We start from the raw sequence: 115,343 nt of genomic DNA on the forward strand, positions 1-115,343 counted from the left end.
TAACCGAACTGCTCGGTCGCGTCGGTCCGGAAGTAGATGTCAGGGTGCTCGGCATCGTCGACGATGTACGCGGCACCCGAGGCGACCAGCTTGCCGACGACCTCCACGACCTCGTCGACCGACTCGACCGCACCGATGTAGTCCCGCGGCGGCAGCACCCGCAACGCCGCCATGTCCTCCCGAAAGAGCTGGATCTCCCGCTGCCCCAGATCGACCCAATCGATGCCGTCCCGGTCGGCGCGCTCGAACAGCGGATCGTCGACGTCGGTGATGTTCTGCACGTAATGCACATCATGACCCAGATCACGCCAGATCCGATTCACGAGATCGAACGCGAGATAGGTCGCGGCGTGGCCGAGATGCGTTGCGTCGTAGGGAGTGATGCCGCACACATACATTGTTGCGGTGGCACCGGGCACGACAGGGCGCACCTGCTGATCAGAGGTGTCGAAAAGCCTCAGCGCCGGACCCCGACCGGGGACGGACGGAACGACGGTGTCAGACCACGACTGCATGGACTCCACCTTAAGGCGAGGCCGGCGGCGGCCGCTGTCAGGGCTGCCGGAATCGCTCGACGATGAACGGTCTGATCAGAATGCAGGCCAGGGTATCGGCCGGGACCGGTTGGCGTCAGGCATCACCGGATCGGCGACCATCACCGTTGCGCGCACGATGAGTGCGTCGATCTCCGCGGGGGTGATGAGGTCCACCAAACGTCCCCGAAGTGGCGATGAGACCTGCTCGAGCGAGTGCAGCAATCCTTCGACGTCCTCGATGAGATGAGCGGGTATCGGCTGGTTCGCCCAACCCCACAGCACGGTTCGCAATTTGTCCTCGGTGTGCAGACAGATGCCATGGTCGACGCCGTAGACCTGGCCGTCGAGGCCCTCCAGGACATGCCCGCCTTTTCGGTCCGCGTTGTTGATGAGCACGTCCAGGACCGCCATCCGTTGTAGCCGGGGATCGTCGGCGTGGACCAACGCCACATCCTCACCGCGCCCGTCGACGGCAGACAGGATCAGCTTCCATCCCTCGGGGATCAGGTCCGGCGAGCACAGGTCGACCAGATCCAGGCGCGCGGGCAACCCGTCGGTCGGTTCAGGGGTGTCGATCCACCGCTGCACCATGCCCGGGCCGAACTGCCCGTCCCGCAGCAGCGTCACCGGCACCACCGACCAGCCCAGGGCGTCGGAGACCAAGAAGGAGGCGACCTCGCGACCGGCGAGAGTGCCGTCGGGGAAGTCCCACAGCGGTTGCTCGCCACGGACCGGCTTGTACACACAACGAAGGCGGTCGTCGCCGAGGATGGCGTCGCACACCAGGGTGGCGTTGCTCGCCGAACGAATCTGTCCGATGAGCTCGAGTTCGCCATCGGCGAGGATCTGCGCCACGTCGAGCGATTCAGGCTCGGGCACTGGTGCGCTCACGTGTGCGCTACCTGTCCGGACCTGCGGTCGGACCCTCATCGGTGTCGTCGTCGCCCAGGCTCGGGTCGTCGAAGAGATCGGGATCGACGAATTCGAGCGAAGGCCCGAACTCGGCGTCGCGCCGATATCCGTTGGTACGGACGCAGATGTGGCCGGCCGAATCGAGCGGGTCACCGCACAGCGGGCATGGTTCGCGACCCGCAGAGATGACACTCGACGATCGCGTCGCGAACTCACGGGCCGCGCCAGTGCTCAGGAAGACCCGCACCGCATCCGGCCCATCCTCGGTGTCGTCGAGGACAACACTCTCGTCGAACTCTCCTTCGGTGATGGCGAGCAGTTCGACCACCACCGCCTCGGACTCCGAATCCCACCCGAGACCCATCGTCCCGACCCTGAACTCGGCATCGACCGGCATGACCAATGGGCTCAGATCCTCGACCCGCGACAGCTCTGCGGGCAGAGGTGTACCGAATCGGCGGTGCACCTCTTCCAGCAGGGCTCCGATTCGATCGGCGAGTATCTGAACCTGCTGCTTCTCGAGCATCACGCTGATCACGCGGGTCTCGTGGACCGCCTGCAGATAGAAGGTCCGGTCACCGGGCTGGCCGACCGTTCCGGCGATGAAACGGTCCGGACTGCGGAAGACGTGTATCGCTCTGGCCATGGCACCTCCGTTCTTCGAAATTGATTATCCCCATCCGGGGCGGGTTCGCCCATACCGAGGACGTTCCGCGCGGGCCGCCCGAGCGGCCAGTGCGTGCGTTCAGGTTCCGGTCGAACCGCCGACCACGGCCTCATCAGCATGTTTGCCTTCGGTCTTCGCCTCGGACTTCGGTGCCGACGCCAGCTTCTGCAATGTCGAAGTGCAGTTCACCGCATGCACGTAGGGTCGCGCAACGCTGTATCGGACCACACTCATCGATGCGGGCTCGACCACGATCCGTTGGAACGAGTCCAGGTGCATCCCCATCGCGTCTGCGAGGACCGCCTTGATGACGTCGCCGTGCGAGCATGCCACCCAGACGCCTGCTCCGTCTTCACCAGAGAAACGGGCGTCGAGTTCACGAACCGCGGCGACCGCGCGTGCCTGCACCTGCGCGAGCCCTTCACCGCCGGGAAAGATCGCGGCGGACGGCTGCTGTTGCACCACCCGCCACAACGGCTCCGACAACAGTTCCTTGATCGGGCGGCCGGACCACTGCCCATAGTCGACCTCGAGGAGTCGTTCATCGACGATCTCGTCAATGCCGAGGTGCTGCACCAGCGGCGTCACCGTCTGCTCGCACCGTTGCAGGGGCGACCTTACGACGGCCGCCAACGGCCCCGCCGCAGCGATCCGCTCCACGATCGCGGCCGCTTGGGAGCGGCCGTGCTCGTCGAGATCGACTCCTGGGGTCCGGCCGGCCAGCACACCTGAGGTGTTCGCGGTCGAGCGTCCGTGGCGTAGCAATATGACCGTCACGTATTTCACCTTATGCGGAACTGGGAACCCACCTGTGGTGGCGCAGGTCAGACGGGTGGCAGCGGTGCTTGCCGAGCCGGACGGGGGTGCGATCAGGTCGCGCTGATCACGCCGCCGGCGAGCAACGCCATGACCACGACGCCGAGAATGACCCGATACCCCACGAACCAGTACAGGGAATGGTTGGCCACGAACTTGAGCAGCCAGGCGATGGCGGCGTATCCGACCACGAACGCGATGGCCGTGGCCACCAACAGTTGGGGCCCCGGCGCCTCCATCCCGTCACCGCTGGGGTTGAACGCATCAGGCAGGCTGAACAAGCCGGATGCGGTGACCGCGGGTATGGCCAGCAGGAACGAGAAGCGGACCGCTGCTTCGCGTTTGAGGCCCAGGAACAGGCCGGCGCTGGCGGTCGCACCGGAGCGCGACACGCCGGGGATCAGCGCCAGACACTGCGCGAATCCCATCACGAGGCCGTCCCGGGTGGTCAGCTTCTCGATCGGCCTTTCTTTGCGTCCGAAGTGCTCCGCAGCAGCGATGACGAGCGAGAAGAAGATGAGCATCGCCGCGACCAACCACAAGTTTCTGGCACCGGTCCGGATCTGGTCCTTGAACAGGAAGCCGAGGACGCCGATAGGGATGGTGGCGATGATCACATACCAACCCATCCGGTAGTCGAGGTCGCGTTTGGCGGCGTCGAACAGACCGCGGAACCACGCCGTGATGATCCGGACGATGTCTCTTGCGAAGAAAACCAGCACTGCGGCCTCGGTTCCGAGCTGGGTGACGGCGGTGAACGATGCACCGGCGTCTTGTCCGAACCAGATCTCCGAGACGATCCGCAGATGTCCGGACGACGACACGGGCAAGAATTCGGTCAGTCCCTGAACAGCCCCCAGGACGATCGACTGGGCCCAACTCATCGTGTCTGTCACTGCGCAGATGCTACTGGAATCCCCCGTCCCCTCCCTCTCGGACACATCCGGCGCACCGGATTTCGGTGCACGCGCACCGAACCAGCAAGATGGGTGTCATGAATGTGCGCGGGAGACCTGGCGTGGTGATGGCGGCGGCAGCTGCTCTGGTGCTTGTGCTCGCAGGATGTTCCGATTCCGGAGACACCCCCGACGTCCCGACGATCGCGCCGCAGACGCCGATCGCCGCGCCGATCGTCGAGGCCGGCGCGCCCGCAGGTGAGGTCGTCCCGATGCCCGACGCCGGCGGCGCCCTTGCCTATTGCCCCAGTACCGAGCAGCTGGCCGTCCTGTCGGCAGACGGGCGGTCGGTGGAGTTCCGCCCGACCGCAGCGCTGACTTCGCCGACCCGCACTGTTGAGTTGAGCGACAAGGCATCCGGATTCGGAACCTTCGCCGACGGCGTACTCCAGGTCCTCATTCCCAGCGCTCTGCTCACCGTGGATTCGGCCACCGGAGACGTGGTCAGAACCGATCTGCCGGGTACGCCGCTGTCGGCGGTGCTGACCTCGCAAGGCCAGACGCTGGTCGGCAACGATCTCGGACAAATCGCCGTCATCGGTGCCGACGGAGGCGTTCAGAAAACGATCGCGGGCCTGGTCCGGGTCGACGACCTTGCCGAACACGACGGCCAGGTCGTCGCGCTCGACCGTGCGCAATCGTCGGTGACGCAGGTCGACGTCGCCGACGGAGATCTGGGGGTCGCCCTGCGATCGGGCGACGGTGCGACAAACCTCACAGTTGATCACTTCGGGCGTTTCCTGAGCACGGACACCAAGGGAGGCGAGTTCCTCGCCTTCAGTGGCGACCCGCTCGTCAACAAGTTCCGCTATCCGGTGCCGTTCGGTCCGTACGCCGTAGGCTATGACGACACCCAGAACCTGGCGTGGGTCGCGACCACCGGCGACAACAAGGTGACAGCCTACGAATTGGCCACCGGCACCCCGGTGCAGACGCGTCAGTTCACGACGGTCGGACAGGCCGACTCCATAGTGGTGGATCCCGGCAATGGGACGGTGTATCTGCTCTCGGCGCGTGGCGAGGGCCTGCAGGTCATCAGCTCCGACCAGCAGTGAGGTGGCATTCGTGGCAGTGAAGGGTGGTCGTGGTGGCAGGTAAGCGAACCAGAGGTTTTCCGCGGGAATGGGACATGTCGACGGATGACTACGAGTACATCCCGCTGCGCCTCCCTCCGGAAGTGACCCGTGTCACGGCATCGATGCGGCTGTCGATACAGGCCGAGTTCGGTGGGTGGGAGCTGTCCCGGGTGCGACTGTATGCCGACGGCAGCCGGAAGGTACTGCTCCGCAGACGGCGTCCGCGACTGGCATCGACCGACCAGCCGAACACCGAGATGAGCGCGTGATGGATCAGCTGTTCCGGCGGCTTTATGCCGTGCTGTTGGCGGTGATGTTCCGGATCCCACCGGAGCGGATCCACCGGGCGATGGCGCGGCTGATCAGCGTGGTGGGACGGATCAACCCGCTCCGGGCTCTCGTGGCGAGGGTGCTCGTCGTCGACGATCCGGTGCTGCGCACCCGGGTCTTCGGAGTCGACTTCCCGGCACCGCTCGGGCTGGCTGCCGGGTTCGACAAGGATGCCGAGGCCGTGGATGCGTGGGGTGCCCTGGGATTCGGTTTTGCCGAGGTGGGCACGGTCACCGCCGAAGCGCAGCCAGGGAATGCGGCGCCGCGTCTGTTCCGGCTTCCGCAGGACAGGGCGCTCGTCAACCGTATGGGTTTCAACAATCATGGCGCCGGCGCCGCAGCCAACCTGCTCAAGCAACGCAAGGCGACCCCCACGATGGTGCCGATCGGCGCCAACATCGGGAAAACCAAGGCCGTCGCAGCGAGCGACGCGGTCGCCGACTACCTCGTCAGTGCGCGTCTGCTCGCGCCACTCGCCGAGTTCCTCGTCGTGAACGTCAGCTCACCCAACACGCCCGGGCTTCGAGACCTGCAGGCGGTGGAATCGTTGAGGCCCTTGCTCGCAGCGGTCCAGGCCGCGGTCGAGATCCCGGTGCTGGTCAAGATCGCGCCCGACCTTGCGGATGCGGACATCGACGACATCGCCGACCTCGCACTCGAATTGGGTCTTGCGGGCATCGTCTGTACGAACACCACGATCAGTCGCGAAGGACTCGCGACCCCCGCCGCGGAGGTTGAAAGTCATGGTCCGGGTGGGTTGTCCGGTGCGCCGCTCGCGGATCGCTCACTGGACGTCTTGCGTCGCCTGTACGCCCGGGTCGGTACCCGTCTGACGTTGATCAGTGTCGGCGGGATCGAGACTCCCGAGCAGGCCTGGGAGCGCATCTGCGCGGGCGCCTCCCTGATCCAGGGTTACACCGGATTCATCTACGGAGGCCCGTTGTGGACCAGGGAGATACACCGAGGTCTGGCCCAACGGGTGCGCGCGGCCGGTTACGGTTCGATCGCCGACGCCGTGGGTAGCGCAGCCACGAAACCTTGAGCCACACAGAACACACCCAGCCCGTCCAGGGCTTTCCAGGTGTTGCAACACCTGGAAATGCCTGAACAGACTGGGTTTGGTTCAGTCTTTACTAGTCGCCGTCAGGACGCTCGTAGGTGTTGGTGATGATCGCGCGGGCGATCGCGTGGGAGAACAGGTTGAAACCCAGGTACGCCGGGGTCGCGCCGTCCGGCAATCCCAGGCTCTCGACGTCCACCGCGTGGACGACTGTGTAGTAGTAGTGCACCCCGTGACCGGGAGGCGGCGCCGCGCCGATGAAACGCGGTACGGAGGCATCGTTGTTGAGAGCTACCGCCCCCACCGGCAACGATCCCGGCTCACCATCACCTGCACCGGCCGTCAGCGATGTGATCGCAGCAGGGATGTCGGCGACGGCCCAGTGCCAGAAGCCCGATGCCGTCGGTGCCTCGGGGTCGTAGACCGTCACCGCGAAGCTCTTGGTGTCGGAGGGGAATCCCGACCAGCTCAACTGCGGCGAGACGTCGTCGCCGCCCGCGCCCATGATCCCTGACACCTGGGGCGTGCTCAGAGACGATCCGTCGGTGATGCTCTCGGAGGTGAGGGTGAAAGCCGGCAAGCTCGGTAGTGCGTCGTACGGGTTGTACCTCGACATCGTTGTTCGCGTCCTTTCCGTAGGTGGCCACTCCATCATGCGTGAGGCGGTCGCACTGGTGCACCGATTCAGCTGTGTAGCAAGAAATGTTCGAGGACCTCGGTCCCGAACAACAACGACTCGACCGGTACCCGTTCGTCGACACCGTGAAACAGCGCGGCGAAGTCGAGATCGGTCGGCAGTTTCAAAGGGGCGAATCCGAAACAGCGAATACCCAGGCGCGCGAAGGCTTTTGCATCTGTGCCGCCCGACAGCATGTACGGCACCGTTCGGCCCTGCGGATCGTGAGCCAAGATCGCGTTGTTCATCGCGTCGACGAGATCACCGTCGAAGGTCGTCTCGTACGAGTCCAGCTTCGTCACCCATTCGCGGGTGACCGCAGGCCCGATGAGTTCGTCGACCTCGGCTTCGAAGGCTGCCTGCCTGCCCGGCAGCACCCGGCAGTCGACGACGGCCGTGGCCGTCTGCGGGATGACGTTGGCCTTGTAGCCGGCCTGCAACATCGTCGGGTTGGCGGTGTCGCGCAGCGTCGCGCCGATGATCCGCGCGATGCTCCCGATCTTGAACAACACCGTTTCCAGATCCGGGGTGTCGGGATCGAGTTCGAGCCCCGTTTCCTCGGATACCGCGGCGAGAAACTGCGACACAGACTCGGTCATCACGAGTGGAAAGCGGTGCCTGCCGAGTTTCGCCACCGCCTCGGACAGGATCGTGACGGCATTGTCCTCGTGCAGGAAAGATCCGTGGCCCGCGGTCGCCGTCGCGGTCAGCTTCATCCATGCAATGCCCTTCTCGGCCGTCTCGACCAGATAGAGGCGCTTCTGGGTACCGTCAGGTCGGTCGACGGTCAGAGAGAATCCACCCACCTCTCCGACGGCCTCGGTGACACCCTCGAACAGATCGGGTCGATTGGCGACCAGCCAATGTGACCCCCACTTGCCGCCGGCTTCCTCATCCGCCAGGAACGCGAAGACGATGTCACGCGGCGGTACGGTGCCCTCTTGCTTGAACTGCCGGGCGAGCGCGAGCGCCATCCCGACCATGTCCTTCATGTCGATGGCACCTCGGCCCCAGATGTAACCGTCCTTCACCGAACCCGAGAACGGGTGCACGCTCCAGTCCGCAGGTTCTGCCGGCACCACGTCGAGGTGGGTGTGAAGGAGCAGTTTGCCCCGCCTACGGTCGGCCCCCGGCAGCGTCGCGAACACGTTGCCGCGCCCGGGTTGCCCCGACTCCACGTACTCGGTCTCGAATCCGACCTCGTCGAGCCGCTCTTGCACCCAGCGGGCGCAATCTGCCTCGCCTTTGGTGGTCGCCAGTTCGCCGGTGTTGCTGGTGTCGAATTGGATCAGCCTGCTGACCAACTCGACGACTTCGTCGGTGGCACGCTTCGCTTCGTCGTTCACCTGCTCATTCCTATCACCACAGCAGGGTCTCGCGGTGGCCCCGCAGATCGGGCGTTCCGCGTGCGGTCAGGTCAGATGGTCGAAATCACCCTGCACCCAACCGATGTGACGGTCGGCCGAGCGCCTCAGAATCGTTCGCGCATCGCTGTCTACGAAATCTGCGAAGTTGCCGTAGATCCTGTCGAACTCGAACCTCTCCAACTGGGTCGTGACCCTGTCGACGACTGCCGCCGACAGCGGTATCCGGTTGGGATAGCTGCGCATGAAACTGACACTGGCCCGGTCCGGGTTGGGCAACACGGTGTCGCCGGTGAGCAGCACACCCCGCCCGCCCGCACCCGCACCCCAGTGCGCGATCGCGCTCCCGGGGAAATGCCCACCCGGTTGCGTCAGCGTCACTCCCGGCAACACATCTAGATCTCCGGACCACGGCTCGATGATCGGGTCGTGGCGGGCCACCCACCCCAGATCCGCGCGGGCCACCAGCACGGGTGCATTGTCGAGCGCACGACTCCACTCCACCTGCACCCCGAACATGTGCGGGTGGCTGGCGACGATCGCCACCACCGCGCCGTACGATCGCACCGCCTCGACCCCGGCATCATCGATGAATCCCGGCGGATCCCACATCAGATTTCCGGCGGGCGTACAGACCAACTTGCTCCGCTGGCCGATCCCGACGCCCGGGGTCGTGTGGATCTCGACAAGCCCCGCTTCGAGTTCGCCGACGCCGGTCCGTTGCCCCTCATTGGCCAGCTGCGCCAGGGAGACCCACTGCTGGCCGCCGGGTGGCAGATACTGACGCTCGTCCGCACAGATGTGGCACCGGGGCGGCAGATCCTGGCTGTGTTCCACTGCGCAGGTGCGGCAGATCATCGTCGACCGATCCATGGATCATTGGTAGCAAACCGCCGCTGATATCGGGGCTGTGCTGGCGATTTGGGTTGAGGGCGGCCAGTCGGCTAATGTTATCCGGCGCTGGCAGGTACGCCCTGACAGCGACTCGGGTCCGAGTGGCGGAATGGCAGACGCGCTAGCTTGAGGTGCTAGTGTCCTATTAACGGACGTGGGGGTTCAAGTCCCCCCTCGGACACCCAGAAGACCGTGGTTCACTGAAAAGTGGGCCACGGTTTGTCTTTTGCCCGCGCAAGTACCACCCGCGCGTCCTCACCTGCGATTATGGTTCCGCTATGGACCAGTCCGCTTTCTATGGAGTCGTAGCAGCCACGAACTTCACCTTGCTCGGTCTGTGGTGGGTGGCCATCAAGGATCGCGACGATCTCACCGGGAAGGACGGCCATGGCGGCCAGATGGCCTACCTGGTCTCACTGCAGTTCGTCGTCGCCGCCGCGGTCTCCCTCTTCGCACAGGTCGCTCCGCAGATCGGCGCGATCTGGCGGACCGGCTTCGCCTTCGCAGGTGTCGTCGGGGCCATCGGGGTGGTGATGCTGGCGATCCAATTCCGCGCCAACACCGACAGCAAGGTCATGCCGTGGATCCTGGCCGGACTCGGAGTACCGCTGTACGTGCTGGTCTTCGTCGTCGCGATCTCTCCTGCGCTCGTCGACGCCCTGAACATCACGCTGGCCCCCATAGAGGTCGAGGGCCTGCTGCTGACGATCATCGTGATCCTGGGCGTTCAGGAGGCCTGGTTCGTGGCCATGACGCCGCGCCGCGCTGTCGAGGCAACCCACCAGGCACCTCCCCCGGCCCCCGCGGCGTGAACGCCGGGCGGGCGGATCTGACGGCCGCGAGCGGTCACTACAATGCGATGCGTGCACGAAGCCCCCACTGATTCCATCGACATCGCCGACATGGCGGTGTTCCGCCGTGTCCTCGATCAGGCGGCAGAGCTCGACGCCGGACATCCGGATTCGATCCAGGTCCAGCGCGCTGTCGCGCACATGTTCAAACAGGCCAAGCGGCGCCGCAAGAAACAAAAGCACCAGGTGCGCCTGGACGCGGACCGAAAAGTGCTGGCAGCGACGGCAACCGGTTCGCCCGACCGCATCGACGACGAGACCGCCGGCTTACCGTTGACCGGTGCGCCGGGAACCAGTGCCGGGACCCTCATCCGCCCCCAGAACTGCTATATCTGTAAGCAGGAGTACACGCGGGTCGACGCGTTTCACCATCAACTCTGCCCCGACTGCGCTGCTGAGAATCGGGAGAAACGAACCCAGCACGCCGACCTCACCGGACGACGCGCTCTGCTGACCGGCGGCCGCGCGAAGATCGGGATGTACATCGCCCTGATGCTGCTGCGCGACGGTGCGGAGTTGACCATCACGACGCGGTTCCCCCGCGATGCCGCCCGCCGGTTCGCCAGGCAACCCGACTCCGAGCAGTGGCTGCATCGGTTGCACATCGTCGGCATCGATCTTCGTGATCCCGCCCAGGTGACCGATCTCGCCGATTCGATCGCAACAGCGGGTCCGCTGGACATCCTCATCAACAACGCCGCACAGACGGTGCGCCGGTCCCCCGGCGCGTACAGTTCACTCGCCGATGCCGAGCGGGCGCCCTTGACCGGAGCCGCCGCGACGGTCCCGGTGTTGACGATGGGCGACAGCAGTGAATTGCACCCCCAAGCGCTGGCTTCTGGTGGCGATTCCGATTCCGCTGCCAAAGCGCTTGCCGCCCTTGCCATGACTGCAGGCTCGGCGACGGTCGAGAGGATCGCCGATGGCACCGCGATCGACGCCGGTGGGTTGTTGCCGGACCTCGTCGACAGCAACAGCTGGGTGGAAACCGTCGATCAGGTCGACCCGCTCGAGCTGCTGGAGGTGCAACTGTGCAACAGCGTGGCCCCGTTCATCTTGTTGTCCAGACTCACCCCTGCCCTGCGCGCGTCCCCGGCAAGACGGAAGTACGTGGTCAATGTCTCGGCGATGGAAGGCATCTTTTCGCGGGGGTACAAGGGACCGGGCCATCCGCATACGAACATGGCCAAAGCCGCGTTGAACATGCTCACGCGCACCAGTGCAAGTGATCTCTTCGACGACGGGATCCTGGTCACCGCCGTCGATACCGGTTGGATCACCGACGAACGCCCCCACACCAGCAAGGTCAGGCTCGCCGAGGAGGGATTCCGGGCACCACTCGATCTCGTCGACGGCGCAGCGAGGGTGTACGACCCGGTGGTTCAAGGCGAGTTGGGTGTCGACCTGTACGGGGTCTTCCTCAAGGATTTCGAGCCGTATCCGTGGTGAACGAAGCGCAGGTCTCCACCAGGTTGGCCGAGGCCGCGCTCAGCATCGCGGGCGAGTCTCTCGAGGCGATGACGACGATTCTCGGGGACCTCGGCGACGGGCGGGCGAACCGCCGTCCGCCGCTCGATGGCGCGAACAGCCCCTACGCCATCGTGTTCCACTGCGTGGGGATGCTGGAGCACTGGGCGGGATCAGTCATCGGCGGCGAGTCGATACCGCGGGACCGAGCGGCTGAGTTCACCGCGTCCGGACCCGTCGACGACCTCATCGAGCGGGTGGGTGACGTGCGGTCCCGCTTGGCCGGATGGGTCGAGATCGCTGTGTCCGAGGGGATCCGGGACCGGTCGGCGAAAGGATCCACTCGCAGCGATGCCGCGACTGCGACCCCCGAGTGGGTGCTGCTCCACATACAGCGCGAGTTGGCCCAGCATCTGGGCCAACTCGAACTGACACGGGATCTGCTGACTCAGTCCTGACGTTCGCGCACGTGGTATGCGGCGCCGGCGTTCTCCCGTTTCTTCATCGCAAGGATCGCTGCATGATGGCGGCGGGCGTGATACGCCAACGGGAAGTAGGTCAGCCGCTCCGGCAGGACTTTGTAAGAGCGTCGGATCACGCGATGCATCCGCTCGAGATCTCGCTGCTCACGGTCACTCCAACTCAGTCCGAGGATCTCGCGCACCCGGGGATCCATCACCCCGACCGTGGTCAGGTAATTCAGGTTCTGGATGGGCGAGGTGGCGATCTTCGCCGCCTTGATCGCTGCGGGCCGCAGCGCCGCCGGCACCGACTCGGGTATGGGCGGTGCCTGGCGCATCTGCGCGATGAGTTCCAGCGCCACTTCGTGCGCCACGAGTTTGTTCTCGATGAAGTCATCGAAGTACTCGTCGAACTCCTCGATGGATTCGGGGTACCCCTTCATCGGCACCTGCACGATTTTCGCGATGCGGCGGTTGTCGCGGAAGATCTCTTGTCTCTCCTTGCCATCGAACTCACGTCCGATGAGCAGTGGCCCCGCTGACAAGGTGGTCGGGAACGCTGTCGCGATGACCCACTGGTAGGCCTCGGGATTGAGCGCGCTGATGTGCTTCCCCTGGGCGTTCTTCATCTGCAGCGGCTGATGCATCTTCCGGAGCCTCTTGCCTTCTGCCAGTGCCTCTTCGCCGCCGTACACCCAGCGCAGCACCGAGTCGATCGACCGGATCGCCCGTCCGCCGGGGTCGGTCCGGAAAACCGAGTACTTGCCGACGACGTCGCCGATCACCGGGTGCATGACCTGCATGACGAATGCTGCCCCGTTGACGGGCAGGAAGGTGAAGCGGCCGGTCTGCTCGGCCGTGATCGAACCCGGCGGTACGAGCTCGATCTCGCTGTCGGTGTTGTTGATCAGATGGTCTTCGCCCTCACCTGGGGCGGACATGCGCTGACGGGGTGTCGACTCCGCAATCGTCATGGTGAAACCTCTCATCAGGAAACGGTTGTGGTCAGATTAACAGCCGGCGCCGCATTCCGACAGGGTTCGGGTCGAGTTCTCTACAGACAGTCGAGTTCTCTACAGACAACGGGTCAACTACGGTCAGCAGGTGGTTTCCGTTCCCCTGATCTTCGACTGCGACACCGGCATCGACGACTCGCTCGCGCTGGTGTACTTGCTGGCCCATCCCGCTGCAGATCTGCGTGCGGTCCTGTCCACCGGAGGCAACGTCCCGACCGACGTCGTCTGCGGCAACAACCTCGCCTGGCTGCAATTGTGCGGACGCGATGACATCGAAGTGTGCCTCGGTGCCGACGCGCCGCTCGAGGCGCCGCTGATGACCACCGAGGACACTCACGGCCCGCTCGGCATCGGCTATGCCCAGCTGCCGGTCCCCACATCGACGAAGTCCTCGCGGGACGCTGCGGATGCGTGGATCGACCTGACCATGGACAACCCAGGCGAGATGGTGGGGTTGGTGACCGGTCCCCTCACCAACCTGGCGCTGGCCATCCGCAGGGACCCCTTGCTGCCGACGAGGTTACGCAGACTCGTCATCATGGGCGGGGTGTTCCACCACGGCGGCAACACCACTCCGACGAGCGAATGGAACATCGCGGTCGACCCGGAGGCGGCCAAAGAGGTGTTCGCGGCCTTCGGCACAGACGGTGCGCCGCGGCCCATCATCTGTCCGCTCGACCTCACCGAGAGCATCCGGATGACGCCGGACCACCTGGGCCGGCTCGCCGCGCTCGCCGAGTCGAGTCCGGTGGAACAGCCCGGCCCGGACGACGAACCCGGAACCCGTTCCGTCGCAGACAATACGATCGTCCGACATCTGGTCGACGCCATCCGTTTCTACTTCGAGTTCCACGAGGCACAATCCGAGGGTTACATCGCCCACATGCATGACCCCTTCGCCGCCGCGGTCGCGCTGGACCCGTCCATCACGCAGACACGCCCAGCGTGCGTGGATGTGGAGACGACCGGATCGCTCACGCGCGGAACGACGGTCGCCGACGAGCGGGGATTCTGGGGACGGCCGGTCAACGCCGGGATAGCTACCACGACCGACGCTGATCTGTTCTTCGACGACTTGATCGAACGTGTCGCGGCGTTTGCCCGTGAGCGCAGGGGTGGTCCGCGCGGGATGCAGTGAGGAACGCGGGCGCGCGGAGCGAACAAATGTTACGAGTCGAATGCCTCGACTATTTCGGCGGCGGCCAAGGCCGGTGTGAGGGTCCCTGCGCGCACCTCGTCCTCGACGCGGTCCCTGATCGCACGCACCTCCGGATCCGCATCGAGACGCCGCAGTAGTTGGTCGGTGACCATCGCCCACATCCAGTTGACCTGCTGCCTGTTCCGGCGGGCCTCGAACTCGCCTGCCTCACGCAGCACCTCTTTGTGTTTGAGGACTGTCTGCCAGAACTCGTCGACGCCGGAGTTCTCGATGGCGCTCATGGTCAGCACCGGGGGTCGCCAGATCGCCTCGTGGGGTGTGAGGAGCTTCAGCGCTCCTTGAAGCTCCCGCGCAGCGTTCTGGGCTTCTCGCTGATAATTCCCGTCGGCCTTGTTGACCACAACGATGTCGGCCAGTTCGAGAACACCCTTTTTTATGCCCTGCAGGGAGTCTCCGGTTCGGGCGAGCGTGAGGAAGCAGAAGACGTCGACCATGTTCGCCACGGTGACCTCGGACTGCCCCACGCCGACGGTCTCGACCAGGACCACGTCGAATCCGGCTGCTTCGAGCAGCACCATGGTCTCGCGGGTGGCTTTTGCGACCCCGCCGAGGGTGCCCGAGGTGGGTGACGGCCGGATGTAGGCCCGCGGGTGCACCGAGAGCCGGCCCATCCTGGTCTTGTCGCCGAGGATCGATCCGCCGGTCCGTGTGGAGGACGGGTCGACGGCCAGCACCGCCACCTTGTGCCCCTGCTCGATGAGGTACATGCCCAGGGCTTCGATGGTGGTCGACTTGCCCACCCCGGGGACTCCGGTGATCCCCACGCGGTAAGAGTCGCCGGTGTCGGTTCCCAGGGACAGCAGCAGCTCCTGCGCCTGTGCTCGATGATCGGCCCGGGTCGACTCGACCAAGGTGATGGCGCGAGCCAGGTCAGAGCGCTTGTCGGCACGAATGGCGTCGGCCAGGGCCGCCAGATCTACCGGGGGCCTAGGCATGTGCGGACTCGATCACGATGCGAGCTCGTGCCCCAGTTCGGTGGCCAGTTTGTTGATCAGCTCCACGGCCGAATCTGCGATGACGGTGCCGGGAGGGAAGATCGCCGCAGCACCGGCTTCGTAGAGTTCGTCGAAATCGCCGGGTGGGATCACGCCACCGACCACGATCATGATGTCGCCTCGTCCCACCTTGGCCAGTGCGTCGCGCAGGGCGGGCACCAGGGTGAGGTGACCAGCCGCCAGCGACGAGACACCGACCACGTGCACGTCGTTGTCCGCTGCTTGCAACGCCACCTCGTCCGGGGTCTGGAACAGCGGGCCCACGTCGACGTCGAAGCCGAGGTCGGCGAACGCGGTCGCGATGACCTTCTGTCCGCGGTCGTGTCCGTCCTGCCCCATCTTGGCGACCAGCACACGTGGGCGGCGACCTTCGGCCTCGGCGAACTTGTTGACGATGTCGATCGCTGCGTCGATGTTCTTCACCTGACCGGCCTCATGTCGGTACACCCCACTGATCGTGCGGATCTCTGCCTGGTGGCGACCGTAGACCTTCTCGAGTGCTTCGGAGATCTCACCGACCGTGGCCTGATGCCGAGCGGCCTCGATGGCCAGAGCCATCAGGTTGTTCTCCAGCCCGCCTTCGGTGGCCGCGGCGGCCCGGGTCAGATCAGCCAGCGCCGCCTCGACGGCTTCGGTGTCCCGGTTGGCGCGCAGGCGTTCGAGCTTTTCGAGCTGCTCCACGCGGACCTTGGAGTTCTCGACCTTGAGAACTTCGATTTCCTGATCCTCGTCGACCTGATACTTGTTGATGCCGATGACCGGCTGCTGCCCCGAGTCGATGCGGGCCTGTGTCCGGGCTGCTGCTTCTTCGATGCGCAGCTTCGGGATGCCTTCGTTGATGGCCTGTGCCATGCCTCCGGCTTCTTCGACCTCGGCGATGTGAGCGCGTGCCTTGGTCGCCAGCTCGTGAGTCAGCCACTCGACGTAGTTCGAGCCCGCCCACGGATCGATCGGACGCGTGGTCCCCGACTCCTGCTGCAGCAACAGCTGCGTGTTGCGGGCGATACGTGCGGAGAAGTCTGTCGGCAGCGCCAAGGCTTCGTCGAGTGCGTTGGTGTGCAGCGACTGGGTATGTCCCTGGGTCGCGGCCATCGCCTCGATGCACGTGCGGGCAACGTTGTTGAACGGGTCCTGCGCGGTCAGCGACCATCCTGACGTCTGCGAATGGGTACGCAGCGACAACGATTTCACATTCTTGGGGTCGAACTTGGCGACCAGATCGCTCCAGATCAACCGGGCCGCACGCAGTTTCGCGACCTCCATGAAGAAGTTCATCCCGATGGCCCAGAAGAAGGACAGGCGGGGCGCGAACTTGTCGATGTCCAGCCCGACGTCGACACCGGCCCGCAGGTACTCGATGCCGTCGGCGAGGGTGTAGGCCAGCTCGAGATCGGCTGTGGCTCCGGCTTCCTGGATGTGATAGCCCGAGATCGAGATCGAATTGAACTTGGGCATCTTGAGACTGGTGTACTCGAAGATGTTCGAGATGATCCGCATCGACGGCTTCGGCGGATAGATGTAGGTGTTGCGGACCATGAACTCTTTGAGGATGTCGTTCTGGATGGTCCCGGCGAGTTTTTCCGGTGGCACCCCCTGCTCCTCTGCTGCGACCACGTAGAGCGCGAGGATCGGTAGCACGGCACCATTCATGGTCATCGACACCGAGACCGATCCCAGATCGATGCCGTCGAACAGCTGCCTCATGTCGAGGATCGAGTCGATGGCCACGCCGGCCATACCGACGTCTCCGGCGACGCGCGGATGATCGGAGTCGTAGCCACGGTGGGTCGCGAGGTCGAACGCGACCGACAGGCCTTTCTGGCCGGCCGCGAGATTGCGGCGGTAGAAGGCGTTCGACTCAGCCGCAGTGGAGAACCCGGCGTACTGGCGGATCGTCCACGGCTGGTTCACGTACATCGTCGGATACGGGCCACGCAGATACGGCACCGAACCGGGGATGGTGTCCAGCGGGTACGGGTGCTCACCGCCGGTGGTCACCGCGTCGCGATCGGCCCGGGTGTAGAGCGGCTTCACGTCGATCTGCTCGGGGGTGTTCCAGGTGACCTGCTCGGTCGAGTATCCGTGCGCGCCTGCCATATCCGAGATCAGCTGGTCGCTCTCCCCCGCCGCCGGGGCGACCGCGGGAGTCTCGAGCGGTACATCCGAGAAGTTCGCCGGGACCGATGTCTCCGACCCTGCGTTCTGGTTCGACTTGTTCTGGGTACTGGTCATGTCAGCTCTTCGCCTCGATCGTGTCGAGTAGTTCGGTCAACACCGAGATCGCATCGATCCCGATCTGCAGGAATCCATCCGGCTTGTCCGACTCATCGGTCCACGCCTTGGGTGGTCCGGCGAGCAACACGGTGGACACGCCTGCGGCCCGCGCAGCGGCGAGCGCAGGTGCCCCGTCGGATTCATACCGCGGGTTCGCCGCACAGAGCACGGCGACCGACGGAGTCCCGGCCGCCTCGATGGCGCCGAGTACGGAGGCCCCGTCCACCGGACCTGGATTGACGGTTTCGATACCGCCGGCGGCCAGCAGGTTGGCGACGAACGTGGTGCGGCCGTTGTGTTCGGCGACCGAACCCAGCGGCAACATGATCGCAGTCGGCCGTCGGCCGTGTGCGGCCAGATGGGCGTCGGAACGATCCCGGAGTCGCTCGAATGGCCGAGCGATACGAGCGAGGACCGGTGCTGCCGACGGAAGGTCGGCGAAGTCTGCGGACTCCGGTGTGTTGAGGGGCTTCTCGCCGAGGTTGGGGAACTCGTTGATGCCGGTGAGTGCGGTGGTGCGATGGGCGACAGCCTTCTCCCGCGCGGCCAGTGCGGTGGCGATCTGTTCACCGATCCAGCCGTCGGCGAGCGCCCGCTGGTAGCCGCCCCTCGACTCGATGTCTTGGAACAGCGCCCATGCGGCCGATGCCAGGTCGTCGGTGAGTGATTCCACGAACCACGCACCGCCTGCCGGGTCGACGACCTTCGCGACGTTCGACTCCTCGAGGAGCAACAACTGCGTGTTGCGTGCCATACGGCGCGAAAAACTCGGGTTCGTCGTGCGATCAGCCGGTGCCAAGGCGGCGTCGAACGGCAGCACGGTGATCTGATCGGCACCGCCCACCCCTGCGCCGAACGTCGCGGTGGTCACCCGGAGCATGTTCACCCATGGGTCTCGCTGGCTCATCATCCCGAGCGCCGTGACTCCGTGGGTCACCGCTGCGCCCGCTGCGGGTGCGCCCGAGGCCTCGGCCACCCGGCCCCACAGTCGCCGGATCGCCCGGAACTTCGCCATCGTGCCGAATTGGTCATCGGTGGCTGAAAGCGCAAAGCTCAACTGCGACAGCGCTGTGTCCACAGACATACCCGCCGCGGTCAGAGCACGCAGGTAATCGACACCCGCGGCGGTGACCAAGGCCAGTTCCTGCACATCGGTTGCGCCGCCGAGCGCGAAGTCGGTGCCATCGACACGGATCGCGCGAACCCCGGCGCCGGCGTCCACCGCAGTCTGCACCGCGGCGTCGAGCGCGACGGCGGGACGGCCGGAGTAGGCAGCGGTGAGCGGGGCCAGACCGAACGACGAGACAGTGCCGACGGTCGCGGTCTCGGGCAACAGCGGCGCGAGGGCCTGTGCGGCTTCGATGCCTGCGGCGCCGGCGTCGAGCGTGACAGGGATCAGATCCAGTAGGACACCCTCGAGGACCGCGGCGAGCTGATCGACTCGGATCGCATCGGGCCCGACGGTCAACCACAAACCGCTGGCCCCGTTGTTCAACGCCTCGAGGATCGCCGAGTTCAGCGCGGCCGGATCCTGGGGTTCGCGATTCGGCTCATCGGTCGAACTCCGCTTCCCTACATCTCCCGGACTACTGGTCGAGCTCCGCTTCGCTACGTCTCCCGGGTCACTGGTCGAGCTCCGCTTCGCTACGTCTCCCGGGTCACCGAAACGCTCCGTGACGCGCCAGCCCATGTTCACATCGCGAGTGGGATCACTCCCGCGGACGAAGGGGTAGGAACCCGGCAATCCTGGCTCATCGAGTTCGTCGCGCCGCGTGTACAACGGTTTGATGACGAGTTCGTCAGGCGTGATCGTCGACAACAACGCCTCGGGGGTGTCGCGCAAATCCGCGACGTCGACACGCTTGGACTTGGCAAGTACCTGCGCAGCAGCGGCGGACCACTGCTCGTAGTTCGCCTCCAGGTCTTGGAAGTCTGGTCCGGTATCCGGCATTCGTCGTGAGCCCTTCGATCATCTGGTGACGTCGTGATGTCTGTCGCATCTGGACGTGGATCGACAGTAGCCGATCAATCGCTCGGGCCAAACGGGGAGGCCGGTGGTTCGCAGAGTGGGATCGGGCACACTCGTGCAGCACCGATCGCCGAGCGCGGCCCACCGTGAAGAGCCCGATCGCCCGTAAGGTTGAGACCGTGAAAAGAGGCGGCCGACTCACCCGGCGCACAGCGGTGATCCGGGCCTTGCTCGGACTCGTGGTGGTGCTGGCCGTGCTGTTGTGCGCTTACCTGATTCCGGTGCCGTCGGTCGCACGCCTGAGAGATTGGGCGGATTCGTTCGGACCGGGATTCGTGTGGATGTTCTTCATCGGCTACGCCATCATCGCGATCTTCCCGGTGCCGCGGTCCGCGTTCACGGTTGCGTCCGGGGTGCTGTTCGGCCCAGCGGTCGGGTTCGTCGGTGCGATGCTCGCGACAACCTTTGCCGCCATCATGGCATTTGTGCTGGTCCGCCGCTTCGGCAGGAAGATTGCGCGGCCTTATCTGCAGCACCCGGCGGCACGGGCGGTCGAGTTGCGCATGGAGCACCGGGGGTGGCTCGCGGTCGGCTCACTGCGACTGATCGCGGCGTTCCCGTTTTCCGTCACCAACTACGTGGCAGCGCTCTCCTCGATCAAGTTCGTCCCGTATGCGCTCGCCACCGTCATCGGCGTCATGCCGGGCACGGCTGCGATCGTCATCCTCGGGAACGCCCTCGCCGGCGAGGGCAGTGCGGGCGCACTCGCGCTGTCGGCGTCGTTGTTCAGCCTCGGGGTGATCGGTTTGATCCTCGACGCGCGACTCGGTGTACCGAAAACCGCTGATGACGATGCGGCCAACGCCGACGAACCGACCGATGAACTCTCGCCCCGCGCGAGCTGACCGCCTGCGAGCGTCCGCGTGGGCGCCCATGGCGATCGAGTTGAACTGTGCGAAAGCCTCTGGACTGGATTTCTTGAATTAAAGCTATAGAACTTGATACCTTGCTATCAACCTTAAATCCTTGAGGGCGAGGTAGTTCCTATGTTCGTGATGACGATCGATCAGCAACACAGCCGACGAGACTCCGACCGAGTGCCCGACGCCTTCGCAGCGCTGACAGGCGTGCGGACCCTGCGGACGTTCGACCGCACGGCCGGCGACGAATTCCAGGCCGTCCTCGAATCCGCGGCAGCTGTCATCGACGTCGTCGCCATTCTCATCGAACTCGGCAACTGGAGCATCGGAATCGGGATCGGTGAGGTCGACATGCCCCTTCCCGAGCAGACCCGCGCCGGGCGCGGAACGGCATTCGAACGAGCCCGAACGGCAGTCACCACCGCCAAGCGCAACCCTCAACCGGTCGCGGTCGTCGGGCCGGACCAGGACACCTCTGTAGCTGCGCAGACCGCCGCTCGACTGCTCGCCCTCATCATCGGTGAACGCTCGGAAGCCGGCCATGCAGCGGTCCGCGAGATGCGGCGAACCCGGACACAGTCAGAGGCTGCTGCCACACTCGGCGTCACACCACAGGCGATGTCCCAACGACTTCGCGCAGCCAACTGGCACCTCGAGGAGGACACCCGGATGCTCGCCACTCGACTTCTGGCGGCCGCGCGATGATCGTTGCGGCTCTCATCGTGCTCGCTGCGGTAGCCGCCGCACCGGTGGCGCTCATCAGGTTCGTCCATGGCCACCAGGCGTGGCGAACCTACGCAGCTGCAGGGCTGGTACTGGGTCTGCTCGGTGCAACGACCGTCCTGACCCTGGTCAGCGGCCCCGCCAAAGACTTCGGCGCTGTGCTCACCCATATCTTGGTGGCGACCGCCGCGATCACCGGCGGTACTGCAATGGTGCGCGGTTCGCTGCTCATCGGCGGCATCGAACCCTGGCAACTCGACACCCCGCCACCGGCGCCTGATCCCTCGGAGCCCGCAGCCGGTCAACCACTTCCCACCCCGCTGCGCGGGGGCCGGGTCATCGGCTACCTCGAACGACTAGTGGTGGTCGCGGCGCTCGGGCTCAACTGGCCCGAAGCCATCGCCGTCGTGCTGGCGGTCAAGGGTCTCGGACGCTACCCGGAACTTCGCGAGCCCGGCGCCGCCGAACAGTTCATCATCGGCACCCTGGCGTCCGTGGTCTGGGCGGCAGCCGTCGCGGGCACCGGATATCTACTACTGCACTGACCACCGTGCTCCCAGCTGCGTGTACTACTGGGGGTCGCTCTGGGGTTCAGGCGGCGTCTGCCATCCGGGAGCCGCGGGCGAATTGTACGGTTCCTTCTCCAGAGCCGCGTCCGAGCGGCGTGCCGACAGCGGCGGCTGATCCGCCACGGGGGTCCTGGCCACCGCTTCCGCGTCCGCCACCGCCTGTGCCACTTTCGGATCCGCCGCGGTCTCGAACCAGTCCGCGATATCGGATTCGTCGACCTCGGTGGTCCCGTCGTCGGCAGGGGCCTCGTACCTGAAGACGCCGTCGTCGGATTGGACGCCGAATGATTTCGCGAAGCCCTGGAGTGCGGAACCGAAGTCACTCGGGACCACCCACACCTTGCTGGCCTCACCCTTCGCCATCTCCGGCAACTGCTGCAAGTATTGGTAAGCGAGAAGTTCCGGGGTCGGTCTCGCCGCCTTGATCGCCGCGAAGACCTTCTGGATCGATTTGGCCTCACCCTGCGCTCGCAGATATTGCGCTGCACGGTCACCCTGCGCCTGCAGGATGCGCGACTGCCGGTCACCTTCTGCATTGAGGATTGCGGCCTGTTTCGCGCCTTCGGCGTACAGGATCTGGCTTTGCTTGTTGCCCTCTGCGGTCTTGATCGCGGACTCGCGCTGGCCTTCTGCAGTCAAAATCGTGGCCCGCTTCTCGCGATCGGCCTTCATCTGCTTTTCCATCGATTCCTGGATGGAAGGGGGCGGCAGGATGCTCTTGAGTTCCACTCGTGCCACGCGCAGACCCCAACGGCCGGTCGCCTCGTCGAGCACGCCGCGGAGCTGGGCGTTGATCGAGTCACGCGAAGTCAGGGTCTCTTCGAGGGTCATGCCGCCCACCACGTTGCGAAGTGTCGTGGTGGCCAGCTGTTCGACACCGACGATGTAGTCGTTGATCTCGTACACCGCGAAATGGGGTGTTGTCACCTGGAAGTACACGACGGTATCGATGAGCACGGTGAGATTGTCCTCGGTGATCACCGGCTGTGGCGCGAACGAGACAACACGCTCACGCAGGTCGATGCGGGCACGGATGCGATCGACGAACGGCACCAGCAACGTCAGCTGGCCGGATACGGTCTTCGTGTACCGACCGAGCCGCTCGATCACTGCAGCCTCTGCTTGTGGGATCAGGGCCACGGACTTCGCCAGGATCACCGCCACCAGCAGTACCAGCACGATGATGACAATCAGGCCGACCAACATTGCGTCGCTCATCCTTTCCACACGACGGCGGTGGCGCCGTCGATCTCCAGTACGGTCACTGCTTCACCTTCGTCGAATCGATCACCCGGATGGGCGGCACGCGCCGACCAGACGCCGCCGCTGAATTTCACCTGACCACCGTCTTCGGTGATCGCCGAGACCACCACCCCGTGCTGACCGACCAGGGCTTCGGTGTTGGTCGCCAGGCGCGGCCGACTGAACATGTGGCGTTTTGCGACAGGCCGAACCGTGAACAACAAAAGCAGGGATACGACGGCGAACACGACCCCGTCCACCCACAGAGGCGGATCGAACACAGCGCTGACGCCGGCCGCCGACAAGGCACCGCCGGCGAGCATGAGAAGGATCAGATCGCCGCTGAGTGCTTCAGCCCCGATCAAGACCAATCCGGCTACGAGCCATAACAGTGCTCCCATACTTCGAGTCTGCCATGCCCGTCATTCTGCGGCCGTGACGAAATCGAGCAGCTCCTCGACCGCCCGGATCAGCGGCACCTCCACGTCGCGAAAGCTGGAGACCGCATTGTTGACCCTGCGCCACCCGTCCCGAGGTGTCCCCCAACCCAACTCCACGCACACGCCAGTTTTCCAATCGGTCCCGCGGGGAATTCTCGGCCAGGCCTTGATCCCGACCGCGGCAGGCTTCACCGCTTCCCAGACGTCGATGTAGGGGTGCCCGCAGACGAGCACATGCTCACCGACCCGCTCCGTGAGCCGGGATTCCTTGGATCCGGCGACCAGGTGATCGACGAGGATCCCTGCGCGCCGGGTGGGGCCCGGCTCGAACTCGGCGAGGGCCTCATCGAGATTGTCGAGCCCGTCGAGGCTGGCGACCACCACGCCCTCGACCCGCAGGTCGTCACCCCAGATCCGCTCCATGAGCGAGGCGTCGTGCACGCCCTCCACGAAGAGCCGACTCGCCCGCGCGACACGCGCGCGCTGCCCGGCAACGGTCCGCGATCCGGATGCGGTCCTGGTCGGCGCAGCAGGTGCTCTGGGCACCGGCTTGGTCAGGGTGACCGGGGCACCATCGATGAGGAACGCCGCGGGCCGCAGCGCGAAGATCCGGGTCAGCCCACGGCGGTCTTCCAGACGGACGAACTCACCGTCGTAGCTGCGTTCGAATCCGACCACGGCGCCGCAAAAACCGGAGGCGGCATCTTCGACCACCAGGTCACGTTCGGCAACGACCTCGGGGGTCGCCGGGCGGGAGCTGCGACGGGGCCCGGAGAGCACATCTCGGCCGTAGCGATCAGAGCCATTGCTGTTCACCGCAACAACGTTAGGGCTCCGCGACTTGGCGCGGCACATGCCACGCCGTGGATCGGGTTTCGGCGCTAGAGTGGCCCGGAGAAAACGGGACAAAGGGAATGGATGACTGACACGGGAACCGAGTATCCGAGCGACGCCCAGGGCCTCAGTGGCGCTCTGGGTGCGTGGGGTGCTGCGTGGCAGTCGGGTCGCTGCTCGCCGGACGACGTCCTCGACGTGTTGAGTTGGTGGAGTTCGAGGCATCGCGTGATTCCCGCGGACAGAGCTGCTGCACAGGAACTCTCGCTCGATGCCGGCGGCGAGGAGAGCGACGCGCTGCTGAGGTTGATACGGGCGGGATCACCGAACGGCCTCGCCGTCCTGCTCGTGGCACCCGGCGACATGCTCGGCCTTCCCCCTCGGAGCCCGGTGACCACTGCGGCGCTTGACACCGGTGAGCTCCTCGTCGTCCCGGGCCACTACGCACTGGTCCCCCGCCGCCTCGATCGGTACACCGTCGGATGGGGTGCCCACACCCTCGAGACGCCCATGGTTCCCGTCACGATGCCCCTCGGTGAGGTGGAATACGAACTGCGCGAGAGTATCCGCTCAGCTGCTGAAATCCTCGGAGACCTGCGATTGCCCAGATCGGCACCGCTTCCTGACCCGCGCGCCAAGGTGGCGGAACTCACCCGCCTCGCCGCCACGCAGTTGCCGCCGAATGTCAACACCCGCGCCGAACGCATCCTCGAACAGGCCGCCCACGTCGCGGCCATCCTTGCGGTCGCTGCTGCAGCCGCGCCGGACTTCGGGATCAATGCCGCCGGGCAACACACCGGCGACGGGGCCCTCAGAGAACTGGGCAGGACCGTACGAGTGGCGCGGATGAGCGCGACCAACGCAGTGATCTCAGAACTGTTGCACGGCAACAAGGTTTGAAAGCCCCGTCGGCGTGACCTCAGGCCGGTCTGCGGACCGGTTCACAACATCCGACCGCACACGGTGCACCGTTGTCGGTCATGCCCTGCCGGAAGGCCACGGGTCCCGCCAGCTGTTCGCCGATCAACTCCACGATCATCGTGATGAACCGCGGATCGGTGCCCACGGTCTTCGCTCGTGCATATCCCAGGCCCAGCTCGTTCGCCTTGTCCAGGCCCTCGTTGTCGAGATCCCAGACCACCTCGAGGTGGTCGGAGACGAACCCGATCGGACAGACGATGACGGCAAGAACACCCTGTGCTGCTACGTCGTCGAGGTGGTCGCAGATGTCCGGGTCCAGCCAAGGAATCCGGGCCGGCCCCGATCGGGACTGCCACACCTGGTCGAAGGACGAGAAGCCGGCCGCGGTCGCCGCGAGCCGGGATGCGTCTGCCACTTGACGGCTGTAGAGCCGTCCACCGTCCTGCGGTGGCCCGGCGGCCCGGTCGGCCGAGTCCGGGATCGAGTGCGCCGTGAAGATCAGCCGGGCCTCGTCTCGTAGTTCCGGCGGCAACTCTGCGCTTGCGGCGCGGATCGAATCAGCCCATGATGCCGTCATCGCCGGGTGGTCCCAGTACTGGGGTAGCTTGCGCAGCACCATCGAATCGGCCCTGTCGCCGAGTGCGTCCAGACCCCGCCGGATGTCCTCGTCGTACTGCCTGCAGCCCGAGTAACCACCCCACGCCGAGGTCGGGAACACCAGGACGCGGCGGTGACCGTCGGCGTAGATCTGCTCGAGCGTCTCCTCGATCATCGGATGCCAGTTCCGATTCCCGAAATACACCGGCAGGTCGATACCGACGCGGCCGAGTTCCGTCTCGAGCGAGCCGATCATCTGTTTGTTCAGCGCATTGATGGGCGACACCCCACCGAAGTGGTGATAGTGCTCGGCCACCTCATCCAGACGCTCGGGCGGCACCCCGCGTCCGCGTGTCACGTTCTCCAGGAAGGGACGGACATCGGCGGGCTTGTCGGGCCCGCCGAAGGACAGCACCATGACGGCGTCGAATCCGCCCTCCACCGACATCACCGGTGTCAGAACTCTTCCGGGAACCAGGTGTTGTGGCTGGCGCCGCCGTCGACGTAGACAATCGATCCGGTGGTGGCGGGCAGCCAATCCGAGAGCAACGCGCAGATCGACTTCGCGACCACGGTGGGGTCGTCCACGTTCCAGCCGATGGGCGAAGCCCCGTCCCAGTATTCGTTGAGCTGGTTCAGTTTTTTCGCGTCGCCGGTCGCGGTCCCGGCGATGGCCTTCGCTGCCAGCGTCTTGATCGGCCCTGCCGCAACGAGATTGGACCGAATTCTCTTTGCGGCGCCGACCTCGCGAGCGACATAGCGGTTGACGGACTCGAGCGCGGCCTTCGCCACACCCATCCAGTTGTAGAACGGCATGGCCGTGCGTGGGTCGAAGTCCATTCCGACGATCGACCCGCCCTCGTTCATGGCGGGGAGCACCGCGCGCGCCAGCGCGGCATAACTCCAGGCCGACACCTGGAACGATTGCGCGGCGTCAGGACCAGGGCCTTCCAGGAAGGGCTTGGCCTCAGGGCCCATCAGGGTGCGGGGTGCAAATGCGATGGAGTGCAGCACACCGTCGATGCCTTCGGGTGCAACTTCTTTGAGACGATCGGCGAGCGTACCCAGATGGTCTTCGTTGGTGATGTCGAGTTCCAGCGCGGGGGGTACCTCCTTGGGCAGGCGCTGGGCGATCCGGTCGATCAGTCGCAGCCGGTCGAATCCCGTGATGATCACGCGGGCACCTTGTTCCTGCGCCATGGCGGCGGCATGGAATGCGATCGAGGAATCAGTGATGATCCCGGTGACCAAAATCGTCTTACCGTCGAGAATCCCGCTCAATGTCTGCTCCTCGCAGTCGATCGAATCGTTGGTGTGTGCGCAGCCGGCGAGTCGCCGGGGTCAGTGACCCATCCCGAGCCCGCCGTCGACGGGTATCACGGCTCCGGATACGTAGGACGAGTCGTCGGATGCCAGCCAACTGACCACTGCGGCAACCTCGTCGGGCCTACCCACCCGGGCGGCGGGAATGAGTTTGACGGCCTGGTCCCGGTACTCCTCCGGCAGTTCCGCCGTCATGTCTGTCTCGATGAGGCCGGGTGCCACCACATTCGCAGTGATCGAACGTGAGCCGAGTTCGCGGGTCAGCGACCGGGCCATGCCGATCACGCCTGCCTTCGACGACGCGTAATTGATCTGACCCGGGGTGCCCATCATCGCGACCGCGGAGCCGAGGAAGATGAAGCGGCCGAAGCGTTTACGCAGCATCGAGCGACACGCTGCCTTCGCCACCCGGAATGATCCGGTCAGGTTGGCGTCGATGACCTTCTCGAACTGTTCCTCTGTCATCCGCATCAGCAGGGTGTCGTCGGTGATACCCGCGTTCGAGACCAGTACTTCGACCGGTCCCTGATGTTCTTCGATCTCTTTGAAGGCGCGGACGATCGAGTCGTTGTCCGTCACGTCACACACGACGCCGAACAAGCCGTCGGGAACACCGGACCCACGGTGCGTGACGGCCACCTTGTGTCCGTCGGCGGCAAGGCGCTGCGCGATCGCGAGCCCGATTCCACGGTTGCCACCGGTGACCAGGACCGAGCGAGATGCCTTTGGGATGCTGTCAGCCATGACGGACAACCTATCGCTTTCTGGTCTGCGGACGTGTACCCGGTCCCATCAGGGCAGGCGCCGGTTGATGGCCACGGCGCTGATGACGGCGAGCAGCACCATCAGTGTTCCTGCGATCAGCCACGGTCGGGACGCGTCCCCACGCCTGGTCTCGTAGCCGATCTGATTCTGCAGGTTCTCGTAGACCTGGTTGAGTTCGTCCAGACTCGACGCCGTGAAGAACTTGCCGCCGGACAGTTGCGCGATCCGGCGCAGGGAGTCGTCGTCGACAGGGACCGGGATACGGTCACCCTCGAGGTCTACGGTGCCGCCCCGGGTACCGAACGAGATCGTATTGACCGGGATCTGCTCTTCCTTGGCCTTCCGGGCGGAGGTGAAGGCACCCCGCGGATCATCCGGATCGTCGGGAACCGTCTCCTTGCCATCGGAGAGCAGCACCACCTGGGCAGGCGGTGCGCCCGCGTCTCCACCGAGGACGGCGTTGAGTGTCTTGATCTGCGTCACTGCGGCCAGGATGCCTTCGCCGGTGGCGGTCTTGTCGTCGAGCTGGAGCTTGTCGATCGCCGCCTTGGTGGCCGCTCGATCAGGGGTGGGTGAGACGAGCGTCGTCGCGGTCCCCGCGTACGAGACCAGTCCGAGATTGATCCCCTCGGTGAGCTCGTCGGCGAACTTCTTGCCGGCTTCCTGCGCCGCCCGTAGGCGCGAGGGCGCCACGTCGGTGGCATCCATCGACCTCGACACGTCGATCACCAGCATCACCGTCGCCTTGTTGCGGGGCACTTTGCGATCGGCCTGCGGTCCGGCCATCGCCACGGTCAACACGATCAGCGCAATGATCATCAGCGCGATGGGGATGTGCTGACTGCGATTCCGGGTTGCCGGAGCAACGGTGTTGAGCAGATCGAGATTCGCGAACTTGAGCGCGCGTTCCTTGCGCCGGCGCTGCATGTATATGTAGCCGCCGACCAAGCCCGCGACACCGAGCAGTACCAGCAGCCACCATGGGGAGGCCAGGTCGAAAAAGCTCATCGTGTCGCCCCCGCGTTCATACCGCGACGACGCTGGGCGATGAAGCGGACCACGTCCGCGATCCAATCCCTGTCGGTGCGCAACGCCAGGGTAGGAGCACCGCACTTACGGAGGGTCCGCTGCACCTCCATGCGATGCGCTTCCGCGGCACGCGCGAAATCGGCGCGAACCTTGTCCGTGATGGTCAATTCTCGAACCTGACCTGATTCGGCGTCCCGCAACATGACCTCGCCGACATCGGGGAGTTCCATGTCTCGGGGGTCGAGCACCTCGACGCCGAGTACATCGTGATGCCCCCCGACCGCGCGAAGCGGCCGGTCCCAGTCGATCGGGCCGAGGAAGTCGCTGACCACCACCGCGAGGCCGCGGCGGCGCTCGGGCCTGCGCAGCGCATCGATGCCCGCGAAGAGATCGCCGCGAACGCCGTCCGTGGAGCGGGTGGTGGTCGCGATCGTCTTCAACGTGTTGAGCGCATGCGCACGACCGCTCCGGGCGGGGATCCGGACAACCTGATCACCGGTGCAGACGACGGCGCCCATCCGGTTGCCGCCGCCGAGCGTCAGATGCGCGATGGCTGCACACGCGGCGACCGCCAGATCGCGTTTGGTCGTGTTGACCGTCCCGAAGTCCAGACTCGCCGACATGTCGACCACCAGCCAGGTCTCGAGTTCGCGATCGGCGACCATCTGACGCACATGGGGATGGGTGGTCCGCGCGGTCACGGACCAGTCCATCCGCCGTACGTCGTCGCCCGGCTGATACTCGCGGGCCTCCCCCGGCTCGCTGCCCGGTCCGGGGATCAGACCGAGATGATCACCCTGCAGGACCCCGTCGAGCTTGCGCCGCACCACGATCTCGAGTGTTTTGAGAGCCGCAGTCAGCTTGGGGTCTTCCAGGGTGCCCGCGCCGAACGAGGGAAGTGCGCCGTTATCCGCCATAGTGCGACTGGTTGCCCTGCGCCGGATTCGCCTGCGAAGGAGTCTGATACCCCTGCGTCGGCGCCGAAGTTCCCTGCGGGGCAGCAGGTTTGGTCAGCCCGTTCGGCTGCTGCGGGTATCCACCCTGCGGTTGGGGTACGGGCGGCTGGCCTGGCGCCGGCGCCGTGGCCAACGGTTGTGCGCTGACTTGTGGCAGTCCGACCGTCTGCAAGACCCGAGTGATGACGGCGTCGGCGTCGACCTCGTCGGCCAACGCGTCATAACTCAGGACCAGACGATGACGCAGGACGTCGGGGATGATCTCCACCACGTCTTGCGGTATCACGTAGTCGCGCCCGCGGACCAGGGCGAGCGCACGCGAGGCCGCGATGATGCCGAGGGTGGCGCGCGGCGATGCGCCGTAGGACAACCAGCCCGCGACGTCGTGCATGCCGAGTTCGGCGGGACGGCGGGTCGCGTTGATGACGCGGACCACGTAGTCGACGAGCGCGTGATGCACGAAGACGTTCGCGGCGGTGTTCTGCAGGCGAACCATCGTCACCGGATCCAGGATGGGCGACGCCTTGGGCGGTTTATTGCCCATGCGGTAGACGATTTCCCGCTCTTCTTCCACCGCCGGGTAATCGACGAGCACCTTGAACAGGAACCTGTCCCGTTGTGCTTCGGGCAGGGGGTAGACACCCTCGTTCTCGATCGGGTTCTGCGTCGCCATGACCAGGAACGGATCGGGCATCGGATAGGTCGTCCCGCCGATCGACACCTGCCGCTCGGCCATCACCTCCAGCAGAGCCGACTGCACCTTGGCCGGCGCGCGGTTGATCTCATCCGCGAGCAGGAAGTTGGCGACCACGGGGCCGAGTTCGGTGTCGAACGCTTCTTGGCCCTGGCGGTAGATCCGGGTGCCGATGAGGTCGGTCGGCACGAGGTCCGGGGTGAACTGCACGCGAGAGAAGCTGCCGCCGATCACCGTGGCGTAGGTTTCCACCGCCAGGGTCTTGGCCACACCCGGCACCCCCTCGAGGAGGATGTGCCCACGGGCGAGAAGACCGACCAGGATGCGCTCCACGAGCCGGTCCTGGCCGACGATCACTCGCTTGACCTCGAACATTGCCTTCTCGAGCAAGGCGACATCGGCCTGGGTGAGCTTGAATTCCTCTGCTGAGGCCTTGCTGTCGTCGGTCGCTGAGGTCACCGATACCCTCCGGGGTCTGTTCGATCGTTGTACTGACTGCACCGAGGGTACTGGCCACTGGCAAAAGGCGACGACGGCCGCGTCGGCAAGCCACCGTTGGATCGACACTCCCGCGGCGGCGGACCCGTCGTCAGGTCAGCCGAACCACGTACGGCATGGCACCGCCGGTACGCAAAGGCGAGATCTTCACGACGTCGCCGGACTGCGGCGCCTCCACCATCGTGTTGTCACCGAGATACAGCGCAACGTGCTCGCTGGCGTTCGGTCCGTAGAAGATCATGTCGCCGCGCTGCATCTGAGACAGCGGCACCTGCGGTCCGGACGTGTACTGATATCCGGTGTAGTGCGGCAGGGAGATCCCGATACCGGCGAAGGCGTAGATCATCAGGCCTGAGCAGTCGAACCCGACCTTGTTGTAGTCGCCGTAGGAGTCTGCGACCCCGCCGTCCCTGATTCCCAGCGTCGGGCCGTTGGCATCGCCGCCGCCCCACGAGTAGGTGACTCCGAGTTGCGAGAGTGCGCGGTTCACCACGACCTCGACTGCGGCCGAGCCGGACAGCCCTGGATCGACCGTCCCCGGCGCCGGGGTGGTCGGCGTGCTGGGTTCGGTGGGCAGGGTGGGTTCGGTGGGCAGGGTCGGGTCGAACGGCTCGTTCGGATCGGTCGTCGGTGGCGTCGTGGTTGGCGGGGGCGTGGTGCCGTCGATATCGGTATGCGGTGCCGTCAGCGAGCCGACGATGGCCGCGAGGGTCTGCTGGGCCGTGTTCAGTGCGAGCTTTCCTGCTGCGTCGCCTGCGGCGCGCAGCGCGTCCTGGTGCGCCTGCCCTTCTATGGCAGCCTGCTGCTCGGGAAGAATGGGGGTCTGCGCACCCGGTTCCGTCGACGGCGTCGGCTGGCCCCGGAGCTTGTTCAGCTCTTCCTGCGCGGCGGCGCGGTCCTTCTCGAGCATCGCCCGGCGGGACTGCTCTGCCTTGACCGCCGCGGTGGCCTCGGCGATGGCCGTCTGCGCGTCGGCCTGACGCGTTTCGGCGTTCGCCGTCGCAAAGGCGGCCTGTTGCTGCGTGGCCTGCGTCGTCGAGGCGCGGTTGGCCTCCTCATTACGGGCCTGCTGCAACCGGGTGATGGTCGCCTGCTGGTCCTTGCTGAGCTGATCGATGACCGAAGCCCGATCCAGCACGGCGCCGGGTTCACCCGAGAGGTAGCTCCCCATGGAGTCCTGGCTGTTGCCCTGCGTGTACAAACTGCGGATGAAGGCGTCGAAGTCCTTCTCCGCGAGAGCAATCGCGCCCGTGGCCTGCTCGAGTGACTCCTGAGCGCCTCGGACTGCGACAGCGGCGAGCCGCTGCGATTCCCTGGCGTTCTGCAGATCCACGAGGGCGCGATTCACGGCCTCCCTCTTCACGGCGACATCTCCGTCGAGGTTCACCATGTTCTGGTTTGTATCGGCGATCTGATTGATCAGCGTGGCGATCTTGTCGGCACTGCTCGGAGGTTCGGCGACTGCCACACCCGCCGATAGTTGCGCACCGGCCACCGCGAGGGCAGCCAGCAGAGCAACAGCGGAGGACAACCGAACGCCACGTCGACGCGGCATGAATGCCATTCCTCGACTCACAAATGACTCCCTCGCAGATCTGGCACCGAGCCGACGGCAACCCTTCGGTCGCTCTCTCGGCCATCGCCACGGCGGTGATCAACTTCCCCATTAGCACCACCGATGACATACGAACCGTACGTCACTACAACCCCGAATGAAACATGAGTCACAAATTACATTGAGGTCATTACCTGCGGAAACGCTGTGAACTCGACAAATAGCAAAGGTCACAAATTGAATATGACCGAACTACACAAATGTGATTCAGCTGGGTGTGTCGCCCCGCGTGGAATCGACGCGCGAAGGCGGCGGTGTCGCGGTCCCTTCGGCGACGCCGGCGGCTGATGCGTCCGCTCGTGCGGCAGTTCTCTTGCGCAGCTGCAGCTTGCGAGCAATCGCAGCTCCCGCCGTGACCACGAGGATGAGAACCAGGGTCACCACGGTCCACGGAACCTGGGTCTGCTCGGTCATTCGATCAAGCATTTGCTGCGCGGCCAGCGGCGGATTGGAAATGGCCAGATTGTCGGTCGTCTGCTCCAATTGGACGCGACTGAACTCGTCACTCGCCGAGCCGATGTAATTGCCACCCAGAACAATGACGGTGCCGCCCGTGTCCTGCTGGAGCTCGGTGGCGATATCGCGGTAGTACGTGATTCTCGGATAGATCTTGTCGGTGACCACGAAGTGCAGGTCGTAACCCTTGTCACGACCCTCGGCGACGACCTGCAGAATCTGCGGCGTCATCTCCGGCGGTGCAACCACGCCGTCGTCGGCGAGGCCGGCCTGTAGCTCGGCGATGTTGACATCGGGCGGAATGATCGTCATGAGTGGCGTCGGTGCCATGGGTCCCTCAGATCTCCGTTCGAACTTTTTGATCGCGTAGCCAACCTATGGCAGCACAATACGACAGAATTGAAGAGGCTCGACGTACCGCCTCGCCTGTCTGCCGTTCGGAGACCTGCCGGGGAGGCCTGAGTTTTTACCAGTACGCTTGTACTGCTAGAATCGGTAGCAGTACGCATCGAGGCAGCCCGTCGATGCGACAAGGCGATGACACCGGTAACCCGCCGGCGACAATGCCGACAACAATGACCGGCGCAGCCCCGCCGGCCGACAACACGAAGAGTGGAGCTGACGCAAGCGATGAGTATCGATACCTTTGGCGCCCGCGGCACGTTGACCGTTGGAGACAACTCGTACGAGATCTTCCGACTCAACGCGGTCGAGGGAACAGAAAAACTCCCCTACTCCCTCAAGGTGCTCGCAGAGAACCTGCTGCGCACCGAAGACGGCGCGAACATCACCGAAGACCACATCAAGGCGATCGCGCAGTGGGATCCCTCTGCCGATCCCAGCATCGAAATCCAGTTCACCCCCGCCCGCGTCCTGATGCAGGACTTCACCGGTGTCCCCTGCATCGTCGACCTGTCGACCATGCGTGAGGCAGTCACCGCACTCGGCGGCGATCCGACCAAGGTCAACCCGCTCGCCCCGGCAGAGATGGTGATCGACCACTCGGTGATCATCGACGTGTTCGGGCGCGCCGACGCCTTCGAACGCAACGTCGACCTCGAATACCAGCGAAACGGCGAGCGTTACCAGTTCCTGCGCTGGGGCCAGGGTGCGTTCGACGACTTCAAGGTCGTCCCGCCCGGCACCGGCATCGTCCATCAGGTCAACATCGAGCATCTCGCCCGGTCGATCATGGTGCGTAACGGCCAGGCCTACCCCGACACCTGCGTCGGCACCGACTCGCACACCACCATGGAAAACGGACTGGGTGTGCTGGGCTGGGGCGTCGGCGGCATCGAGGCCGAAGCTGCCATGCTCGGTCAGCCGATCTCGATGCTGATCCCTCGCGTCGTCGGCTTCAAGCTCTCCGGCGCCATCAAGCCCGGTGTCACGGCCACCGATGTGGTGCTGACCGTCACCGAGATGCTGCGTAACCACGGTGTCGTCGGCAAGTTCGTCGAGTTCTACGGGGACGGTGTCGCCGAGGTCCCGCTGGCAAACCGCGCGACGCTGGGCAACATGAGCCCTGAGTTCGGCTCGACTGCCGCGATGTTCCCCATCGACGAGGTCACCGTCGACTACCTGCGTCTGACCGGTCGCAACGAAGAGCAGCTCGCCCTCGTGGAGGCCTACGCCAAAGAACAGGGCATGTGGCACGACCCGTCCAAGGAGCCGGTGTTCTCCGAGTACCTCGAACTCGACCTGGGCACCGTCGTACCGTCCATCGCAGGTCCCAAGCGCCCGCAGGACCGAATCCTGCTGTCAGAGGCGAAGACCGCCTTCCGCAAGGACATCCACCAGTACGTCGGTGAGAACCACCCGACCGACCACACCCAGCTCGACGAGGCCATCGAGGAGTCGTTCCCGGCCAGCGATCCGGCGACGCTTTCGTTTGCCGACGACGGCGCGGTCAACGTGCAGTCGGCCGCCAACGGCGCCGAGGGTCGTCCGAGCAAGCCCGTCAAGTGCGTCTCCGACGAGCGGGGCGAGTTCGTCCTCGATCACGGCGCGGTCGTCGTCGCAGGCATCACCTCGTGCACGAACACGTCGAACCCGACCGTCATGATCGGCGCTGCACTGCTCGCCAAGAAGGCCGTCGACCTGGGCTTGACCACCAAACCATGGGTCAAGACCAACATGGCGCCGGGTTCGCAGGTCGTCACCGACTACTACGAAAAGGCCGGCCTGTGGCCCTACCTCGAGAAGCTGGGCTACTACCTCGGCGGGTACGGCTGCACCACCTGCATCGGCAACACCGGACCGCTGCCCGAAGAGGTCTCGAAGGCGATCAACGACAACGACCTCACCGCCACCGCAGTGCTTTCGGGTAACCGAAACTTCGAGGGACGTATATCGCCCGACGTCAAGATGAACTACCTGGCTTCGCCGCCGTTGGTCATCGCCTACGGCATCGCGGGCACAATGGACTTCGATTTCGAGAATGATTCGCTCGGCAAGAGCACCGATGGCAATGACGTCTTCCTCAAGGACATCTGGCCCTCCACCAAGGAGATCGAGGACACCATCGCCCAGGCGATCAGCCAGGAGATGTTCACCAAGTCGTACGCCGACGTCTTCAAGGGAGACGAGCGCTGGCGCAATCTGCCCACGCCCGAGGGTGACATCTTCGAGTGGGACGAGAACTCGACCTACGTCCGCAAGGCTCCGTACTTCGACGGCATGTCGAAGGACCCCGAGCCGGTCACCGACATCACCGGAGCACGCGTTCTCGCAGCCCTCGGCGACTCGGTCACCACCGACCACATCTCCCCTGCCGGCGCCATCAAGCCCGGCACCCCGGCGGCCCAGTACCTCGACGAGCACGGTGTCGAGCGCAAGGACTACAACTCACTGGGATCGCGTCGCGGTAACCACGAGGTGATGATTCGCGGAACCTTCGCGAACATCCGCCTGAAGAACCAGCTGCTCGACGACGTCAGCGGCGGATACACCCGTGACTTCACCCAGGAGGGTGGACCGCAGTCGTTCATCTTCGACGCCTCGAAGAACTACCAGGACGCGGGCACCCCGCTCGTCGTTATCGGCGGCAAGGAGTACGGCTCCGGATCGTCGCGTGACTGGGCGGCCAAGGGCACCATGCTCCTGGGCGTGCGGGCGGTCATCGTCGAATCGTTCGAGCGCATCCACCGGTCAAACCTGATCGGCATGGGTGTGGTCCCGTTGCAGTTCCCTGAGGGCGAGAGCTACAAGTCGCTGGGGATCGACGGCACCGAGGTGTTCGACATCGCGGGTATCACCGAACTCAACGAGGGCCGGACGCCGAAGACGGTCAAGGTCACCGCAACCAAGGACAGCGGCGAGAAGATCGAGTTCGACGCCGTGGTCCGGATCGACACCCCCGGTGAGGCCGAGTACTACCGCAACGGCGGCATCCTGCAGTACGTCCTGCGCAACATGCTCAAGAGCTGACCGAGGGCTAGGGGCGTTGCCCAAGGTAAGCCAAGACCACCTGGAAGCCCGGCGACATCAGATCCTCGACGGTGCGCGCCGTTGTTTTGCCGAGTTCGGCTACGACGGCGCCACCGTGCGCCGGCTCGAGGAAGCAACCGCCCTGTCCCGGGGTGCGATATTTCATCATTTCCGGGACAAGGAGGCGTTGTTCCTCGCGCTGGCGCACGAGGATGCCGAGCGGATGGCCGATGTCGCTGCCAACCAGGGATTGGTCCAGGTCATGCGGGACATGCTCAACCGGCCGGAAGATTTCGACTGGTTGGGTACTCGCCTGGAAATCGCGAGGAAGTTGCGCACTGACCCCGGTTTTCGTACCGAATGGAAGGCTCGGTCCGCAGAGCTCGAGTCGGCGACGCTCGCGCGATTGGAACGACAGCGCACAGCAGGCCGATTGCGCGACGACATCCCCACGACGGTGTTGGTCGCCTACCTCGACCTCATCCTCGATGGCCTGACCACTCGTTTGGCCACCGGTGCGGCGACCGACGATCTGCACGCGGTGCTCGACCTCGTAGAAGCTTCGGTTCGACGACCGCGATAAGCCCTCGCGGGCACCTGACCATGTGATAGTTCTGGTTAACATATGCGGTCAGGTCGATCGCGCTCCAGAGCCGGAGGTTATGAATGTTCCCGGGCAATTTTGTCGCAACGACACCTGACAAAGTCGCAGTCGTGCGACCCGCGACAGGCGAGTCGATCACGTACGCCGAGCTCGACCGTGATTCGACAAAAGTCGCCCACTATCTCCGCGATCTCGGCCTACGCCGCGGCGACTGTATTGCGATGGTGTCCACCAACGACATCAGGATGCTCGTGATCTACTGGGCGGCAGTGCGTTCGGGCATGTATGTCACCGCCATCAACAATCACCTCACCGCAGACGAGACCAACTACATCCTCGGTGACTGCGGCGCGGTTGCGCTCTTCGCCTCGGCCGAGGTCGCTGATTCGGTCTCCGCCGTCGGCCAGGTGCCGACCCTCACGCACCGCATCGCCTGGGCCGGCGACCTTTCGGGCTTCGAGTCCTACGACCAGATTCTCGCCGCGGCGTCGGACGCCCCGCTCGACGATCAACCACGCGGCCAGGACATGCTGTACTCCTCCGGCACCACGGGACGCCCGAAGGGCATCAAGGTGCCTTTGCAGGACGGTCAGGTGAACGAGATCCCCGACCCCTATACGGCGGTCTTCTCGGTCATCTACGGTTTCGATCAAGAGTGCGTCTACCTGTGTCCGGCACCGCTGTATCACGCTGCGCCGCTGCGCTATTGCGGCATGGTCAACTCCGTCGGCGGCACGGTGGTCTTGATGGACCGCTTCGATGCCGAGGGCGCGCTACAGCTGATCGACGAGTACCGGGTCACCCACAGCCAGTGGGTGCCGACAATGTTCATCCGGATGCTGAAGTTGCCAGAAGAGATCCGCACCAAGTACGACGTGAGCAGCCTCAAGATCGCGATCCACGCCGCAGCGCCGTGCCCACCCGAGGTCAAACAGGCGATGATCGCATGGTGGGGACCGGTCATTCACGAGTACTACGCCTCCACAGAGGGTTCCGGCGCCACCTTCATCAACAGTGAACAGGCACTCGCCCACCCAGGCTCGGTGGGTCAGCCCTTACTCGGCGTGATCCGCATCTGCGCGGACGACGGCACCGAACTGCCCGTCGGCGAGATCGGCACAGTGTTCTTCGAACGTGACGAGTTACCGTTCGAGTACTACAACGACCCCCAGAAGACAAGGGAGGCACAGCATCCCCAGCACCCGGCATGGACCACCAGTGGCGATGTCGGCTACGTCGACGCCGAGGGATTCCTGTACCTGACCGACCGCAAGTCGTTCATGATCATCTCGGGCGGCGTCAACATCTACCCGCAAGAGGCCGAGAACATCCTGATCGGGCATCCCGCGGTCTTCGACATCGGCATCATCGGGATCCCCGACCCGGACCTGGGCGAAGTCGCGAAGGCGTGCGTCCAACTCGAGCCCGGAACCGAGGCGTCCGATGAGTTGGCGGTAGAGCTGATCGATTTCGCGCGGTCACGACTTGCGCCTTACAAGGTGCCGAAGAGCATCGATTTCGTCGATTCTCTGCCTCGCACACCGACCGGCAAACTCGTCAAACGTGAGCTGCAGGCCCGGTACGTCTGACCCGGGCCCCGATAGTGGTGGGTTCTGGCGACCGTTTCCGCAGGTCACCTACGCCAGAACCCACCAAGATCGGACTAAGCCAGCTCGATGATCTCCTGGTAGTCCGCCGACCAGTGATCCTCGGTGCCGTCGGGCAGCAAAATCACCCGCTGGGGATCGAGCGCCGCTGCCGCACCCGGATCGTGGGTCACCAGGACCACAGCTCCCTTGTAGCTACGCAACGCGTCGAGGACCTGCTCGCGCGAGATCGGGTCGAGGTTGTTGGTGGGCTCATCGAGCAACAGCACGTTGGCAGCCGACGACACCAGACCCGCCAGCGCGAGGCGCGTCTTCTCACCACCGGAAAGGGTCCCCGCAGGCTGATCGAGCTGTGGACCGGTGAACATGAACGCGCCGAGAAGCCCTCTCAGGTCCTGCTCGCCGGCGTCAGGTGCGGCATGGCGGATGTTCTCCCAGACACTGGCCTGATCATCGAGCGTTTCGTGCTCCTGCGCGAAATAGCCGATCTTCAAACCATATCCGGGCTCCAGCGTGCCCCGCTCCGCGGTTTCGACGCCCGCCAGCAGACGCAGGAGCGTGGTCTTTCCCGCGCCGTTGAGCCCGAGGACGACCACGCGACTCCCCCGGTCGATCGCGAGATCGACCCCCGCGAAGATCTCGAGGGATCCGTACATCTTCGTCAGCCCGGACGCCATCAGCGGGGTCTTGCCGCACGAGGCCGGATCCGGGAATCTGATCTTGGCGGTGCGGTCGGCCACCCGCTCCTCGTCAAGATTCTCGATCATGCGCTCCGCGCGCTTCAGCATGTTCTGCGCTGCAACGGCTTTCGTCGCCTTCGCACCCATCTTCGCGGCCTGGACACGCAGTGCGCCCGCCTTCTTCTCGGCGTTGGCGCGTTCACGTTTGCGACGCTGTTCGTCGGTCGCACGTGCGTCCAGGTACTTCTGCCAGCTCATGTTGTAGATGTCGGCCTCGCCGCGTACCGCATCGAGGAACCACACCCGGTTCACCACGTCGCCGAGCAATTCCACGTCGTGGCTGATGACGACCAGACCGCCGTCATGGTTGAGCAGGAACGAACGGAGCCAGGTGATGGAGTCGGCGTCGAGGTGGTTGGTGGGCTCGTCGAGCAACAGGGTGGTACCCGACTTGCCACCGCTGCCATCCGAGGCGGCGAACAGGATCCGCGCGAGTTCGATGCGACGACGCTGTCCGCCCGACAATGTTCGCAGCGGCTGCGCGAGCACCCGGTCGGGCAGCCCGAGACTGTTGCAGATCCGTGCGGCCTCCGACTCGGCGACATAGCCGCCGAGCGACGAGAACCGATCTTCGAGGACTCCGTAGCGGTCGACCGCCTTGTCGCGGGCCTTCTCATCGACGACCTCGGCCATCAACGCCTGCTGCTTCTCGAGATCGCGCAGCAGGGTGTCGAGACCGCGGGCCGAGAGCACCCGGTCCTTCGCAAGCACCTCCAGATCGCCCTCACGCGGATCCTGAGGCAAATAGCCGATCTCACCACTGTTGGTCACCGAGCCGGCGTAAGGTTCGCCCTCACCGGCCAAAATGCGCATCGTTGTGGTCTTGCCGGCACCGTTTCGGCCGACCAACCCGATGCGATCGCCGGGCTGCACCCGTAGCGCCGGACCAGGGGCGCTCAGCAGGGTGCGTACGCCTGCGCGTACCTCGAGGTCAGTTGCCGTAATCACGACGCGCCAGTGTACGCCAAAACGATACGGTGCCCGTATGACGAACCATCTCGTCGACCTCGCCGTGGTCGGAGCCGGGCCCGCAGGCCGCGCACTTGCCCACCGGGGCGCGGCCGCGGGACTGCAGGTGTCCCTGATCGACCCCGACGTCGACGCCCGGTGGAAACCCACCTACGCGGCATGGGCAGACGACCTTCCCGATTGGCTCGATCCGTCCGCGATCACCGCCCGCAGCCCAACCATCGCGGTCTACACGCCGGGACGCACGGTGCTCGACCGGCCCTACGTCACTCTGGGGACGGCCGAACTGCAGCAATCGCTGGGACTCGCGGGCGTGCGCATTCATCCACACCGTGCGGACGTCGTCGGAGAAACTTCGGTGCAGCTCGACGACGGTTCTGTGGTGCGCGCCCGAAACGTGGTGGACGCGCGTGGGTTGCGTGATCGGGACGCGCCCGCGCAAACCGCGTACGGAATCGTCGTCGCACGCTCGGTGGCTGAACCGCTGCTCGATGGCGCCGGGGCCATACTCATGGATTGGCGTGGCGCACAGAGTGACTCGACGCCCACGTTCCTCTACGTGATTCCATTGGACGACGACCGGGTGCTGCTGGAGGAAACGTGTCTCGCCGCAGCGCCTGCGATGTCCATCGGCGAGCTGCGTGGTCGACTGACCTCGCGCCTGGCGCATCTCGGTCTGGACATCGATGCACTCGAGGTGTTCGACACGGAGAAGGTGCGTTTTCCGCTCGTGGACACCGTCCGCCTCCCCTGGGAACACGGCAGACCTGTGCGCTTCGGAGCCGGCGGCGGAATGCTGCATCCGGCAACGGGTTACAGCGTCGCCGAATCATTGAGCGCAGCCGATGACCTGATCGCCGCCGTCGCGACCGGCGACGATCCGACGCAGGCGCTGTGGCCCTGGCGGGCACGGGCGGTGTACCGCCTGCGTGTGCGCGGGCTCGGAGCTCTGCTCAACCTGCCGAACTCGGAACTCGTCGGATTCTTCGAAGCGTTCTTCGCAGCTCCGGCAGGTCACCGGCGCGCTTACCTCAGCGGCCGTGTCCACCTGGCCGGAACTCTCGGTGCCATGGCCGGAACCGCTCTGCACGCGGACAGGAAACTGGCAGGCACCATCATCCGATCCGCGATGCGTTCGACGAGCAGCTGAGACTCACTTGTTGACCCCGCGATGGAGGAGCATCTGAACTTCGACGTCTGATCCCGCGAACGACAGTTGTAGTTGATGCCGCACAGCCCTGAGCACCTCGATGAGGTCGCGGCCGTCGGCCGTCGGGTCTGCGGTGACCGTGAGTTCGAGGATCGGTGTGCTGCCCTCGACGTAACTGCGGGTCCGGGTCGACTGGATACGACGGTGCCGCTCCAGTGACTTCGCAGCGGCCTTGCCCACATCGGAGACCGACACCGCGCAAGTTCCACCGACCACGACGGAGTCGGCGCCGACCGACACCGTACGCACCCGGTTCGGTCGTAGGTTGGCGGCCAGCAGCCACACGCCGGCGAGCGCAAGGATCACGGTGGCGGCGAGCAAGGCCCACGCCCACCACGATTGGTCCGGTGCCGTGTCGATTGCGGTGTTGTCCACCCGCGCCACCGCGTCCACGACGACGGCGACACCCTGCCACCACAGCACTGCCACCACGCCGCCGGCGATCAGCGCCAGTCCGGCGACGGCGACCACCAGTCGATCGATCGTGTGTACGGTGCGCCTCATGCCGGAGCTCCTTCCGCGATGACGGGTGGGCGTGGAGGCGCTCTGTGCGCGAGCACGACCTTCGGCGGCGACTCGAGCCAGCTCACCGCGTCATCGAGCCGTTCCTGTAGCTCGGCGCCGTCCGACCCGGGTTGACCCTGCACGGTCACCTTCGCCCTGCCTCTGCTCACCGTGGTGCCGGCGGAGACCGTGGTGTCGTCGTCCAGTGCGATCGCGCTGAGCCGTCGAGCGATGTCGGTGTCCCGGGTCCACACGCCGGGTGCGGCCGTGATGGCCCGATGGGTGCGCGCGCGGGGCCTGACGGCGTTGTAGAGCAGCCAGAGTCCCACCACGATGGCGCCGATCGCCACTACGGCCATCCAGGTCTGCCAGGGCGTGCCCGACACCCATCCGGCGGCGTCTGCCAGCCAGGGTTCGGAATTGTAGTGGCCCTGGGCCACCGCGTACTCGCGCCCGATCACCACGGCCGCGAGCACCGCAAGGAGGCCGATCAGCGCGGCGAGCAATCCTGCGGCCGGGTAGCTTCGCGGAGTGCGGTCATGTCGGGCGATCACGGGCTCAGGCGAATCTTGTTGCACAGCAACGATTTCTGCCACCTCTTCGGTGAGCAGCAATTCCGATGGGCTCACTGCCGCGACATCCACATCCACCCGTGCGGGCCGTCGCCCGGTCAACCGCGTCAACACGTCCGCGACGTGGTGCTGCACGGAGGCTGACACCTCGGCGGCCGACGAGGGCCAGCCGATCGCGATCTCCACAGCGATGGACGGATGCCGGGAATCGGAATCAGCCAGCGCTTTCGGCAGATTGCGGCCGGTCAGCGATCCGAGCGTCACCGAGTGGGCAACAACGCCCGGGACCTCCAGTGCGGCCTGCCGGGCGATCTGGGAGTAGACCCGCGCTTCGATGTGCAGATCTCCCCGATCGGCGGGCGGCGCCGGAGGTTGTACGTGTAGGTCGTGCGGTACCGACCGCTGCGCCACCGCGGTGTCAGCCACGGCCCTTGCTCCGCAGCAGTACGCCGAGATCTATACGACCGTCGCGGTGCGCCCCGACCGCGAGGCCGACCGCGCCGAAGACCAGCGCGATCAGCAGGCCGAAGAATCCGCCTGTGGTGACCGCCAACGCCAACATCAGGCCCACGATCAGCCCTAAGACGGTATTGCTCATGGGAAATACTCTTTTCTCGAATCGCTCGTTCAGATATCGATGTATCGGACACTCCCCGGAACCCACCGGGGCAGGAGTTGTCGCCAGCGCGTTCGCCGCGGCCGGGATCGCACGAACGTGGGGGGCGGGGCCCGCCTTGCCCTCGTCTCGAACTCGGCGTCAAGGCGGGCCAGCGCCGCATTCATGGTGTCGGACCGACCGCCGCGATCCGGATGGTGCTCGCGGATGAGCTGCCTCCGCCGCACTCGGTACTCCGGATCCGAGAAGCGGTCCGCGTCAGACCCTGGCGACGACATCCTCGACCACCACGGTTGCCGGCACACCGACCACGTCGGACGCCACGCGTTGGACCTCCGCGGCGACCGCTCTGATGTCGTCGTCGAGGAAGAGAACGACGTGGACCTCGACGCCGGATCTGTCGAGCCGGACACCGTTGACCCGACCGCCGGGCAAGTAGGTTGCCACCTCCCCGAGGACACCTCCGTGCAGCTCCGCGACCCCGTCCAGGCCGGTCACAGCGGTCGCCACCTGCTGGGCGGGGGTCACATCGTGGGTGGGCACACCGCTCACTGGACTCGCGGGCTGGACTGGCTGTCGGACCCGATCTCGTCGCCGTCGAGATGTACGTCGTGCACGGTCACGTTGACCTCGGCCACTTCCAGACCGGTCATCTTCTCGATCGCGTCGATCACGTTGGAGCGCACTGCCTGCGAGAGTTGGTGAATGGCGACGCCGTAGTCGGCGACCAATCCGATGTCGACGGCTGCCTGCCGCTCGCCGACCTCGACCGAAACACCCTGGGTGACGTTCGCAGATGCGCCCGGAATCGTCTCGCGCAGTTTTCCGACTGCACGAGCGGCTCCGCCGCCGAGGTCGTAGACCCCATCGACTTCGCGCGTCGCGATGCCGGCGATCTTGGCGATCACCACGTCGGCGATCGATGTCTTGCCGTGATCGCCCGCAACCACATCCCCGCCGATAGACGACGCGACGATGTCGCGGTCTTGCGCCGAACCCGTTGCGCCAACGGTCTTTGTTGCTGCAGTTGTCATGTGAATGGCTCCTTGCGTCGATGGGTCTCGATCTCGGTGGACCCGAATCTTTCCGATCCATCTACTTAGACGACGGTCCCCGCGCAAAGTGCACGCGAGGCCACAAGTGACTTCCACCACTACCGCCTATGGCATGCTTAACAAGTGAACGAACAGGGCGAAGATTCGTTGATTCGCGCCGCAGCCATCGGAGACAGACTCGCTTTTGACGAGCTCGTCCGGCGGCACCTGCGACCGCTGTTGAGTTACGCCACCCGCCTCGTGTCGGACCCGACGACGGCTGAGGACGTCACGCAGGAGACCTTCATCGCGGCCTGGCGCAACCTCCCCGACTACGAACAGCGCTCTTCATTTCGCACCTGGCTGTTCACGATCGCGTCGCGTAAGGCGATCGACCTGCGCCGACGTCGTTCGGCGATCCCGACGGAGGACGACCGACTGGACGGCCCGGACCGCCGCAACACCGACCCGTACGACCAGTACGTCGGGCAAACCCTGTTCGACGCGTTGCAGGTCGAGTTGGAGCGGTTGAGCTACCACGCCAGAGCGTGCTGGTGGCTACGGGAGGTCGAGGGCTTGTCCCACGAGGAAATCGCAACAGCCTTGGCGATCACACGAGGTTCGGTGCGCGGCCACCTGCAGCGAGCAAGGGCGCACCTGGCGCAACAACTTGCGCCATGGAATCCGGACAGACACGATCGAAGTGAGACGCAGCGGAGCTCGACCGAACAGCGGAGAGGATGACCTGTAATGGCACAGCCCGCGAACGACAACGATCTGTGGATCGCCGACGCCGCAGCCCAACTCGGTGACCGCACCGACGACACCGACGTCTACAACAGGCTTGCGCCGAAGCTGCGCGCCACAGTGCGGCGCGGGGTCCCGATCGCCACAGACAGCGCCGGTATCGAGGTCAACACCAGGGCGCTGCGGTTCTCGCTCGCGCGCATCGTCGGCGATGTGTGCCAACGCGAAATCGCTGCGTTGCACTTCGACACCGACGGAAAGATCATCCAACGAGTGCGTCTGGATCTGGTCGGACGCTACGACGACGAACTCGGAGTCCTCGGCGACCACGTCCGCGACACCGTGAGAGCGGGTCTGGGCCAACTGCTCGGCCCGGCCACCGGCGCACAAATAGCCATCGAGGTCCGCTGGACGGACCTCGAATCGCCTACGTCCTGAAACTCCGACACGCCTACCAACCGCACACGCTCCACAAATGCGAAGACGCTCCACGTATTTGTGGAGCGTCTTCGTATTGGTGGAGCGTCTTGAAATGACCGTCAGACGGTGAAGCCGAGGGCGCGCAACTGATCACGGCCGTCGTCGGTGATCTTGTCCGGGCCCCACGGCGGCAGCCACACCCAGTTGAGCTCGATATCGGTGCACAGACCGGACGAGGTGATCAGGACCGAACGGATCTGATCCTCGATGACGTCGGTCAACGGGCAGGCCGCCGACGTCAGGGTCATATCGATCTTTGCCACCGCGTCGCTGTTCACGTCGAGACCGTAGACCAGTCCGAGATCGACGACGTTGATGCCGAGCTCGGGGTCCACCACGTCACGCATGGCCTCTTCGATGTCTTCGATTTTCGGGAGCGAAGTCTGCACTTCGCCCGCCGACGCAACTTCTTCACTCATGCTGACTCCCTGGCCGAATTCTCTTTGCTGACAACTGTTTGTGCCAGCGCGTCTTTGAATGCCATCCATCCGAGCAACGCGCACTTCACGCGTGCCGGGTACTTGCTGACCCCGACGAAGGCGATACCGTCGCCGATGACTTCTTCATCGCCTTCGACCCTGCCGCGCGAGGTCATCATCGTGTTGAAGGAGTCGACCGTGGCCAAGGCCTCTTCAACAGACTGCCCCACCAACTGTTCGAACATCACCGACGTCGAAGCCTGCGATATCGAGCAGCCCTGACCGTCGTACGACACGTCGGTTACCTGGTGTCCGTCCTCGGACAAGTGGACCCGCAGGGTGACCTCGTCACCGCAGGTCGGATTGACGTGGTGCACCTCGGCACCGAAAGGGTCGCGCAGCCCACGCCCCTGGGGATGTTTGTAATGGTCCAGGATCACTTCCTGGTACATCTGCTCCATGCGCATCAGGCACCGGCCTCGTGCACGCCGAAGAACCGCTGCGCCTTGACGATCGCTGCCGCCAAAGCATCGACCTCGCTCAGCGTGTTGTAGGCCGCGAACGATGCACGTGCAGTTGCCGCGATACCGAAGCGCTTGTGCAGTGGCCATGCGCAGTGGTGCCCGACCCGGATCGCGACCCCCTCGTCATCGAGAATCTGTCCGAGGTCGTGGGCGTGAAGTCCCTCGACGACAAATGACACAGCACCGCCGCGGCGATCGGTTGTCTCCGGACCGATGATGCGGACCCCGTCGATCTTCCCGAGTGCCTCGAGCGTTGCTTCGACGAGTTCGAGTTCATGCGCAGCGATTGCGTCCATACCCAGGTCCTGCAGGTAACGGACGGCTGCGCCGAGTCCGATCACCTGAGAGGTCATGGGCACACCGGCCTCGAATCCCTGCGGGGCCGGAGCGTAGGTGGACACATCCATGCTGACGGTCTCGATCATCGAGCCACCGGTGATGAACGGCGGCAGCTGCGCCAGCAGTTCACGTTTGCCGTAGAGCACACCGACACCCGACGGACCGAACATCTTGTGTCCGGAGAACGCCGCGAAATCGACGTCGAGCGCGTGGAAATCAACCGACATGTGCGGCACCGACTGGCAGGCGTCGAGTACGACCAGAGCGCCGACGGCACGCGCCCGGCGCACCATCTCCGGAACGTCTGCGACCGCCCCTGTGACATTCGACTGATGGGTGAAGGCAACAACCTTCACCGTCTCGTCGAGTGCCAGCGAATCGAGATCGATCCGACCCTCGTCTGTGACGCCATACCATTTGAGGTCGGCCCCGGTCCGGCGGCAGAGCTCTTGCCACGGAACAAGATTCGCGTGGTGTTCGAGTTCGGTGATCACGACGGTGTCCCCGGGGCCGAGTGCGCTGCCGCCCAGCAGATCAGCGCTGCGCTCGTCGCCGAGCGTGTAGGTGACCAGGTTGAGCGCCTCGGTCGCGTTCTTGGTGAACGCGATCTCGTCGAAATCTGCACCGACGAATTGCGCGATCACCGCCCGCGCGTCCTCGTATGCGTCAGTGGCCTCTTCCGCCAGCTGATGCGCACCACGATGTACCGCCGCGTTGCGGGTGAGCAAGAAGTCGCGTTCGGCGTCGAGCACCTGCATCGGACGCTGGCTGGTCGCCCCGGAATCGAGGTACACCAGCGGTTTGTCGTCGCGAACCGTCCGGCCAAGGATGGGGAAATCGGCGCGGACAGCGCTCACGTTCAACGCCGCCTCGATCGAGGAGCTCTGATCGGTGGTCGTCACGTCTGCCCTCCTGAAAGTCTGACTCAGACGCCCGCGGCCTGGGTGAATCGGATGTAGCCGTTGTCCTCGAGCTCGTCTGCGAGTTCGGGCCCGCCGGACTCGACGATGCGGCCGGCAACGAACACATGCACGAAATCGGGCTTGATGTACCGAAGGATGCGGGTGTAGTGCGTGATCAGCAGGACGCCGCCGTTCTCTGTCTCCTTGTAGCGGTTGACGCCCTCGGATACCACCCGAAGCGCGTCGACATCGAGGCCTGAGTCGGTCTCGTCGAGGATCGCGATCTTCGGCTTCAGCAGACCGAGCTGGAGGATCTCGTGACGCTTCTTCTCGCCGCCGGAGAATCCCTCGTTGACGCTGCGTTCACTGAACGAAGGATCGATGTCGAGCTCGGTCATCGCTTCTTTGGTCTCCTTGACCCAGTGGCGCAGCTTGGGTGCCTCACCACGCACTGCGGTGGCCGCGGTGCGCAGGAAGTTCGACATCGACACACCCGGCACCTCGACTGGGTACTGCATTGCCAGGAACAGGCCGGCACGCGCTCGTTCGTCGACCGACATCTCGAGGACGTTCTCACCGTCGAGGGTGATCGAGCCCTGGGTCACCTCGTACTTGGGATGTCCTGCGATGGCGTACGACAGCGTCGACTTGCCCGAGCCGTTCGGACCCATGATCGCGTGCGTCGCGCCTGACTCGATGGTCAGGTTGACGCCCTTGAGGATTCGGATGGGTTCGGCGTCGGTGTCGCTCTGCTTCACATTGACGTGCAGATCGCGGATTTCCAGAGTAGCCACTGTATTTTCAGTCCTTGCCTGTATCTGTGCTTGAAAGTTTGTTGGTGTCGGCCGGGGCTCAGGCGCCGGCGACCCCGAGTTCGGCTTCGACTGCCGCTTCGAGCCGCTCACGCAACTCCGGCACACCTATCTTGGCGATCACCTCACCGAAGAAGCCGCGAACCACCAACCGGCGGGCCTGGTCTTCGGGGATGCCGCGCGCCTGCAGGTAGAACAGCTGCTCATCGTCGAAACGTCCGGTGGCGCTGGCGTGTCCGGCCCCGACGATCTCGCCGGTCTCGATTTCCAGGTTGGGCACGGAGTCGGCGCGTGCACCGTCGGTGAGGATCAGGTTCCGGTTGAGCTCGAACGTGTCGGTTCCCTCGGCCTCGGCACGGATCAGCACATCGCCGACCCAGACCGTATGAGCTTCCCGGGTTCGATCGCCAGCGACGCCCTGCAGGGCACCTTTGTAGACGACGTTCGAACGGCAGTGCGGCTGAGAGTGATCCACGAACAGGTGCTGCTCGAGGTGCTGTCCGGCGTCTGCGAAGTACAGCCCGAGCAACTCGGCGTCGCCTCCGGGTCCGTCGTAGTGCACGATCGGGGACATACGTACCAGGTCGCCGCCCAGACTGATGGCGAAATGCCGCAGCACCGCGTCGCGTCCGAGCCGATTGTGGTGTGCGGCAACATGGACCGCGTCATCGGCCCAGTCGTGAAGATTGACGACGGTCAGATGCGCACTGTCGCCGACGATGAACTCGATGTTCTCGGCGTACGTGCCGGAGCCCTTCTGGTCGATGACCACGACGGCTTTGGCGAAGGCCTCGAGACGGACCTGCAGATGCCCGAATGCGAACTCACCCACGCCGGGACCCTCGATCACAACTGTGATCGGGTCTGCCGGCGTGACCTCTTTGCCGACCGTGATCACGGTCGCCTGGGAGAATGACGAGTACGCCTGTGCTGCTACGCGATCGAAGGGCACCCCGCCCTGTCCGAGACGCTTGTCGTCACGGCCGACGGTCTCGACGCTCGTGCCGTCGACGAGACCCTCGACCGTCGTCACCGCTTGCGCGGTCGCTTTCGCCGATCCGTCGTGCAGTCCGCGCAGGCGCCGGAACGGGGTGAACCTCCACGCCTCGTCCTTGGACCGCGGGACCTCGAACGCATCGACGTCGAACGAGGTGAACTGCTCCCCTTTGTTCGCGACAGGCCGCACGTTCTCGCCCTGTACCGCGCCGACCACTCCGGCCGGTCCTGCAACTCCGGAAGGAGAACTCATCCCACCGACCCTTCCATCTGCAGTTCGATCAGTCGGTTGAGCTCGAGCGCGTACTCCATGGGGAGTTCCTTGGCGATCGGCTCCACGAATCCGCGGACCACCATGGCCATCGCCTCGTCCTCGGTCAGGCCGCGGCTCATCAGATAGAAGATCTGATCGTCGCTGACCTTGGAGACGGTTGCCTCGTGACCCATGGTCACGTCGTCCTCACGGATGTCGACGTACGGGTAGGTGTCGCTGCGGCTGATCTGATCCACCAGCAGGGCGTCACACTTGACCGTCGAACGGCTGCCGTGTGCACCCTTGTTCACCTGGACCAGACCGCGGTACGACGCCCGGCCACCACCACGCGCCACCGACTTGCTGACGATGTTCGAGGACGTGTTCGGAGCCAGATGGACCATCTTCGAGCCGGTGTCCTGGTGCTGTCCGGGTCCGGCGAATGCCACCGAGAGGACCTCACCCTTGGCGCCTTCTCCGGTCATCCACACAGCCGGGTACTTCATGGTGACCTTGGAACCGATGTTGCCGTCGACCCACTCCATGGTGGCGCCGGCTTCGGCCTTGGCCCGCTTGGTCACCAGGTTGTAGACGTTGTTCGACCAGTTCTGGATGGTGGTGTAACGGCAGCGGCCACCCTTCTTCACGATGATCTCGACGACAGCGGAGTGCAGCGAGTCGGTCTTGTAGATCGGCGCTGTGCAGCCCTCGACGTAATGCACATATGCACCCTCGTCGACGATGATCAGGGTCCGTTCGAACTGACCCATGTTCTCGGTGTTGATCCGGAAGTAGGCCTGCAACGGGATGTCGACGTGCACGCCCGGCGGCACGTAGATGAACGACCCACCCGACCACACGGCGGTGTTCAACGCGGAGAATTTGTTGTCCCCGGCCGGGATCACGGTTCCGAAGTACTCCTGGAACAGCTCGGGCTGCTCGCGCAGCGCGGTGTCCGTGTCGAGGAACAACACACCCTGCTCCTCGAGATCCTCGCGGATCGAGTGGTAGACGACCTCGGACTCGTACTGCGCCGCGACACCGGAGACCAGACGCTGCTTCTCCGCCTCGGGGATTCCGAGCTTGTCGTAGGTGTTCTTGATGTCCTCGGGCAGGTCATCCCAGGTGGCGGCCTGCTTCTCGCTGGACCGCACGAAGTACTTGATGTTCTCGAAGTCGATGCCGTCGAGATTCGAGCCCCAGCTCGGCATCGGCTTGCGCTCGAAGATCGACAGCGCCTTCAGACGTGCAGCGAGCATCCACTCGGGCTCGCTCTTCTTCGACGAGATGTCGGCGACGACCGCCTCGGAGATGCCGCGCTTCGCGCTTGCTCCCGCGACGTCCGAATCCGCCCAGCCGTATCCATAGGCGCCGAAAGAATCGATCGTCTCTTCCTGCGTCAGTACGCCCGCAGCTGCTGTCTGTGTGGGTGTCGGGTCTGTGACCGTCATGTGTGACTCCTTCCGGAGGCTGCCGGTGCCGACGCGGGCTGGGCGTCGACCTGATTTGCCACCTGCAGATTTGCAAGCGGCACATGGGTGGTGCATGCGCAGTCACCGTTGGCGATGGTTGCCAGGCGCTGCACGTGGGTACCGAGTTTTTCGGTGAAGGCTGCTGTCTCCGCCTCGCAGAGTTCGGGGAACTCCGAGGCCACATGCGCCACCGGGCAGTGGTGCTGGCAGATCTGCACACCATTACCAACGCGCCGAGTGGTCGCAGAAAATCCCGCACTGGTCAGTGCTTCGGCAATTTCTTCTGCCGTGCGTTCGAGCTCTTCCGGCGAACTGCCGGACACCTGCACGTCAGAGACGATTTCTTGAGCACGGTCCCGGGCGAACTCCTGGACCGCCTCTTCGCCTCCGATACGACGGAGTCGTCGCATGACGGCGCCCGCGAGGTCGTCGTAGGCGTGCTTGAGCCGACCGCGACCTGCAGCGGTGAGCTGGAAGTGTTTGGCGGGCCTACCGCGGCCACGCTGGGCGTACCGCGGCGCGGCGGTGGATACCACGTCACCCGTGGCGATCATCGCGTCGAGATGACGCCGGACCGCAGTGGGGGTGATCCCGAGTTCTTCGCCGATGTGGCCGGCGGTCACGGGCCCCTGTTCCAGGATCAGTGTGACCACCGCGGCACGGGTGTGGCCGTCATGACTGACGGTCACCGGACTGTGCAGTCCGTCGGCGCCCTGTGTGCCCGGCGCATCAGAGATCGATGCCACCGCGAGGGCATGCGAGCGTTCCTGAGCCGTTTTCACAACACAAGTGTTACCGAAATAAGATTCGATTGCTAGCAAGGGTCACCTTGCTTGGCAGTGTCTGTTACATCACCCCGGCATCGCAGGGCGTCCGTGATGGCCTCACCGGCGCACATCGTCGTGCGATTACAGTCTCACCTGTGCCGGAACCCACAGCCACCGATCTCGACGCGAGTGCTCCGGCAACAGCTCAGCCCAAACCCGTACGGATGGCACTCGGTCGTACCGCCGACTATCTGGGCCTTCGCCGTGCCGGGGCGAGCCGGCCCGGGCGCGATTCCACGGGTGACTACGGGTTGGCCGTCGCCAAACTCCACGGCGACGAGGGTGAGGTGGGCCCACTCAACCGCGAAGAATCACGACGACTCCTCAAGATCCGTTTGTTCGGGGCCACCGGCGCCGTACTGGTCCTGGTCGGAGCCCTCGGAACCGGCGCGTTGCCCGTCCTCCAAAATCCCCTCGCGGGTGCCCGCGTGCTGTCACTTCCCTCCCGGATGTGGCCGACCGCGCTGACCTTCTCCCTGGCGGGCACGGTGATCCTGGTCCTCGCCTGGCTGCTCCTCGGGCGTTTCGCCGTCGGCCGACTCGGGGTCGACGTGATGAAAGGCCACACCCCGAAACGCCGGATGACCCGCCGTCAGGCCGATCGCACCCTGTTGGTGTGGCTGCTGCCGTTCGTCGTCGCACCACCGATGCTCAGCAAGGACGTCTACTCGTACCTGGCGCAGAGCGAGATCGCTGCCCGCGGACTCGACCCGTACTCGGTCAGCCCTGCGGCGGGCCTCGGGATAGACCACGTGTTCACCCGGTCGGTGCCCAACTTGTGGCGAGAAACACCTGCGCCGTACGGTCCCCTGTTCCTCTGGCTGGGCGACGGCATCACTCACATCACGGGCGAGTACATCCCCGCTGCACTCGTGGCACACCGAGCCCTCGCACTGTTCGGGGTCGCGTTGATCGTCTGGGCTCTCCCGCGGCTGGCCAAGAGGTGCGGCGTCTCCCCCGTGGCCGCCCTGTGGCTCGGCGCGATGAATCCCCTGCTGATCCTGCATCTCGTCGGAGGTATCCACAACGAGGCGCTGATGCTCGGGATGATGCTGGCCGGCATCGAGATCTGTTTCCGGGGCATCGATTCCCCAGAGCGATTACGAAGACCCGGGTCATGGCTGCCTTCCGCTGCAGGGTGGTTACTGCTGGCGGGCGCCGTGCTACTCGCCGCGTCGGCGATGATCAAGATCGCCTCGGTGCTCGCGTTCGGGTTCGTCGGAGTCGCACTGGCCAGACGATGGGGTGCCACCCTGCCCGCCCTTCGGCACGCTCCACCCCGCGAGTACTGGCAGAGGTCCAAACGAAGCGTCGTCGCGTTACTGGGATCCGCGGGGCTGCTGGGGGTGATCCTCGGCAGCGTCACCGCCGCCATCTCCCTCGGGACGGGCCTCGGATTCGGCTGGACCACGACGCTCTCGACCGGCGATGTCGTGCGGTCGTGGATGTCCATGCCGACGTTCCTCTCCGTGACCACCGGCCGGATCGGGGTGCAACTAGGACTCGGCGACCACACCCAGGCGATGCTCGACGTCGCCCGACCGGTCGCTCAGGTGATAGCCGCGATCCTCGTCGTCCGCTGGCTGCTGGCTGCGCTCGCAGGACGCCTGCACCCGGTCGGCGCACTCGGGATCGCGATGGGCACCTTCGTGCTGCTGTTCCCGTTCGTCCAGCCCTGGTATCTGCTGTGGGCGATCATCCCGCTGGCGGCCTGGGCAACGGGTCGTTGGTTCCGGATCACCGCCATCACCGTCTCGGCGATCATCTCCGTGGTCGTCCTGCCGACCGGGGCGGGAACACGCGGGTTCCAGCTCGCCGAGGCGATCGTCGCGGCGGTCCTGCTTGTGGCGATACTCACAGCGCTGTTCTTCGAGGAAATGCCCTGGCAGCGCCGACGCCGAGCAAAGGCCGACGTCGCCGAGTCCGTGGGGTCGGTCCACTGACGACCGTGGCCGGTCGCGGCGGTCACCCGTGTTCCGTACCGCACCAATCGACGCTTACTCTTGGACGTTGTGAGTAGCCCCTCGTCCGCAGCCGGTGTCACCGGCGCTGCGGCGGCCGGTCCGGCCCTGTCGGTCAAGGGACTCGTGAAACGTTACGGAGACACCACTGCGGTGGGCGGGCTAGATCTCGAACTCCAGACCGGTGAGATCCTCGCGATCCTCGGGCCCAACGGCGCCGGGAAGACCACCACGGTGGAAATCTGCGAAGGATTCCAGTCCCCTGACGAAGGGGAGGTCACGTTGCTGGGTCTCGACCCCATCGCCGACAACGAGAAGGTACGCAGCCGGATCGGCGTCATGCTGCAGGGAGGCGGCGCCTACCCCGGTGCCCGCGCGGGCGAGATGCTGCGTCTGTGCGCCGCGTACTCCGCCGACCCGATCGATCCGGACTGGCTTCTGGAGAACCTTGGTCTCGTCGAAGCGCAACGTACCTCCTACCGGCGCCTGTCCGGCGGTCAACAACAACGGCTCGCCCTGGCATGCGCTCTGGTGGGACGTCCCGAGGTCGTGTTCCTCGACGAACCGACGGCCGGCATGGACGCCCACGCCCGGATCATGGTCTGGGAACTGATCGATCGGCTCCGGGCGGATGGGGTCTCGGTACTCCTGACCACCCACCTCATGGACGAGGCCGAAGAACTCGCGGATCAGTTGATCATCATCGACCATGGCGTCGAGGTCGCCAAGGGCACACCTGCCGAACTGACCAGCCGTGGCGCCGAGAACGAGTTGCGGTTTCACGCCCCGCGCGGCCTGGACCTGACACTGCTGGAAACAGTTCTCCCCGAGGGCTATTCGTGTAGCGAATTCTCGCCTGGCGGATATCTGGTGCGCGGTCAGGTGACACCACAGGTGCTGGCCACGGTGACGGGCTGGTGCGCCAAGATCAACGTGCTCGCCACTGATCTCAGGGTCGAGACCCGAAGCCTCGAGGACGTCTTCCTGGAACTGACCGGACGAGGTATGCGCGGATGACCGTTCCCAACCGATTCGCCGCAGGTACCTTCACACCCCGCCCGAGCCCCGCACCGATCAGGACGATGATCGCGGCGCAGTCGCGCATCGAGTTGATGCTCCTGCTCCGCAACGGCGAGCAGCAACTGCTCACGATGTTCATCCCGATCACCTTGCTCATCGGGCTGTGCCTGCTCCCGATCGGCGACTTCGACGAGTCCCGCACCGATCTGTTCGTGCCTGCCATCATGACCGTCGCAGTGATGTCGACTGCGTTCACAGGCCAGGCCATCGCCGTCGGTTTCGACCGGCGCTACGGAGCGCTCAAACGTCTCGGGGCGACTCCGCTACCGCGATGGGGTGTGATCGCCGGTAAGTCGATCGCCGTCGCGGTCGTCGTCAGCATCCAGGCGATCATCCTCGGTGGGATCGGTGCTGCCCTGGGCTGGCGGCCTTCCGTTGCGGGGCTGTTGCTCGGCATCATCGCCATCGCGGTCGGCACGCTGGCCTTCTCGGCCATGGGGTTGCTGCTGGGCGGCACGCTGAAGGCCGAGGTGGTGCTCGCGCTGGCCAATCTCCTGTGGTTCGCATTCCTGGGGATCGGCTCGATCGTGGTGCTCGGCGACCGCGTGCCGGATGCCGCCCAGTGGATTGCCCGGTGTACACCGTCAGGCGCCTTGAGTGAGGCACTGCATCAGGCCACCGCCGGGTCGGTCGACCTCTTCGGACTGGCGGTCCTGGCGGTGTGGGGGATCGTGTCCGGCGTCGCAGCCGTGAGGTATTTCAAGTTCACCTGACGCCGGAGGTCATCGGACGGCAGCCTACGATCAATAGCGTGTATCGCCTGTTTGTCCGGCTCGTCGACCGGCTCCCCCTCCCCTCACTCCGTGTCCAGGTCGGTATCGCCATCGCTGTGGTACTGACCCAGGCGGGCATCGCAGTCACCGGCGCCGTGGTCCGCGTGACGGCGTCGGGCCTCGGCTGCCCGACCTGGCCACAGTGTTTCCCGGGCAGTTTCACGCCGGTTCAGCACGGCGAGGTCGCGGCGATCCATCAAGCGGTCGAGTTCGGTAATCGGATGCTCACGTTCCTCGTGGTCCTGACCGCGGCGCTGATCGTCATCGCCGTGACCCGGGCCAGGCGACGCCACGAGGTCCGTGTGTACGCGTGGCTGATGCCGGTGTCCACCGTCGTACAGGCTGTGATGGGTGGCATCACCGTGCTGACAGGCCTGCTCTGGTGGACTGTGGCAATTCATCTACTGCTGTCGATGGCCATGGTCTGGCTGGCGGTGCTGTTGCTGGAGAAGGTTCGCGAACCCGATGACGCGGTGGCCATCCCGGAAGTGCCTGTTGCGCTGCGGTGGCTGACCGCATTGTCCGCTGTCCTGATGGGCGCGGTACTCGTCGCGGGGACGATGGTCACCGGCGCAGGCCCTCACGCCGGGGACAAGAGCATCGAGAAGCCCGTCCCCCGGCTTGCCGTCGAGATCACGACCCTGGTGCACCTGCACGCAGATCTGCTGATCGCCTACCTGTCGGTACTCGTCGCGATCGGATTCGCACTGTTCGCGGTCGGGGCGTCGCGACGTCTCAAGAAGCGGCTGTATGTCGTCGTCGCAGTGGTGGCCGCTCAGGCGTTGGTGGGGGTCACGCAGTACGTCACCGACATCCCCGCCGCGCTGGTGGTCGTCCACGTCGCCGGAGCCGGAGCGTGTGTCGCGGCGACTGCGGCGCTGTGGATCGCGATGCGGCCCCGTTTGTCGTCGGTCGCCCTGGATCAGACGAGGCCCGAACGGTCGACCGCCGCACTGAGCTGAACGCCGAGGACTCAGGTGTTCGCGACCCAGCCCGCCATCTTGCGGTAATGACCGGGCCGGACCTCCGCCGACGAGGTCAGCTCCCTGTCCCACTCGCCGATCTCCACGCCGTCCACCTTGTCGACGATCGCCTTCGCCGTCTCGAGGTCTGCGACGACCTGGTCACCGAGGATGCCGCCCTGCCCGCCGACAAGCGTGATGCGTACGCCCGCAGCCCCGACTGGTTGCAGGACCGCGGTGGCCGAACCACCCTCACGGGCCACGTACTTGGTGATCGCGGAGATGACGCCCTGGTGCTCAGTCATGGGAAACAGCATAGAGCCGCACCATCGCGAGCCCGGTGACAGGTCGGTTCATCGGGTCCGCGTACAACGGAATCATGCATGCGATAACGGTCAGTCAGCACGGTGGTCCAGAAGAACTCCGGCCTATGAGCGTGCCGGACCCGGAGCCGGGGCCCGGTGAGGTGCTCGTCCGGGTTGCCGCCAGCGGCGTCAATTTCATCGACACCTACCAGCGGTCGGGCGCCTACTCGATGAAATTGCCGTACGTCCCCGGCAGCGAGGGCGCCGGAGAGGTCATCGCGATCGGGGATGAGGTCACGTCGGTCGCCGTCGGTCAGCGCGTTGCCTGGTGCGACGCGCCCGGCAGTTACGCCGAACTCGTCCTGGTCCGGGCAACACGGGCGGTGCCGGTGCCCGACGGTGTGGACGATCAGGTGGCCGCATCGGCGCTGCTGCAGGGACTCACCGCCCACTACCTGCTGGACGGGTCGGCCCATCCCCAGCCGGACCAGACGATTCTCGTCCACGCCGGGGCGGGTGGCGTCGGACTGGTGTTGACGCAGATGGCGAAGGCGAAGGGCTTGCGGGTCATCACGACCGTGTCCTCCGACGCCAAAGAAGCGCTCTCACGCGAGGCGGGTGCAGACGAGGTGCTGCGTTACGGCGACGACCTCGCCGAGCGGGTCCGTGGTCTGACAGAGGGTCGCGGGGTCGCGGTCAGCTACGACGGAGTCGGCGCAGACACCTTCGAACAGAGTCTGGCCGCCACCGCCGTACGCGGTGTCGTCGTGCTGTTCGGGGCGGCGAGCGGACCGGTGCCCCCCTTCGATCTCCAGCGGCTCAACGCAGCGGGATCACTGTCGGTCACCCGTCCCAAGCTCGGGGATTTCATCGCCGACGATGCCGAGTTCACGTGGCGCGCCGGTGAGGTGATCGACGGAATCGCGAACGGCACTGTGAAGGTACTCGTCGGGCACACTTACCCACTGGCAGAGGCGGCGCAGGCGCACCGCGACCTCGCGGCCCGCACCACCACCGGTTCGGTGGTACTACTCCCAGCCCACGGCTGAATCGCCACGGGTCACCGTGGCTCGACTCAGTCGGCGGTGTACGTCGGCGGGTCGGCCGAGAGGTCGACCTTGCCGTACATGAACTCGTTGTCCTGTTCGGTCTTGGTCTCCGCCGGGCGGTAGCTCGTCGCCGTGGTGCGGTAGGTCACCGACCAGGGCAGTTGGCCGTTGACAGATACCTCATCCGGGTTGTCGTAGCCGATGCGGTACTCGAGCTTCGACAGGTCCGTCGGTGCCGTCCAGGTGGCCGAGCCGGGTTCGGCGTTGTAGGCGTACACGTTCTGCTCGCATCCCGGCTTGTCTGCCGACGCGTCGGCCTGCTTGGACAGCGCGCAATTGTCGAGATACGTCTCGACCGCGGACTGCACCGCATTACGGCCGGTGCCACTGAGCTCCGTGGTCAGCTGTGACACACCGAAGTAGGCCTGCGCCGACATCGGGAAGTCCTTCGCTTTGGAGTCGACGACGGTGAAGTTCTTGTCGGCGCTACCCCACTCCATGGGGCCGGGGAAGAAGTAGACCTTCGCTTCTTTGTCGACCGGTACACCGAACGCGGTGAGTTGCGGGATGTCTCCGGACGCGGACATCTCCAGGCTCACCGCCCCCTCGTCCAATCGCCAGGAGTCCCCGGTCTCGTGCAGCATGAACGTCTCGTCGGCCTTGCGGTCGCCGAATGTGTATGTCGCCTGGACTGTGGCCATGTCGCCGCCCTTGTTGGTGTCGACGATCTTTATGTCGGCGATCTTCGCGATCGCCTGCTGCTTCTTGAGGACGTCATCGGTGAGCAGCAGATCGGACGGTGGCGTCTTCATGACGCCGAGCGCCTTCTGCGCGTCTCCGTCGGACAGCGCCTGCAGATACGTTTTCACCGCCGCCTCGGGATTGCCGGCCGAGCCACCACCTCCGAGCGTCACGACGAGGGTCACGACCAACACCACGACGATGAGCGCTGCGCCGGCGATTAGCCCGATGATCAGCGGTTTACGTGATCGCGGCGGCTGGCCCCCGCCCGGTCCGAAACCACCCTGCCCGCCGGGCCACTGACCCGGCTGCGGCGGGTATGCCTGGTACGGCTGGTAGGCCTCTCCAGGGCCGGGTTGCCCGTACTGCGGATTACCCGGCTGTCCGAACTGAGGCTGACCTGCGACCGTCGGTTCCGAGTACGGCTGCCACTCGGGGTTACCACCGGCAGGTCCGGACCCAGGTCCATGCGGATACGACACGATTCCCCCAAGGAAGTTCGGCACAACGGCCCTGCACGAGCCCGGATGATCAGACGTTAACCCGCCTACCGTCCGGCGCGGTCAGCCGACCCTGCCTACGGGCCGATGATCTACCGAACGGATGACGTCAGAACAGGCTGGCGAGTGTCGGGAAGCCGATCACCGAGTCGATCGCCAGACCACAGAACACGATCGCGAGATATTCGTTGGACTGCAAGAACACCTTCAGCGGTGTGACCTCTTCGCCGCGAAGCGTCGAACGATAGAGCTTGTGGACAACGAAGATGAACCATCCACCCGCTGCCAACGCGACGGCCGCATAGATCCAGCTGGTCGCCAGGCACAGGACCAAGGTGCTCAGCACGGTGGCCCAGGTGTAGAAGAGCATCTGCCGTGTCACCTGGATCTCGGTGGCGATCACCGGGAGCATGGGGACCCCCGCGGCGCGGTAGTCCTCCTTGTAACGCATGGCCAGTGCCCAGGTGTGTGGCGGAGTCCAGAAGAAGATCACCATGAACAACACCAACGGCTGCCAGCCCAGTGTCCCGGTCACCGCGGCCCAGCCCACCAACGTCGGCATGCATCCGGCGGCCCCGCCCCAGACGACGTTCTGCCAGGTCCGTCGCTTGAGCACCATCGTGTAGACGAAAACGTAGAACGCGATGGTCGCCATCACGAGCAGGGCGCTGAGAAGATTGGCCATCGTGAACAGGACGGCGAACGAGCCGGCGCCGAGCAGGATGCCGAAGATCAGCGCACTGCGTGTCGACACCGCATGTCTGGCCAGAGGCCGACGTTCGGTGCGCTTCATCTTCTGATCGATGTCCGCGTCGACCACCATGTTCAAGGTGTTGGCGCTCGCCGCTCCCAGCCAGCCACCCAGCAACGTCCACGCCATCAGGGTCAGATCGATGTTGCCGCGATCCGCCAACAGCATCACCGGGATGGTGGCGACAAGCAGCAACTCGATGACCCGGGGCTTGGTGAGCGCGAGGTAAGCCAGCGCCGCACTCTGAATCCGCCGACGAAGAGTTGTCGGGGGCGCCACCGGCGGTGCCTCACCGCCACCTGTCGCCGGGGAGGAGGCGAAACCGTGTCCGCTCACACGTTCCCCAATCCGCACTAGATCTCCTGACTCGTCCATCTACTACAGGGAATGGTAGACGGCCGGGGTACCAGAACCAGAATCGAGGTCGAAACCCCACCACAGCGGCCTGCCACCCACCGCGGTCGGCACCGTGGTGACGTTTCGCCTCCCGTATGCCACGACATCGACCCGAGACGACTAGGCTGGTGGCGGGCTCTTCAGTAGCCCCGCCCTGTACCGGAGTCGAGCTTGTAGGAGTTCACACGATCGTGTCAGCATCAGACGAAATTCGCGCGCTAACCCAGGCCTCTCATCCAGCTGACTGGAGCGAGGTGGACACGAAAGCGGTTGACACAGTACGAGTTTTGGCTGCAGACGCCGTCCAGAAGTGCGGTAGCGGCCACCCCGGAACGGCCATGAGTCTGGCCCCGCTCGCCTACACGCTGTTTCAGCGGGTGATGCGCCACGACCCCACTGACACCGACTGGATGGGACGTGACCGGTTCATCCTGTCGTGCGGCCACTCCAGCCTCACGCTGTACATCCAGCTCTACCTGGGCGGTTTCGGTCTCGAGCTCGATGACCTGAAAGCTCTTCGTACGTACGAGTCGAAGACGCCCGGGCACCCCGAATACCGCCACACCCGCGGGGTCGAGATGACGACGGGCCCGCTCGGGCAGGGTCTGGCCTCGTCCGTCGGTATGGCGATGGCCGCCCGCTACGAGCGTGGGTTGTTCGACCCGGACGCACCCGTCGGCGGCAGCGCATTCGACCACTACATCTACGTGATCGCCTCGGACGGCGACATCGAAGAGGGCGTCACGTCCGAAGCCAGCTCACTGGCCGGTACCCAGCAGCTCGGCAACCTGATCGTGTTCTATGACAAGAACCACATCTCGATCGAGGACGACACCGAGATCGCGCTGTCAGAAGACGTCGCAGCGCGCTACGCGGCCTACGGCTGGCACGTACAGCACGTCGACGGCGGCGAGAACGTGACGGCCATCGAAGAGGCGATCGAGAAGGCCAAGGCTGTGATCGACAAGCCGTCGATCATCGTCCTACGCACGATCATCGGCTTCCCGGCTCCGAACAAGCAGAACACGGGTAGTGCGCACGGCGCGGCGCTGGGCAACGACGAGGTCGCCGAGACCAAGAAGATCCTCGGGTTCGACCCGGAGAAAACGTTCGAGGTCTCTGACGAGGTGATCGCTCACACCCGCTCGCTCGTCGAGCGCGGCGCCGAGCAACGTAAGGCCTGGGAGAGGTCCTTCGACGAGTGGGCCGAGGCCAACCCCGAGCGCAAGGAGCTGCTCGATCGGCTCAACGTCAACGGATTGCCCGAGGGCTGGACCGACGCACTGCCGAAATGGGAGGTCGGGGACAAAGACGTCGCGACCCGGTCGGCATCCGGCAAGGTGCTCTCCGCCCTCGGCCCGGTACTGCCCGAGTTGTGGGGCGGCTCCGCCGACTTGGCAGGAAGCAACAACACCACCATCGACGGTGCCGCATCGTTCGGTCCGACGAGCATCAGTACCAAGACCTGGAGTGCCAACCCCTACGGGCGGACCCTGCACTTCGGTATCCGCGAGCACGCGATGGGTGCGATTCTCTCGGGCATCGTCCGGCACGGTCCGACCCGCGCCTACGGCGGAACATTCCTGCAATTCGCGGACTACATGCGGCCGGCGGTGCGGCTCGCGTCCCTGATGAAGACCGACCCGATCTATGTCTGGACCCACGACTCCATCGGGCTCGGCGAAGACGGACCGACGCATCAGCCGATCGAACATCTCGCCGCGCTGCGAGCGATCCCGGATCTCGACGTGATCCGGCCGGGTGACGCCAACGAGACCGCGTACGCCTGGCAGCAGATCCTGCAGCGACGCCACAATCCGGCCGGCCTCGCACTGACCCGTCAGAACCTGCCGATTCTCGAGGGCACGTCTGCCGAGGGTGTCGCCAAGGGTGGGTACATCCTGTCGGAGTCCGAAGGCGATCCGCAGGTCGTCCTGATCGGGACCGGCTCCGAGGTGTACCTCGCGGTGGAGGCGCAGAAGGCGCTCAAGGGCAAGGGCATTGCCGCACGAGTCGTCTCCATGCCGTGTGTCGAGTGGTTCGACGAGCAAGACCAGGCCTACCGGGACTCGGTGATCCCGCCTGCACTGAAGGCCAGGGTCAGCGTCGAAGCCGGCATCGCGATGCCGTGGTACCGACTCGTCGGCGACGGCGGAGAGATCATCTCGATCGAGCACTACGGCGCGTCCGCCGACTACAAGGTTCTGTACGAGAAGTTCGGCATCACGGCGGATGCTGTCACCGCCGCCGCCGAACGCGCGATCGCGAAGTAGTCCTGGTCGAAGTCACCGATCACGACTCCCCCATCACCAAGAATCGGAGCGCACCATGAGCGAACAGAACGCCAATCTTGCCGCACTGTCCCAGGCCGGCGTATCGGTCTGGCTCGACGACCTGTCCCGGACCCGTATCAAGTCGGGCAACCTGGCCGAACTCGTCGCCACCAAATCGGTCGTCGGTGTCACCACCAACCCGTCGATCTTCCAGGCTGCGTTGTCCAAGGGTGACGCATACGACGAGCAGGTGAACGAACTCGCCGCCCGCGGCGCCGATGTCGACGCGACCATCCGGACCGTCACCACAGACGACGTCCGCGACGCATGCGACATCCTCGCCCCGCAGTACGAGGCCTCGGGCGGTGTGGACGGTCGGGTGTCCATCGAGGTCGATCCCCGGCTGGCGCACGATGCCGACAAGACCGCCGCGCAGGCAGTCGAACTCTGGAAGATCGTCGACCGGCCAAACGTCTTGATCAAGATCCCCGCCACCGAGGCCGGAATTCCGGCGATCGCCAAGACCATCGCGGAAGGCATCAGTGTCAACGTCACGCTGATCTTCTCGGTCGAGCGCTACGAACTCGTGATGGGTGCTTTCCTCGATGGCCTCGAGCAAGCCAAGACCGCCGGCCATGACCTGTCCAAGATCCATTCCGTGGCCTCGTTCTTCGTCTCCCGCGTCGACACCGAGATCGACAAGCGTCTCGACGCGATCGGGTCGGACGAGGCGAAGGAACTCAAGGGCAAGGCCGCTCTCGCGAACGCTCGGCTCGCGTACGCGGCCTACCAGAAGGTCTTCGAGGACCAGCCCCGGTTCGCCGCGCTCAAGGAGTCCGGTGCACACGCGCAGCGACCACTGTGGGCGTCGACCGGCGTCAAGGATCCGGCGTACCCCGACACCCTCTACGTCGGCGAGCTGGTCGCTCCGGGCACCGTCAACACCATGCCGGAGAAGACCATGGATGCCTTCGCCGATCACGGTGAGGTCAATACCTCGTCGATCATCGGACAGGGTCCGGCGTCTCAGGAGATCTTCGACAAACTCGCCGCCATCGGCATCGACCTGACGGACGTCTTCCTCGTCCTCGAGAACGAGGGTGTCGAGAAGTTCGAGGCGTCGTGGAAGGAACTGCTCGACGCCACAGCCGAGCAGCTGGCCGAGAAATCAAAGGGCTGAACGACATTGTCCGACCGCAGCTCCGAATGGGTCAACCCACTCCGAGATGAACGGGACAAGCGCCTTCCCCGGATCGCCGGACCATGCAGTCTGGTCATCTTCGGCGTCACCGGGGATCTCGCCCGCAGAAAGCTGATGCCCGCGGTCTACGACCTCGCGAACCGGGGACTCCTGCCGCCGGGGTTCGCGTTGGTCGGCTTCGCCCGCCGCGACTGGGATCACGAGGACTTCGGCCAGGTTGTGCACGACGCGGTCCGGGCCAATGCCCGGACCCCGTTCCGCGAAGACGTCTGGGAACGCCTGAGCGAAGGCTTCCGCTTCGTACAGGGCACCTTCGACGACCCCGAGGCCTTCGACAAGCTCCGAGACACGCTGGGTGAGCTGGACGAGAAGCGCGGTACTGACGGCAACCACGCGTTCTACCTGTCCATTCCGCCGGCAGCGTTTCCGGTGGTGTGCGAGCAACTCTCGCGCTCCGGTCTCGCGGAACAGTCCGAGGACAAGTGGCGGCGGGTGGTCATCGAGAAGCCGTTCGGGCACGATCTGGACAGCGCCAAAGAGCTGAACAACGTGGTCAACACGGTCTTCCCGGAGCACTCCGTATTCCGTATCGACCATTACCTCGGCAAAGAGACCGTCCAGAACATCCTCGCGCTGCGCTTCGCGAACCAACTGTTCGACCCGGTGTGGAGTTCGCACTACGTCGACCACGTCCAGATCACCATGGCCGAGGACATCGGCCTCGGTGGTCGCGCCGGATACTACGACGGCATCGGCGCCGCCCGTGACGTGATCCAGAATCATCTGATCCAGTTGATGGCCCTGATCGCGATGGAAGAGCCCATCTCGTTCGAACCGCACGAGTTGCAGACCGAGAAGATCAAGGTGCTCTCGGCCACCCGGAACATTCTGCCGCTCGACGAGAACACCGCCCGGGGACAGTACGAGGCCGGATGGCAGGGCAGCGAGCCGGTTCCGGGCCTCAAGGACGAGAAAGGCTTCGCCGCGGATTCGACGACAGAGACGTTCGCCGCGATCGCGGTCGAGGTCGACAGTCGACGGTGGGCCGGCGTCCCCTTCTACCTGCGCACCGGCAAACGGCTGGGGCGGCGCGTGACCGAGATCGCACTGGTCTTCAAACGAGCCCCACATCTGCCTTTCGACCAGACGATGACCGAGGAATTGAGCCAGAACGCTTTGGTGATCCGGGTGCAGCCCGATGAAGGCATCACGTTGCGCTTCGGTTCGAAGGTTCCGGGTTCTTCGATGGAGGTCCGCGACGTCAACATGGACTTCTCCTACGGTCAGGCGTTCACCGAGTCCTCGCCTGAGGCCTACGAGCGGTTGATCCTGGACGTTTTGCTGGGTGAGCCGTCGCTGTTCCCCGTCAACGCCGAGGTCGAGTTGTCATGGAAGATACTCGATCCCGTACTCGAGCGCTGGGCCGCGACAGGCACACCGGACGGTTATGAATCGGGCACCTGGGGCCCCGAGTCCGCCGACGAGATGATGACCCGCAACGGCCGGGCCTGGCGCCGGCCTTGATCTCCCGGTAGTCGCGCCTCTTGACGAAGGAGCAAGCAATGATCGTCGAACTCCCTGATACGAGTACCACCGCCATCAGCAAGCAGCTCATCAAGATCCGCGACTCGGGTGGCGCATTCACCTCCGGTCGGGTGCTGACACTCCTTGTCTGCACCGACGAAGGTGAGCCGACCGAGGGCGCCATCGAAGCTGCCAACGAGGCCAGCCGCGAACATCCGTGTCGGGTGATCGTCGTCGCACGCGGTGACCGGAACCTCCCGTCGCGACTCGACGCCCAGATCCGGGTCGGCGGCGACGCCGGCGCCTCTGAGGTCGTCGTCTTGCACCTGTACGGCGAGCTCGCCGATCACGGTGAGAGCGTTGTCATCCCGTTCATGCTGCCGGACACACCGGTGGTCACGTGGTGGCCGGGACGGGGTCCGGACAACCCGGCCGCCGACCCGATCGGTCAGCTCGGCACCCGGCGGATCACCGACGCACGCCGCGCGACAGATGTACCCGCCGAACTGCAGCGGCGGCTCGCCACCTACGCTCCGGGCGATTCCGACATCGCGTGGTCACGGATCACCGCATGGCGTGCACTCCTGGCGTCAGCGCTCGATCAACCGCCGCACAGTGCGGTGACCGCAGCCGAGGTCGAAGGTCCGGCCGACTCCCCCGCAGTCGATCTCCTTGCAGGCTGGCTGCATTCGGTCCTGGGTGTTCCGGTGACGAGGTCGGTCGGTAGTTTCAAGGTGACGGTCGACCGCGACGCCGGTCCGCTCGTGCTGTGCGTCGGCATGAGCAATCAGGCCATCATTTCCATCCCGGGCAAACCCGATGGGCGGGTTGCACTCCCGGGCCGCGAGTTGAGCAATCTGCTCGCAGAAGAACTTCGCAGGCTCGACCCCGACGAGATCTACCATCTCGCGCTGCAGGGGGTGGCCGGCATCATTCGCGCCGAAGACAGGGTTCACGCATGAGCACACCGGAAATATTCAGGTCCGCCGACAAGGACTCGCTGGTCGAAGCGGTGACCGAGCGGTTCATCACCACGATCACGGCGGCGCAGGCCGCCCGCGGAACCGCGTCGGTGGTACTGACCGGAGGAAGCAACGGCATAGCACTGCTGGAGGCCCTGGCAAAGGATTCCGGCGACATCGATTGGTCGGCCGTGGACATCTACTGGGGTGACGAGCGTTTCGTGGCCGCCGACGATTCCGAGCGCAACGCGGGTCAGGCCCAGGCGGCCCTGCTCGACCATGTGCCGGTGAACGCTGATCGGGTCTTCGTGATGGCGTCGTCGGACGGTGAGTTCGGTGACGACATCCACGCAGCCGCGGCCGATTACGCCGAACGCCTTGCCGCCCGGGCGGGTGAAGGCGAGACCGTCCCCCAGTTCGATCTCCATCTGCTCGGCATGGGCGGCGAGGGTCACATCAACTCGCTGTTCCCGCACTCGGAGGCAACCGGCGAGAGCCGGGCCTCCGTGGTGGCGGTGACCAATTCCCCCAAACCGCCGCCGAAGCGGATCACACTGACCCTGCCCGCCATCGCACGTTCGCGCGAGGTCTGGTTCCTGGTGTCGGGTGCGGAGAAGGCCGAAGCCGTCGCCGCAGGCGTGGCGGGTGCCGATTTCATGGACTGGCCGTGTGCCGGTGCGCACGGGACCGAATCCACGGTGTGGTTCGTAGATCCCGCGGCCGCGTCGAATCTGCCCTGATCGCGGTCCTGCCTCAGCGGCGCAGTCCGCGGCCCGTTTGGAACGTCGCCTCGCGGCCTTCCATCTGTGCCGCGTACCAGTTCTCACGATGCCTGCGCATGACTCGCTCATGAACACGTGAGATCGGCGGGCAGACCCGACGTGCAGTCTCGACGATCGTCACCAGCGGCAGTCTCAGCGCAATCCATACGATGGCTGGGAAGGCGCTGGGCATGTCGTACTTTTTCCTCGTCCACGGCATCATGAACAACGCCGAATACGCCGCATAGATACGCGCGTTGTAGAGCTCTCGCATCCGTCGTAGCCCCGTGTGGCCGTCCCTGGGGGCGAAGGCTGCGGGAAACGACTCGATGAGCTCCGCCCCGTGCGGGCCCGAATCGTGGCTGCGCGTGGTGTTGACCAACGCCAGCAGTCGCAGCGAATCGGCGATCGATTTCGGGTACCACTGCGTCCGCACTCCGAGCAGATGTCCGAGGTAGCGCTGATAGTGCAGCAGGACCCGGATCTCCCGCGGCGACGTCTGGATTCCCACCATCCAGAGCGCCATCGCGGGCACCACGCTGCCGCCGAGCAGGGTCAGCAGCTGGTACGACTGGCTGATCGGTAGACCCCAGCGCGCAGCGTCCCACTCGGGGTGTTCGGCGACGGTACGGCGAACCCAGACGTGCATGACCCGGACCCGCATGGCGGTGGCCCGGCCCGCTGATCCGGGCGTGAGAAGGGCATCCGGTTCGGACACATCGATCCAGAAGCGTGCGGTCTCCAGGAACCTACGCAGCGCATTGTCACCGGCGTATCCGCCCGCGAGCGACAACGGCGTCGCGACCGCCGCCTCGGTGTACATCTCGAGGGTGATGCCACCTGCCACGCTGAACAGAGACGTTCCCCATCGCCTCCAGATGGCTTCACCTTCGGCGATCTGCGCCGGGTCCACCCACTCGGGAACGTTCTCGAACTCCGCGAAGAGCGCCACCATCGCGGGTGGCGGATCCTCGATCGACTCGAGTCCATCGGTCAGCGCCTTGTCGAGCAACGCTCGCGCGGCCTCACCACCGAGTTCGCCGTAGACCTCATCGACAAATCGCTCGGCCACCGGATCGGTGGTGAACATCTCCGCCGCGAATGTACGGATGTGTTCCTCCGACGGGAAGAGGTCTTTGCCCGTCACACGTCTCGCCACCCGACGCGCACGTGTGACGGCCTTGCTGTCCACCGCGTGCGCATAGCGGACGGCCTCAGGGAACCGAGGCTCGTCTGCTCGGCTCATCGGCATTGGTGTGGACACCCGGACTCCCGTTCGGTTCGAGTGAGACGAAAACGGAGAATCGTCTCGCAGGAATCGAACATACCCCATGACGGCCCTGTTGCCATCCCCGCACAAAAACACACCGTTCGGTCACACACACCTGTTGCAACGGGTGCACGTGACCGAACGGTGTGTTTTTTGTCGACTACCCGCTGTTGCGCAGTGCCGTCGCAAGTCCGTTCATGGTGAGTTGGATCCCGCGACGCACCAGATCCGAATCGTCGCCACCGCGGTAGCGGCGCAACAGCTCGACCTGCAGGTGGTTGAGGGGCTCGAGGTACGGGAAGCGGTTGAAGACCGAGCGCTTGAGCGCGGGGTTGTCCGCCAGCAGGTCGTCGGTACCCGTGATCGCGAAGTACATCGCAGTCGTGCGCTCATGCTCCGCGGTGATCATCCCGAAGACCTTCTCCCGTAATTCCTCATCCGGAACGAGACGCGAATACCGTTCCGCCAGACCAAGATCCGACTTTGCCATCACCTGCGCCATATTGGACATCACCGTCCGGAAGAACGGCCAGCGGCGGTAATAGTCGGTCAAGATCGCCAGCCGCTCGCCATCGCCGCCGACCCACTGCTCGAACGCGGTACCCGTTCCGTACCAGCCCGGCAACATCACCCTGGCCTGCGACCAGGACAACACCCACGGGATCGCACGAAGATCCGAGATCTTCTCGGTCTGTTTACGCGAGGCAGGGCGGCTGCCGATGTTGAGTGAACCGATCTCCGACAGCGGGGTGGAGTTCACGAAGTACTCGACGAACCCCGGTGTTTCGTGGACGAGCTCGCTGTAGGCCGCACGCGCCAGCGCGGCGAGTTCGTCGAGCACGGCGTAAGCCGCCTCCGCCTCGGCGCCGAGACCTTCCGTGTCGAGCAGTGACGACTCGATGGTCGCTGCCAACAGGGTTTCCAGGTTGCGCCGTGCGACCACGGGTTCGGCGTATTTCGCGGCGATCACCTCGCCCTGCTCGGTGATCCGCAGCGACCCCTGAACGGCGCCCGGCGGCTGCGCCAGGATCGCGTCGTAGCTCGGTCCGCCGCCGCGGCCGACCGTTCCACCGCGACCGTGGAACAGTCGCAATCGGATACCCGCCTTCTTCGCGGCGTCGACGAGATCGAGCTCCGCCCGGTACAGCGCCCAGTTCGCCGCCAGGTACCCGCCGTCCTTGTTGGAGTCGGAATACCCGAGCATGATCTCCTGGATCCCCTCCTGCGCGTCGACGAGCGCGCGGTAGAGCGGGATGTCGAGGGCCGCGAGCAACGTTGCGGCGCCCTGTTGCAGATCCTCGATGGTCTCGAACAACGGAACCACCCGCACCGACGAACTCGGCGCGATGTCTTCGGAGCCGGGGTCGAACAGTCCTGCCTCCTTCAGCAGCACCATGGCCTCGAACATATCGCTCACGGATGTGCACATGCTGATGATGTAGTTGGGGACCGCCGCAGGCCCGTACGCCCTCACCGCTGCCGCAGCGGACCGGACGATGTCGAGTTCCTTGTGCGCGAGGTCGGAGAGGTCGGCACCCGGCCCGGTGAGCGGTCGTCTGCTGCTCAATTCATCGGTGAGCAACTCCACCCGTTCGGCCTCCCCCAGTGACCGATAGTCCGAATGGACACCGGCCCAGGCCAGTAGTTCTGCGATCACCTCTTCGTGAGTCTCCGAGTTCTGCCGCATGTCCAGGCCGGAGAGATGGAAACCGAATGCCCGCACCGCCTCTCGCAGGGTCAGTAACCGGTCATCGGCGAGTTCGTCGTCGCCGTTCGAGCGCAGCGAGTCATCGATCACGTCGAGGTCGGCGAGGAACTCAGCGGCGTCGGTGTAGGTGGCCGAGCCATCTTTCGGGTAGCCCCCGTCATTGACAGCGACAAAACGGTCCCCGAAAAGACGACCCGCGGTCGCAGCCAGCCGCGCCCGGATGGCACGCAAGGCCTGCCGATAAGGTTCGTCGGCCTCGGTCTCACCGCGTTGCACACCGCCGAGCGCGAACACCCCGTCTCCGACGTCGGTCAGTCGAGACGTCAGGCTCAGCTCCTGCGCCAGTGTGGCCAGTTCGGCGAGGTGATGCGAGACCGCGGTTTCCGCCGCCCGACGCGTTGCCATGCCGACGATCTCACCGGTCACGAAGGGGTTACCGTCCCGGTCCCCGCCGATCCACGAGCCCATCCTCAGCATGGGTTCATCGGCGATACCGGCGGCCGGGTAGTGCTCCTGAAGCCAGGCCCGGAGCTCCGCGTTGACCCGCGGGATGACTTCGAAGAACCCGGCGTCGTAGTACCGGAGTCCCACCTCGATCTCGTCTTGGATCTGTAGTCGTTCGAGGCGGATCAGCGCGGTCTCCCACAGCGTGAGCACCTGTCGGTTCAAGGCTCTGTCGACCTCGTCACGTTCGGCGGGCGTCAATTCGGTACGTCCGGCGAAACGCATCAGATCGGTGATCCGGCGCTGGACCTCGAACACGGTCCGTCGGCGGGTCTCGGTGGGATGGGCGGTGATCACCGGGACCACCGTGGCGTCGGCGAGTGCCGCGCCGACCTGCTCATCACCGAGTCCTGCGGCCGAGAGCTTGGCGTACGTCGCAGCGAGTGTGGAGTCCTGGGGCGGATCCCCCGCACGGACATGGATGGCGCGACGCCGTTCCCGGTGGATGTCCTCGGCGAGATTGGCGAGCAAGGCGAAGTGGCTGAACGCCCGGATCACCGAGATGGCCTCGGAGACGTCTATGTCGCGGAACAAGCTCTCGAGTTCGGTCCGCTCGATTTCGGAACGGCGGACCCGGAAAGATTCGACCCGGGCCTTTTCGACGAGTTCGAAGGTGCCCTCGCCGGCATGTTTACGAACGATCTGTCCGAGGATGCCGCCCAACAGGCGAATGTCTTCGCGTAGCGGTTCGGTCAATTGTCTGTCGGTGCTGCCGGCTTCCGGTCGGGGCACGGCGGGGCGCTTGTCGGTCACCCGCTCAGTATCTATGCCCGCCCAGGGCTAGCGCATCTCGACAATCGGCGTTGACCGAAGGTGTTACGAGAGCTTGATGTCCAGACCGATGCCGAGGATGAAGATCGACCAGATCACGCCGACGAAAACCGTCAGGCGGTCGAGGTTACGCTCGACGACACTCGAACCGGACAGGCTCGACTGCACACCGCCACCGAACAGCGACGACAGACCGCCACCTTTGCCGCGATGGAGCAGTACCAGGACGATCAACAACACGCTGGTGACCACGAGTCCGATGTCCAGGGCAAGCTTCACGTGTCGTTTCCTATCAGAAGTTTTGTTCGAACGGCCGATCTACCACTGTACCGGCCGGTGCCCGCACCCGGAAATGGGGCGTTTTGGCGAGCAAACCCGCAGGTCGCGTTCGCCAAAAGGCCCCAATTTCGGGATCAGGGCAGAGGTCCGCCGGCGGCGATGGCCGACAGCGTGGCGAACTCGTCCGACTTGAGTGAGGCACCGCCGACAAGCGCGCCGTCGACGTCGGTCTGTCCGACGATCTCTCCCACGTTCTTCGCGTTGACCGAACCGCCGTAGAGCACGCGTACCGAATCGGCGATCTTCTGATCGGCGAGTTCGGCGAGGGTCGTACGCAGGGCAGCGCAGACCTCCTGCGCATCGGCGGCACTGGCGACCCGGCCGGTGCCGATGGCCCACACCGGCTCGTATGCGATGACGACCTTCGAGATCTCGTCAGCGCTCAACCCGGCTAGCGAACCCTTGAGCTGCGCGATGTTGTAGGCCACGTGCTCGCCCGCTTCACGGATCTCGAGCCCCTCACCGACACACACGATAGGCGTCAGCTCGTACTTCAGCGCAGCCTTGGTCTTGGCGAGCACCACGTCATCGGTCTCGGCGTGCAGGGTGCGCCGTTCCGAATGCCCGACGACAACAAACGTGCAGCCGAGCTTCGAGAGGAACGCGCCGCTGATCTCACCGGTGTACGCACCGGAGTCGTGTGCCGAAAGATCCTGTGCGCCATAGGTGAGCAGCAGTTTGTCACCGTCGACGACGGTCTGCACGCTCCGGATGTCCGTGAACGGCGGGATGACCGTGACGTCGACCTTGTCGAAGTACTTGGTGGGCAGCGCAAATGCGATCTTCTGCACCAGGCCGATGGCCTCCAGGTGATTGAGATTCATTTTCCAGTTGCCCGCGATCAGCGGTTTACGATTGGCCATCTCAGCTCTCCAATACCTTCAGTCCGGGAAGTTCCTTGCCCTCGAGGTACTCGAGCGAGGCCCCGCCACCGGTCGAGATGTGGGAGAAACCGTCCTCGGGAAGACCGAGTGTGCGTACCGCAGCGGCGCTGTCGCCGCCGCCGACCACCGAGAACGCACCGCCCTTGGTGGCGCCGATGATCGCCTCGGCCAAACCCTTCGTCCCGGCTGCGAACTTCTCGAACTCGAAGACGCCGGCGGGACCGTTCCAGAACACGGTCTTGGCCTCTCCGAGCACAGCCGCGAATCGCTTCACCGCTTCGGGTCCGATGTCGAGCCCCATCCAGCCGTCCGGGATCTCCGTGGAAGGGACGACCTTCGCCTCTGCGTCGGCGGCGAACTTGTCGGCCACCACCACGTCGATCGGCAGGTGGATGACGTCGCCGAACCGCTCCAGCAACGACTTGCAGGTCTCGATCTGGTCTTCCTGCAGCAGCGACGAACCCACCGACAAACCGTTGGCCGCCAAGAACGTGAACGCCATCCCGCCGCCGATGACCAGCGTGTCGACCTTCGGCGCCAGCGCCTCGATGACACCGATCTTGTCGGACACCTTGGAACCACCGAGCACCACCGCGTACGGGCGGGCAGTGTCCGTGGTGAGCTTCGCGAGAACCTCGACCTCGGCCGCAACCAGGCCACCTGCATAGTGCGGGAGCAGTTTTGCCACGTCGTACACCGACGCCTGCTCCCGGTGGACCACTCCGAACCCGTCGGAGACGAACGCGCCCTCGTCACCGGTCAGTTCCACCAGCGCCTTGGCGAGCTTCTCGCGCTCGGCTGCATCCTTGGAGGTCTCGCGCGGATCGAAACGCACGTTCTCCACCATCATGACGTCACCGTCGGTCAGACCTTCCGAGCGCGCGAGAGCGTCGCCGCCCACCACGTCGGTCGCCAACTGGACGTTGCGACCCAGTTCGGCACCGAGCCGCTCGGCGACCGGGCCCAGCGAGAACGCCGGGTCCGGGGCGCCTTTCGGACGTCCCAGGTGCGCGGTCACGATGACCTTCGCGCCCGCATCGGACAGGGTCTTGATGGTGGGCACCGACGCCAGGATGCGCCCGGCATCGGTGATGGTGGAGCCGTCCAGCGGAACGTTGAGGTCGGATCGGACCAGAACGGTCCGTCCTTCCACTCCGGTCGCGAGCAGATCAGCGAGGGTGGGTACCGAGGTGGTCATCAGGCGCGTCGTCTCCCGGCGCTCGAAGGGTCAGGGTCTACTCGAACTGGTTGTGCTAGAGCGACTTTCCGACAAGGCCGGTGAGGTCGACGAGGCGGTTGGAGTAGCCCCACTCGTTGTCGTACCAGGACACGATCTTGACCTGCTCGTCGATGACCTTCGTCAGCGGCGCATCGAAGATCGAGGAGTGCGGATCGGTGACGATGTCCGAGGACACGATGGGGGCGGTGCTGTACTTCAGGATGCCCTTGAGGGGTCCCTCGGCCGCTGCCTTCATGGCGTCGTTGATCTCGTCGACGGTCGCCTTCTTCTTCAGGATGGCGGTGAGGTCGGTGACCGAGCCGGTCGGGATGGGCACGCGCAGTGCGTAGCCGTCCAGCTTGCCGAGCAGCTGCGGCAGAACCAGTCCGATCGCCTTTGCCGCACCGGTTCCGGTGGGCACGACGTTGAGGGCCGCAGCGCGGGCGCGGCGCAGATCGCTGTGCGGTCCGTCCTGCAGGTTCTGATCCTGGGTGTAGGCGTGGATCGTGGTCATCAGACCCGACACGATGCCGAACTCGTCATCGAGGACCTTGGCGACCGGTCCGAGGCAGTTCGTGGTGCACGAGGCGTTGGAGATGATGTTCTGGCTGCCGTCGTACTTGTCGTCGTTGACGCCCAGGACGATCGTGATGTCTTCGCCCTTGGCGGGAGCGGAGATGATGACCTTCTTGGCGCCGGCGTCGAGATGGCCCTTGGCCTTGGCGGCATCGGTGAAGATACCGGTCGACTCGACGACGATGTCGACGCCCAGATCGCCCCAGGGGAGCTCGGAGAGCGGCCCACGATGTGCGAGCGCCTTGATCTTGCGGTCTCCGACAACGATCGTGTCGTCACCTTCGAGCGAGACATCCTGCGGCAACCGGCCCAGGATGGAGTCGTATTTGAGCAGGTGCGCCAGGCTCGCGTTGTCCGTGAGGTCGTTGACAGCGACGATCTCGATGTCAGTGGTGCCGAGCGCCTTCTGCGCTTCGATGGCACGGAAGAAGTTACGGCCGATCCGGCCGAATCCGTTGACGCCTACACGAACGGTCACTATGAGCTCCTTAGCTGTGGGTGTGCTGGGCCATCGTGTGGCCCGTCTGCGGCAGTGATCAGCCTAGTCGTCGGCCCGGGACCAGGCACGCCCGGTCCGACTCGGATGCGCCGGACCGTCCGTCGGCCCGATCGGGCGGACCGGTGTCGTCGGACCCGGCGCTCGTCAGTCGTCGTCGAGCAGGTCGGCGGTGACCGCCGATTCTGTGTCCGGGATGCCGTCGGTTCGCGCCTTTTTGTCGGCCATCGACAGGAGCCGGCGGATTCGTCCGGCCACGGCGTCTTTGGTCATCGGCGGGTCGGCGAGTTGCCCGAGTTCCTCGAGCGAGGCCTGCCGATGTGTGATCCGCAACTGGCCTGCCGTGATCAGGTGGTCCGGGACCTGGTCACCCAAGATCTCGAGCGCACGCTCGACGCGCGCAGCGGCCGCCACGGCGGCGCGAGCGGAGCGGCGCAGGTTGGCGTCGTCGAAGTTCGCCAGCCGGTTCGCCGTTGCCCGGACCTCGCGGCGCATGCGTCGCTCTTCCCAGGTGAGCCTGGTGTCCTGGGCGCCCATCCGCGTGAGCAGGGCGCCGATCGCCTCGCCGTCGCGGATGACCACCCGGTCCGCACCGCGCACCTCGCGGGCCTTCGCTGTGACGCCCAGGCGACGGGCAGCACCGACAAGTGCCAGCGCAGCCTCCGGACCGGGGCAACTCACCTCGAGCGCCGAGGAACGTCCGGGCTCCGTCAGCGATCCGTGTGCGAGAAAGGCGCCGCGCCAGGCTGCTTCGGCGTCACCGACGCTGCCGCCGACAACCTGGGCAGGCAACCCGCGCACGGGACGGCCGCGCATGTCGAGCAAACCCGTCTGCCGAGCAAGCGCTTCGCCGTCCTTGGTGACGCGGACGATGTACCGCGCGCTCTTCCGGATGCCGCCGGCGCTGAGCACGTGCACCTCGGAGTTGTACCCGTACAACTCGAAGATCTCCCGACGCAGCCGGCGAGCGACGTTACCGAGGTCGACCTCGGCTTCGACCACGACTCGCCCTGCGACGATGTGCAGCCCACCCGCAAACCGGAGCAACGCCGACACCTCTGCCTTGCGGCTGCTCACCTGGGTCACCGCCAGACGACTCAGTTCGTCTTTGACCGCGGATGTCATCGCCACTCGACGTCGTCCCCTTCATTGGTTGTTTCAGATGCAGATTGTCCGACTGTCGATCGGTAACTTGAGGCTTCACTATCGCACAGACTCCGGATGAGGGCGGCCACCCTTCCCGGGTCATGGGTGTGCGTTCCGGGAACGGCGAGCTCACCGTCGTGCAGTGTCGCCCCGAATTGTGAGGCGGCCCGCTCGACATGCTCCCGTTCGCGACCGACGGGCACCGAACCGGAGTCCACGACGACGTGGTCCACCCGGAAGTCGTCCGCGTGTGCGAACAGCACGTGGAGGTGTCGCTCCACCGAAAAGCCCGCTGTCTCACCGGGTTCGGGGGCGAGGTTGACGATCAAGATTTTGCGGGCCTTGGTGCGTTTGAGAGCCGCGAGCTGCTCGGGGACGAGCACATGCGGGATCACACTCGAGAACCACGATCCCGGTCCGAGTACCACCACATCAGCGTTGTCGATCGCTTCGACGGCCTGCGCGCAGGCCGGTGGGTCGTCCGGCGACAAGCGGACGCGACGGACCTTTCCCGGCGTCGTCGCGACCGCAACCTGCCCACGGATCGGTCTGCTGATCCGTGGATCGGCCTCGAGCCCGGAGACGTCGGCCTCGATCGTCAGAGCCGTCGCGGACATGGGCAGCACCCGGCCCCTCACCCCGAACAGGGCCGTGATCATCTCGAGAGCCTCGACGGCGTCGCCGGTTACCTCGGTCAGTCCGGCGAGCAACAAATTGCCCACCGGATGCCCCGCAAGCGCACCCTGTCCGCCGAAACGGTGCTGCAGCAGGGCCGCCCATTCCCTCGGAGGCCGAGAACCGGGTCCGGTCTCGGCCTGCTCGGGAGCCGGATCGGTCGCCGACAGCAGGGCCGCGATCGCCATGCGCAGATCGCCGGGAGGAAGGATGCCCAACTCCGCTCGCAGCCGCCCCGACGAACCGCCGTCGTCGGCAACCGTGACGACGGCTGTGACATCGTCACTGAGCCGGCGCATCGCGGTCAGCGTTGCGTAGAGACCGTGACCACCACCGAGGGCAACGATCGCAGGATCGGTGCCACTCATTCGCGCCCCAGATCGCGATGCGCGACGCGCACCGAGAAGGCATCGGAGTCAGGACCGGTACGCGAGAGCCGGGCAGCCAGCTCTTCGCTCATTGCCACACTGCGGTGCTTTCCACCGGTACAGCCGATGGCCACCGTCATGTAGCGCTTGCCCTCCCGCCGGTACCCGGCGCCGACCAGTCGCAGGATCTGCTCGTACTTGTCGAGGAACTCCCCCGCGCCTTCCTGCCCGAGTACGTAGTCCCGGACCGGTTCCTCGAGGCCGTCGTGATCCCGCAGTTCCGGGACCCAATATGGATTGGGCAGGAATCGGACGTCGGCCACCATATCCGCGTCGATCGGGAGCCCGTACTTGAAGCCGAAGGATTCGACGACGACGCTCACGTCGGCAACGGATTCACTGGCATATGCGCCCTCGATGATCACCCGCAGACGCTGGACCGAGAGGCCGGAGGTGTCGACGACGAGGTCGGCGCGTTCTTTCACCGCGGCCAGCATCGTCCGCTCGGCAGCGATGGCCGAGATCAGGGTTCCTTTGCCCTGCAACGGGTGACGCCGGCGTACCTGCTCGAACCGCTGCACCAGAACCTGTTCTGAAGCCTCGATGAACACCACCCTGGGGTGGATCCCCGCCTCATCGAGTTCGGTGCGCAGCTCCTCGAGTGCGGCGGCGTAGGAGTTCCCCTGGATACGCATGACCAGCGCCAACCGGGAGATGGCAGAGTTCTCCTTACGAGCCACGTCGACCATCGAACCGATGAGGGTGTGGGGAACGTTGTCCGCCACGTACCACCCCGCGTCCTCGAGCAGGTTCGCCACGGTGCTGCTACCCGCCCCGGACAAACCGGTGACCAACAACACCTCTGGCCGTCCGGTGCCCGCGCGCTCCGCGTCGGCCTGGGTTTCGCTCAACTGCTGGGTCCCGTCTTCTCGGTGTCCTGATTATGTTCGACAAGTGCCTCCTGCACCGCTTTTGCGGTCATTTGCCCGATACCCGGCACCTCCGCGATCTGTTCGATGGTGGCCTGTCGCAGATTTGCGACAGAACCGAAATGCGCGACCAGCGCGGACCGGCGGGTACTACCCAGGCCCGGTACGCCGTCGAGCGCAGACGCGGTCATCCGTTTGCTGCGCTTGCTGCGATGGAAACTGATCGCGAAACGGTGAGCTTCGTCGCGCACACGCTGGAGCAGGAACAATGCCTCGCTCGTGCGCGGGAAGATCACCGGATCGTCGTCGCCCGGTACCCAGACCTCTTCGAGGCGCTTCGCCAACCCGACGACCGCGACGTCGGTGATGTTGAGTTCGTCGAGCACCGCAGCGGCGGCGTGCACCTGAGGCGCTCCCCCGTCGACCACGAACAGATTCGGCGGATAGGCGAACTTCCGCGGTCTGCCCGTCTTCGGGTCGATCGCCGCTTCGGGCGCCAGGTCGCCACCGCTCACATCGGCGAGCGGCGGAGGCGGCGGCACGGGCGAACTCTCGGCCAGATCCGCCCGATGCCGAAGGAACCGGCGCCGCGTGACCTCAGCGATGGAGGCGACGTCGTCGGAGTGACCGTCTCCGGCGGCCTCCCGGATCGCGTAATGCCGGTAGTCGGACTTACGGGGCAACCCGTCCTCGAAGACCACCAGCGAGGCGACGACGTCGGTGCCCTGCACATGGGAGATGTCGATGCACTCGATGCGCAACGGCGCTGTGTCCAGGCCGAGGGTGTCCTGGATCTCCGTCAGCGCCGCCGACCGCGTCGTCAGATCACCGGCGCGTTTGAGTTTGTGTTGAGCAAGAGCGCCGGAGGCGTTCCGTGCGACCGTCTCCATCAACGCCTTCTTGTCGCCCCGCTGCGGGATCCGCAGATCGACATTGCTCCCGCGCAGTCCCGAAAGCCATTCGCGCACTTCGCCGACATTCGGGGGCAACGCCTGGACGAGGACCTCACGCGGAACAGGATCCGCGGACGCATGGCCGTCCTCCACCGACACGGACGCTGCCTGCTCCACCTGCTCGCCGTAGAACTGCGTCAAGAACTGGCCGACCTGGTCGGCCATGTCATCGTCACCCGACTTCTCGACAATCCAGCCCCGCTGCCCCAGAACGCGACCGCCGCGTACATGGAAGACCTGGACCGAGACCTCGAGATCGTCCCCGTCCATCGCGACGAGGTCGGCGTCGGTCCCGTCGCCGAGCACCACCGACTGCCGCTCGAGCGCCCTTCGCAGGGCCCCGATGTCGTCGCGGAGCCTAGCCGCGCGTTCGAAGTCGAGAGCAGTGGATGCCTTCTCCATCTGCGATTGCAGATTGTTGATCATCCGGTCGGTTCGGCCTGCGAGGAAGTCACAGAAGTCCTCGACGATGACCCGGTGCTCTTCTGCGCTGACACGACCGATGCACGGCGCAGCACACTTGTCGATGTACCCGAGCAGACACGGCCGGTCAATCTGCCTGTGCCGCTTGAACACTCCATTGGAACACGTACGGGCCGGAAACACCCTGGTTAACAGATCGAGGGTCTCCCGGATCGCCCAGGCGTGCGCGTAGGGACCGAAGTACCGGACGCCCTTGCGCCGCGGACCGCGATAGACGAACAACCGTGGATACTCCTCGGCCATGGTGACCGCGAGCATCGGATAACTCTTGTCGTCGCGATACCGGACGTTGAACCGCGGATCGAACTCTTTGATCCAGTTGTATTCGAGCTGCAGCGCCTCGACCTCGGTCGAGACCACGGTCCACTCGACCGACGCGGCAGTCGTGACCATCTGCCGCGTACGGGGATGCAGCGAGGTCAGGTCAGCGAAGTACGACGTCAGTCGCGAGCGCAGACTCTTCGCCTTCCCGACGTAGATCACACGCCGATGGACGTCCCTGAACTTGTAGACACCGGGCTCGGTGGGAATGCTCCCCGGAGCCGGGCGGTACGTCGACGGGTCAGCCACAATTCCAGGCTAGTACCCGGTCACGACAGATCTAAATTGGTCGAGCTCCGCTGGCGCTACGTCTCCGCCTAAATTGGTCGAGCTCCGCTGGCGCTACGTCTCCGCCCAAATTGGTCGAGCTCAGCGCGGAGCGAAACGCTCCTGCAGTTCTCGGAACTCGGCCATCGCGGACACAGCGCGCTCGCCGTCATTCGCCTGGATCGCCAGAATCGGACTGAACTCGTCGTCCGGCAGTTCCAGACGCGCCCAGTTGCCGCTGTCCGGGTACCAGACTCCCCTGACGATGCTCCAGTCGAAAACCCGCTCGCCGAGCAGATTTCGTATCCCTACGCCTTCGGCCCCCACCCGCAGCCGGGCCCGGCAGAGCAGCATCATGGAACCGCCGATCACCACGCCGATCAAGCCCATCGCGATCTGGTCCGAGGTCTGGAAGTTTGCTCCCGTATCCCCGATCGTCAGCAGCGCCCCGATGACGACATGGACGATGATCACCGCCACCGCGGCGATCGTTGCATACAACGGTGACCGGCGCGGGCGGTAGACCATCAGCCATCGTGGCTCGTCGGCCGTCTCCCCGCGCTCGGCGTTTGTGCTCACGGGTGATCCTGTCGCAACTGCATGCGGCACCCTGTTCTCGTCCGCGCTCATCAGACGCCGGCGTGGTACTCGCCACGCGAGAGTGCCCGCAGGGTCAACGCGGAGGCGATGGCCGCCGTGGCCGCCTGGGCGCCCTTGTCCTCCGAGGAATCGGGCAACCCGGCCCGGTCCAGCGCCTGCTGTTCATTGTTGGTGGTGAGCACTCCGTTGCCGACCGGCGTCGATTCGTCCAGCGAGACGCGCGTGAGTCCGCTGGTGACCGCATCACACACGTACTCGAAGTGTGGCGTCTCACCGCGGATCACGACGCCCAGCGCGACGACGGCATCGTGATTGCGGGCAAGGGCTTGCACGATGACCGGGAGTTCGATCGCACCTGCGACCCGAACAATGGTGGGCTCATCGACACCGACCTTGGCTGCCGCCGTGGTGGCGCCGCTGAGCAGCGATTCGCAGATGGTGGAATGCCATTGCGAGGCGACTATCGCCACCTGCAGTTTGCTGGCATCTCCGAGTTCGAGTTCTGGTTCGCCTGCACCGCTCATGCGGGATTTCCTCCAGTGATGTTGATCGGTTGCACCCCGCCGGTGTCGGTTCCGTGCGGGTCGTCGAGCCCGACGAGGTCGTGCCCCATCCGATCCCGTTTGGTGCGCAGATAGCGAAGATTCTCGGCGTTCGGCCGTACCGGCATCGCCACACGGTCGGTGATGTGCAGGCCGTAGCCGTCGAGCCCGACTCGCTTGGCCGGGTTGTTGGTGAGCAGTCGCATCGAGGCGACGCCGAGATCGACCAGGATCTGCGCACCGAGACCGTAGTCACGCGAATCGGCGGGCAGGCCGAGCTCGAGGTTCGCATCGACGGTGTCCGAACCTGCGTCCTGCAGTTGGTAGGCCTGCAGTTTGTGCAGCAATCCGATACCCCTGCCCTCGTGACCGCGCATGTAGAGCACGATCCCGCGGCCCTCCTGCGCGACCATCTCGAGCGCAGCGTCGAGCTGGGGGCCGCAATCGCACCGCAGTGAGCCGAAGACGTCACCGGTCAGGCACTCCGAGTGGACCCGGACCAGAACGTCGTTGCCTTCACCGTCGGCGCCGGGGATGTCGCCCAGAACCAGAGCAACATGCTCGACCTCGTCGTAAATGCTGGTGTAGCCGACGGCCCGGAACGTGCCATGTGCGGTGGGGATACGTGCATCCGCCACCCGTACGACGTGCTTCTCATGACGACGACGCCACGCGATCAGGTCCGCGATGGAGATCAGCGCCAGATCGTGTTCGTCGGCGAAGACACGTAGCTCGGGGGTCTGGGCCATGTCGCCCTCGTCCTTCTGGCTGACGATCTCGCAGATCACGCCCGCCGGCGTCAGACCGGCCATCCGGGCGAGATCCACAGCGGCCTCGGTGTGGCCGGGGCGGCGCAGGACGCCACCTTCCTTCGCACGCAGCGGCACCACATGTCCGGGTCGCGTGAAGTCGCCTGCCGTGCTCTCCGGATTGGCGAGCAGACGCATCGTCGCTGCCCGATCCGACGCACTGATCCCGGTGCCGATGCCCACGCGGGCGTCGACGGTGACGGTGTACGCCGTCCCGTGCTTGTCCTGGTTCACCGAGTACATAGGCGGCAGTCCGAGCCGGTCGCAGTCGGCCCCATCGAGCGGCACGCATAGATAGCCCGAGGTGTACCGGACCATGAACGCGACGAGTTCGGGGGTCGCCTTCTCCGCCGCGAAGATGAGATCGCCCTCGTTCTCACGATCCTCGTCGTCGACCACGACAACAGCCTTACCTGCGGCGATGTCGGCTATCGCCCGCTCGACCGTGTCGAACCTGGTGCTCTGGGACAGCCCCTGTGGCTTGTCTGCAGTGTTGTTCATCGCTCCACTCCGATCGAAGCCAGCCGTTCGACGTACTTTGCGATCACGTCGACTTCCAGGTTAACCACCACGCCCGGGGCAGCGGCACCCAAGGTCGTCAAGGTCAGAGTCGTTGGGATGAGTGAGATTTCGAACCAGTCCGGCCCGACCGCCGAAACAGTGAGGGACACGCCGTCGACGGTGATCGACCCCTTCTCGACGATGTAGCGGGCGAGTGACCCGGTGATCGCGATGCGCACGACAGTCCAGTTCTCGCCCGTGTTGACCGATTCGACGGTGCCGACCCCATCGACGTGGCCCTGCACGATGTGCCCACCGAACCGGCCGTTCGCGGGCATGGCCCGCTCCAGGTTCACCGGGCTACCCGGTCCTACGGCTTCCAGTGAACTGCGGCGCAGGGTCTCGCCCATCACGTCGACGGTGAACTCGCCGCCGGCAAGGATGTCGACGACCGTGAGGCAGACACCGTTGACGGAAATCGAGTCGCCATGGCCGGCGTCGCTGGTGACGAGGGGCCCGCGGACGGTGAACCGTGCCGCATCCGTCAGATCTTCCCGCGCGACAATGCTGCCGCGTTCTTCGACGATCCCGGTGAACATCGCCTACTCCTTCAATCGCTGCGCGATCTCAGGGCGGCACATGACACGTCTGGGCGACACATCAGTGGCGTTCTCTCACGTCCGGACTGTAACCGTCGGCTCCGGGATCTCACCGGAATCTGCTGACCCTCCACCGTGGTGAAGGCGCTCGCGGGCTGAGAGAATGATCGGATCATTCGCCTTTACCGCCGGTGGGGAATCACACCCCGCCCCGAGAACTTCCACCATCGACGCTAGCACACCGACCATGGCAGCTGAGCAGGCGTAACACCAAGACTGCGCCGGTCAGCGGGTTGCGGTCAGGGTGAGCAGAATGTCGTCGCCCAAGGTTTCGGCACTGTGGGTCGAAAAGCGGTGGCCCTGGGTCAGGGTCTGCACCGTGTCGTCGACCACGGCGACGGCTCCCCCACCGATCACCAGCGGCGCGATGTACGCCTGGACGCGATCGACCAGCCCGGCCGCAAAGAAAGCGCCCAGCAAGCGGGACCCGCCCTCGATCTGGACATTCGTCAGATCACCCAGGGCTTCGAGGACCCGGTTCGGATCGCGCTCACGCACCGCCAGCGTGCGGGCGTCGTCATTGAAGATCCGTGCCTGCGGCGAGATCTCCGACAGTCCGACCACCACCCGCAGCGGCTGGTGCCGGTGCAGCGAGCCGTCGGGGTGTCGCGCAGTCAGCGTCGGGTCATCGGCCAACACAGTTCCGGTGCCGACGATGATCGCGTCAAGCTGAGCCCGCTCGGAATGCACACGTGCGCGGGCCGCATCGCCGGTGATCCATTGACTCGTGCCATCCGGGGCCGCGATTCGCCCGTCGACGGAAGCCGCGAACTTGGCCGTGACCATGGGACGCCCGTGCTCCTGTCGGAACAGCCACTCCCGCAACGGGCCCGAACTCACCTCGGTCGCCCGGACGCCGGCCTGCACCAGCACACCCGCATCCTCGAGCCGGCGATGACCGCCGGTGGCGAGTGGATTGGGATCGGTAACGGCGTACGCGACCGCGCGCACGCCCGCGGCGATCAATGCCTCGGTGCAGGGCCCGGTCCGTCCGGTGTGATTACACGGTTCGAGGGTGACCACCGCAGTACCACCCGCGGCACGGGCGCCTGCCTGCGACAGGGCGTTCACCTCGGCGTGGGCACCGCCAGGGGCACTCGTATGCCCGATCCCGGCCACCGCACCGTCGGCGTCCAGGATGACTGCTCCGACCGGCGGGTTCGGTGAGCTGATCCCGCGAGCCCCGAGCGACGCGGAGATCGCCCGCGTCATGGCGCCGTCGACGTCGGTCATGAAATCAGCGCGCGCTGGTCGCCTGGGCGCGCAACGACTGCACCGCAGCAGCGGGATCGGCAGCGTTGTAGACCGCCGACCCGGCGACAAAGCAGTCGACTCCGGCCTCGGCGGCCTGTTCGATGGTGTCGGCGTTGATGCCACCGTCGATCTCGACGAGCACCCGCAATTCACCCGAGTCCACGAGCGACCGGACCCGGCGCACCTTGTCGAGTACCTCGGGGATGAACGACTGCCCACCGAATCCCGGTTCGACGCTCATCACCAGCAACGTGTCGAAGCTCTTGAGGATCTCGAGGTACGGATCGAGGTCGGTGCCGGGTTTGATGCTGAGTCCTGCTTTCGCTCCAGCGGCCCGGATGTCGCGGCCCACCGCGATCGGGTCGTCGGTGGCTTCCGCGTGGAACGTCACGTTGTACGCCCCGGCCTCGGCGTACCCCGGCGCCCAGCGACCCGGATCATCGATCATCAGGTGGCAGTCGATCGGGATGTCGGTGCTCTTGAGCAAGCTCTGGACCACCGGCAGCCCCAGCGTCAGGTTGGGGACGAAATGGCCGTCCATCACATCCACATGCAACCAGTCAGCACCCGCGACCGCATCGGCTTCGGCACCGAGCTTCGCGAAGTCGGCGGACAGAATGGACGGCGCGATCATCGGAGGCGTCTGCATGACTGTCATCCTAAGGTGGACCGCTTTCGGCACGGTCGACCCGTCAGACCACAACCCGACTGTTGGTTGTGCCGGTAACCAGGTGGGCGTCGCATGGCGCCACCGAGCCCGTCAGTTCTTGCGCAACGCCGCGAAGAACATGGCATCGGTGCCGTGCAGGTGCGGCCACAACTGCACATAGGGTCCGGATCCGAGTCCCTCGATGCCTGCGGGAACGAGAGCACGGGTGTCGAGCGCGGTCACGGGGAGTTCGGCGACGATCCGATCCACAACTCCCGCGGTCTCTTCCGGGTGTGGTGAACAGGTCGAGTACACCACGACCCCACCCGGACGCAGCAGTTCGATCGCGGAGCTGAGCAATTGGTGCTGCAGCACGACGAGTTCCGCCACATCCTCCGGATTCCGACGCCATCGCGCCTCGGGTCTGCGTCGCAGCGCACCCAACCCGGTGCAGGGTGCATCGACGAGGACTCGATCGAATCCCGGGTCCAGCCCGGTGTCGCGACCGTCGGCGACGTGCACGTCGACCGGTAGATCGCGGGTGGATTTGCTGATCAGCTCCGCCCGGTGCGGCGCCTTCTCGACGGCGTCGACCCTGGCGCCCTCGATCTCGGCCAACGCCCCGAGCAGCGCAGCCTTTCCCCCCGGGCCTGCACAGAGATCCAGCCAGCGACCGGTATCCGGCCCCTCGAGCGGTGCCTGCGCCAAGGTCCGGGCAACCAGCTGACTACCCTCGTCCTGCACCCCTGCCAGACCTTCGCGAATCGGCTCGAGGTCGCCGGGGTCGCCGCCGTCGAGATATACGCAGTACGGCGAGTACCGACCGACCTCACCGCCGGTGATCAGCGCCAATTCCTCGGCCGTGATCATTCCCGGCCGGGCCACCAGATGGGTCAGCGGACGTTCGTCGTCCGCAGCGAGTGCAGCCTGCAGTGCGCCGGCCGAACCACCGAGCGCTTCGTTGAACACCTCCGCGATCCAGCGGGGATGAGCGTATTGAAAAGCCAGGTGCCCGATGAGGTCGTCCGTGATGGACGGCGCCAGCGACTGCACCCACAGGTCTTCGTCACGCTGAGAGATCTTGCGCAGCACCGCGTTGGCGAATCCCACCGGGCCGTGGCCCGAGCGGGAACGGACGAGATCCACTGAGGTGGATACGGCCGCATGCGCCCCGATTCTGGTGCGCAGCAACTGGTAGGTGCCGAGCCGCAGGACGTCGAGCACCGCACCGTCGATGTCGGTGACAGGACGCTTGGCGACCTCGGCGATGATGACGTCGAGCATCCCGACAGCACGCGACGTCCCGTAGGTCAGCTCCGTCGCAAGAGCGGCATCTCGGCCCGTGATCTTCCTGTCTCGCAACATCTTCGGCAACACCAAGTTGGCGTAGGCATCGCGTTCACGGACCGCGGCAAGGACATCGACGGCGGCCACGCGTGCCGGGTCGATAGGTGTGTGTTCGCGTTGATCTGTTGGCTGGTTCATGTCAGTGCCTGTTCGTTGGTCAATCTGGCACCTCGCGCCCAGTCGGCGCCCGCCATCGCTTTTTTGCCCTGCGGCTGGACGGTGTCCAGTCGGATCGGATCGGTTTTGGTCCCGACGAGTAGGGCTTTTTTCGTGACCTGCAGCTCCCCTGCCGCGGGCGCCGGCTCGTCGTCACCGGCCCGCACCACCGACGCCGCCAGCACCTTCACCCTGAGGTCGTCCAGTGTCGTCCACGCGCCGGGAGCGGGTGTCATCGCCCTGATGTGCCGATCGATCAGGTGTGCCGGAAGATCCCATCGGATCCGAGCGTGGTCGATGGAGATCTTAGGAGCTGTGCTGACGCCTTCTGATTGCTGCGGCACAGCGATCAGCTCACCGTCTTCCAGCCCGTCCAGAGTGGCTGTCAGCAGCCCGGCACCGAACTCCGACAACCTGGTCAGCAGCGTTCCCGCGGTGTCATCGGGGCGAATACGCTCAGTCACCACCCCGAACACCGGCCCGGTGTCGAGGCCCGCCTCGATACGGAACGTGCTGGCCCCGGTCATCTCGTCGCCGGCAGCGATCGCCGCTTGCACCGGTGCGGCGCCCCGCCAGGCAGGCAGCAGCGAGAAGTGCAGGTTGATCCACCCGTGGGTCGGCAGGTCCAGCAGTGACGCCGGCACCCGTCCGCCATACGCGACCACCGGGATGCACTCGGGCGCCCACTCCTCGAGTTGCGCGACCGAATCCGGATCAGCCAGCTTCCGCGGAGTGATGACGGGCACACCGTTGTCGTCCGCGAGTTGCGCCACCGGCGAGCGGGTCACCTTGCGCCCGCGTCCGGCAGCGGCGTCGGGGCGGCTGATCACGCCGACCACCTCGTGTCGAGGTGAATCGAGCAGAGCCTGCAGCGGACCGACCGCAGGCTCCGGGGTGCCCGCGAACACCACGCGCATATGAATCCTCCATGGTCTGTCCCTGCCGAACATTCGTCACGGCCAGCCAACAGCGTAGTTGGCCGGTCCGCGGGAACCCATTCGCGTTGTTGCCTCACCCCTGTGCTTGTTGGCTCGCTGGCGCTCGCGTGGAGAACGGCCTTTATCGCGGTGGTGGGCCCAGTACAAAGATCCTGTCGGGGGGGGCCATCACCCTGGTGAGCGAGTTGATTATCCGATGGTGGGCGGATCCATCTGGACTCGGATCGGCGCGGATTCGTGCTGCGCATTGCGCGCGACCTGCGCGGCGTGCAGTGCGGCGGCCAATTCGCGTCCCTGAGCGCGGCTGCAGCGCAGCAGGATCCGCTGCGGATCGGACACCTCGTCGCGATTGAGCCCGGAAGGCAGCCTGACGCCGGGTGGTAATTCGACGGGGCCCAGCAGTTCCCCGCCCGCGGGCAGTTCCACTGTTTCAGCGAAAGCGAGGATCGCCGGACCCTCGCCATCGATGGACGCCATCGTCACCGCAGGCGGAAACGCCAATTCTGTCCGCTGAGACAGTTCCTGCTCTGCGAACCCGACGGGGTCCCAGCGGATCACGGCCTGGACGGGCGCGAGTCCCGCATCGGCGACGATGACGAGCGCGCCGCCGTCACCGTGTGGGCGTACGAGCAGCCCGGCCGAGAGCCAACGCCGGACAGCTTCTTCGCCGGCCCGGAGTTCGGGACGGTCGAGTTGAGCCCAGGTGTCGAGCAGAATCACAGCGCCATAGCCACCGTCGGCGACCGGCTCAGCGCCGGGAGTCGACACCACCACTCGCGCCCCACCTTCGACCGCGTCGACGATCTTGTCGCCGCCTGAGGTCAAGACCGGAACTCCGGGGAAAGCACGTCCCAATTCTTCGGCGGTGCGACGGGCACCGGTCGTCAACGCACGCACCTTGGTGAATCCGCACTCCGCACAACGGAAGTTCGCTTCAGGGTGTCCGCACCAGCGGCAACTCAGCGAGCCGACCGAACCCGCGTGGGCGCCGCCGGCGGCACCGGGCCCATCCGCCTGCATCGGACCGTGACAGCGCCGACACCGAACCTGTGCGCGACAACGCTCGCACGCCAGTGACGGTAGGTACCCCCTCCGGGGGACGCTGAACAGCACCGGCGCGTCCGCAGCGATCGCAGCGCGGGCGGCATCGAACGCGACGGCCGGGATCCGCGCTGATCGGGCGAGTGGGTCACGGGTGATCCGGTTGTCTTCATCGGACAAGGCCTGGACCCTCGGGGTGCGCTTCCGGACCGTGGCGCGTGCACCGGTGAGGTCGTGTGCCCACCCCGCGTTGACCAGGGCTTGGGTCTGCGCTGTGCGCGCCGCGCCGGCCAGCACGAGAGCGCAGGTCTCGGAGTGTGAACGCATCACCGCGACCTCGCGGGTGTGCGGATAGGGCGCCCGGGGTTCGCAGAGGCTGTCGTCGCCGTCGTCCCAGACGACGATGAGACCGAGGTCGGGCACCGGCGCGAACGCGGCGCTGCGTGTGCCGATCACCACCGACGCCTGCCCCCGGAGAGCACGTAACCAGCGTCGATAACGCGCCGATGGACCCAGCCCCGCAGACAGCGACACCACCCGGTCGCCGAGCAGCGGTTCGCAGGCCGCCTCCAACCGGACCAGGTCTCGCTGGTCGGGGACGACGACGATCGCGGAACGCCCGTTGACGACGGTGTGACACGCGAGTTCCGCCAGCCGGGCCGGCCAGTCCTCTCCTGGCAGCACCTGCCAGGCAGCTCGGGCAGCTTTGCCTTCCGCAATCGCGGCAAGAAACGAATCGGAGTGCTGATATACCGCCCAGGCGTCCAGATCGACCGTCGGAGGCTTGGGGGTACCGGGCGGTGGACCGACCACCTGCTCGGTCCGGGCGTGGCGGGCGGGTATCGCCAGTCGCAGCACGTCCGTCATCGTCCCCGCGTAGCGATCGGCGACAGCGCGCGCCAGCACGGCCAACTCAGGGGTCAGGACCGGTTCCGCGGAGATCACGCGCTCGAGCCAGCCGAGTTTGCCCGGGTGATCGCTGGCCTCGATGCGCTCGAGAATGAACCCGTCGACGAGTCGTCCCGAGAACCGGACCCGCACCCGGACACCCGGCTGTGCATCCAGATGCTGATCCGTCTGCACCTGGTAGTCGAACGGACGATCCAGATGAGCAAGCCCGAGTACTGGGAGAACCCGGGCGATCGGCAACTGCGGCGCGAGTTCGCGCCCCTGCTTGACTGCGCTCATGCCGCGGCGTTTACGCCACGGCGCTCACAGGCCGGCAGCGGCCTTCAGCTTCTCGGCGCGGTCGGTGTGCTCCCAGGGCAGGTCGATGTCGGTACGGCCGAAGTGGCCATAGGCCGCAGTCGGGGCGTAGATCGGCCGCAGCAGGTCCAGGTCACGGATGATGGCGCCCGGACGCAAATCGAACACCTCGGTGATCGCCGACTGGATCTTGGCGCGATCGACGTGCTCGGTGCCGAAGGTCTCGACGAACAGCCCGACGGGAGCAGCTTTACCGATGGCGTACGCGACCTGCACCTCGATGCGGTCGGCCAGCCCTGCGGCGATGGCTGTCTTGGCAACCCAGCGCATCGCATAGGCGGCGCTGCGGTCGACCTTCGACGGATCCTTGCCCGAGAACGCACCCCCACCGTGACGGGCCATGCCGCCGTAGGTGTCCACGATGATCTTGCGACCGGTCAGTCCGGCGTCGCCCATCGGACCGCCGAGGACGAACTTGCCCGTCGGGTTGACCAGCAGTCGCACGTCGTTGGTGTCGAGGGTGGGAAGGTTCAGATCGTTGAACACCGACTCGAGGACCTGGTTACGGATGTCGGGCGTGAGGAGGTTTTCCAGATCGATGTCAGCGGCGTGCTGGGTGGACACGACGACCGTATCGAGCCGCACCGGCTTGTCGTCGATGTATTCGATGGTGACCTGGGTCTTACCGTCCGGCCGCAGATACGGCAGCACCCCGGTCTTGCGCACCTCGGTCAGGCGCCGGGCGAGGCGATGGGCCAGCGCGATCGGCACCGGCATGTACTCGGGGGTCTCGTTGGTGGCGTAACCGAACATCAGCCCCTGGTCACCGGCACCCTGCCGTGCGATCTCGTCTTCGGTGATGCCCTCGACACGGGACTCGTAGGCGTTGTCCACGCCCTGTGCGATCTCCGGCGACTGCGCACCGATCGCGATGTTGACGCCACAGGAGTTGCCGTCGAAACCCTTGGCCGACGAGTCGTAGCCGATCTCGAGAACCTTCTCGCGCACGATCTTGGGGATGTCCGCCCAGGCGGTGGTGTTCACCTCGCCGGCAACATGGACCTGACCGGTGGTCACCAGGGTCTCCACCGCAACCCGGGCACGTGGGTCGTCGGTGAGCAGCGCATCCAGGATGGAGTCGCTGATCGCGTCACAGATCTTGTCGGGGTGGCCTTCTGTGACGGACTCGCTGGTGAACAAACGGGAATCGGTCATGGATTTCCTCTCGGAACGGTTGTCCTGGCGGCACGGTGCGCGAAAACCCGCGGACCTCAAATTACACAGTGGTGAAGGTGTCAGTTACATCGACCATCTGTGCCCCCACCATCTGGGCGCAGAACGGTGATCGCGTCAAGTATTCGACTCGCCATGAGTGTTTTGGAGCCGAGCGGCAGTGCCGTCTCGTCACCGCCGGCGGCGAGTATCCAGCCGGTGTTGTGGTCCATTCCGAATGCCTTACCGTCCCCGACGGCATTGACGACCAACAGGTCGCAACCCTTACGGGCGAGCTTTGCGCGGCCGTGGTCCAGTACCCCGTGATGCTCGTCGCCGGTCTCCGCGGCGAAACCGACAATCGAGGTCGTGTCGGGTATCTCCCCGGCGCGGCGGGCCCTCACCAGGCCGGCCAGGATGTCCGGGTTGGTGGTCAATTCGATGGGAGCGGGTCCCTTGTCGGACTTCTTGATCTTGGCACCGGACAAGTGCACCGGACGGAAGTCGGCGACCGCGGCGGCCATGATCACCACGTCGGTCTCCGGAGCACGCTTGCTGATCTCCTCCGACAGCTGCGCCGCGGTGGCGATCCTGATCACCTCGACACCGGCTGGATCGGCAAGGTCTGCGGTGGCACCGGCGACGAGGGTCACCTGGGCGCCGCGCTGGGCGGCCGCACGGGCGAGTGCATAACCCTGCTTGCCGGAACTACGGTTGCCCAGGTAGCGGACAGGGTCGAGCGGTTCGCGGGTCCCGCCTGCGCTGATCAAGAACTTGAGACCTACCAGGTCGTACGGGAGTGCCTCCGGCCGTTCCAGCAGCACATCGCCGAGAAGCGCTATTTCCTGCGGCTCAGGAAGCCTGCCGGCCCCGGTGTCCGCGCCGGTCAGCCGCCCCGACGCGGGGGTGAGAACAGTGGCGCCGTGCTCGCGCAGCAGCGCCACATTCGCCTGAGTTGCTGGGTGCTCCCACATTTCCGTGTGCATCGCCGGTACGTACACGACCGGACAGCGAGCGGTGAGCAGTGTGGAGGTCAACAGATCGTCGGCTCGTCCGCCGGCCGCGCGGGCCATCAGATCGGCAGTCGCGGGTGCTATCAGGACGAGGTCCGCCTCTTGTCCGAGGCGCACGTGTGGAACCAGTGGCACATCATCGAACACAGCGGTGCTGACCGGGTTGCCACTGAGGGCCTCGAACGTGGCGGCGCCGACGAATTTCAGCGCCGCCTCGGTCGGGATCACCCGGACATGGTGGCCGGACTCGGTGAAATGCCTGATCACCGAGGCGACCTTGTACGCGGCTATCCCGCCACCGACTCCGATGACGATGTTCTTACGCGTAGTACTGACCTTCTCGCCCACGAACTCTCGCCTTCGCCGAACTGCGGTGGAATTACTCGCCTTCGGTGTGCTCGAGCAGGTCGGCGTGGATTTCGCGCATGGCGATCGACAGCGGCTTTTCCTGCAGGCCGGGCTCGACCAGCGGTCCGACGTACTCGAGGATCCCGTCGCCGAGCTGGTTGTAGTAATCGTTGATCTGACGTGCCCGCTTGGCCGCGAAGATGACCAATGCGTACTTCGAAGAAGCGCGTTCCAGCAGCTCATCGATCGGCGGGTTCGTGATGCCCAGCGGTGTGTCGTACGCAGTCGCGTCGACCTCGCCGATGAACTCGTCCTGTTGGGTCAAGCTGCTCACAATTCTCCTACGAATTATTCAAACGGGATTCAACCAGCAAGGATAGCAACTTTTGGGCGACCGAGTCGACTTCGTCGTTCACGATGACGTGATCGAACTCATCCGCACTGTCCAGTTCAGCGCGTGCGGTCTCCAATCGGCGCTTGATGACCTCGTCGCTTTCGGTACCCCGCCCGCGTAACCGGGAAACCAGAACGTCCCAGCTCGGAGGCGCGAGGAAGACCGTCACGGCCTCTGGTACGGCCTGGCGAATATTGCGCGCACCGGCCAGATCGACCTCGACCAGAGTGGGTCTGCCCTGTTCCATCGCGTCGAAAACCGGGCGCGCCGGTGTGCCCGACCGCTGCAGTCCACCGTGGATTTCCGCCCACTCGAGCAGTTCACCGGCCTCGATCAGCCGGTCGAACTCCTGCGGCCCGACGAAGAGGTAGTCACGTCCATCGACTTCTCCGGCCCGTGGATCCCGGGTCGTCGCGGACACACTGAACATGAGGTCGGGTAAAAGTTCATGAAGCCGTCGGACAACACTCGACTTGCCGACAGCAGAAGGGCCGGCCAAAACCAGCAGCCGGCCCCTCTGTCGTTGATCTTGGCTCACGTATGCGAGCGATCAGGCAAAGTCGAACTTGGCCAGCAGGGCTTTCTTCTGGCGATCACCCAGGCCGCGCAGGCGGCGGGTCGGGGCGATTTCGAGTTCGGTCATGATTTCCTGCGCCTTGACCTTGCCAACCTTCGGCAGGGCCTCGAGCAGGGCCGACACCTTCATCTTGCCCAGGATCTCATCGTTCTCGGCATCCTTGAGAACTTGCTGCAGATCGGTGCCGCCTCGCTTCAGGCGCTCCTTGAGCTCCGCCCGGGCCCGGCGAGCGGCAGCTGCCTTCTCCAAGGCAGCTGCACGCTGCTCGTCCGTCAACTGGGGAAGGGCCACGGTTCCTCCGATTCGTCTGTGTGTTCAATGCCCCGTCACCGGTGGTGCCGGGGCGGCTGCTCCTGTGTGGGGCAGCGAATGCGACCGTACCCACGTGAGCAGGGATTTGCGACCCCCACCCCGGCATTCCCCCACGAAAACCGGTGTTGTAAGCCTTTCGAACAAGCTGGCGCACACTCGTGCGCACGGATCGGGAATTTTTGGGTTTTGATTCTTCGCAGATCCCAAACACGCTGGCCGACAGGCTATTTCGAACGACCATTCGCCAAAGTGCGTGGACATGACATAGGTCACATCGCCGATACGCCTGTGACGGGTGTTCCGCAACGGGATTTTTCTGAGATTTTTGGCTGTACGCGCGTGTCGGCGGCGCTCGTGACCTGCGCGGAGGCGTCTTCGCGAGCGTCGCACACTGCGCGCGAGCCATCCCGGAGACGATGCGACGCAGAGCTCGGCCACCGACTCTCACGGACGGACCCGCTTGGTGTTAGATGACGGACGCGAAGCAATTCGCACGGCGAACCAATGCCGGGGCGGACCACTTCAGACGAGGGCGGAGATGATGACGGGGACAACGATCGAGTCCGACGAGGCACCCGATTCCGGGTTCGGCGCCATCACCGGTCCGCGACGGGATCGACTGCGACAGCAGCTTGCCAATCTTCGGGCTCTGACCGTGGGTGACGGCATCCGATACGAGGTGCGGACCGAACACGTGGTCCTGCATTCGGAGCCACACCGGGAACTCCGACGCTACGGAGGGCTGAGCAGCCTTCTACGCGCACGCGAGATCGGCCGCGGGCCAGTGTTGCTGATACCGCCGCTGGCGGCTCCCGCGACCTGTTACGACCTCGGACCAGCACACTCGCTGGTCGGCCACCTGCTCCAGACCGGTCGGGTCCCTTACGTCGTGGACTACGGCGAGATCGGCCGCGCCGACCGGAACATGGGGTTCGAGGATTTCATCGACGACATCGTCCCGCAGGCCATCGATCGGGTGCTCGCCGACTTCGGCGGTCCCGCAGGCACCGAGGTCGATGTCATCGCCTGGAGTCTCGGCGGAACCGTCAGCTTGTTGAGCCTCGCCGCACATCCCGAACTGCCGGTGCGATCGATCACCGCGGTCGGCACGCCACTCAATTACGCGTTGGTGCCGCCGTACCCCGTTGTTCGCACCATGACCGCGCCGACCAAGGGCCGCGCCATCACCGCGGTGTTGAAACTGCTCGGCGGTATCCCGGCGCCGATGGTGCAGCTCGCCTACCGGGCGACCGCCTGGGAGCGCGAACTCAAGAAACCGTGGTTCATCCTCAACAACCTCGGCGAGACGGAGACCCTGGCGCGCATGGAGGTCGTCAACCGATTTCAGCGAACCTTCCCGGGGTACCCAGGTCGCCTCGTCGAGCAGATGTGGGAACGGCTGATCTATCGCGACGAACTCGCCCGCGGAGTGGTGACGCTGGGGAATCGCAGTATCGATCTGACGTCGATCGCCGTGCCTATCCAGCTGTTCGGGAGTCATCGCGACGCCATCGTGCCGTGGCGCGCGGCCCAGCACGGCGTGGAGTTGTTCGGGTCTTCGCCGCAGGTGCATTTCACGACGGTCGAGACAAGTCATCTGGGCCTGATAGCGGGACCGGACGCGGTCCGCGAAACCTGGCCACGCATCGACGGTTTCCTCGATGCGCTGCCGGCACCCACGGTCAGCTGAGCGAACGTCCGAGCGAGGACTCGACCTCGTCGCGTGCCTGTTGATAGGCGGCTCGCAAGTGCTGTGGGTCGGGTCCGGACCGTAGGACCGCGCGGGAACTGGCGGGCAGGAGCCACGACAGGTCGGAACCGCCGAACACGCCGCGCAGATCGTCGGCGCTCGCCCCTTGAGCTCCGAGGCCCGGCGCCAGGATGGGTCCGTTCAGACCGCTCAGGTCCAGTCCATGCTCCCGGGTCGCCCCGACGACCACGCCGAGTGTCGCCGAACCGTCGGTGTTCGCCGATGCCGCGGCATCGATGATCCGCTGCGCGACGCTGACGCCGTCGCGGTGGGCCAGCTGAACCGGCGCGCCCTCCGGGTTGGAGGTACGGGCCAGCGCGAACACGCACCGCCCCGTCCTGCGGGCGAGATCGATGGCCGGTTCCAGCGAACCGAATCCGAGGTAAGGCGAGGCGGTGAGTGCATCCGAGGACATTGGCGACGCGGGATCGAGCCAGGCGCGACCATACGCTGCCATGGTCGAGCCGATGTCACCTCGTTTGGCGTCGGCGATCACGAGTGCGCCCTCGGCGCGGCATCCGGCTATCACTGATTCGAGCGCCGCGAACCCGGCCGACCCGAAGGATTCGAAGAACGCGACCTGAGGTTTGATCACCGACGCGACCGGTGCGAGAGCCTCGACGCAGATCTCGCCGAACGCCCGCACGCCTGCCCCGCTGACGGGGAGTCCCCACTGCTCCAACAGTTCAGGGTGGGGGTCGATCCCCGCGCACAACCGGCCACGATCTGTCACCACCTCGCGGTAGCGAGACCGAAACGTCCGCGCCACACTCAGATCCACACTCACCTAGCCACCCAGCATCGACCGATGTCGTGACTGCAACGATTGCACACCCATGGCCCCGTCGATGGCAGCTTCGATGCCTTGGATCGCCGCGCTGGCACCCTGCACCGTGGTGATGCAGGGGATGTTCACCGAGACCGCAGCGCTGCGGATCTCGTAGCCGTCGATGCGCGGGCCCGAATTGCCATAGGGAGTGTTGATGACCATCGCGATCTCACCCGAGCGGATCCGTTCGACGATCGTGACCTCGCCCCCGGGCAGGTCGACGTCAGAGTGTTTGAACACCTGTGTCGCATCGATACCGTTGCGTCGCAGCACATCAGCGGTCCCCTCGGTGGCGAGGATCTCGAAGCCGAGATCCGCGAGCCGCTTGACCGGGAAGAGCAGGGCGCGCTTGTCCTTGTTGGCGACCGAGACGAAGATCTTTCCCGCCGTCGGCAGCGAGCCGTAGGCGGCGGTCTGCGACTTGGCGAAAGCGCGCCCGAAGTCGGCATCGATACCCATGACCTCACCGGTCGACTTCATCTCCGGACTCAGCAGCGAATCGACGCCGCTGCCGTCTTCTTTCCGGAAGCGGTTGAACGGCAGCACCGCCTCTTTCACCGCGATCGGCGACGATGGGGACAAGGCGGAGCCGTCCCCTTCTGCGGGCAGGATGCCGTCAGTGCGCAGTTCGGCGATCGTCGCCCCGAGCATCACTCGGGCGCAGGCCTTGGCCAGCGGGACCGCGGTCGCCTTGGACACGAACGGCACCGTACGGCTCGCCCGCGGGTTGGCCTCGAGGACATAAAGGATGTCGTCTTTGAGCGCGTACTGGACATTGAGCAGTCCGCGGACGCCGATGCCCTTCGCCAACGCCTCGGTGGACCGGCGCACGTTTTCGAGGTCGGATCGCCCGAGTGTGATCGGCGGCAACGCACATGCGGAGTCGCCAGAATGGATACCGGCCTCTTCTATGTGCTCCATGACCCCGCCGATGTAGCAGTCGGTTCCGTCGTAGAGCGCGTCGACGTCGATCTCGATGGCATCTTCGAGAAACCGGTCGACGAGCACCGGATGCTCCAGGGTGATCTCGGTGGCCCGGGAGATGTACCCCTCCAGCGACGGTTCGTCGTAGACGATCTCCATGCCACGGCCGCCGAGTACGTAGGACGGACGCACGAGCACCGGGTAACCGATGTCGCCTGCGATCGTCCTGGCCTGGTCGAAGGTGGTGGCCATGCCGTACTTGGCGGCGGGCAGGCCCGCGGTCGCCAGTACCTTGCCGAACTCGCCACGATCCTCGGCGAGATCGATGGCCTCGGGGCTGGTGCCGACGATCGGGACGCCCGCCGACTGCAGTCGATGCGCGAGGCCGAGTGGCGTCTGACCGCCGAGCTGGACGATGACGCCGGCCACCGTGCCCGATTCTGATTCCGAATGGAACACCTCGAGGACGTCCTCGAACGTCAGGGGCTCGAAGTACAGGCGGTCTGCGGTGTCGTAATCGGTGGACACGGTCTCGGGATTGCAGTTGACCATGACGGTCTCGTAACCGACCTCCGACAACGTCAGCGCGGCGTGCACGCACGAGTAATCGAACTCGATGCCCTGGCCGATGCGGTTCGGACCCGACCCGAGGATCAGCACCTTGGGGCGATCGGGTTGCGCCGCGACCTCTGTCTTTGCCGCGGGGTCGAGTTCGTAGGTCGAGTAGTGGTACGGGGTCGCAGCCTCGAACTCCGCCGCACAGGTGTCGACCGTTTTGTACACCGGACGCACACCCAGTGAATGCCGCAGGCTGCGCACCGCGGCCTCGTCGGCGAAATCGTCTCGTAGCGCCGCGATCTGGCGGTCGGAGATACCCGCACTCTTGGCCTCGCGGAGCAAGCGCTCGTCGATGGCGTCTGCCGACCTGATCCGATTGCCCAGTTCGTGAATGCCCTCGATCTCGGCGAGGAACCATGGATCGATCTTGGTCGAGTCGAACAGTTGCTCCACGGTCGCACCGAGGGCGAACGCCTGCATGATCCCGTAGAGCCTGCCGTCTTTCGGCGTCTGCAGCCGCTCGAGCAATTCTGGCAGCAACTCGGGCGCGGCATCGGGATCGACAGGCTCGGTCCAGAAGCCTGCGGCCTTGGTCTCGAGGGACCTCATCACCTTGCCGAGTGCCTCGGCGAAGGAGCGACCCAGGGACATCGCCTCACCGACGGACTTCATGGTGGTCGTCAGGGTGTCGTCGGCTCCGGGGAACTTCTCGAAGGCGAAGCGCGGAGCCTTGACGACGACGTAGTCCAGCGTCGGCTCGAAGCAGGCGGGCGTCTCCTTGGTGATGTCGTTGACGATCTCGTCCAGGCTGTACCCGACGGCGAGCTTGGCGGCGATCTTGGCGATCGGGAAACCGGTTGCCTTTGATGCCAGCGCGGACGACCGGGACACCCGCGGGTTCATCTCGATCACGACCAGCCGCCCGTCGGCCGGGTCCATCGCGAACTGGATGTTGCAGCCGCCGGTGTCGACACCGACCTCGCGCAGGATCGCGATCGAGAGATCGCGCATGTCCTGGTACTCGCGGTCGGTCAGCGTCATGGCCGGCGCGACGGTCACCGAGTCACCGGTGTGCACACCGACCGGGTCGACATTCTCGATCGAGCAGACCACCACGACGTTGTCGCGGTTGTCGCGCATCAACTCGAGTTCGTACTCTTTCCAGCCGAGGATCGACTCCTCGATGAGCACGTTGGCGGTCGGTGAGGCAGCGAGGCCGCCACCGGCGATCCTGTTCAGGTCGTTTTCGTCATAGGCCATGCCGGACCCGAGCCCACCCATGGTGAAGGACGGCCGGACGACGACGGGATAGCCGAGTTCGGCCACGGTCTCGTGGACCTCCTCCATCGTGTAACACACAGCCGACTTGGCGCTCTCCCCGCCGACCTTGGCCACGATGTCCTTGAACTTCTGGCGGTCCTCGCCACGCTGGATCGCCTCGAAGTCGGCACCGATCAGCTCGATGTCGTACCGCTCGAGGATGCCCTCCTCATGGAGCGCGACCGCGCAGTTGAGGGCGGTCTGACCGCCGAGCGTGGCGAGCACGGCATCGATCGGATGGCCGGCGTCGCGTTCGGCGATGATCACCTTCTCCACGTAGGCGGCGGTGATCGGTTCGATGTAGGTGGCGTCGGCGAACTCGGGGTCGGTCATGATCGTGGCCGGGTTCGAGTTGACCAGGCTCACGCGCAGGCCCTCGGCTCGCAGCACTCGACAGGCCTGGGTTCCGGAATAGTCGAACTCACAGGCCTGACCGATGACGATCGGACCGGAACCGATGACCAGGACGTGCGAGAGGTCGGTACGGCGGGGCATCAGGCACGTGCTCCTTGCAGCAGGGTGGTGAACTTGTCGAACAGGTAGGCCGCATCATGCGGGCCGGCCGCGGCCTCCGGGTGGTACTGCACCGAGAAGGCTCTGCCGCTGACCAGCTCCACGCCCTCGACGACCCCGTCGTTGGCGCAGATGTGGCTGACACGCGCGGTGCCGAAGTCCGTGGCGAACTCCTCGCCCGCTTCTCCTTCGAGCGCGAATCCGTGGTTCTGCGCCGTGATGGACACTGCGCCGGTTGCGTGCTCGATCACGGGGATGTTGATGCCACGGTGGCCGAACTTCATCTTGAAGGTGTTCCGGCCGAGCGCGCGGCCGAGGATCTGATTGCCGAAACAGATGCCCAGCAGCGGGATGTCGGCGCCGAGTACCTCACGGGTGAAGTCGACCACCTGGTCGGCGGTCGCTGGATCGCCGGGCCCGTTGGACAGGAAGACCCCGTCGGGCTTCAGATCGGTGATGGCGTCGAACGTGGTGCCCGCGGGGAGCACGTGCACGCGGATCCCGCGCTGCGCGAGCATCCTCGGGGTGTTCGTCTTGATCCCGAGGTCGATCGCGGCAACGGTGAATCGGGGTTCCCCGTCGGGCTCGACCACGTATCCGTCGGTGGTCGACACCTCGCCGGCCAGATTCGCGCCCGCCATCTGTGGGGCGCCGACGACTCGGCTCAGCAACTCGTCGGGACCGGCCAGTGCATCTCCCGAGAAGATGCCCGCCCGCATGGACCCGTGATCCCGGAGGGTCCGCACCACGGTGCGGGTGTCGATGCCTGCGATCCCGACGATCCCCTGCTCGACCAACTCGTCTTCGAGGGAACTGCTCGCGCGCCAACTCGACACCCGCCGAGTCGGGTTGCGCACCGCGTAGCCGCGAACCCAGATCTTGCCCGAGTCATCGGACCCCTCGCGGCTTTCTCCGTCTTCTTTGTTCCAGCCGGTGTTGCCGATCTGTGGGGCGGTGGCGACCACGATCTGACGGTGATAGCTCGGATCGGTCAGAGTTTCCTGATATCCGGTCATCGCCGTGCAGAAGACGGCTTCCCCGAGGGTCTCCCCTTGGGCTCCGAAACTGGTTCCGAGGTAGCGCTCGCCGTTCTCCAGGACCAAGACGGCCTGGTTTCCCGGATTACCTGATGTCACGATTTCTTTCCGTCCTGCTCTAGAGGTTTCACCCAGTGCGGGTAGATGCTTTTGTCGTCGGCCCGAACGCCCGAGTCGATCTCGGTGCCAGACGGGAGCAGCCAGCGGATCACGAGGACACCGTCGGCCGTCATGACCTTGCCTGCCAGTCCGCGTTCGGTGCGGATCGCGGTGATCTGGTCGTCGGGGATCCAGATCGGGTTGGCGCCGGTGCGGTCGATCAGGATGCCGGTGTCGAATCTGCTGATCTCGGCGATCGCCCGGTCGCCGTAGTCACCGACTGCGACGCGGTCCTGCCAGCTCGGCGCAATGGTCGAGCCCACGTACAGCCCGGTGTGGGGACCGAGCCGACGACTCCCGAGACTGGCCGGGACCTCCGGAAAGGCGCCGAGCAACAGCTCCTGTCGCCTACCCCGACCGCGCCAGCCGAGCAGCATCAACCCGACGATGCCACCCCACGCCGCCACGACGATCAGAACGACCACCACGCCCGTCATCGCGGCGACCGGACCTTTCCGCCGTTGTTGGTCACCCCACCGCGCAGGACCGTGGCCACCACGACCGCCGGCAGCGTCATCCCGTCGAACGGCGAGTTCTCGGACAGACTCGCCAGTGAGCCGGACTCGACGGTCCACTCGGCGTCCGGATCGATCAGGGCGAGGTTGGCGGGTTCGCCGACCGCGATGGGCCGTCCCTGGTCGGGCAGACCGGTGATCTGTGCCGGACGTTCGCTCATCACCTTGGCAACGCCACGCCAGTCGAGCAGTCCCGGCCGCACCATCGTCTCCACCACGATCGAGAGCGCCGTCTGCAGTCCGAGCATGCCGGGCCGGGCATTGGCGAACTCGCAGCACTTGTCCTGTGCGGCATGGGGGGCGTGGTCGGTGGCGACGCAGTCGACGATGCCGTCGGCCAGGGCGCGCCGGAGAGCTTGCCGGTCCCGGTCCTCCCGCAGTGGTGGATTGACCTTGTTGACCGGGTCGTAGGTGTGAAGCCGCGTGTCGTCGAGCAACAGGTGATGGGGGGTGACCTCAGCGGTGATCGCTATCCCCTGTCCGCGGGCCCATGTCAGTAACTCAACGGTGCCCTCGGTCGACGCATGACAGATGTGCACGCGCGCGCCTGCGTCCCGGGCCAGTAACGCGTCCCGGGCGACGATCGACTCCTCTGCGGCGCGTGGCCAGCCTGCGAGGCCGAGCCGAGAGGCCACCGAGCCCTCGTGCGCAATGGCGCCGACCGTAAGTCGCGGCTCTTCGGCGTGCTGGGCGATCAGCACATCGAGGCCCTTTGCGTACTCGAGTGCGCGGCGCATGAGAAGCGGATCGTCGACACACTTTCCGTCATCGCTGAACACACGAACCTTGCCGGCACCGGCGGCCATCGCACCCATCTCGGCCAGTTGTTTGCCCGCCAGTCCCACGGTCACCGCACCGACAGGGTGCACATCGACGAGACCGACTTCCTGGCCGCGTCGCCATACGTAGTCGGTGATCACCGCGGTGTCCGCGACCGGATCGGTGTTCGCCATTGCGAACACCGCCGTGTACCCGCCCAGAGCTGCAGCAGCCGAGCCGGTCTCGATGGTCTCGGTGTCCTCGCGACCGGGCTCCCGTAGGTGGGTGTGCATGTCGACGAAGCCCGGCAACACGATCGCTCCGGCCCCGTCGAGCACGTCGACCTCGGGGCCCGCGGTGAGCTCCTGGCCGATCTCGGCGATCTCACCGTCTCGGACCACGATGTTCACGAGATCGCCTGCGTACGGCCGAACATTTTTGATCAGGAGGTCACCGCTCACGCCGGCCCCTCGCTCTCGGTTCCCACCAGCAAGGTGAACAACACCGCCATCCGCATATGCACTCCGTTGGATACCTGTTGCAGCACAGTCGCCTTCGATGAATCCGCGACCGAGAATCCGATCTCCATACCGCGCAGCATGGGGCCCGGGTGAAGGACCACCGCGTGATCGGCGAGGAGTGCCGACCGCCGATCGGACAAGCCGTAACGAATCGAGTACTCGCGGGCCGACGGGAAGAATCCGCCGTTCATGCGCTCGGCCTGCACCCGCAGCAACATGACGGCATCCACCGCTGCGAGTTCTGCGTCGAGACTGTGCGAGATCTCGACGGGCCACGTTTCGACCCCGACAGGCAACAGTGTAGGCGGCGCGACGAGTACCACCTGCGCGCCGAGTGTGGCGAGCAGGTGCGCATTCGAACGGGCGACGCGCGAGTGCAGGACGTCCCCGACGATGGCGATTCTGCGACCGGCGAGCGAGCCGAGACGCTGCCGCAGGGTGAGGGCATCGAGCAGCGCCTGCGTCGGATGCTCGTGGGTGCCGTCACCGGCATTGATCACCGACGGTCCCGTGCCGTCCTCCCACGTCCACTGAGCGATCTGATGTGCGGCGCCAGAAGCCGGGTGCCGGACGATCAGGGCATCGGCGCCTGCCGCGCGCAAGGTCTTGGCGGTGTCACGCAGCGACTCCCCCTTGCTCGTCGACGAGCTGGACGCGCTGACGTTGATCACGTCAGCACTCATCCACTTCCCGGCGACCTCGAACGAAACCCTGGTGCGCGTCGAGTTCTCGTAGAACACCGTCATGATCGTGCGGCCACGCAGGGTCGGGAGCTTTCGGATCTCACGTCCCATCAGGGCCTGTTCGAACCGCTCGGCCTCGTCGAGGAGTTCGGTGGCAGTGTCGATGGTCAGGTCGTCCACGGACAACAGATGCCGCATCAGCTCGCCCCCGCCCGCAACACCACGCGGTCGATGCCGTCGTGTTCGCGCAGGTGAACCTGCACATCCTCGCTCCGCGAGGTGGGGATGTTCTTGCCGACGTAGTCGGCGCGTAGCGGTAACTCACGATGGCCGCGGTCGACCAACACCGCGAGTTGAACCGCCGCCGGCCTGCCGAGGTCGCGCAGGGCGTCCAGTGCCGCCCGGACGGTGCGCCCGGAGTAGAGGACGTCGTCGACGAGTACGACCAAAGCGCCGTCGACGCCGCCCGCGGGCACCACCGTGGGCTCGAGGGCCCGGTGTGGTTTGGCACGCAGATCGTCGCGGTACAGCGTGATGTCGAGATATCCGACAGGTACGTCGACCCCGGCGAACTCGGCGATGTTCGACGCGAGACGACGGGCGAGGAAGATTCCGCGGGTGGGAATTCCGATGATGACCACACGGGGAGCGTCGGGATCGTCCAACGCGGTCTTCTCGATGATCTGATGCGCTATTCGCGCAATGGTCCGCCCGACATCGGCGTCGTCGAGTAGTTCACGACCCGTGTCGGTGCCGTTGCCCTCGGGTGTAGGCACGGTGATCGGGACCTCCTTCTCCGCCTCTCTGGACGGATCGTTAAAGGATGTCGGCCATTGTCATGGCCACCCATCCGTAGATGCATCGGTCGCCACCACAATTTCTTCGCCATACGTTATCAGGCGTGGTTACGACTCCTGCGATCGAGAGTCTGTCGTCGACCCACCGGCCTGTTCAGCGGTGAGCGCGGCCCGCACCTGCGGGGCCAGCAGGACGATCCGGCCGAGGACTCCGTTGATGAATGCGGGTGAGTCGTCCGTGGACAACTCCTTGGCCAGCTCCACCGCTTCGTCGACGACCACCATGGTGGGCACGTCGACGGTGTTGAACAGCTCCCAGGTCGCCAACCGCAGAATCGCCCGGTCGACTGCGGGCAGCCGCGGCAGGGTCCACTCCTTGAGGTGGGAGGAGATGACCGCGTCCACGCCCGCGGTATCGCCTGCGATGCCCTCCACGATCTGGGCGGTGTAGTCGTTGATCTTGCCGACACTGTCGTCACCGATCGCCAACTCACGACGCTGGACGATCAGATCGACCGGCGAGCAGTTCTTGACCTCGGCCTCGAACAGCAGATCCACGGCACGCTTGCGTGCCTTGTGGCGGGTACCTGGTTTCTTCACCAGCGTCAGGAGTTGACGCGGCCGAGGTAGCCGCCGTCACGCGAATCGACCTTCAGCTTGTCACCGGTGTTGATGAAGAGCGGAACAGCGATCTCGGCACCGGTCTCCAGCGTTGCGGGCTTCGTGCCACCGGTGGAACGGTCACCCTGAACCCCCGGATCGGTCTGCGCGACCACCAACTCCACGGTCACGGGCAATTCGACGTACAGGGGCACACCCTCGTGCGTCGCGACCTGGACCTTGATGTTCTCGAGCATGAAGTTGGCGCTGTCCCCGACGATCTCCGGGCTGACGTTGAGCTGCTCGAACGTCTCGCCGTCCATGAACACGTAGTCGGTTCCGTCGTTGTACAGGTAGGTCATGTCGCGTCGATCGACCGTTGCGGTCTCGACCTTGACACCGGCGTTGAATGTCTTGTCGACGGTCTTCCCCGAGAGGATGTTCTTCAGCTTGGTGCGGACGAAGGCCGGCCCCTTGCCGGGCTTCACATGCTGGAACTCCAGGATCTGCCAGAGGTTGCCCTCCATGTTGAGCACCAGGCCGTTTTTGAAATCCGAGGTGTTTGCCACTTGTCTGTTCTTCCTCTCACCCGCCCCGGGCATGTTGTTGCTGCGCCCATCTGCTGGTCGCGCCGGGGCGCACGATCAGATGACGGTGAATGTCTTGTCGGTGGTGGTGAGCAGTTCGGGTTCACCGTCGCGGACCACGAGCGTGTCCTCGATCCTGACACCGCCCCTGCCCGGCAGGTAGACGCCGGGCTCGACGGTTACAGCTGCACCGCATGGCAGTGTACCCGTGCTCAGAGCCCCGATCGACGGCGCTTCGTGTATCTGCAGGCCGACACCGTGGCCCAGGCCGTGGACGTAGTACTCGCCGAACCCGGCCTCGTCGATGATCGAACGCGCCGCGGCGTCGACGCCGACCGCCTCGACGCCGGGTTCGAGTGCTTCGCGTCCCGCCAGCTGCGCGGCCGCGACCACCTCGTAGATGTCGCGCTGCCAGGGCTGCACGGTCTCGAGCACGTACGTGCGTGTCATGTCCGAGTGATAGCCCTCGACGACCGCCCCGAAGTCGATCTTGAGCAGATCGCCGGAGCTGAGTTCGGCGTCCGTCGGCCGATGATGCGGGATTGCCGAGTTCGCGCCGGTGGCGACGATCGTCTCGAAGGAGATCGCTTCGGCACCCCGTTCGAACATCGCCCATTCCAACGCCCGTGCCACCTGCCGCTCGGTGCGTCCGGGTACGAGCAGTCCGTCGGCGATGATGTCGGCCAACGCCAGGTCGGCCGCCTGACAGGCGGTCCGGATCTGTTCCACCTCGTGCTCGTCCTTGACGATTCGGAGCTCTTCGACGAGAGGCGACACCCCGACGAGGGTCTCGGCGCCGGTCAGCAATGGGATCAGTCGCTGGTGGGTCGCCACCGTGACGACGTGTTGCTCGAAACCGATTCGGGCTCCTGAGCCTGTGAGGTGTTCGATCAGGGCCCGCGGGCAATCCCGGGCGATGATCGGCGTCAGATCAGGAGCCTGCTCGGACACCTGCGTGAGGTAGCGGCCGTCGGTACTGATCCTGTCGTCTCCGGCTGCGGTGATCACCAGCGCACCGTTCGATCCGGTGAAGCCGGTGAGGTACCGGAGATTGATCAGATCGGTGACCAGCATCGCGTCCACCCCGGCGGCCTCGAGATGGGAGCGGAGCAGATCCCGCCTCGCACTCTGCGCCGTTGGACCGAGGTCGGGCGCCACGCGGGCGACTGCAGCAGGCTGTTGCGAGGTCTGTGAGGTGGCGCTCATGTGTCAAGGCTAGTGGAGTCAGCAGATCGGGGCGCCTCCTGCGCCTTGCACCATGGCAATGTCCCGACGGACTGGACCACCGGAGTTCGCCGCCCGAGACGACCCGATTCCGCCGGACACAGAGTCCATTTGTGGGCCCTGCCACACAAAGCGGCCGGGCATCGGTAGTCTGCTCGCATGGTTGCGTGGTTGTTGCGTGGGTTGGTCATGTCGGCGGTGCACATCGGTGCCCGGGTCCTGTTGGGTCTGGCCATCGTGGCCTGGCCACTGGAGTCGACTATGTGGAAGACGGTCGCCATCGCCGCGGTCGTGCTGGTCGCACTTATCTGGGGTGGTGTCGACGGGCTCGTCGACGGCCGCGCCCACGAAGATCCCGACGACTACCGCGACCTCACGATGGTCTGGCTCAAGGCAGGCCTCCTTGCCGGCCTCATCAGTGCGATCGTGTGCTGGATCCTGGGCAATTGGGTGATGTCGGGTATCGGGCAGAATTCCCTCGCGATCGAGATCTTCGCGGGCGGCTCGTTCACCACGTTGCTCATCTTCGTTCCCGCCCTGGTCGGGGCCGCACTCGGCCGCTTCCTCACCCGCCGCCAGCACCGCAAGAACCAGGCGGCCCGCGATGCCGAAGCCGACGACAACTTCTCGTACCAGCAGACGCAGCCGGTCGGGCTGAGCAAGTAGACCAGGTCGGCCGCTTCGTCCGAGCCGACCACGCACGACCCCAGTCTCGGCCACCGGCACGCCCACGCTGTATCCGATGTCCGGTTATTCGCTGACGATCGCCATCGAAGGGTTTGTTCGTCAATAACGTCCGGGATCGGTCGAGTAAGTAATCCCTGGTGGTTCTGTGGGTCGGGTTGCCCGGTCCCGAGTTCTCGTGTGCGTTGCTCGCACTCGCTCTGCGCCGGGCGAGCGTGGCCCGACGGGTCTCGATCGAGGCCTAATCGGGGTGTGAGCGCGGTTGATTCAGGGCTTTGGCTCCGGGTCCAATAGTCGACGATTCATGGCTTCTCCTCGTCGGCCCACCGGCCGAGATCTCCATTTTCGACAACACTGAGCCGCGCAGCAGTGATCGCGGCATCGGAGTGCACCACGCAAGCATAGGCTTGCCTGGTGCACTCCGGCCGTCTCATTGCGAGAGCGGATCCGCGTCCGGCGGCGACTCATCCGGCGATGGTTCGCCTGGAGGATCTGGACTTTGACCGCTCAGTTCTCGTGTGCGTTGTTCGAGTTGGTCTTTGCGGCGTGCGAGCATCGCCTGTCGGGCTTCGATCAAGGCCTCGTCCGGGTGATGGGCGCGGTTGACCCGTGGTGTTCGCTCGGGGTCCAGGAACGCCGGCGGGATCCACGCACAGCGGCCGGCGTCGGGGCCTTCGGTGATCATGACCGTCTGCCACTGATGCTCCCCCGGCCCGACCAGCTTGTGGTGCTGTGGGCATGCCGGGGCCAGGTGTGTGATGTCGGTGAGCCCGCCGAGGGCCCATTCGACGGTGTGGTGGGCTTCGGCCCACATCGCCGAATTCGAACATCCACCGAACGAGCAACCGCGGTGTGCGGCGAACATCGCGATGCGTTGCGCTTCGCTGGCCAACCGTTTCGCCCGGCCCAGGTACAGCACTTCGTTGCTGTGGTTGGCGAACACCGCCAATGTCTTGTCGCTACGCGCAGCGAGCTTGATGGCATCGCTGATGGGCAGCACCGTGCCGGTCGCGGTGTAGACCAGATCGTGGCCGTACGGACGCGACGACCCACCAGCCAACGTCGGCAACCAATCCCGATCCTCCCAATGCGTCTCCGGGTCGGGATACACATGCTCAGGCTCAGGCCTCGGCTCGGGCTGCGACTCTGGCTCGGACTCGGGCTGCGACTCTGGCTCTGGCTCGGGTTCCGGCTCGGGGCGGGAGTCTGCTTCCTGTTTGCGTAGAGCCTCGTCGAGTTGGTCTTTGGTCAGGTTGATGATCACCTGGACCGGCAACCCACGATGAGTCTTACCGAGCTGGCCTGACTCGAGCAGATACATGAGCATTGCTTTGAGCGCGTCATGATTGCGTTGGGACTGAGTGCGAAGGTCGTTGTCGGCCGCGGCCTGCAGAATCGCTGGGTCCAGTGCCGGGTCGTCCGCAGCCCCTGAGGGGGACAGCTCGTCGTCGGGATTGTTCATCCCCTGTGCCGCCCACACCCCCAGCATCACTTTCATCAGGGCTGTGGTCGTCGGATCCAGATGGCCCGCCACCTTCGCCATCATGTCCACCGCTTGATCGCCCACGCTGACACCGCGCTTCTTCGCCCGATCGACATCATCAGCGAGCCTGCCGTCCGGATCCAAGTAGTCGACGATCCGCTCGCCGATCGTCTCGACCGCAGCAGGGTTGTATTTGCGGCACAGATCAGCCAGCGCCACCTCAGTATTCGCCCGCTGCTCCGGGTCGATCTTGTGCGGAATCTTCCCCATCACCTTCACCACCGCACCGACATGATCGAGATCGATCACACCTTGAGCCAGTAACGCAGCGGTCTGCGGGAACCGAGGCCCGAGCACCTCACCACTGGGAGTCGCCGACGGCGTCAATGCATCCATCGCCTCCACCCGCGCCCGCGCCGCACCCGCACGCATCCGCGCCACCGACGTCAACACCGCCGCAGGCGAGGAACATCCCGCCTTCGAATACGCCCGCCGCACAGCAACTTCCCGCAGCACCGGCAACCCCGCCGCCGACAACCGCCGCGACGCAACCTCCAGACGTTCCACCACACGCACACAATCCACGTCAGACAGAGCAGTCAGATCCAACGTCGACAGACGTGCGATCGCAGCATCCAGCTCCGAGACCGCACCAACCACCGGCGAATCAACAACAACACCCTCCGACACAAAGACCCCCTCCCCAGGGAACCGAGAAACACACGCAGACAACAACAACCACAAAAATGATCCGCCGCAAGAAAAGTTTCTCTGGGTACGACTATACCCCAAAAATGCGATCGTGTCGAACATTTGTTCGAGCCGTTAGCGAGGGTCGGCCATCCCTAGCGCGCCGTGTCCTTGATGATTTTCTCAACTCCCGCAAGCACGTTGGGCGCTGGCGAAGTAAGGCGCCGCGCACGTGTCGGAGCGAAGTGTGTCAGAAGCTAGAGAAGGATCGCGCCGCCCGACGGTTGCTCCTTTGCCACGGCGGAGTACGCGGCCACCAGCAGTGCCGGATCCGGGGCCTCGAGACGCCCGGGCGTGGCCAAACCGTCGAGGACGACGAACCGGAGCATCCCTGAGCGGTTCTTCTTGTCGCCCGCCATCCCCTTGAGTAGGTCACCGAACGCATCGGGGTCGTAACCGACCGGCAGCCCGACACTCTGGAGGATTGCCTTGTGTCGATCTGCTGTCTCGTCGTCGAGGCGACCGGCGAGCCGGCCGAGCTCCGCGGCGTACACCAAACCCACGGCGACCGCCGCGCCGTGGCGCCAGCGGTACTTCTCCCGGCGTTCGATGGCGTGGCCGAGGGTGTGCCCGTAGTTGAGGATCTCGCGCAGCGACGACTCCCGAAGGTCCGCGGCGACAACGCCTGCCTTGACCCGCACAGAACGTTCGATCAGTTCGGGCAGCACCGGACCGGTGGGGTCGAGCGCGGCTTCGGGGTCGGCCTCGATCAGATCCAGGATGACCGGGTCGGCGATGAAGCCGGTCTTGATGACCTCGGCCATACCGGCGATGATCTCGTTACGAGGCACTGTTTCCAGGGTTGCGATGTCGATGAGCACCGCGCGCGGTTCGTGGAACGAGCCGACGAGGTTCTTGCCGGCGTCGGTGTTGATCCCCGTCTTACCGCCGACAGCGGCGTCGACCATCGCGAGCAGCGTCGTCGGCACATGGACCACTGGGATGCCGCGCATCCAGGTCGCGGCCACGAACCCGGTGAGGTCGGTGGCCGCTCCCCCACCCAGGCTGATCACGACGTCGTTGCGCTTCATGCCGATCCGGCCGAAGACCTCCCAACAGAATGCCGCAACGGACAATTCCTTGCCGGACTCGGCGTCGGGGATCTCGACCCGGTGCGCGTTGAAGTTGTTCTCGTCCAACGTCTTGCGGATCACTTCGGCAGTTTCGGCAAGGGTCGGCTGGTACAGGATCGCCACCGAGTCGGCTCCCGCCACCGCCTCGACCAATTCGGTGAGCAAGCCGCGCCCGATGATGACGTCATACGGGCTCTCACTGTTCACCGTCACCCGGATCGGTGCGCTGTTGTCTGTCACTGTGTCGCCTCCTGAGTGCGGAGCGCGGCGATGATGTCGTCCGCCACGCGCCGCTGATGCGGGTGGGCGTCGACGACGATCGTCGCGACCGCTTGATAAATGGGGTCACGCTCGGCCAGTAGATCGCGGTACACGGCCGATGGGTCCTCGGCCTGCAGCAGCGGCCTGTCCGAATTGGACACCCGCGAATAACCTTGCTCGGCAGACATCTTCAGGTAGATCACCGGATGTCCTGCCAGGCGTTCACGCGTCCGGGTGCTCAGCACGGCACCACCGCCCAGCGAGAGCACCCCGGGGTGTTCGGCGAGGAGGTCGGCGACGACCTGCTCCTCGAATTCGCGAAACGCCGGCTCTCCGTCCGCCGTGAAGATCTCGGGGATCGTTCGACCGGCCCGGCGTTCGATCTCACCGTCACTGTCGATCCAGGCGACTCCGAGGGCCCGCGCGAGTTGCTGTCCCACCGTGGTCTTACCGGATCCCATGAACCCGACGAGTACGGCGCGCGGCGCGAGACGGCCGGTCACGGTTGCGGCAGCCGCGCGGCCACGCGTTTGAGGTAGCCGGCGACGTTGTCGCCGGTCTCGAGTGCGGAATCGCCGCCGAACTTCTCAAGGGCCGCCTGCGCGAGTACCAGCGCGACCATTGATTCGGCGACAACGCCTGCGGCCGGAACCGCGCACACATCCGAACGCTGGTGAATCGCGGTGGCTTGCTCGCCCGTGGTCATGTCCATCGTCGACAGCGCTCGCGGGACCGTTGAGATCGGTTTCATCGCGGCGCGTACGCGGATGAACTCACCGTTGCTCATCCCGCCCTCGAGGCCACCGGCCCGGTTGGTGGACCGGACTGCGCCATCGGGCCCGGGGACCATCTCATCGTGGGCGGCGCTACCGCGACGGCGGGCGGTCTCGAAGCCGTCACCCACCTCGACGCCCTTGATGGCCTGGATGCCCATCAGCGCACCCGCCAGCCGAGAATCGAGCCTGCGATCTCCGCTGACGTGCGATCCGAGTCCGACGGGCACACCCGTCGCCACGACCTCGACGACACCGCCGAGGGTGTCACCGTCCCGTTTGGCGGCTTCGATCTCGGCGATCATCGCGGCCTCCGCGTCAGTCGAGTACGCCCGGACCGGGCTCGCGTCGATCCGTTCGAGGTCGAGGTATGTGGGCGCCGCGCCGACGTATGGGGCGGAATCGCCGATGGAGATCACATGCGACAGCACTTCGATGCCGAGGACTTGACGCAAGAAGTTCCTGGCGACGGTTCCCACGGCGACCCGCGCGGCGGTCTCACGCGCACTGGCCCGCTCCAGGACCGGCCGCGCGTCGTCGAAGCCGTATTTGAGCATTCCCGAATAATCGGCGTGACCGGGGCGCGGCCGTGTCAAGGGTGCGTTCCGGGCGATCCCGTCGAGTTCCTCCTGTGGAACCGGGTCCGCGGACATCACGGTTTCCCACTTCGGCCACTCGGTGTTGCCGACCTCGATGGCCACCGGGCCACCCATGGTGAGGCCGTGGCGGACTCCGCCGACCACGGTCACCTGATCGGCCTCGAACTTCATCCTCGCCCCGCGGCCGTAGCCCAATCGGCGGCGAGCCAATTGTTCGGCGATCTGTGACGAGGTCACCTCGACACCGGCCACCATCCCTTCCAGGACAGCGACCAGAGCGGGACCATGGGATTCTCCGGCAGTACTCCAGCGCAACACAGTTCCCAATTCTTCCACGCCTGCGCCCGCGCACCGTCACCAGATGCCGCAAGAAAGGGCAGCAGCCACGCTCAGCGGCGGACCGTGTGCCTGCGGGGTCCACCGAGACCTCGCGGCACCCGCCAGGGTGAGCAGTTGGGCGAGCACCATCAGGACGCCTGCCGCCACCAGTGAGCCGGACATCGCGCACAGCGTCGGCACCAATTTGAGGTCGCCGCCCCCGCAGCCGCCCCATGCGTAGGCCACACCGTAGACCACGGCAGCGAGCAGCAGACCGGGTGCCGCGGCGGGATGTGTCGCAGCTCCGACGACGGCCCCGAACAGCGCGGGCAGGGTCAGCGTGTTGGGCAGTCTTCGCTCGCGGATGTCCGAGACCGACAGGGCGACCAGCCAGATCGCGAGTATCGGGACCACCAGGTGCATGGGTCCACCATGGCCCATCGTCGTGCCCGGGCACCCCTGCAAAAAGCCGCGCTGGGGATGGCTGTGGGAACTGTGGACAACACCGACGATCAGACGAGCGCGGCCGCCATCGCCACCCGCGGTGCGGGCATCCCGGTGAACTGCTCCACCTGCCCGAACGCCTGGTTCAGCAACATCACCAGTCCCCCGACCACCATGCCCCCCGCGGCCTCGACCGCTGCCGCCAGTGGTGTCGGCCACGGGCTGTAGATCACATCGAACAGGCGCGGCGCGGACGACAGCGCCGGGATCAGACTTGCTGCCGCGGCGGCCGGCACCGTATTGACCAAGACGGCGCAGTCGCGCGTGCGCTCGCGCAGCGCCGATCCCGGCTCGAACGCGAGCACCTCGGCGGCGATACCGTAGGCGTCGGCGACGGCGAGAACCTCGCTCGCGCGCTCGCGGCTACGAGCGACCACGCTCAAATCCCGGAATCCCGCAGCGGCCAGAGCGGCGACGACCGGTGCGGCGGTACCACCTGCGCCCACCAGGACGGCATGGGAACCGGCACCGTTGTCGACACCGAGGTCGGCCAGAGCCGCGGAGGCACCGTCGACGTCGGTGCAGTCGGCGTGCCAGCCGCCGTCGCGACGTACCAACGTGTTGGCCGAACCCACGGCCATCGCTCGCTCGGTGCGATGGTCCGCGAAGGCCAGGGCGGCGCGCTTGCCCGGCATCGTGACCGACAACCCCACGTACCGCTCGTCGAGCCCCGACACCAGAGCGGGTAATCGCTCGGCCGTGCACTCCATTCGCTCGTAGGTCCAACCGGTCAGCCCGAGCGCTTCGTACGCCGCGAGATGCAGTGCCGGTGACAGCGAATGCGACACCGGAGAACCCAGGATCGCCGCCGCCCGCGGGCCTGCCACGATGCTCATCGACGTCTCATTCATCCGCAGTTCGTTGTCAGCACACCGTTGTCGCACGCCTGTTGACGGTTGCGCTTGTGTTGCTCGAAGTCTTCGGTGAACAGGGTTGTCCCCTGCTGGTCGATCGAGACGAAGTACAGCCAATTGCCCGCCGGCGGATCGAGCGAGGCCTCCAGCGCCGGCTGCCCCACGGCCCCGATCGGTGTCGGAGGCAGCCCCTTCTGCTGATAGGTGTTCCACTTGGTCGCCGCGGTGAAGTCATCGCCGGCGACGTCGATGTTCTGTATCGCGGACGTGTAGTTGACCGTCGAGTCCATCTGCAGCGCCTGGTCGTCACCGAGCCGGTTGACGATGACCCGGGCGACCTTCGGGTAATCCTCGGCGCGGTTCACCTCGCGTTCGACGATCGAGGCGGTGACCAGGGTCTGGTACGGCGTCATGCCGCTCGTGGTGGTCCCCGATTCCGGAAGCCCCCACTGGGCGAACAGCGACGCGCTCCGCGAGATCAGATAATTGAGCATCTGCACCGGGGTCTGCGACGGGTCTATCGCCTCCCAGGACGTCGGCGCGATCAGACCTTCGATCCGTCGGTGGTCACCGTTCAGAGCCGTGACCGCATCGGTGGCCCAGGCGGGAACCCCCAACTCCTGCGGGGTCGCTGTGGCGGCGGCCTGCGCGAGCTCTTCGACGGTGACGCCGCTCTCCTCACCGTTGAGGTCGACGTTGGTCGCCTCCGCCACCCGCGCGAAGACACCGGGCGTCGTCTTACCGTCGATGCCTTCCTTGGTATCGAGTTGCAGGCCCTCGGGGATGACGACTCTGCCGACCCGGTTCTCGGTGTTCGTCATCAACGACACCGCCGTGCTGGCAGGGATCTCGGTCCTCAACTTGTAGAAGCCCGCCGAGATCGGCTCACCGTTTGCTGCGGTGGTGAATGCGTTGACGCTTGCCACCACATCGTTCTCTTTGAGGATCTCACCGAACTTCGTCAGGGTCGCGTCCTGCGGGATCTGCACTATGACGTCTGCGGTACCTGCGGTGTTGGTGAAGTCTTTGTCATCGGCACCGAAGAAGCCGACCACCCGCAGTCCTGCGTAACCGATGCCCCCGATCAGCACCACCATGAACACGACGGCAATCGAGATGACTACCCTGCGCCGACGACGCCTGCGTTCAGCAGCCACGCTTCGTTTCGGCGAACGGTCGCGGGTGGGCAACGGCCCCCCATCACGCCCGGTCGGAGCGCCCACAGAGGAAGACGCCAGAGCACTGCGCTCGCGGGCATCGACCTGCCTGCGGTCGTAGTCCTCGCGGCCGGGATCAGCGAACAGATCAGGGGCATCGTGCGTCGGCGCCGGGTCGTAGGCGCGTGGTGGCGGCTCGTGGCGCTGCCGCGGAGGTTCATGAGCCGT

The 115,343-nt window shown here is 65.4% G+C and carries 109 protein-coding genes, 1 tRNA gene and 1 riboswitch (2 of these 111 only partly in view); of the genes, 30 read left to right on the top strand and 80 right to left on the bottom strand.

Annotated features, from left to right (window positions below):
- The 5 genes from mshC to DFR67_RS01665 all read right to left on the bottom strand — a co-directional run.
- Positions 1 to 515, bottom strand: partial view of a cysteine--1-D-myo-inosityl 2-amino-2-deoxy-alpha-D-glucopyranoside ligase gene (gene mshC / locus DFR67_RS01645; protein ID WP_110467652.1) — the beginning only. Its footprint begins 736 nt before the window's first position; the window shows 515 of its 1,251 coding nt (coding positions 1–515); its start codon is at positions 513 to 515; the stop codon falls past the left edge of the window.
- A gap of 75 nt (positions 516 to 590) precedes the next feature.
- Complete coding sequence (locus DFR67_RS01650; protein ID WP_110467653.1) at positions 591 to 1,466, bottom strand: SCO1664 family protein; 876 nt, start codon at positions 1,464 to 1,466, stop codon at positions 591 to 593.
- Complete coding sequence (locus tag DFR67_RS01655) at positions 1,435 to 2,094, bottom strand: DUF3090 domain-containing protein (RefSeq protein WP_110467654.1); 660 nt, start codon at positions 2,092 to 2,094, stop codon at positions 1,435 to 1,437. Before DFR67_RS01655 ends, DFR67_RS01650 begins: the two co-directional genes overlap by 32 nt.
- A gap of 99 nt (positions 2,095 to 2,193) precedes the next feature.
- Positions 2,194 to 2,892: an MSMEG_4193 family putative phosphomutase gene (locus DFR67_RS01660; RefSeq protein WP_110467886.1), complete on the bottom strand. Its 699-nt coding sequence runs from the start codon at positions 2,890 to 2,892 to the stop codon at positions 2,194 to 2,196.
- A gap of 92 nt (positions 2,893 to 2,984) precedes the next feature.
- Complete coding sequence (locus tag DFR67_RS01665) at positions 2,985 to 3,827, bottom strand: undecaprenyl-diphosphate phosphatase (RefSeq protein WP_110467655.1); 843 nt, start codon at positions 3,825 to 3,827, stop codon at positions 2,985 to 2,987.
- Between the two features lie 98 nt (positions 3,828 to 3,925).
- Between DFR67_RS01665 and DFR67_RS01670 the strand changes: the two genes are divergently transcribed.
- From DFR67_RS01670 to DFR67_RS01680, 3 genes are all read left to right on the top strand, one after another.
- Positions 3,926 to 4,942: a YncE family protein gene (locus DFR67_RS01670; protein WP_146240346.1), complete on the top strand. Its 1,017-nt coding sequence runs from the start codon at positions 3,926 to 3,928 to the stop codon at positions 4,940 to 4,942.
- A 74-nt stretch (positions 4,943 to 5,016) separates the two neighbouring features.
- Positions 5,017 to 5,232, top strand: coding sequence for a DUF5703 family protein (locus DFR67_RS01675; protein ID WP_110467887.1), 216 nt, complete (start codon positions 5,017 to 5,019; stop codon positions 5,230 to 5,232).
- Positions 5,232 to 6,335, top strand: a complete 1,104-nt coding sequence (locus DFR67_RS01680) for a quinone-dependent dihydroorotate dehydrogenase (RefSeq protein WP_110467657.1) — start codon at positions 5,232 to 5,234, stop codon at positions 6,333 to 6,335. The genes DFR67_RS01675 and DFR67_RS01680 overlap by 1 nt, the downstream gene beginning before the upstream one ends.
- Before the next feature lie 91 nt (positions 6,336 to 6,426).
- Here the strand turns inward: DFR67_RS01680 and DFR67_RS01685 are convergent, their stop codons facing one another.
- From DFR67_RS01685 to DFR67_RS01695, 3 genes are all read right to left on the bottom strand, one after another.
- Positions 6,427 to 6,969 (bottom strand): YbhB/YbcL family Raf kinase inhibitor-like protein, encoded by a 543-nt coding sequence (locus DFR67_RS01685; RefSeq protein WP_110467658.1) that lies wholly within the window; start codon positions 6,967 to 6,969, stop codon positions 6,427 to 6,429.
- Between the two features lie 68 nt (positions 6,970 to 7,037).
- A complete protein-coding gene (locus tag DFR67_RS01690) occupies positions 7,038 to 8,375 on the bottom strand; it encodes a M20/M25/M40 family metallo-hydrolase (RefSeq protein ID WP_110467659.1) in 1,338 nt (445 codons plus the stop codon).
- A 66-nt stretch (positions 8,376 to 8,441) separates the two neighbouring features.
- The gene (locus DFR67_RS01695) at positions 8,442 to 9,266 is read right to left on the bottom strand and encodes an MBL fold metallo-hydrolase (RefSeq protein ID WP_110467660.1); all 825 of its coding nucleotides are present in this window, start codon (positions 9,264 to 9,266) and stop codon (positions 8,442 to 8,444) included.
- 116 nt (positions 9,267 to 9,382) lie between these two features.
- Here DFR67_RS01695 and DFR67_RS01700 point away from each other — a divergent pair.
- The 4 genes from DFR67_RS01700 to DFR67_RS01715 all read left to right on the top strand — a co-directional run bounded on the left by DFR67_RS01700 (position 9,383) and on the right by DFR67_RS01715 (position 12,063).
- Positions 9,383 to 9,468 (top strand) — tRNA-Leu (locus tag DFR67_RS01700).
- A 97-nt stretch (positions 9,469 to 9,565) separates the two neighbouring features.
- Positions 9,566 to 10,099: a hypothetical protein gene (locus DFR67_RS01705; RefSeq protein ID WP_110467661.1), complete on the top strand. Its 534-nt coding sequence runs from the start codon at positions 9,566 to 9,568 to the stop codon at positions 10,097 to 10,099.
- A 42-nt stretch (positions 10,100 to 10,141) separates the two neighbouring features.
- Entirely contained in the window at positions 10,142 to 11,587 is a 1,446-nt protein-coding gene (locus tag DFR67_RS01710; protein WP_110467662.1) for an SDR family NAD(P)-dependent oxidoreductase, read from the top strand.
- Positions 11,581 to 12,063, top strand: a complete 483-nt coding sequence (locus tag DFR67_RS01715) for a DinB family protein (RefSeq protein ID WP_245937650.1) — start codon at positions 11,581 to 11,583, stop codon at positions 12,061 to 12,063. The genes DFR67_RS01710 and DFR67_RS01715 overlap by 7 nt, the downstream gene beginning before the upstream one ends.
- Here the strand turns inward: DFR67_RS01715 and DFR67_RS01720 are convergent.
- On the bottom strand, positions 12,054 to 13,040 hold the full coding sequence (locus tag DFR67_RS01720) for an oxygenase MpaB family protein (protein ID WP_110467663.1): 987 nt from the start codon (positions 13,038 to 13,040) through the stop codon (positions 12,054 to 12,056). The two genes, DFR67_RS01715 and DFR67_RS01720, sit on opposite strands and share 10 nt — an antisense overlap.
- A gap of 130 nt (positions 13,041 to 13,170) precedes the next feature.
- Between DFR67_RS01720 and DFR67_RS01725 the strand changes: the two genes are divergently transcribed.
- Positions 13,171 to 14,220, top strand: coding sequence for a nucleoside hydrolase (locus tag DFR67_RS01725; RefSeq protein WP_110467664.1), 1,050 nt, complete (start codon positions 13,171 to 13,173; stop codon positions 14,218 to 14,220).
- A 29-nt stretch (positions 14,221 to 14,249) separates the two neighbouring features.
- On the opposite strand, the gene meaB is transcribed toward DFR67_RS01725, so the two are convergent.
- The 3 genes from meaB to DFR67_RS01740 are packed head-to-tail and all read right to left on the bottom strand — an operon-like array spanning position 14,250 to position 19,521.
- Positions 14,250 to 15,236: a methylmalonyl Co-A mutase-associated GTPase MeaB gene (meaB, locus tag DFR67_RS01730; protein ID WP_110467665.1), complete on the bottom strand. Its 987-nt coding sequence runs from the start codon at positions 15,234 to 15,236 to the stop codon at positions 14,250 to 14,252.
- A gap of 12 nt (positions 15,237 to 15,248) precedes the next feature.
- Positions 15,249 to 17,528, bottom strand: coding sequence for a methylmalonyl-CoA mutase (gene scpA / locus DFR67_RS01735; protein ID WP_110467666.1), 2,280 nt, complete (start codon positions 17,526 to 17,528; stop codon positions 15,249 to 15,251).
- 1 nt (position 17,529) lies between these two features.
- A complete protein-coding gene (locus DFR67_RS01740; RefSeq protein WP_110467667.1) occupies positions 17,530 to 19,521 on the bottom strand; it encodes a methylmalonyl-CoA mutase family protein in 1,992 nt (663 codons plus the stop codon).
- Positions 19,522 to 19,718: 197 nt separating this feature from the next.
- Between DFR67_RS01740 and DFR67_RS01745 the strand changes: the two genes are divergently transcribed.
- The 3 genes from DFR67_RS01745 (at position 19,719) to DFR67_RS01755 (ending at position 21,727) form a co-directional block, all read left to right on the top strand.
- The gene (locus DFR67_RS01745; RefSeq protein WP_245937651.1) at positions 19,719 to 20,444 is read left to right on the top strand and encodes a TVP38/TMEM64 family protein; all 726 of its coding nucleotides are present in this window, start codon (positions 19,719 to 19,721) and stop codon (positions 20,442 to 20,444) included.
- 141 nt (positions 20,445 to 20,585) lie between these two features.
- Positions 20,586 to 21,164: a hypothetical protein gene (locus tag DFR67_RS01750; RefSeq protein WP_110467668.1), complete on the top strand. Its 579-nt coding sequence runs from the start codon at positions 20,586 to 20,588 to the stop codon at positions 21,162 to 21,164.
- Positions 21,161 to 21,727 (top strand): hypothetical protein, encoded by a 567-nt coding sequence (locus DFR67_RS01755; RefSeq protein WP_110467669.1) that lies wholly within the window; start codon positions 21,161 to 21,163, stop codon positions 21,725 to 21,727. The genes DFR67_RS01750 and DFR67_RS01755 overlap by 4 nt, the downstream gene beginning before the upstream one ends.
- A 24-nt stretch (positions 21,728 to 21,751) precedes the next feature.
- On the opposite strand, the gene DFR67_RS01760 is transcribed toward DFR67_RS01755, so the two are convergent.
- From DFR67_RS01760 to DFR67_RS01770, 3 genes are read right to left on the bottom strand one after another with little or no spacing between them, the layout of a single operon-like run.
- On the bottom strand, positions 21,752 to 22,969 hold the full coding sequence (locus DFR67_RS01760; protein WP_245937652.1) for an SPFH domain-containing protein: 1,218 nt from the start codon (positions 22,967 to 22,969) through the stop codon (positions 21,752 to 21,754).
- A complete protein-coding gene (locus tag DFR67_RS01765) occupies positions 22,966 to 23,394 on the bottom strand; it encodes an NfeD family protein (protein ID WP_110467670.1) in 429 nt (142 codons plus the stop codon). The genes DFR67_RS01760 and DFR67_RS01765 overlap by 4 nt, the downstream gene beginning before the upstream one ends.
- A gap of 21 nt (positions 23,395 to 23,415) precedes the next feature.
- On the bottom strand, positions 23,416 to 24,249 hold the full coding sequence (locus DFR67_RS01770; RefSeq protein ID WP_425451231.1) for a DUF3097 domain-containing protein: 834 nt from the start codon (positions 24,247 to 24,249) through the stop codon (positions 23,416 to 23,418).
- Positions 24,250 to 24,351: 102 nt separating this feature from the next.
- Here DFR67_RS01770 and DFR67_RS01775 point away from each other — a divergent pair, with 102 nt between their 5' ends.
- A complete protein-coding gene (locus tag DFR67_RS01775) occupies positions 24,352 to 25,167 on the top strand; it encodes a hypothetical protein (RefSeq protein WP_110467672.1) in 816 nt (271 codons plus the stop codon).
- A 19-nt stretch (positions 25,168 to 25,186) separates the two neighbouring features.
- On the opposite strand, the gene DFR67_RS01780 is transcribed toward DFR67_RS01775, so the two are convergent.
- The 8 genes from DFR67_RS01780 to DFR67_RS01815 all read right to left on the bottom strand — a co-directional run bounded on the left by DFR67_RS01780 (position 25,187) and on the right by DFR67_RS01815 (position 33,451).
- Positions 25,187 to 26,233 carry a ferrochelatase gene (locus DFR67_RS01780; protein ID WP_110467673.1) on the bottom strand — a complete coding sequence of 349 codons (1,047 nt, stop codon included), beginning with the start codon at positions 26,231 to 26,233 and terminating at the stop codon, positions 25,187 to 25,189.
- Between the two features lie 8 nt (positions 26,234 to 26,241).
- Complete coding sequence (gene inhA / locus DFR67_RS01785) at positions 26,242 to 27,066, bottom strand: NADH-dependent enoyl-ACP reductase InhA (RefSeq protein WP_110467674.1); 825 nt, start codon at positions 27,064 to 27,066, stop codon at positions 26,242 to 26,244.
- 60 nt (positions 27,067 to 27,126) lie between these two features.
- Entirely contained in the window at positions 27,127 to 27,852 is a 726-nt protein-coding gene (fabG1, locus tag DFR67_RS01790) for a 3-oxoacyl-ACP reductase FabG1 (RefSeq protein ID WP_110467675.1), read from the bottom strand.
- Between the two features lie 48 nt (positions 27,853 to 27,900).
- On the bottom strand, positions 27,901 to 28,881 hold the full coding sequence (locus DFR67_RS01795) for a VWA domain-containing protein (RefSeq protein ID WP_110467676.1): 981 nt from the start codon (positions 28,879 to 28,881) through the stop codon (positions 27,901 to 27,903).
- On the bottom strand, positions 28,878 to 29,819 hold the full coding sequence (locus DFR67_RS01800) for a DUF58 domain-containing protein (protein ID WP_110467677.1): 942 nt from the start codon (positions 29,817 to 29,819) through the stop codon (positions 28,878 to 28,880). Before DFR67_RS01800 ends, DFR67_RS01795 begins: the two co-directional genes overlap by 4 nt.
- Positions 29,809 to 31,011, bottom strand: a complete 1,203-nt coding sequence (locus DFR67_RS01805) for an AAA family ATPase (protein WP_110467678.1) — start codon at positions 31,009 to 31,011, stop codon at positions 29,809 to 29,811. The genes DFR67_RS01800 and DFR67_RS01805 overlap by 11 nt, the downstream gene beginning before the upstream one ends.
- Before the next feature lie 130 nt (positions 31,012 to 31,141).
- Positions 31,142 to 32,605 carry an NlpC/P60 family protein gene (locus tag DFR67_RS01810; protein WP_110467891.1) on the bottom strand — a complete coding sequence of 488 codons (1,464 nt, stop codon included), beginning with the start codon at positions 32,603 to 32,605 and terminating at the stop codon, positions 31,142 to 31,144.
- Positions 32,606 to 32,872: 267 nt separating this feature from the next.
- Positions 32,873 to 33,451 carry an Rv1476 family membrane protein gene (locus DFR67_RS01815; protein WP_211324911.1) on the bottom strand — a complete coding sequence of 193 codons (579 nt, stop codon included), beginning with the start codon at positions 33,449 to 33,451 and terminating at the stop codon, positions 32,873 to 32,875.
- Between the two features lie 300 nt (positions 33,452 to 33,751).
- On the opposite strand from DFR67_RS01815, the gene acnA reads away from it, so the two are divergent.
- The 3 genes from acnA (at position 33,752) to DFR67_RS01830 (ending at position 38,743) form a co-directional block, all read left to right on the top strand.
- Positions 33,752 to 36,550: an aconitate hydratase AcnA gene (gene acnA / locus DFR67_RS01820; protein ID WP_110467679.1), complete on the top strand. Its 2,799-nt coding sequence runs from the start codon at positions 33,752 to 33,754 to the stop codon at positions 36,548 to 36,550.
- Between the two features lie 16 nt (positions 36,551 to 36,566).
- On the top strand, positions 36,567 to 37,133 hold the full coding sequence (locus tag DFR67_RS01825; RefSeq protein ID WP_084836889.1) for a TetR/AcrR family transcriptional regulator: 567 nt from the start codon (positions 36,567 to 36,569) through the stop codon (positions 37,131 to 37,133).
- An 83-nt stretch (positions 37,134 to 37,216) separates the two neighbouring features.
- Complete coding sequence (locus tag DFR67_RS01830; protein ID WP_110467680.1) at positions 37,217 to 38,743, top strand: AMP-binding protein; 1,527 nt, start codon at positions 37,217 to 37,219, stop codon at positions 38,741 to 38,743.
- Between the two features lie 74 nt (positions 38,744 to 38,817).
- Here DFR67_RS01830 and DFR67_RS01835 read toward each other — a convergent pair whose 3' ends face one another.
- A complete protein-coding gene (locus tag DFR67_RS01835) occupies positions 38,818 to 40,449 on the bottom strand; it encodes an ABC-F family ATP-binding cassette domain-containing protein (RefSeq protein WP_110467681.1) in 1,632 nt (543 codons plus the stop codon).
- A 37-nt stretch (positions 40,450 to 40,486) separates the two neighbouring features.
- On the opposite strand from DFR67_RS01835, the gene DFR67_RS01840 reads away from it, so the two are divergent.
- Positions 40,487 to 41,620, top strand: coding sequence for a lycopene cyclase family protein (locus tag DFR67_RS01840; RefSeq protein WP_158539872.1), 1,134 nt, complete (start codon positions 40,487 to 40,489; stop codon positions 41,618 to 41,620).
- A gap of 3 nt (positions 41,621 to 41,623) precedes the next feature.
- Here the strand turns inward: DFR67_RS01840 and DFR67_RS01845 are convergent, their stop codons facing one another.
- The 5 genes from DFR67_RS01845 to DFR67_RS01870 form a co-directional block, all read right to left on the bottom strand.
- Positions 41,624 to 42,184: an Asp23/Gls24 family envelope stress response protein gene (locus DFR67_RS01845; RefSeq protein ID WP_110467682.1), complete on the bottom strand. Its 561-nt coding sequence runs from the start codon at positions 42,182 to 42,184 to the stop codon at positions 41,624 to 41,626.
- Entirely contained in the window at positions 42,181 to 43,182 is a 1,002-nt protein-coding gene (locus DFR67_RS01850; RefSeq protein WP_158539873.1) for an Asp23/Gls24 family envelope stress response protein, read from the bottom strand. The genes DFR67_RS01845 and DFR67_RS01850 overlap by 4 nt, the downstream gene beginning before the upstream one ends.
- Positions 43,175 to 43,354, bottom strand: coding sequence for a DUF2273 domain-containing protein (locus tag DFR67_RS01855; RefSeq protein WP_084836884.1), 180 nt, complete (start codon positions 43,352 to 43,354; stop codon positions 43,175 to 43,177). Before DFR67_RS01855 ends, DFR67_RS01850 begins: the two co-directional genes overlap by 8 nt.
- A 276-nt stretch (positions 43,355 to 43,630) precedes the next feature.
- Positions 43,631 to 43,915, bottom strand: coding sequence for a hypothetical protein (locus tag DFR67_RS01865; RefSeq protein ID WP_245937654.1), 285 nt, complete (start codon positions 43,913 to 43,915; stop codon positions 43,631 to 43,633).
- A gap of 5 nt (positions 43,916 to 43,920) precedes the next feature.
- The gene (locus DFR67_RS01870) at positions 43,921 to 44,406 is read right to left on the bottom strand and encodes an Asp23/Gls24 family envelope stress response protein (RefSeq protein WP_110467685.1); all 486 of its coding nucleotides are present in this window, start codon (positions 44,404 to 44,406) and stop codon (positions 43,921 to 43,923) included.
- A gap of 144 nt (positions 44,407 to 44,550) precedes the next feature.
- On the opposite strand from DFR67_RS01870, the gene DFR67_RS01875 reads away from it, so the two are divergent.
- Together DFR67_RS01875 and DFR67_RS01880 are read left to right on the top strand one after the other, a co-directional pair.
- Entirely contained in the window at positions 44,551 to 45,150 is a 600-nt protein-coding gene (locus DFR67_RS01875) for an RNA polymerase sigma factor (protein ID WP_110467686.1), read from the top strand.
- Between the two features lie 6 nt (positions 45,151 to 45,156).
- A complete protein-coding gene (locus tag DFR67_RS01880) occupies positions 45,157 to 45,591 on the top strand; it encodes a hypothetical protein (RefSeq protein WP_110467687.1) in 435 nt (144 codons plus the stop codon).
- 101 nt (positions 45,592 to 45,692) lie between these two features.
- Here DFR67_RS01880 and DFR67_RS01885 read toward each other — a convergent pair whose 3' ends face one another.
- Genes DFR67_RS01885 through DFR67_RS01915 form a run of 7 tightly spaced genes read right to left on the bottom strand, consistent with a single transcriptional unit; the run spans position 45,693 to position 52,132 of the window.
- Positions 45,693 to 46,052: a metal-sulfur cluster assembly factor gene (locus DFR67_RS01885; RefSeq protein ID WP_110467688.1), complete on the bottom strand. Its 360-nt coding sequence runs from the start codon at positions 46,050 to 46,052 to the stop codon at positions 45,693 to 45,695.
- Positions 46,049 to 46,519, bottom strand: a complete 471-nt coding sequence (gene sufU / locus DFR67_RS01890; RefSeq protein ID WP_110467689.1) for a Fe-S cluster assembly sulfur transfer protein SufU — start codon at positions 46,517 to 46,519, stop codon at positions 46,049 to 46,051. Before sufU ends, DFR67_RS01885 begins: the two co-directional genes overlap by 4 nt.
- Positions 46,519 to 47,817 carry a SufS family cysteine desulfurase gene (locus DFR67_RS01895; RefSeq protein ID WP_110467690.1) on the bottom strand — a complete coding sequence of 433 codons (1,299 nt, stop codon included), beginning with the start codon at positions 47,815 to 47,817 and terminating at the stop codon, positions 46,519 to 46,521. The genes sufU and DFR67_RS01895 overlap by 1 nt, the downstream gene beginning before the upstream one ends.
- A 23-nt stretch (positions 47,818 to 47,840) precedes the next feature.
- Positions 47,841 to 48,611, bottom strand: coding sequence for a Fe-S cluster assembly ATPase SufC (sufC, locus tag DFR67_RS01900; RefSeq protein ID WP_110467691.1), 771 nt, complete (start codon positions 48,609 to 48,611; stop codon positions 47,841 to 47,843).
- 58 nt (positions 48,612 to 48,669) lie between these two features.
- Positions 48,670 to 49,878 (bottom strand): Fe-S cluster assembly protein SufD, encoded by a 1,209-nt coding sequence (sufD, locus tag DFR67_RS01905; protein WP_110467692.1) that lies wholly within the window; start codon positions 49,876 to 49,878, stop codon positions 48,670 to 48,672.
- Positions 49,875 to 51,329, bottom strand: coding sequence for a Fe-S cluster assembly protein SufB (gene sufB, locus DFR67_RS01910; RefSeq protein WP_110467693.1), 1,455 nt, complete (start codon positions 51,327 to 51,329; stop codon positions 49,875 to 49,877). The genes sufD and sufB overlap by 4 nt, the downstream gene beginning before the upstream one ends.
- A complete protein-coding gene (locus DFR67_RS01915) occupies positions 51,326 to 52,132 on the bottom strand; it encodes a helix-turn-helix transcriptional regulator (protein WP_110467694.1) in 807 nt (268 codons plus the stop codon). Before DFR67_RS01915 ends, sufB begins: the two co-directional genes overlap by 4 nt.
- Before the next feature lie 209 nt (positions 52,133 to 52,341).
- Between DFR67_RS01915 and mptB the strand changes: the two genes are divergently transcribed.
- The 4 genes from mptB to DFR67_RS01935 all read left to right on the top strand — a co-directional run bounded on the left by mptB (position 52,342) and on the right by DFR67_RS01935 (position 56,953).
- Positions 52,342 to 54,120 carry a polyprenol phosphomannose-dependent alpha 1,6 mannosyltransferase MptB gene (gene mptB / locus DFR67_RS01920; RefSeq protein ID WP_110467894.1) on the top strand — a complete coding sequence of 593 codons (1,779 nt, stop codon included), beginning with the start codon at positions 52,342 to 52,344 and terminating at the stop codon, positions 54,118 to 54,120.
- Positions 54,121 to 54,189: 69 nt separating this feature from the next.
- Positions 54,190 to 55,155: an ABC transporter ATP-binding protein gene (locus DFR67_RS01925; RefSeq protein ID WP_110467695.1), complete on the top strand. Its 966-nt coding sequence runs from the start codon at positions 54,190 to 54,192 to the stop codon at positions 55,153 to 55,155.
- Positions 55,152 to 55,931 carry an ABC transporter permease gene (locus DFR67_RS01930; protein ID WP_110467696.1) on the top strand — a complete coding sequence of 260 codons (780 nt, stop codon included), beginning with the start codon at positions 55,152 to 55,154 and terminating at the stop codon, positions 55,929 to 55,931. Before DFR67_RS01925 ends, DFR67_RS01930 begins: the two co-directional genes overlap by 4 nt.
- Before the next feature lie 38 nt (positions 55,932 to 55,969).
- On the top strand, positions 55,970 to 56,953 hold the full coding sequence (locus tag DFR67_RS01935) for a COX15/CtaA family protein (RefSeq protein ID WP_110467697.1): 984 nt from the start codon (positions 55,970 to 55,972) through the stop codon (positions 56,951 to 56,953).
- An 11-nt stretch (positions 56,954 to 56,964) separates the two neighbouring features.
- Here DFR67_RS01935 and DFR67_RS01940 read toward each other — a convergent pair whose 3' ends face one another.
- Complete coding sequence (locus tag DFR67_RS01940) at positions 56,965 to 57,270, bottom strand: hypothetical protein (RefSeq protein WP_110467698.1); 306 nt, start codon at positions 57,268 to 57,270, stop codon at positions 56,965 to 56,967.
- Positions 57,271 to 57,332: 62 nt separating this feature from the next.
- On the opposite strand from DFR67_RS01940, the gene DFR67_RS01945 reads away from it, so the two are divergent.
- Entirely contained in the window at positions 57,333 to 58,307 is a 975-nt protein-coding gene (locus DFR67_RS01945) for a quinone oxidoreductase family protein (RefSeq protein ID WP_110467895.1), read from the top strand.
- Between the two features lie 26 nt (positions 58,308 to 58,333).
- On the opposite strand, the gene DFR67_RS01950 is transcribed toward DFR67_RS01945, so the two are convergent.
- Together DFR67_RS01950 and DFR67_RS01955 are read right to left on the bottom strand one after the other, a co-directional pair.
- The gene (locus DFR67_RS01950) at positions 58,334 to 59,530 is read right to left on the bottom strand and encodes a DUF4878 domain-containing protein (protein ID WP_158539874.1); all 1,197 of its coding nucleotides are present in this window, start codon (positions 59,528 to 59,530) and stop codon (positions 58,334 to 58,336) included.
- Between the two features lie 127 nt (positions 59,531 to 59,657).
- Positions 59,658 to 60,653 (bottom strand): heme o synthase, encoded by a 996-nt coding sequence (locus tag DFR67_RS01955; RefSeq protein WP_245937655.1) that lies wholly within the window; start codon positions 60,651 to 60,653, stop codon positions 59,658 to 59,660.
- Positions 60,654 to 60,886: 233 nt separating this feature from the next.
- On the opposite strand from DFR67_RS01955, the gene tkt reads away from it, so the two are divergent.
- The 5 genes from tkt to pgl are packed head-to-tail and all read left to right on the top strand — an operon-like array spanning position 60,887 to position 67,395.
- A complete protein-coding gene (gene tkt / locus DFR67_RS01960; protein ID WP_110467701.1) occupies positions 60,887 to 62,968 on the top strand; it encodes a transketolase in 2,082 nt (693 codons plus the stop codon).
- A gap of 55 nt (positions 62,969 to 63,023) precedes the next feature.
- Entirely contained in the window at positions 63,024 to 64,148 is a 1,125-nt protein-coding gene (gene tal / locus DFR67_RS01965; protein ID WP_110467702.1) for a transaldolase, read from the top strand.
- 6 nt (positions 64,149 to 64,154) lie between these two features.
- The gene (zwf, locus tag DFR67_RS01970; protein WP_110467703.1) at positions 64,155 to 65,693 is read left to right on the top strand and encodes a glucose-6-phosphate dehydrogenase; all 1,539 of its coding nucleotides are present in this window, start codon (positions 64,155 to 64,157) and stop codon (positions 65,691 to 65,693) included.
- Between the two features lie 38 nt (positions 65,694 to 65,731).
- On the top strand, positions 65,732 to 66,655 hold the full coding sequence (locus DFR67_RS01975) for a glucose-6-phosphate dehydrogenase assembly protein OpcA (RefSeq protein ID WP_110467704.1): 924 nt from the start codon (positions 65,732 to 65,734) through the stop codon (positions 66,653 to 66,655).
- A complete protein-coding gene (gene pgl, locus DFR67_RS01980) occupies positions 66,652 to 67,395 on the top strand; it encodes a 6-phosphogluconolactonase (RefSeq protein ID WP_110467705.1) in 744 nt (247 codons plus the stop codon). The genes DFR67_RS01975 and pgl overlap by 4 nt, the downstream gene beginning before the upstream one ends.
- A 13-nt stretch (positions 67,396 to 67,408) precedes the next feature.
- Here pgl and DFR67_RS01985 read toward each other — a convergent pair whose 3' ends face one another.
- The 24 genes from DFR67_RS01985 to mihF all read right to left on the bottom strand — a co-directional run bounded on the left by DFR67_RS01985 (position 67,409) and on the right by mihF (position 93,862).
- The gene (locus DFR67_RS01985; RefSeq protein ID WP_110467706.1) at positions 67,409 to 68,668 is read right to left on the bottom strand and encodes an oxygenase MpaB family protein; all 1,260 of its coding nucleotides are present in this window, start codon (positions 68,666 to 68,668) and stop codon (positions 67,409 to 67,411) included.
- Positions 68,669 to 68,846: 178 nt separating this feature from the next.
- Positions 68,847 to 71,651: a phosphoenolpyruvate carboxylase gene (gene ppc, locus DFR67_RS01990; RefSeq protein WP_245937656.1), complete on the bottom strand. Its 2,805-nt coding sequence runs from the start codon at positions 71,649 to 71,651 to the stop codon at positions 68,847 to 68,849.
- Positions 71,652 to 71,714: 63 nt separating this feature from the next.
- Entirely contained in the window at positions 71,715 to 71,948 is a 234-nt protein-coding gene (gene secG / locus DFR67_RS01995; RefSeq protein ID WP_110467708.1) for a preprotein translocase subunit SecG, read from the bottom strand.
- A gap of 134 nt (positions 71,949 to 72,082) precedes the next feature.
- A complete protein-coding gene (gene tpiA, locus DFR67_RS02000; protein WP_110467709.1) occupies positions 72,083 to 72,871 on the bottom strand; it encodes a triose-phosphate isomerase in 789 nt (262 codons plus the stop codon).
- A gap of 1 nt (position 72,872) precedes the next feature.
- Positions 72,873 to 74,090, bottom strand: a complete 1,218-nt coding sequence (locus DFR67_RS02005) for a phosphoglycerate kinase (RefSeq protein WP_110467710.1) — start codon at positions 74,088 to 74,090, stop codon at positions 72,873 to 72,875.
- Between the two features lie 55 nt (positions 74,091 to 74,145).
- A complete protein-coding gene (gene gap, locus DFR67_RS02010; RefSeq protein WP_084836856.1) occupies positions 74,146 to 75,165 on the bottom strand; it encodes a type I glyceraldehyde-3-phosphate dehydrogenase in 1,020 nt (339 codons plus the stop codon).
- A gap of 165 nt (positions 75,166 to 75,330) precedes the next feature.
- Positions 75,331 to 76,314: a DNA-binding protein WhiA gene (gene whiA / locus DFR67_RS02015; protein ID WP_084836855.1), complete on the bottom strand. Its 984-nt coding sequence runs from the start codon at positions 76,312 to 76,314 to the stop codon at positions 75,331 to 75,333.
- Entirely contained in the window at positions 76,305 to 77,372 is a 1,068-nt protein-coding gene (locus DFR67_RS02020; RefSeq protein WP_110467711.1) for a gluconeogenesis factor YvcK family protein, read from the bottom strand. Before DFR67_RS02020 ends, whiA begins: the two co-directional genes overlap by 10 nt.
- Positions 77,369 to 78,283, bottom strand: coding sequence for an RNase adapter RapZ (rapZ, locus tag DFR67_RS02025; RefSeq protein ID WP_110467712.1), 915 nt, complete (start codon positions 78,281 to 78,283; stop codon positions 77,369 to 77,371). Before rapZ ends, DFR67_RS02020 begins: the two co-directional genes overlap by 4 nt.
- Positions 78,280 to 80,307 (bottom strand): excinuclease ABC subunit UvrC, encoded by a 2,028-nt coding sequence (gene uvrC, locus DFR67_RS02030; protein WP_110467713.1) that lies wholly within the window; start codon positions 80,305 to 80,307, stop codon positions 78,280 to 78,282. Before uvrC ends, rapZ begins: the two co-directional genes overlap by 4 nt.
- Positions 80,308 to 80,427: 120 nt before the next feature.
- Positions 80,428 to 80,853, bottom strand: coding sequence for a PH domain-containing protein (locus DFR67_RS02035; RefSeq protein ID WP_245937678.1), 426 nt, complete (start codon positions 80,851 to 80,853; stop codon positions 80,428 to 80,430).
- A 101-nt stretch (positions 80,854 to 80,954) separates the two neighbouring features.
- Entirely contained in the window at positions 80,955 to 81,449 is a 495-nt protein-coding gene (ribH, locus tag DFR67_RS02040) for a 6,7-dimethyl-8-ribityllumazine synthase (protein ID WP_110467715.1), read from the bottom strand.
- On the bottom strand, positions 81,446 to 82,777 hold the full coding sequence (locus DFR67_RS02045; RefSeq protein ID WP_110467716.1) for a bifunctional 3,4-dihydroxy-2-butanone-4-phosphate synthase/GTP cyclohydrolase II: 1,332 nt from the start codon (positions 82,775 to 82,777) through the stop codon (positions 81,446 to 81,448). Before DFR67_RS02045 ends, ribH begins: the two co-directional genes overlap by 4 nt.
- Positions 82,774 to 83,376 carry a riboflavin synthase gene (locus DFR67_RS02050; protein WP_110467717.1) on the bottom strand — a complete coding sequence of 201 codons (603 nt, stop codon included), beginning with the start codon at positions 83,374 to 83,376 and terminating at the stop codon, positions 82,774 to 82,776. Before DFR67_RS02050 ends, DFR67_RS02045 begins: the two co-directional genes overlap by 4 nt.
- A 65-nt stretch (positions 83,377 to 83,441) precedes the next feature.
- A riboswitch (FMN riboswitch) is annotated at positions 83,442 to 83,599 on the bottom strand.
- Between the two features lie 62 nt (positions 83,600 to 83,661).
- Entirely contained in the window at positions 83,662 to 84,669 is a 1,008-nt protein-coding gene (gene ribD, locus DFR67_RS02055; protein WP_110467718.1) for a bifunctional diaminohydroxyphosphoribosylaminopyrimidine deaminase/5-amino-6-(5-phosphoribosylamino)uracil reductase RibD, read from the bottom strand.
- 4 nt (positions 84,670 to 84,673) lie between these two features.
- Positions 84,674 to 85,339, bottom strand: coding sequence for a ribulose-phosphate 3-epimerase (gene rpe / locus DFR67_RS02060; RefSeq protein WP_245937657.1), 666 nt, complete (start codon positions 85,337 to 85,339; stop codon positions 84,674 to 84,676).
- A gap of 111 nt (positions 85,340 to 85,450) precedes the next feature.
- Positions 85,451 to 86,824, bottom strand: coding sequence for an RsmB/NOP family class I SAM-dependent RNA methyltransferase (locus DFR67_RS02065; protein ID WP_110467719.1), 1,374 nt, complete (start codon positions 86,822 to 86,824; stop codon positions 85,451 to 85,453).
- Positions 86,821 to 87,759 carry a methionyl-tRNA formyltransferase gene (gene fmt, locus DFR67_RS02070; protein WP_110467720.1) on the bottom strand — a complete coding sequence of 313 codons (939 nt, stop codon included), beginning with the start codon at positions 87,757 to 87,759 and terminating at the stop codon, positions 86,821 to 86,823. Before fmt ends, DFR67_RS02065 begins: the two co-directional genes overlap by 4 nt.
- A 210-nt stretch (positions 87,760 to 87,969) precedes the next feature.
- On the bottom strand, positions 87,970 to 90,009 hold the full coding sequence (locus tag DFR67_RS30385) for a primosomal protein N' (protein WP_158539875.1): 2,040 nt from the start codon (positions 90,007 to 90,009) through the stop codon (positions 87,970 to 87,972).
- Between the two features lie 24 nt (positions 90,010 to 90,033).
- On the bottom strand, positions 90,034 to 91,242 hold the full coding sequence (gene metK, locus DFR67_RS02080; RefSeq protein ID WP_110467721.1) for a methionine adenosyltransferase: 1,209 nt from the start codon (positions 91,240 to 91,242) through the stop codon (positions 90,034 to 90,036).
- Positions 91,243 to 91,322: 80 nt separating this feature from the next.
- Entirely contained in the window at positions 91,323 to 92,600 is a 1,278-nt protein-coding gene (gene coaBC / locus DFR67_RS02085) for a bifunctional phosphopantothenoylcysteine decarboxylase/phosphopantothenate--cysteine ligase CoaBC (protein ID WP_110467722.1), read from the bottom strand.
- Positions 92,601 to 92,631: 31 nt separating this feature from the next.
- Positions 92,632 to 92,934 (bottom strand): DNA-directed RNA polymerase subunit omega, encoded by a 303-nt coding sequence (rpoZ, locus tag DFR67_RS02090; protein WP_110467723.1) that lies wholly within the window; start codon positions 92,932 to 92,934, stop codon positions 92,632 to 92,634.
- 7 nt (positions 92,935 to 92,941) lie between these two features.
- Positions 92,942 to 93,499 carry a guanylate kinase gene (gene gmk, locus DFR67_RS02095; protein WP_211324917.1) on the bottom strand — a complete coding sequence of 186 codons (558 nt, stop codon included), beginning with the start codon at positions 93,497 to 93,499 and terminating at the stop codon, positions 92,942 to 92,944.
- Between the two features lie 45 nt (positions 93,500 to 93,544).
- Positions 93,545 to 93,862: an integration host factor, actinobacterial type gene (gene mihF, locus DFR67_RS02100; protein ID WP_023959453.1), complete on the bottom strand. Its 318-nt coding sequence runs from the start codon at positions 93,860 to 93,862 to the stop codon at positions 93,545 to 93,547.
- 562 nt (positions 93,863 to 94,424) lie between these two features.
- On the opposite strand from mihF, the gene DFR67_RS02105 reads away from it, so the two are divergent.
- Positions 94,425 to 95,573 carry an alpha/beta fold hydrolase gene (locus tag DFR67_RS02105; protein ID WP_158539876.1) on the top strand — a complete coding sequence of 383 codons (1,149 nt, stop codon included), beginning with the start codon at positions 94,425 to 94,427 and terminating at the stop codon, positions 95,571 to 95,573.
- Here the strand turns inward: DFR67_RS02105 and pyrF are convergent.
- The 10 genes from pyrF to DFR67_RS02155 form a co-directional block, all read right to left on the bottom strand.
- Positions 95,566 to 96,420 carry an orotidine-5'-phosphate decarboxylase gene (gene pyrF / locus DFR67_RS02110; protein WP_425451232.1) on the bottom strand — a complete coding sequence of 285 codons (855 nt, stop codon included), beginning with the start codon at positions 96,418 to 96,420 and terminating at the stop codon, positions 95,566 to 95,568. The genes DFR67_RS02105 and pyrF overlap by 8 nt on opposite strands.
- Positions 96,421 to 99,759, bottom strand: coding sequence for a carbamoyl-phosphate synthase large subunit (gene carB / locus DFR67_RS02115; protein ID WP_110467725.1), 3,339 nt, complete (start codon positions 99,757 to 99,759; stop codon positions 96,421 to 96,423).
- Positions 99,759 to 100,913, bottom strand: coding sequence for a glutamine-hydrolyzing carbamoyl-phosphate synthase small subunit (gene carA / locus DFR67_RS02120; RefSeq protein WP_110467726.1), 1,155 nt, complete (start codon positions 100,911 to 100,913; stop codon positions 99,759 to 99,761). Before carA ends, carB begins: the two co-directional genes overlap by 1 nt.
- Entirely contained in the window at positions 100,910 to 101,410 is a 501-nt protein-coding gene (locus tag DFR67_RS02125) for a PH-like domain-containing protein (RefSeq protein WP_110467727.1), read from the bottom strand. The genes carA and DFR67_RS02125 overlap by 4 nt, the downstream gene beginning before the upstream one ends.
- Positions 101,407 to 102,708, bottom strand: coding sequence for a dihydroorotase (locus DFR67_RS02130; protein WP_110467728.1), 1,302 nt, complete (start codon positions 102,706 to 102,708; stop codon positions 101,407 to 101,409). The genes DFR67_RS02125 and DFR67_RS02130 overlap by 4 nt, the downstream gene beginning before the upstream one ends.
- The gene (locus DFR67_RS02135) at positions 102,705 to 103,649 is read right to left on the bottom strand and encodes an aspartate carbamoyltransferase catalytic subunit (protein ID WP_110467729.1); all 945 of its coding nucleotides are present in this window, start codon (positions 103,647 to 103,649) and stop codon (positions 102,705 to 102,707) included. The genes DFR67_RS02130 and DFR67_RS02135 overlap by 4 nt, the downstream gene beginning before the upstream one ends.
- Positions 103,649 to 104,227: a bifunctional pyr operon transcriptional regulator/uracil phosphoribosyltransferase PyrR gene (pyrR, locus tag DFR67_RS02140; RefSeq protein ID WP_110467730.1), complete on the bottom strand. Its 579-nt coding sequence runs from the start codon at positions 104,225 to 104,227 to the stop codon at positions 103,649 to 103,651. The genes DFR67_RS02135 and pyrR overlap by 1 nt, the downstream gene beginning before the upstream one ends.
- A gap of 129 nt (positions 104,228 to 104,356) precedes the next feature.
- Positions 104,357 to 104,848 (bottom strand): transcription antitermination factor NusB, encoded by a 492-nt coding sequence (gene nusB, locus DFR67_RS02145; protein ID WP_110467731.1) that lies wholly within the window; start codon positions 104,846 to 104,848, stop codon positions 104,357 to 104,359.
- 5 nt (positions 104,849 to 104,853) lie between these two features.
- Positions 104,854 to 105,417 (bottom strand): elongation factor P, encoded by a 564-nt coding sequence (gene efp, locus DFR67_RS02150; protein WP_110467732.1) that lies wholly within the window; start codon positions 105,415 to 105,417, stop codon positions 104,854 to 104,856.
- 75 nt (positions 105,418 to 105,492) lie between these two features.
- A complete protein-coding gene (locus DFR67_RS02155) occupies positions 105,493 to 106,641 on the bottom strand; it encodes a M24 family metallopeptidase (protein WP_110467733.1) in 1,149 nt (382 codons plus the stop codon).
- Between the two features lie 177 nt (positions 106,642 to 106,818).
- Between DFR67_RS02155 and DFR67_RS02160 the strand changes: the two genes are divergently transcribed.
- Positions 106,819 to 107,325, top strand: a complete 507-nt coding sequence (locus tag DFR67_RS02160) for a B-4DMT family transporter (protein ID WP_110467734.1) — start codon at positions 106,819 to 106,821, stop codon at positions 107,323 to 107,325.
- Between the two features lie 448 nt (positions 107,326 to 107,773).
- Here DFR67_RS02160 and DFR67_RS02165 read toward each other — a convergent pair whose 3' ends face one another.
- From DFR67_RS02165 to mltG, 7 genes are all read right to left on the bottom strand, one after another.
- Positions 107,774 to 109,516 carry an HNH endonuclease signature motif containing protein gene (locus DFR67_RS02165; RefSeq protein ID WP_158539877.1) on the bottom strand — a complete coding sequence of 581 codons (1,743 nt, stop codon included), beginning with the start codon at positions 109,514 to 109,516 and terminating at the stop codon, positions 107,774 to 107,776.
- Between the two features lie 257 nt (positions 109,517 to 109,773).
- On the bottom strand, positions 109,774 to 110,889 hold the full coding sequence (aroB, locus tag DFR67_RS02170; protein ID WP_110467736.1) for a 3-dehydroquinate synthase: 1,116 nt from the start codon (positions 110,887 to 110,889) through the stop codon (positions 109,774 to 109,776).
- The gene (locus DFR67_RS02175; RefSeq protein WP_110467900.1) at positions 110,886 to 111,371 is read right to left on the bottom strand and encodes a shikimate kinase; all 486 of its coding nucleotides are present in this window, start codon (positions 111,369 to 111,371) and stop codon (positions 110,886 to 110,888) included. The genes aroB and DFR67_RS02175 overlap by 4 nt, the downstream gene beginning before the upstream one ends.
- A gap of 38 nt (positions 111,372 to 111,409) precedes the next feature.
- A complete protein-coding gene (aroC, locus tag DFR67_RS02180; protein ID WP_110467737.1) occupies positions 111,410 to 112,618 on the bottom strand; it encodes a chorismate synthase in 1,209 nt (402 codons plus the stop codon).
- 18 nt (positions 112,619 to 112,636) lie between these two features.
- Entirely contained in the window at positions 112,637 to 113,023 is a 387-nt protein-coding gene (locus DFR67_RS02185) for an A24 family peptidase (RefSeq protein ID WP_158539878.1), read from the bottom strand.
- Positions 113,024 to 113,112: 89 nt separating this feature from the next.
- Positions 113,113 to 113,940: a shikimate dehydrogenase gene (locus DFR67_RS02190; RefSeq protein ID WP_110467901.1), complete on the bottom strand. Its 828-nt coding sequence runs from the start codon at positions 113,938 to 113,940 to the stop codon at positions 113,113 to 113,115.
- Positions 113,941 to 113,951: 11 nt separating this feature from the next.
- A protein-coding gene (gene mltG / locus DFR67_RS02195; RefSeq protein ID WP_245937659.1) for an endolytic transglycosylase MltG crosses the window boundary here: on the bottom strand, positions 113,952 to 115,343 show its 3' portion. The gene runs 369 nt beyond the window's last position; the window shows 1,392 of its 1,761 coding nt (coding positions 370–1,761); its start codon lies beyond the right edge, outside the window; its stop codon occupies positions 113,952 to 113,954.

The sequence above is a fragment of the Williamsia limnetica genome, assembly GCF_003217475.1.
In the GTDB taxonomy this organism is placed as follows: domain Bacteria; phylum Actinomycetota; class Actinomycetes; order Mycobacteriales; family Mycobacteriaceae; genus Williamsia; species Williamsia limnetica.

What these genes read in the sequence shown, in the direction of transcription:
- DFR67_RS01650 (WP_110467653.1), bottom strand. Translation starts at nt 1,466, where the DNA reads ATGAGGGTCCGACCGCAGGTCCGGACAGGTAGCGCACACGTGAGCGCA.
- DFR67_RS01655 (WP_110467654.1), bottom strand. Translation starts at nt 2,094, where the DNA reads ATGGCCAGAGCGATACACGTCTTCCGCAGTCCGGACCGTTTCATCGCC.
- DFR67_RS01670 (WP_146240346.1), top strand. Translation starts at nt 3,926, where the DNA reads ATGAATGTGCGCGGGAGACCTGGCGTGGTGATGGCGGCGGCAGCTGCT.
- DFR67_RS01675 (WP_110467887.1), top strand. Translation starts at nt 5,017, where the DNA reads ATGTCGACGGATGACTACGAGTACATCCCGCTGCGCCTCCCTCCGGAA.
- DFR67_RS01680 (WP_110467657.1), top strand. Translation starts at nt 5,232, where the DNA reads ATGGATCAGCTGTTCCGGCGGCTTTATGCCGTGCTGTTGGCGGTGATG.
- DFR67_RS01685 (WP_110467658.1), bottom strand. Translation starts at nt 6,969, where the DNA reads ATGTCGAGGTACAACCCGTACGACGCACTACCGAGCTTGCCGGCTTTC.
- DFR67_RS01695 (WP_110467660.1), bottom strand. Translation starts at nt 9,266, where the DNA reads ATGGATCGGTCGACGATGATCTGCCGCACCTGCGCAGTGGAACACAGC.
- DFR67_RS01705 (WP_110467661.1), top strand. Translation starts at nt 9,566, where the DNA reads ATGGACCAGTCCGCTTTCTATGGAGTCGTAGCAGCCACGAACTTCACC.
- DFR67_RS01710 (WP_110467662.1), top strand. Translation starts at nt 10,142, where the DNA reads ATGCGATGCGTGCACGAAGCCCCCACTGATTCCATCGACATCGCCGAC.
- DFR67_RS01720 (WP_110467663.1), bottom strand. Translation starts at nt 13,040, where the DNA reads ATGACGATTGCGGAGTCGACACCCCGTCAGCGCATGTCCGCCCCAGGT.
- meaB (WP_110467665.1), bottom strand. Translation starts at nt 15,236, where the DNA reads ATGCCTAGGCCCCCGGTAGATCTGGCGGCCCTGGCCGACGCCATTCGT.
- scpA (WP_110467666.1), bottom strand. Translation starts at nt 17,528, where the DNA reads ATGACCAGTACCCAGAACAAGTCGAACCAGAACGCAGGGTCGGAGACA.
- DFR67_RS01740 (WP_110467667.1), bottom strand. Translation starts at nt 19,521, where the DNA reads ATGCCGGATACCGGACCAGACTTCCAAGACCTGGAGGCGAACTACGAG.
- DFR67_RS01750 (WP_110467668.1), top strand. Translation starts at nt 20,586, where the DNA reads ATGTTCGTGATGACGATCGATCAGCAACACAGCCGACGAGACTCCGAC.
- DFR67_RS01755 (WP_110467669.1), top strand. Translation starts at nt 21,161, where the DNA reads ATGATCGTTGCGGCTCTCATCGTGCTCGCTGCGGTAGCCGCCGCACCG.
- DFR67_RS01760 (WP_245937652.1), bottom strand. Translation starts at nt 22,969, where the DNA reads ATGAGCGACGCAATGTTGGTCGGCCTGATTGTCATCATCGTGCTGGTA.
- DFR67_RS01765 (WP_110467670.1), bottom strand. Translation starts at nt 23,394, where the DNA reads ATGGGAGCACTGTTATGGCTCGTAGCCGGATTGGTCTTGATCGGGGCT.
- DFR67_RS01775 (WP_110467672.1), top strand. Translation starts at nt 24,352, where the DNA reads ATGACTGACACGGGAACCGAGTATCCGAGCGACGCCCAGGGCCTCAGT.
- DFR67_RS01780 (WP_110467673.1), bottom strand. Translation starts at nt 26,233, where the DNA reads ATGTCGGTGGAGGGCGGATTCGACGCCGTCATGGTGCTGTCCTTCGGC.
- fabG1 (WP_110467675.1), bottom strand. Translation starts at nt 27,852, where the DNA reads ATGGCTGACAGCATCCCAAAGGCATCTCGCTCGGTCCTGGTCACCGGT.
- DFR67_RS01795 (WP_110467676.1), bottom strand. Translation starts at nt 28,881, where the DNA reads ATGAGCTTTTTCGACCTGGCCTCCCCATGGTGGCTGCTGGTACTGCTC.
- DFR67_RS01800 (WP_110467677.1), bottom strand. Translation starts at nt 29,819, where the DNA reads ATGGCGGATAACGGCGCACTTCCCTCGTTCGGCGCGGGCACCCTGGAA.
- DFR67_RS01810 (WP_110467891.1), bottom strand. Translation starts at nt 32,605, where the DNA reads ATGCCGCGTCGACGTGGCGTTCGGTTGTCCTCCGCTGTTGCTCTGCTG.
- DFR67_RS01815 (WP_211324911.1), bottom strand. Translation starts at nt 33,451, where the DNA reads ATGGCACCGACGCCACTCATGACGATCATTCCGCCCGATGTCAACATC.
- acnA (WP_110467679.1), top strand. Translation starts at nt 33,752, where the DNA reads ATGAGTATCGATACCTTTGGCGCCCGCGGCACGTTGACCGTTGGAGAC.
- DFR67_RS01830 (WP_110467680.1), top strand. Translation starts at nt 37,217, where the DNA reads ATGTTCCCGGGCAATTTTGTCGCAACGACACCTGACAAAGTCGCAGTC.
- DFR67_RS01840 (WP_158539872.1), top strand. Translation starts at nt 40,487, where the DNA reads ATGACGAACCATCTCGTCGACCTCGCCGTGGTCGGAGCCGGGCCCGCA.
- DFR67_RS01845 (WP_110467682.1), bottom strand. Translation starts at nt 42,184, where the DNA reads ATGAGGCGCACCGTACACACGATCGATCGACTGGTGGTCGCCGTCGCC.
- DFR67_RS01855 (WP_084836884.1), bottom strand. Translation starts at nt 43,354, where the DNA reads ATGAGCAATACCGTCTTAGGGCTGATCGTGGGCCTGATGTTGGCGTTG.
- DFR67_RS01870 (WP_110467685.1), bottom strand. Translation starts at nt 44,406, where the DNA reads ATGACAACTGCAGCAACAAAGACCGTTGGCGCAACGGGTTCGGCGCAA.
- DFR67_RS01880 (WP_110467687.1), top strand. Translation starts at nt 45,157, where the DNA reads ATGGCACAGCCCGCGAACGACAACGATCTGTGGATCGCCGACGCCGCA.
- DFR67_RS01885 (WP_110467688.1), bottom strand. Translation starts at nt 46,052, where the DNA reads ATGAGTGAAGAAGTTGCGTCGGCGGGCGAAGTGCAGACTTCGCTCCCG.
- sufU (WP_110467689.1), bottom strand. Translation starts at nt 46,519, where the DNA reads ATGCGCATGGAGCAGATGTACCAGGAAGTGATCCTGGACCATTACAAA.
- sufD (WP_110467692.1), bottom strand. Translation starts at nt 49,878, where the DNA reads ATGAGTTCTCCTTCCGGAGTTGCAGGACCGGCCGGAGTGGTCGGCGCG.
- sufB (WP_110467693.1), bottom strand. Translation starts at nt 51,329, where the DNA reads ATGACGGTCACAGACCCGACACCCACACAGACAGCAGCTGCGGGCGTA.
- mptB (WP_110467894.1), top strand. Translation starts at nt 52,342, where the DNA reads ATGGCACTCGGTCGTACCGCCGACTATCTGGGCCTTCGCCGTGCCGGG.
- DFR67_RS01930 (WP_110467696.1), top strand. Translation starts at nt 55,152, where the DNA reads ATGACCGTTCCCAACCGATTCGCCGCAGGTACCTTCACACCCCGCCCG.
- DFR67_RS01940 (WP_110467698.1), bottom strand. Translation starts at nt 57,270, where the DNA reads ATGCTGTTTCCCATGACTGAGCACCAGGGCGTCATCTCCGCGATCACC.
- DFR67_RS01945 (WP_110467895.1), top strand. Translation starts at nt 57,333, where the DNA reads ATGCATGCGATAACGGTCAGTCAGCACGGTGGTCCAGAAGAACTCCGG.
- tal (WP_110467702.1), top strand. Translation starts at nt 63,024, where the DNA reads ATGAGCGAACAGAACGCCAATCTTGCCGCACTGTCCCAGGCCGGCGTA.
- DFR67_RS01975 (WP_110467704.1), top strand. Translation starts at nt 65,732, where the DNA reads ATGATCGTCGAACTCCCTGATACGAGTACCACCGCCATCAGCAAGCAG.
- pgl (WP_110467705.1), top strand. Translation starts at nt 66,652, where the DNA reads ATGAGCACACCGGAAATATTCAGGTCCGCCGACAAGGACTCGCTGGTC.
- DFR67_RS01985 (WP_110467706.1), bottom strand. Translation starts at nt 68,668, where the DNA reads ATGCCGATGAGCCGAGCAGACGAGCCTCGGTTCCCTGAGGCCGTCCGC.
- tpiA (WP_110467709.1), bottom strand. Translation starts at nt 72,871, where the DNA reads ATGGCCAATCGTAAACCGCTGATCGCGGGCAACTGGAAAATGAATCTC.
- DFR67_RS02005 (WP_110467710.1), bottom strand. Translation starts at nt 74,090, where the DNA reads ATGACCACCTCGGTACCCACCCTCGCTGATCTGCTCGCGACCGGAGTG.
- DFR67_RS02020 (WP_110467711.1), bottom strand. Translation starts at nt 77,372, where the DNA reads ATGAGTGGCACCGATCCTGCGATCGTTGCCCTCGGTGGTGGTCACGGT.
- DFR67_RS02035 (WP_245937678.1), bottom strand. Translation starts at nt 80,853, where the DNA reads ATGGTCTACCGCCCGCGCCGGTCACCGTTGTATGCAACGATCGCCGCG.
- ribH (WP_110467715.1), bottom strand. Translation starts at nt 81,449, where the DNA reads ATGAGCGGTGCAGGCGAACCAGAACTCGAACTCGGAGATGCCAGCAAA.
- DFR67_RS02045 (WP_110467716.1), bottom strand. Translation starts at nt 82,777, where the DNA reads ATGAACAACACTGCAGACAAGCCACAGGGGCTGTCCCAGAGCACCAGG.
- DFR67_RS02050 (WP_110467717.1), bottom strand. Translation starts at nt 83,376, where the DNA reads ATGTTCACCGGGATCGTCGAAGAACGCGGCAGCATTGTCGCGCGGGAA.
- ribD (WP_110467718.1), bottom strand. Translation starts at nt 84,669, where the DNA reads ATGACCGACGTCGACGGCGCCATGACGCGGGCGATCTCCGCGTCGCTC.
- rpe (WP_245937657.1), bottom strand. Translation starts at nt 85,339, where the DNA reads ATGCAGACGCCTCCGATGATCGCGCCGTCCATTCTGTCCGCCGACTTC.
- DFR67_RS02065 (WP_110467719.1), bottom strand. Translation starts at nt 86,824, where the DNA reads ATGAACCAGCCAACAGATCAACGCGAACACACACCTATCGACCCGGCA.
- fmt (WP_110467720.1), bottom strand. Translation starts at nt 87,759, where the DNA reads ATGCGCGTGGTGTTCGCGGGCACCCCGGAGCCTGCGGTCGGTCCGCTG.
- DFR67_RS30385 (WP_158539875.1), bottom strand. Translation starts at nt 90,009, where the DNA reads ATGAGCGCAGTCAAGCAGGGGCGCGAACTCGCGCCGCAGTTGCCGATC.
- metK (WP_110467721.1), bottom strand. Translation starts at nt 91,242, where the DNA reads ATGACCGATTCCCGTTTGTTCACCAGCGAGTCCGTCACAGAAGGCCAC.
- DFR67_RS02105 (WP_158539876.1), top strand. Translation starts at nt 94,425, where the DNA reads ATGACGGGGACAACGATCGAGTCCGACGAGGCACCCGATTCCGGGTTC.
- carB (WP_110467725.1), bottom strand. Translation starts at nt 99,759, where the DNA reads ATGCCCCGCCGTACCGACCTCTCGCACGTCCTGGTCATCGGTTCCGGT.
- DFR67_RS02125 (WP_110467727.1), bottom strand. Translation starts at nt 101,410, where the DNA reads ATGACGGGCGTGGTGGTCGTTCTGATCGTCGTGGCGGCGTGGGGTGGC.
- DFR67_RS02135 (WP_110467729.1), bottom strand. Translation starts at nt 103,649, where the DNA reads ATGCGGCATCTGTTGTCCGTGGACGACCTGACCATCGACACTGCCACC.
- DFR67_RS02155 (WP_110467733.1), bottom strand. Translation starts at nt 106,641, where the DNA reads ATGAGCGCCACCTCACAGACCTCGCAACAGCCTGCTGCAGTCGCCCGC.
- DFR67_RS02160 (WP_110467734.1), top strand. Translation starts at nt 106,819, where the DNA reads ATGGTTGCGTGGTTGTTGCGTGGGTTGGTCATGTCGGCGGTGCACATC.
- DFR67_RS02175 (WP_110467900.1), bottom strand. Translation starts at nt 111,371, where the DNA reads ATGGGATCCGGTAAGACCACGGTGGGACAGCAACTCGCGCGGGCCCTC.
- DFR67_RS02185 (WP_158539878.1), bottom strand. Translation starts at nt 113,023, where the DNA reads ATGCACCTGGTGGTCCCGATACTCGCGATCTGGCTGGTCGCCCTGTCG.
- DFR67_RS02190 (WP_110467901.1), bottom strand. Translation starts at nt 113,940, where the DNA reads ATGAGCATCGTGGCAGGCCCGCGGGCGGCGGCGATCCTGGGTTCTCCG.